Consider the following 111599-nt stretch of genomic DNA (forward strand, 5'->3'; position numbering starts at 1 on the left):
CGCCCGTCATTGGAGCGGGTGATGGGGTTGTCCGCCTCGAGCGGGACAACCAGTTCCCGCTCCACCGTGCCGATGGTGTAGCGCCAGAGCCCTGTGGCCGACGCCATCAAGAGCGTGTCGCGGTCCACCCAGCCTGCGGCAGAGACAAATTCGTCGAACTGCCAGCCGCCACCCGAATTGTCCGGCCCCTTGGCAAAAAGGCGCATTCCCAGAATATCAAACCAGAACAGTTGCTTGCGCAGGGGGTGCCACAGTGGTCCCTCGCCCAGGGCGCACAGCACATCGCTATAGACCTCCATCAGGCGGCTGCGTCGTATGCGGCCACCATCTCGGCAGCGCGGGCAGCCACCACGTCCACGGACAGGCCGGGTTTATAGAGCGCCGAGCCAATGCCGAAGCCGGTGATCCCTGCGCCCAGCCAATCCGCAAAATCCGCAGCCCCCACACCGCCCACGGCATAAGTTTTGGTGCCCTTGGGCAGCACAGCGCCGATGGCCTTGAGCCCTGATATCCCCAGATGCGAGGCCGGAAACAGCTTGAGCCCGTCGGCACCGGCGTACAGGGCGGCAAAGCATTCGGTCGGGGTCATCACGCCGGGATAGCTGAGCATCCCGGCCTGTTTCGTTGCAACGATCACGGCGGCGTTGGCGTCGGGTGACACGACCATATGCGCGCCCATCTGATGCAGCCGTTCGACGTCGCGCACATCGAGAACGGTGCCCGCCCCGATCATCGCCACGTCGCCGTGGGCATCCAGCATTTTTCCAATACTGTCAAACGGTTCGGGTGAGTTCAGCGGCACTTCGATCCGGGTGATCCCGGCGGCGACCAGCGCGTCGGCCACCGGGACAGCCTCGTCCGGGGTGATGCCGCGCAGGATGGCAATGATCTCTCGGTCGCTCATGCGGCCTCTCCTTGCAATTGCGCGTAAGCCGCGGTGAGACCGGCCAGCGTCATATCCTCGGCATCGGCCATCTGCGTTGGCACGCCTTGTGCGCTCAGCGCTGTGGCATAGGCCGCCGACAATGCCTTGGCCCCGACCAGCGCCACGGCCTGCCCCAGCCAGTAGGGGCGCATCGACGCCAGTTCCGCCCCGATCAGCAGGCCCGACAGGCGGGCGCGGGCCGCATCACCGGGCAGAGCAGTCAGCAACCCTTCGGCCCGAAGCGAAAACAGCGACGCAGCCAGCGTTTCCGGGCGTGACAGCGTCTGGTCGACGCCGGTGGCAAAGGCCTCTGCATCCCACCCCTGCCCCATCGAATGGCGCAGCACGGACTGCTGCGACAACAGCGCGAACATCTCGCCTGTCATGGCGGTGCGAAAGCTCACAATCTCGCCCGCGCTGGTATGCACCCATTTGGTGTGGGTGCCGGGCAGGCAGATGATGCCGTCAAAGCCGGGGTTGCGCGCGATGAAGCCTGCGATCTGGGTTTCCTCGCCGCGCATGACGTCGGCGGGGTTGTCCTGTTTGACACCGGGGAGCACACGCACGTCCAGATCGGTGCCGGGCACGGACACCGCGGTGTGGATCGTGGGTGCGGCGCAGGGCACGGTGGCATAAGGTGCCTCCGCCCAGCCCTGGCGCGAGCCGACCATGCCGCAGGCCAGCACCGGCACGGGCAGCGCGTCACCCACCAGCGCGCGCAGCGCCGGTTCAAAGCCATTGCGGTCCAGCCCGCCCATCCCGTCAGCCGAGCTGCGGCGGTCCAGCACCGTACTGTCGCGTCCCATCAGCCACGCGCGCAGATGCGATGTCCCCCAGTCCACAGCGATCCAGGCCACGTCCCCCATCAGCCCGTCACCACCACGCCGCCGTCAATCACCAGCGCCTGACCCGTCATCATGCGCGAAGTGCCGGACGCCAGAAACAGCGTGGCGCCCACGATATCGCGCGGCTCCAGATGTTCCTTGAGGCACTGGCGCTCCATATGCGCCTCCAGCCCTTCGGGCGTGGCCCACATGTCCAGTTGCTTTTGCGTCAGCACCCAACCGGGTGCCAGCGCGTTGACCCGGATTTTGTCCGGGCCGAACTCGCGCGCGAGGCTGTGGGACATGGCCGTAATCGCCGCATTCGCGGCCGTATAGATCGGATAACCTGCGTTCCCCATCATGTAGCTGACCGAGGAAAAGTTGATGATCGACCCGCCGCCTGCGGCCTGCATTCCCGGGATCACTGCCTGACAGGCAAAGAAATAGGCCTTTTGGTTGATCGCAATCATCCAGTCCCAGAATTCGCTGTCCACATCGAGCGTCGCATGGCGTTTGTCATTGGCTGCATTGTTCACCAGCACGGTCACCGGTCCATGCGCCGCTGCCGCCTGATCGATGCAAGCGCGCAGCCGGTCGGTGTCGGTGACGTCACATTGCATGAACAGGGGACGCGCGCCGTGCTTGGCCTCCATCTCGTCGCAGAATGCGGTCGCATCGGACCGGCCCACGAACGCCACCTTGGCCCCCTGTTCCAAAAACCCTTCGGTCAGCGACGCACCAATGCCGGAGCCGCCCCCGGTGATGAACACCGAAGCACCGGCAAGGTCGTGGAATGTGGCTGTCTCTTTCATCGGTCTTCTTTCGTTTTGGGCTCAGGCGAGGTCGCCTTTGACGACCCACATGCGTTCGGGAAAGCTCCACGGCAGTGTGAGGCCATGATACATCAGATAGGCGCCGCTCACCACGATCGGGCCGGATTTCAGCGGGATATCTCCGCGCGACAAATGGCCCGCATCGGCGCGGTTCACCAGCTCGACCCGGTACTTGGCGTCCGGTGTCAGGCGCGTCAGGCGCAAGGGGCGCGGCGCGATCTGGGCACTGGTCGCCTCCTTGCCCGCAAAGACGACAAATTGCGCGCCGCCCTGTTCGAGGTGCTGTTCGGCGATGACGGATGGATCGGCGCTGTCCAGCCTCAGGATGTCCGCGCCGTGCATCCAGGCGCGGTTGTGTTTCCACCAGCCGGTGACGTCGCTCAGCACCTGCGCCTCGTCTTCGGTCAGCTCGCGTGGGTCCATCTCGAACCCCATATGCCGCTGTGCGGCCACCCATGCCCGAAACCGGATGTCGAGCGTGCGGCCCGAGGTGTGGCAGGTGCGCGGCCCCACATGGGAGCCCGTAACCGCCATCGGCAGAAAGATCGAGGCGTTGTGCTGCATCCGCAGCCGCTCAGTTGCGTCGTTGCTGTCGCTTAGCCAGACCCGCTGGCAGCGTTCCATGATGCCAAAGTCAATGCGCCCGCCCCCGCTTGCGCAGCTTTCAATCTCCACATGCGGAAAACGGGCGCGCAGCCGGTCCAGCAGCGCATAAGAGCCGCGGGTTTGTGCGGCGTCGGGCATGGGCAACACGCGGTTGTGGTCCCACTTGATGTATTCAATGTCGTGACGGCTGAGGATGTCGCTGATCCGTTCAAACAGGAACGACTGCACCGCCGGAAGGGCCATGTTCAGCGCCATCTGCTGACGGCCCATGATCTGATCCTCGCCCCCCAACGCCCAGTCGGGGTGGGCGCGGAAAATGTCGGAGTTTGGGTTGATCATCTCGGGCTCGAACCAGATGCCGAAGGACATGGCTTGGGCCTTCACGTGGTCGATCAGCGGGGTCAGCCCATCGGGATACTTGCGCGGATCGACCTCCCAATCGCTGAGCGCTTGGGTGTCGTCGTCGCGGTTGCCGAACCAGCCATCGTCCAGCACGAACCGTTCGGCCCCGAGGACGGCGGCGCGGGTGGCGATGTCCTTCAACTCATCAAGATTATGGTCGAAATAGACAGCCTCCCAGCAATTGTAGTGCACGGGCCGCGGTGCGTCGGGCCGTGGAAAGGCCACGACGCGGTCGCGCAGATGCCGTTGGAACGCGACGGCGCACCCGTTCAGGCCATCGTCGGAAAAAACCGCATAGAGCTTGCCGGTCGAAAACTTCTTTTGCGCGCTGCTTTCCACCCGCGCGGCATGACCGAACTGGATTTGGCGGCGACCGTCGGGCAGTTCTTCGGCCACCATGCGGTGCCCGCCGGACCAGCCATAGTGGAAGGCATAGGTGTGGCCCGAGGCGTTGGACGCCCCGCGCACCGGCACGACAAGGCCGGGGAAATGTTCGTGCCCCGTCCGGCCTGTGCGGTTCTCGCGGTAGCGGATGCCGGGGGACCACGGCGTGCGGTTCATCTGAAATTCGCCGCACCAACGCCCAGCAAAATCGATCATCTCATCGCTGAGTTGGGGCGCCGGAAACACCGGTGCGCTGAGCCAATGCAGGTGCATGGGCTCTTCGGCCTCCAACTCTGCGCTGGCCTCGATGATGTGCGTTTCCGGATCAAGCGCGAAGCGTGCGCGATAAAGCAGCACGCGGTCCTGATCCACATACGTGAGCACAAGAACGCCGTCGCCCAGATCCGCCTGTTCCAGACAGAACTTGGGCAGGAACGGCGTGCCGTCCCCGTGCCGGATGATCAGGCCGGGTTGTCCGGGAAAGGACCGGGTCGCCTCCGGGCAAATGCTCAACTCTGGATTCGCGTCCAGCATCCCGCCGGTCACGTCCAGCGTGTACGCTTCATAAAGTGTCGTCAGATCTTCTTCATCCGGTAGACGCGGCCCCCAATAGACCACCTCTGCCAACCGGCCCCGCATAGAGCCGAGAACAAGTGTCTGACGCCCGTCATCGAGCCGCCAGCATCGTATCACTTTACGGCCCCCAGTGTGAGCCCCGCGATAAAGTGGCGCTGCATCAGGAAAAAGCAGGCAACAGGCGGGATCGCGGCCAGCAGCGACGCCGCCGACACCAGATGCCAGTTGTTCACAAACTGCCCGTTCAGCGCGCGCACACCCGCCGTAATCGGCTTGGCACTTTCGCCTTGGGTCAACACGTTGGCCCAGAAAAAGTCGTTCCACACAAAGGTAAAGATCAGCACAGCCAACGCCGCAATCGCGGGCCGCACGAGCGGCAGCACCACATACCAGAAGATCTTCCACTCCGCGATGCCCTCGATCCGGGCGGATTCGATCAGGTCAAAGGGCAGTGCCTTGATAAAGTTGCGCATAAACAATGTGCAGAACCCGGTCTGGAAGGCCGCATGGAACAGGAATTGCCCCGCAATCGTGTCATAGAGGCCGGTCTGGACGGACATGTCGCGGACCGGCACCATGAGGATCTGGAACGGGATAAAGTTGCCCGCCACAAACAGGAAAAACAGCGGCAATGCGACCCGGAACTTGTAGATCGCCAGCGCGTAGCCCGCGAGGCAGGCCAGCGCCACCGAGATCATCACCGTGGGCACGGTGATCAGGACGGAGTTCCACATGTACTGCGCCGCAGCCGACTGGGTAAAGACCGCCGTATAGTTCTCGATGATCGCAAATTCTGACGGCCAGCCGAACACGTTGCCCGAGTTGATGTCCTTGGCCGACCGGATCGAGGTCAGCAGGATCGCGAGCAACGGCAGCAGCCACAGGATCAGCGCGACGGGCAAGAAGGCCTGATAGGCCGTCCGTGCGACGGGGCCGGATTTTTCGATGGGTTTCGGAAACATCTCAGCGCCCCCCCTTCTCGTCTTGGTACATGCGCCACAGGAAATAGCTGATGAAAAACAGCATGATGCCGAACAGGACCGTCGCCACGGCAGACCCGTAGCCATAGCGTTCGCCATATTCGGAAATCGCCACCTCGTACATGTAATGCGACAGCACATTGGTGGAGCCGAACGGCCCCCCTTGGGTCATAATCGCGATCATGTCAAAGCTGCGCAAAGCGCCGATGACGGTCACCACCACCGCAATGAAGGTCGCAGGTTTCAGTTGTGGGACAACCACGTACCACAGCATCTTCCAACCCTTGGCCCCGTCAAGGCGCGCCGCCTCAATCTGGTCTGCAGCCACGTTGTTGAGACCGGTGAGGTACAGGATCATGCAATAGGCGATCTGCGGCCAAAGACCCGCGGCGATGATGCCGTAGGTCGCCCACTCAGGGCTCGACAGGATGTCGGGCGCGGGGCGTGAACAATTGAAGGTCACGTTGCCAAGGATATTGGTCGTCTCTTCGCAAAACAGCGCCTTCCACACTGTGCCCACCACCCCGAAATCCGGGTTGTAGAACCAGCCAAAGATCAGGCCAACAACAACCTGCGAGATGACAAAGGGGAAGAAGAACATAGACTTGTAGAACCGCATCCCCGTGACCGTCTGGTTCAGGAAAAGTGCGATGAACAGGCCCAGCGGCACGGCCAGCATATAGAGGATCAGCCAAGCAATGTTGTTGCGCAGCGAGGTCCAGAAATTCGGGTCATCCCACAGCTTGGTGTAGTTTTCGAACCCGACCCAGACAGCGGTGGAATTGCCGTCCGCGTCATAAAGGCCGTTCCATTCGTAAAGGCTCAGCCACAGCGATTCAAAGATCGGGATGACCACGTAGATCGCAAAAAAGAACAGCGCGGGGATCAGGAAAATCCATGGCGCAATTGCCAGTTTGTTACGTGCGAACCAGCCCGGATCTGCGTCGGATCGCGCCTCGTGCAGTGTTGCGTCAGCCATTTGGATACGCCTCCTCGCTGGAATCGGTCAGCGCCACGTTGGGCGGTCATAACCTTTTGAAAAAACGCGCAAACGTGCTTGCAAAAGGCAATGGTCGGAAAAGGTGCAGGACGGGCAAGGCTGCCCATCCTGCGTGAGAGGTCTTAGTTGTAGACTTCTTCCTGAACGGTATCGAGGCGCTCAAGAACCGCGTCCATTTTGGACGTGTCCAGCATGAACTCCTGGAACCCTTCCATGCCCGCCTTGGCCATCGCGGCCGGTGCGTCACGGTCATAGAACTGCGCGAGACCGGTGGCCGCGTTCAGCAGGGCAAAGCCTTCTTGGATGAACTTGTCATCCGAGATGTCAGCCTTGGAGTTGATGGGCAGCTGGCCAATGGTCTTGTTCCACTGTGTCTGCACATCAGGGCGCGCAACGAAGGCCAGGAATTTCTTGGCGTCTTCGACGTTCTTGGCGTTTGCCGGGATAAAGAACGCGTCTGCTGGCGCTTCTTCGGCAGGCGGGATCGATGCGTCGATCACGGGGAACGGCATGAAGTCGATCTGGTCTTCGGTGAGACCCGCGTTCTTGTAGCCATCGACCGAGAAGTTGCCCATCACGTACATCGCCGCGTCACCGTTGGCGAAGGGCGCAATGGCGTCCTGCCAAGACATCGAGGCGTGGTTGTCCACAAAACCGCATTCGTTGATCAGCGTTTCCCAGTTCTGGAAGGTCGCCTTGATGCGTGGATCGGTGTACTTGATCTCGCCGGCGGTCAGCGCGTTGTGCACGTCATAGCCGTTGGTGCGCAGGTTGATGTAGTCGAACACACCGGCTGCGGTCCAAAGGAACTTGGTGCCGATGGTGAACGGTGTCACGCCGTTTTCTTTCATCTTGGCGCAACCGGCCAGCATGTCGTCCCACGTGGCGAACTCTTCCAGTTCCAGCAGGTCAAAGATGTCTTTGCGGTAGTAGATACCCCACTGGTAGTAGGAATAGGGCACGCCCCAGATCTTGCCGTCGCGGGACATGGTCGCCTTGATCGCGGCCAGATCTTCGTCGAATCCGTTCGCTTCCCACACATCGTCCACAGGCTGGAACAGGCCCGCATCGACGAAGGGTGCCATGCGGTTGCCGGGGTACCAGCTGGTCACGTCAGGCGCGTCAGCGGTCAAAAAGTTGCGGATCGCGGTCTTGTGCGCTTCGCGGTCGTTGATGTTGACGATCACGTTGATGTCGGGGTTTTCCGACTTGAACAGCTCAACAGCGTCTTCAAAGCCCTTCTTGGGGCCAGGGTTGAGGTCATCGAAGTTGATGACGAGGTCGCGCGCAAATGCCGTTCCGGCGACAGCCGAAAGCGCAATAGCCGCCACAGCGGTTTTAAAGTTCAGGAACATGGTTTCCTCCCGTTGGTTCCTTATGGTTCCGTGGCCGGAGCGTGTCTCATCCCGCCAACCACGAAAAGTCAGATTTCTTTTGACTTCGGTTCCCGCTTTGTGGATGTTCCACATAGTGAAACCGAATTCCAACTATTGGAACTGTAGGGGCCACGCGGGGCCAAGGTCAACAGATTTATCCTTCCTCAGGGAGGTAATCAGACAGACCCCGGAGGGAGGAGAAACGATGAACAGCGCCGCCCCCCGCACCGGCGAGGGAACGATTGGTAAGGCATTGGATGTGCTCGATCTTGTTGCAGGACAAGAGCGCCCGGTACGCTTTTCCGAACTGCTCGCGCTGTCCCCGCATCCCAAGGCAACTTTGTACCGGCTGGTGCAAAACCTCACCCATCTGGGCATGTTGCGCTATGATGTGGACCGGCAAACCTATGCGCCCGGGCTACGCCTTGTGAGCCTTGCCCACGCGGCATGGCGGCAAAGCTCGCTGGCGCCCATCGCCCGGCCCTATATCGATTCGCTCAGCCAGACCGTGGGCGAAACCGTGCATCTGGCGCAGCTTGACGGGGGGCAGGTCCTTTATGTCGACAAGCGCAACGCAACCGAACCGATTGAGATGTTTTCCCAAGCAGGCAAGGTCGGTCCGGGTTATTGCACCGGCGTGGGCAAGGCGATGCTTGCCTATCTGCCGGCCGACACGCTGGACACGGCACTGGCCCAGCAGGCGTGGTTCGCACATACCGCGCACACGCATACGGATGCCGAATCGCTCAAATCCGAATTGGCCGAAATCCGCGCCGAAGGTGTGGCGTTCGACCGCGAAGAACATGAACCGGGCATCATCTGCGTCGCCGCCCCGATCCTGTCGGGCGCAGGACGCGCGATTGGCGCGCTCAGCGTCACAACATCCATTTCGCGCAAGTCGCTGGACGATTTGTCTGCCCTTGCGCCGCACCTGAAATCCACGGCGCAGGACATCGCCGCGGCCGCTGCCAACTGGCAGTTCCCAAGCCAATAGCATGAGGGGGAGACACCATGACCGGCGTGACACTCAACAAGGCGATCAAGCGCTACGGCGCGACCCAGGTCATCCACGGCGTCGACCTGACCATCGAAGATGGCGAGTTCTGCGTGTTTGTCGGCCCGTCGGGCTGTGGCAAGTCCACGCTCTTGCGGATGATCGCCGGGCTGGAGGAAACGTCCGACGGTCAGATCCATATCGGCGCGCGTGACGTGACCCACATGGACCCGGCGGCGCGCGGCGTGGCGATGGTGTTCCAGACCTACGCGCTTTATCCGCATATGACGGTCGAGGAGAACATGGGCTTTGGCCTCAAGATGAACGGCGTCGACAAGGCCGAGATCAAGCGTAAGGTCGACGGTGCCTCCAAAATCCTCAAGCTCGACGACTATCTGTCGCGCAAACCTGCGGCCCTGTCGGGCGGTCAGCGCCAGCGCGTGGCCATTGGTCGGTCCATTGTACGCGGGCCAGAGGTGTTCCTGTTTGACGAGCCGTTGTCGAACCTCGATGCCGAATTGCGCGTGGACATGCGGGTCGAGATTGCCCGCCTGCACAAAGAACTTGGGACCACGATGATCTACGTGACCCATGATCAGGTCGAGGCGATGACGCTGGCCGACAAGATCGTCGTGCTGCGCGCTGGCTATATTGAGCAGGTCGGAAGCCCTATGGACCTCTACAAAGACCCCGACAACAAGTTCGTCGCCGGGTTCATCGGCTCTCCCGCCATGAACTTCTTGCGCGGCGTGGCAGAGGCAGGTGGCGTAAAGGTGCCCGCGCTTGCGGACCGGGTCATTCCAACAACCGTCGCTTTGCCCGAACCGGGCAGCGACGTCACCGTCGGCATCCGCCCGCAGGACATGGACCTGACCGCCGAACCATCCGCGCTAAGCCTCGACATCCGCGAACGGTTGGGCGGCGTCGCATACGACTACCTCACCGCCCCCACGGGCGAACGGCTGATCGTAGAGACCAAGGGCGATCTGGCGATGGAAGAAGGCACCGAAGTCACCGTGTCCTTTGATGAAACGCGCGCGATGTTCTTTGACGCAGAAAGCGAAGCACGCCTGCGCTGATCCCGCGAGCCAACCGCAACATCGAAAAACCGCGCCCCTGTGGCGCGGTTTTTTCTGGCCTGTGGATCGGGAGACTGGACGATTGGGGATGAAAGCCACGCAGGTGGATAAAAATCAAAAAATCTTCGATACTGTGGGATCTTTTAGCCAAGAAGGTTGTAAAATTATAATGTGTCGCAAACATAGAATATTCGTTGATAATAATTATCCACAACAGCGACACCCAAATGTGGATGAATCAGGCAATTTTCCACTGCGTTCTACGGGTCTCTCGTATCGCTGAGCCAGAAAACTGCCGATCGTGGCACACAAACGCGTTCTCAGCGTCGTGCCTCAGCCTTACACCGTAAGCCCTTCATAAAACGTTAGGATTTCCCCTGTCCGCGCAGGTATTCCATAATCGCCGGGCGCACGTTCATGTCGCCGCGATGCCGTGCATCCGTGATCACCTTGCGCACATCGTCGAGGTTTGACCGCCTGAGCAGCGATTTCACCGGCCCGATGGACGCCGGTCGCATCGAAAGATTGCGCAACCCAATGGCGGCAAAACACAGCGCTTCGACCGGGCGGCCTGCATCCTCACCACAGAAGCTCAATGGCGTACCTGAGACTTCGCACCGCTCGACGATCCGTTCGATAAAACTCAGGAACGACACGTTCAGAGTGTCGTAGCGCCGCCGCACCCGCTCATTCTCGCGGTCTGCGGCAAAGAAAAACTGTTTCAGGTCATTGCCCCCAATGGACAGAAACCCGACCTCTTCAAAGAATTTGTGGGGCGCAAAGGCGAGGCTGGGCGTTTCCAGCATCGCGCCGACCTCAATGCTTTCGGGCAGGACGTGGCCCAGCTTGCGCTCGCGGTCCATTGCCTTGTCGATCTCGGCCCGCGCGCGGGTGTATTCCTCGTATTGCGCTACAAAGGGGAACATCACGGTGAGCGGGCGCCCATTCGCCGCGCGGATCAGCGCCTGCAACTGCATCCGCATCACGCCCGGTTTGTCGAGACCAACGCGGATCGCGCGCCACCCCAGCGCCGGGTTCGGCTCGTCATTGGGTTTCATGTAGGGCAGCACCTTGTCCGACCCGATGTCGAGCGTGCGAAATACGACCTTTTTGCCGCCCGCTGCATCCAGCACACGGGAATAAAGCGCGCTCAACTCTGACCGCCGGGGCATCTGGTTGCGCACCAAAAACTGCAATTCCGTCCGAAACAGGCCCACGCCTTCGGCACCGGAGCCGTCCAGCGACGGCAAATCTGCCATCAGACCAGCGTTCATGTGCAATTTGATCAAACTGCCGCATAACGTTTCGGCCGGCTTGTCCCGGATCGACGCATAGCGCTCTGCGGCGGCGGCCTGCATCGCCATCTTGTCGCGGAATGCCGTGACAACAGTGTCGTCCGGGCGCAGGTGTACAATGCCCTGTTCCCCGTCGACCAATACGTGATCACCGTTCAGCGCCTCCAGCGTGGCGCGCTCTGTGTGCACGATCAGCGGAATGGCCAGTGCACGCGCCACGATTGCCGCATGACTGCCCACAGACCCAGCTTCGAGGATAATCCCCTTGAGACCGCGCCCATAGTCGAGCAACTCCGCCGGCCCGATGTTCCGGGCCACCAAAATGGGATCGGGCGGCAGTTCGGCCCCGGTGTCACTGCCCTGCCCGGTCAGGATGCGCAGCAATCGGTTGGACAGATCGTCCAGATCGCTCAGTCGTTCGCGCAGGTAGCTGTCGGTTGCCTGCCCGATCCGTGTGCGGGCCAGCGATTGTTCTTTTTCCACAGCGGCTTCGGCGCTCAGCCCGCGACTGATGTCCTCTTCCATCCGCCGCATCCAGCCCTTGGAATTGGCAAACATCCGGTACGCCTCGAGCACCTGAAGCTGTTCTTTGTCCGCCGCAAGGCTGAGCATCTTGTCGACGCCCACGCGCAGTTCCTCGACGCCTTCCTTCAACCGCTCCAACTCGCGATGCGGGTCGTCGGCGATGGGGTTGGTGACCACGACGCGCGGTTCGTGCAGCCATATATGGCCTTCGGCCACGCCTTCCTGCGCGACCGTCCCGCGCAGCATCGCGGGCTGGCTGTGGCGCGCGCCCATGGCAGCCCCTTCGCCCACAAAAGCGCCCAGTTCCGTCATTTCAGCCAGAACCATCGCCACAACTTCAAGCGCATAGACTTCGTCAGCGGAAAACTCGCGCGCCTGTTTGGATTGGACCACAAGCACGCCCATGCTTTCGCCCAGTCGCTGGATCGGGACGCCAAGAAAGCTGGAAAACACCTCTTCGCCGGTTTCGGGCATAAACCGGAACCCGCGTGCATTGGGCGCATCCGCCGTGTTCACGACCTGCCGCCGCCGCGCCACGCGGCCCACCAGCCCCTCACCCAAACGCATCCGCGTCTGGTGCACCGCGTCGGGGTTCAGCCCTTCGGTCGCACACAGTTCCAGCGTTTCTTCGTCCCGGAAAAGGTAGATCGAACAAACCTCGGACCCGATGCTGTCGGCGATCAGATGCGTGATCTTGTCCAGACGCGCTTGGCCCGGGTCATCCCCGGCCATCGTATCCCGCAAGCGCCCCAAGAGCTTGCGGCTTTCGGTCTCCACGCTTTCTGCCATGGCAAATCCGTCCTTCGCGCGCCGCTGTCGTCTGCTTAGACCACAGCGCGCACGGATTTTGAACGCCGATTTTTCGCAACCGGCGGTTAAGTTACAGTCGGTTGAACGGCAGGCGCTCAACGTCCATGGTCAGCACGTGGAATTTGAGGCCGGTTTTGGCCAGAACTGGCAGATCAATCACTTCGGTCGGCCTATTCTCGCCCATATCTGGGAACAGCCGCCAAAGTTCGCGACCCAAATTTGTGCCATGACAGCCCAGCGGATCAACCACCCTGCTTCAAACGCGATGCTGGGCGTCAACATCTCTGTTGCATAGTGTGTTTGACGGCGGTTGCTTCAAGGATTTCCTGAAATGATCAGGGACGCCCGAGTATGTCCCAATCAGGCACGGTGACCTTGGCCAAGTTGGGCGCGTCTTCCAGAAACATCGCATATTGCGCCGACCGCTTGGCCCAACGTCTCCTCGACACCTTTGCTTTGCCTGCGTTGTGTGTGGCACTGGAAGGGTTGCCAAGGATTCGCCTCAGCGTGGCACAAGGAAACCGACACGCTCACCGGATAACTGGCACAATACAACACCACCTGCCGCCGCGCTCGCAATGCACTTGCGCGGACCGCCGCAGCTTACCTTTTCAGGATGGCAGGGTTTGTATGCGCGAAAGAACCGCTGTTGGCCGCCCGTTCCCTTGCCGATGCTCTTCCCTGCCGCGCTCGCAACCGCCAAAGCCATGTCGAACTGCCACAGCAAAGCGACACATCCATGGCCCAGACAGGTTCAACCACTCGGGTATAGCGTTTTTCAGCTACCTCTCAGGCCGCTTTGTCGAGCTCAAACGCATCATGCAACGCCTGTACGGCAAGCTCCATGTATTTGCGGTCAATCAGCACGCTGATCTTGATCTCAGAGGTCGTGATCACCTTGATGTTGATGCCCTCATTGCTCAGACATTGGAACATCTTGGCCGCGACGCCAGTGTGGCTGCGCATCCCGATGCCCACGACGCTGACCTTGGCCACGTCGGTGTCGGCGATCAATTCGGCAAAATTGATGATGTTGCCATTGGCCTCCGCCATCGCTGCCTCGGCCCGCGCCACCTGATCGGTCGGGCACGAGAAGGTCATATCCGTTCGCCCCTCTTCCGAGATATTCTGCACGATCATGTCGACATTCACACCCGCATCGCTGAGCGCGCTAAAGATTGTGGCCGCGATCCCGGGACGGTCGGCCACACTGACAAGCGTCATCTTCGCCTCATCCCGACTATAGGCGACACCGGCAACCACATTGCTTTCCACGATATCCTCCTCGGCGCACACCAGCGTGCCCGCATCATCCGATTGTTCCTCAAAACTCGACAGCACCCGCAGGCGCACCGAATAGCGCATGGCCAATTCGACCGAGCGCGTCTGCAACACCTTGGCACCCAGCGACGCCAGTTCCAGCATCTCTTCAAAGGCGATCCGGTCCAGCTTGCGCGCCTTGGGGCTGACCCGCGGATCAGTGGTATAGACCCCGTCCACATCCGTGTAGATGTCGCACCGTTCCGCCTCAAAGGCCGCGGCAAAGGCTACAGCCGTTGTGTCGCTGCCCCCACGCCCAAGCGTGGTGATCCGTCCTTCCGCGCTCACCCCCTGAAAGCCTGCGACCACTGCAACCTTCATGCCTTCGGCAAACTTGGCACTGATATTGTCGGTCGGGATTTCTTCGATCCGCGCTGCCGAATGGGCCGAGGTCGTCCTGAGCGGCACCTGCCAGCCTTGCCAACTGCGCGCAGGCACGTCCATTTCCTGCAAAGTCAGCGCCATCAGGCCAGCGGTCACGTTCTCGCCCGACGACACAACAGCATCATATTCCCGCGCATCGTACAGGGGCGATGTCTCACCAACCCAACCGACCAGTTCATTCGTCTTGCCCGACATGGCCGACACGATGACAATCACATCATGTCCCTTGGCCACTTCGACACCCACGCGCTTGGCGGCGCGGCGGATGCGGTCGAGTGTGGCAACGGACGTGCCGCCGAATTTCATGACAAGAACAGGCATGGATCAAAGCCCCGAAACATCTTTCCGCCCGCCTCTACCGCCACGCCTGCATGAACGCAAGACAACCAAAGTCCGCCCCGTCTCTGTCCCCGAAAAATCCCCGCCGGAGGCATAGCGGTCAGGGGCGTCTGAAAAGACGCCTCTGACATAGAATCGTGTCGCGCTTCAGCGCGTCAATTCGACAAACGCCACGCGACAAAGAGGCCTAAAGCGGGTGCGCGCACCCGTCCCATGTCTCAAAACATCCCGTACTGTCCGGGCCGAGGGCGGCAAACCGCTCCACCAGCCCCGTCACCGCCTGATCCACGGAAATATCGGCTTCGGCCCCGCCCATATCCGTCCGCACCCAACCGGGATGATAAACGCCCACCGCGATGCCCTCTGGCCGCAAGGCGCTGGCCAGATTGAGGCCAAGGTTCAGCGCCGCTGCCTTTGATACGCGGTAGATCAGCGATGTGCCGCTGGCCCGTGTGCTCGACCCCATCTGGGACGAGATGATGGCCACTTTGGGCGCGGCGCTCAGCGCCAGATTGGGCAACAGACTTTGCACTGTCAAAAACACGCCTGTGACGTTGGCGGCAAAGGTCTGGGACCACAAATCGGGCGCATAGCCTGTGTCCAATGCCTCGCCCTTGTCCAGATAAACGCCTGCATTGCACACCAGCAAATCCACCGCGCGTCCTTCCAACGCCTTGGCCATGGCGGTGTGATCAGCGGGCTGCGTGACATCCAGCGTCATTTGCGCCCCTGCTGACCGGCCAGTGCCGGTCACAACATGGCCCGCGTTGCGATAATAGTCGGCAAGGCCCGCGCCAATGCCGCGGGTCGCGCCCGTGATAACGATGTGCATGACGTCAGTTCGCTTTCCGTGTGGGAATGAATGGCAGCGGCGCCACAGGCACCCCGTCTTCGATCAAGGATTTCGCCTCTTCGGGTTTGGCCTCGCCAAAAATGGGGCGATCGGGCACGTCACCCAAATGCTGGGCCCGCGCTTCTTTGGCAAAGTCGCCGCCCACGTAGGTTGCATTGGCTTCGATATTCGCGCGCAGCTTGGCCAGCGCCGCGGATGTATCCTCGGCGGGCGGTTCCGCCGGTGCGTCGGCGTCCCGCACGGTCTTTACCCGCGGTGCCATCAACGCTTTGGCAATGCGGGGCGATCCGCACACCGCGCAGGTCACGTGTCCCGCACCATGCAAGCTGTCATAGGCTTGGGCGCTGGCAAACCAGCTCTCGAACCCATGGCCGTCATCACATTTCAACGCATATTTGATCATCGTGTGCCGAAGATAGGCAGAGACACGCAAATGGCAATCCGACACATCGTCCCGGATCAACGCCAGTGGCGCGGGTCAAAGTCGCGCAGGATACGCGCCAGTTCCGGCTCACCCACCATGGCCGCCGCCTTTTTGCGGCTGACCCATTTGCGCTTGCGCTGCCCGGCTTCGGGAAAATCCGCCTCTAGCGAAATCACGCGCACGGCATAAACCATTGCCACACAGGGCAAATCCGTATCGTCATCTGTGATCTTGGTGTAGGAGAACAGCCCCAATGGCCTCGGATCGGGGCGTCCGACCACGCCCGCTTCTTCCCACGCTTCCTGTGCTGCACTCTCGTAAGGGGTCATGTTGTTGATCGGCCACCCTTTGGGCACGATCCAGCGGCCTGTCCCGCGAGACGTCACCAAAAGCACCTGCACTTTGTCATTTTTGACGCGGTAGCACAGCGCCGCAAACTGGGTGCGGACGTCGCTTTTGTGTCCCTTGCCAAACGACAATGGCAACTGCTTGATCATCGGGGCCGTCAATTTCAAATCCTGCTTTTATCCACAACATAGGCGATTTTGCCCGCAATATCCAGAATCCTTGTGTTATTAATGTTCTAGCTCCACAAGATGATGCGTTTGTGACAGGCTAGCGCAAGCGCGTTACCACGATGTTGCTTGAGACTGCGCGCGCAATGACCATAAGTTTGGCCCATGAAAACTGCCCGCTGGATCAAAGGCTTGACGATGGCCGTATCGCTGCTGCTCGGCCCGCTTCAGGCCACGGCGGACCCGATCACCATTTTTGCCGCCGCCAGCCTTCAGGGTCCTTTGGATGAGGTCGCGGCGGCATGGCCCGGCGCGGCCACCCTCAGCTATGCCGGATCAGGCACCATCGCCCGCCAGATCAGTCTTGGCGCTCCGGCAGATGTGGTGATGCTGGCCAGTCCCGAATGGATGGAGTGGCTGGCGGATCGCGGTCATCTCGTTGGCGCGCCGGTCAATGTCACCTCCAACCAGCTTGTTCTGATCGGGCCGCCCGGGGCGACACAGTTTCCCTCTGTCGACATGGAAAATCTACGCGCGCGGCTGGGCGACGGCAGATTGGCCATGGGGCATCATCAGGCGGTGCCTGCTGGAGTATACGGTGCCGCATGGCTGCGCAGCATCAGCGCATGGGAAGATTTGCGCCCCCGTTTGGCGGAAACCGAGAATGTGCGCGCCGCCCTCGCGCTGGTGTCACGGGGCGAAGCCCCGCTGGGTCTGGTCTATGCCAGTGATGCGCAGGCCGACGGGACCGTTGAAGTGCTGTATTCCGTGCCCCCCGACATGCATCCGCCGATCCTGTATCCGGCAGCCGCCGTCACGTCCCAAGGGGCGGCCTTCATTGATCACCTCATGGCGCAGCGCGACAGATTTGCCACCGCCGGGTTCAAGAGCCTGCCATGATGATGGACGCCGCAGGGTGGGACGCGCTGCGCTTGTCGCTACTGGTGGGTGTCACCGCGACGTTGCTGGGGGTGCCGCTGGCCACGTGGATTGCGTGGCTGCTGGCCCGTGGTCAGTTCCGGGGCAAGGGGCTGCTGAATGCGCTTGTCCACCTCCCCCTCGTGTTACCGCCCGTCGTGACCGGCTATCTCCTGTTGCTCACCTTTGGGCGCACCGGTCCCGTGGGCCAGTTCCTTGAAAATACATTTGGCCTAGTGCTGGCCTTTCGCTGGACGGGGGCCGCGTTGGCCGCCCTTGTCATGGCCTTTCCCCTTATGGTGCGTGCCATCCGCCTCGCCATTGAGGCGGTCGATCCCAAACTCGAAGCCGCTGCGCGCACCCTTGGCGCGCCAAGCTGGGCCGTGTTTCGCACTGTCACCTTGCCCCTGATCCTGCCCGGTATCCTTGCGGGGGCCGTCATGGGATTTGCCAAGGCCATTGGCGAATTTGGCGCAACCATCACCTTTGTGGCAAATATTCCCGGCCAGACCCAAACCCTGCCCTCTGCCATCTACGCGCTGCTGCAAGTGCCCGGTGGCGAAGGCGCTGCGGCGACACTTGTTCTGTGGGCCTGCGTGCTGGCGCTGGGGGCTGTGGCGCTGTCGGAATGGTTGGCGCGGCGGGTTGCGGCGCGGATTGCGGGCCAGCCGTGAGCTTGCGCGTCGCTCTCCGCCACGCCTTTGATGGCTTTGGCCTCGACGTCGCATTTACGGCGGGACCGGGCGTTACCGCCCTTTTTGGTCGTTCCGGTGCGGGCAAGACAACGGTCGTCAACGCTGTTGCGGGCCTGTTGCGGCCCGATCATGCCGACATCGCACTGGGCCAGACACTCTTTGACAGCGGCACAACCCACCTGCCCCCAAACAAGCGACGCATTGGCTATGTGTTTCAGGACGCGCGGCTTTTTCCGCATCTGAGTGTCGCGGAGAATCTCGACTATGCGGCGCGCTTTGGCGCGCGGGCAAAGAACCGCGACCAGATCGTGGCGCTGCTGGGACTGGGCGACCTGCTGGGCCGCCGCCCCGCCACCTTGTCAGGCGGTCAGAAACAGCGGGTCGCTCTGGGCCGGGCCCTGCTCAGCGCGCCGCAGCTTTTGCTCATGGACGAACCGCTGGCGGCGCTCGACGCCCCGCGCAAGGCAGAAATCCTGCCGTATCTCGAACGGCTCAAAGCCGAAAGCGCGGTGCCCATCCTGTATGTCAGCCACGCACTTGACGAGGTGGCGCGCCTCGCTGACCGGATTGTGGTGCTGGACGGCGGGCGCATCCGTGCGGATGGCCCGGTTTTTGACGTGCTGGCCGATCCTGAACTTGTCCCGCTGTTCGGCGTGCGCGAGGCGGGCGCGATTCTGCCCGCCACAGTGACCGAGCGGGCGGCGGACGGGCTTACCCGTCTGACGACCTCTGCCGGGGATGTTCACCTGATGGGCGTTCATGCGGCACAGGGCGACACGATCCGCCTGCGCGTTCTGGCGCAGGACGTCATGCTGTCACGCACCCGCCCCGACGGGCTGAGCGCGTTGAACATCTTGCCCGTACGCATCTCGCATATCTACAAGGGCGATGGACCCGGTGTGGCCCTGCGGCTGATGGCAGGTGACGACCCACTGCTGGCACGCATCACCGCGCGGGCGCTGGCGTATCTGGATCTCAGCGAAGGGGACGAGTGCTTTGCCATACTCAAGGCGTCTTCGGTGGCGCCTACGGCGATTTCCGGGGCACAGACAGCGCCAGTTTAAGCCGTGCGACCGCCACGTCATGCGGAATGTCCGCCTCTACCGCGAGACGGCGCAAGCCGAAATGCACATGCGCGATGTCGGTGTAGTAATTCACATACGCATAGTTCGTGGCCGCACCCGCGGCGGCTCCCAGAACTGGCACGGTCTGTGCCGCCAGCTTCTGTCCCATCGCGGCGGCCAGTCGTGGCGCAACTCGGGTCACGAGGGCCTGCATCGCCGCACCAGACAGCGCCATGCGCGCCCCCATAAATCCAAGGTCGGCCCCATCGTCATGCGCCAGTGGTCCCGCGGCGGAAAACACCTGCACACAGTCGAACCTGACGGAATCGGCAGCCGGGTCAAACCCATGCTGCACCGCCACGCCTTCGATCACGCGCAACAGCATCGCCGTCGTCAGAGGCAATTCCGCCAGCGCCGTCGGCAGACCGCCAAATCCGCCCGCAGCCCCCATGGCCGACGTGACGGCCCGGTTCATCCACGGCGACTGGTCCGGCACAACGCGCCGTGACTGGCTGGCGACGGCCAACGCCTGCACCAATGCTGCATGGGTCGCCTGACCCAATTGGTCCCGCACTTCGCGCGGCAACCTGTCGATCAGGCCATCCATTTGACCGCCGATGATGTTCAAAAGCTGTATGCCAAACCCGCCTGCCGCCTCATGGCGCTGCGCGAGACGTGCGATCTCGGCCTCGGGATCAACGGGCGGCGGTGCGGATATGATCTCGTTCATGATGTTAAGGTGGGCAACATTGCCTCGGGTTTCAATCGTGCCGGGTGACTTTTCCGCAAACGCCGTCCCATGCGCCGGGGATCACCTCATGCCCCAGCACCCGATCCGGGTTGGTCGGTGGCGGCATTTCGACCCCACCCAACCGCGCAAAACCAAAGCGGGAATAATATGGTGCGTCCCCCACCAGCATCACCCGCGCCCAGTCCAGCCCTTCGGCCACGCCAAGCGTCTCGCGGATCAGTGCACCGCCCAAGCCTTCGCCCTGACGCGTCGGGTGGACGGCGATCGGCCCCAGCAACAGCGCGTCCTTCGCACCGACGCGCACAGGCCAGTAGCGAATGGCGCCCGCCAAAATCCCGCCCGCGTCACGGGCCACATAGCTCAGTTCCGGCACCGGGGGCACATCATCCCGCAGCCGGTAAGACGACAGCGCCTCCCGGCCCGGCGCAAAACACAAATCATAGAGGGCCTCGACCTCCCACCAGTCCTCCGGCGTCTCGGGCGTGAGGGTATACATGGCGTGCGCGTCGTCTCGGATGGTCTGGGCTGGAAACCGCCCTACCATGCAGGTAAGCCATGCGCAAACGCGCTCATGGAGACTGACATGTTCTATCGTCCCGCAGATGGCCACGGCCTGCCCCATAATCCGTTCAACGCCATCGTGACACCGCGGCCCATCGGCTGGATTTCGACCCGAGACACCGCCGGTCACGACAATCTCGCGCCCTACTCGTTCTTTAATGGGGTGGCGTACGTGCCGCCACAGGTCATGTTCGCCTCCACCGGAGCCAAGGACGACCGCGACGGCACCAAGGACAGCGTGGCCAACCTGCGCGAAACGGGCGTGTTTTGCGTGAACGTCGTCGAAGAGGCCGCCAAGGACGTTATGAACGAAACGTCCGGCCCATGGGACGCCAGCACCGACGAATTTGCGTTGGCCCAGATCGAAAAGGCCGAATGTGCCGAGATCAACTGCGCCCGCGTGGCCAGCGCGCCTGCGTCCATGGAATGCCGTGTGACGCAGATCGTGCAGATCGAAGGGGCCGCAAACTATGTCGTCTTTGGCGAGGTGGTCGGCATTCACCTGCGGGATGACTGTATCGTCGATGGCATCTTTGACGTGCTGCAATACCGGCCACTGACACGGCTGGGGTATCGTGACTATTCGGTGGTCCGGGACAAATTCAGTCTTAAACGACCGGGCGAATGACATTTCCAGACGCCACCCGCGCCTATCCTGTCACATTGCCGGACGGTTCATCCCATGCAGGCACGGTGTTTCTGTCCCAAGTGATCGACCATCCGGGCTGGGAGGTGGGTGATTACACCTACGCCTCGGACTTTGCACCGCCCGAGGATTGGGCCAGCCGCCTTGCCCCGTATCTATTTGGCGGGCCTGAGCGGTTGCGGATCGGTCGGTACGGCCAGATCGCGCACGGCGTGCGTTTTATCACCTCGGGGGCAGACCACGCGACCGACGGGCTGACCACATTCCCCTTTCCCATCTTCGACCCCGCGCGGATCGGCAGCTACCAGCCGGACACCCGCGACACAGTGATCGGCCACGATGTCTGGCTTGGCCATGGTGCGATGGTGTGCCCCGGAACGCACATCGGGCACGGCGTCATAGTGGGCGCAGGCGCTGTGGTGCGGGGCACGGTCCCGGACTACGCGATCGTTATGGGAAATCCGGCGCAGGTGGTGCGGATGCGGTTCAACCCGGACACGGTCGCCCGACTGCTTGCCCTTTGTTGGTGGGATTGGCCGCCGGAACGCGTGGCAGCGGCAGTGCCTGCGTTGCTTTCAGGGGACATCGACGGCCTGTAGCCGTCTGCGCCCCACCAGATGATTAGAGAACCGGAGGTTCCCCGCCCTCAGTGCCCGCCAAGGATACCCGTCCGCACGCCATAGTTTACCGCCACGCCGTAATCCGGGTCATCGTCACTGTCGACGATCAGGTGCCCCGCACGTGTCAGCAGCTTGTGGCAATCCCGCGTCAGGTGCCGCAGTTGCACCCGCTTGCCTTCATCCGCGTATTTCAGCGCCACAGCTTCGACCGCCTGCAGGGCGGACTGGTCCACCAAGCGGCTGTCAGCAAAGTCGATGATGACTTCTTTGGGGTCCGTTTCCACTTGGAACAACTCAACAAAGCCGGACGCCGAACCAAAGAACAGCGGCCCTTGCACCTGATACACCCGCGCGCCTTCCGGCGTCTCATAGGTCTTGGCGTGAATACGGCGGGCATTGTTCCACGCATAGGCCAGCGCTGACACAATCACGCCAACCACAACTGCGACGGCAAGGTCTTCGAGCACCGTCACCACCGTCACCAACACGATCACAAACGCATCTGTCAGCGGCACTTTGCGCATGATCTTGAGGCTGTTCCACGCAAACGTCCCGATCACCACCATGAACATCACACCCACCAGGGCAGCCAGCGGAATAAGCTCGATAATGGACGATCCGACAAGGATAAAGGCCAGCAGGAACAGTGCCGCTGCGACACCAGCAATCCGGGTCCGCCCGCCTGATTTTACGTTGATCATCGACTGACCGATCATCGCGCAACCGCCCATGCCGCCAAAGAAACCCGTCGCCGTATTGGCCACACCTTGGGCGATACATTCTTGGCTGGCACCCCCGCGCTGTCCGGTCAGATCACCGACGAGGTTAAGTGTCAAAAGGCTTTCGATCAGCCCGATCGCCGCGAGGATGACCGCATATGGCAGGATAATCTCGAACGTTTCCCATGTCAGCGGCACCATCGGGATATGGAAGGCAGGCAACCCCCCCTCGATGCTGGCCAGATCACCAACACGCGGCACCTCAAGGCCAAAGCCAATGACGATTGCCGCGACAATGCCGATGCCCGCCAGCGGTGCCGGGATCGCCTTGGTCACACGTGGCACGAGCCAGATGATCAGCATCGTCAACCCCACAAGTGCCAGCATCAGGTACAGCGGCAGGCCCGACAACCATTCGCCACCGCCCATGCCGTGCCCGTCACTGACCACTGTGCCCGGCACCTTGAATTGGGTCATCTGCGCTAGGAAAATCACGATGGCCAGCCCGTTCACAAAGCCCAGCATGACCGGATGCGGCACCAACCGGATGAACTTGCCCCACTGCATGACGCCCGCAAAAATCTGCAACAGCCCCATGAGAACGACGGTGGCAAAGAGGTATTCAACCCCATGCTGCGCCACCAAGGCCACCATCACCACAGCCAACGCGCCCGTTGCACCTGAAATCATCCCCGGCCGTCCGCCAAAGATGGCCGTAATCAGCCCAACCATAAACGCCGCATAAAGCCCAACCAGCGGATGCACCCCAGCGACAAAGGCAAAGGCAACCGCCTCGGGTACCAGCGCCAACGCCACCGTCAGCCCCGACAACAATTCGGTCTTGATCTGGCCCGGCGTCAACTTCACCTCGCCCGGCGCGATGGAGAAATCTCCGAACCGGGTGTGCTTGTTACGATTGGCGATGTTGGCAAAATCAAAAAGGGCCATCACTTGTTCCGTCTGCATTTCCGCTTGTCACACGCATGGCAGTCTGCCGGGCTCGTACCGAAAAAGACTCACCGCGCGATGCTGCACGCACATATCAGCCACACCGCGGAATGCACGGTATTTATGGGTATACGCCCAAATGACTGGCCTGCGCATTGGCCACCGAATGGTTTTTGCGGAACGTGGAGGTGATTGTGGTGCCGTTCTGCACAGGTCTGCGCGGCTCAAATCACCGCGTTTTGGGTCAATGAACGCCAAACCGATCCTGATCACGGCACCCGAAAAAGGATGCTGCATCGCCGCGGTCGACAAATCGCCAAGCGGCAACCCAATGATCTGCGCGGACACCCCGTCTCGATCATGGCGGAGATTGCAAATGGCGCCGGCTCGACGTCCACATCGGGGTGTGTCGTTCAGTGACGCGCTGCGTCTTGGTCTGGAGAAAACGCGCGACACTGCGAACCGGGCAGCGTGTGCAATAAGGCTCTGTGCCTCTGGTTGTACCGCACATGGCTGATGTCGTCGTTTGGGGACAGGCCCGCCGCGCCGTGGAATACTACCACGGACCGCTTCTGGAATTCTTTCTTCACTCAGAGCCTGATCGGCCGGTGGGCACGGTATCAAAACACGTTCCTGAAGCATCACTCCCGGGAATATCCGCCATGAATGGCGGCAGCCCGGTGCACCAGCGCTGTGCACACCCGGTGTCCGCCTTGTGTATGCCGATTTTGCCTGCTTTAGTTGTCACAACGAACTCCGCGAGGCCCCCATGACTCTGACCAAAATTGCCGTGATTGGCGGCTCTGGCATTTACGATATTGACGGGCTGGAGGGGGCGGAATGGGTGTCTGTCGACACACCTTGGGGCACGCCGTCCGACGCGGTCCTGTCGGGCACTCTGGGTGGAGTTGCCATGCTGTTTCTGCCCCGTCACGGGCGGGGCCACGTGCATTCCCCCACCACTGTGCCATACCGCGCCAATATCGACGCGCTCAAACGGCTGGGGGCCACGGACATCATTTCCGTTTCGGCCTGCGGCTCGTTTCGCGAAGAAATGGCACCCGGCGATTTTGTCGTTGTAGATCAGTTTATTGACCGGACCTTTGCGCGGGAAAAGTCGTTCTTTGGCACTGGCTGCGTTGCGCATGTCAGTGTAGCGCATCCGACATGCCCGCGGCTTGGCGACGCGTGTGAAACCGCCGCGCGAGATGCCGGGATCACAGTGCACAAGGGCGGCACCTATCTGGCCATGGAAGGTCCGCAATTCTCGACTCTGGCAGAGTCAAAAATGTACCGCGACAGCTGGGGCGCGGATGTGATCGGTATGACCAACATGCCCGAAGCCAAACTCGCCCGCGAGGCCGAGCTGTGTTATGCGTCTGTCGCCATGATCACCGATTACGACAGCTGGCATCCCGACCACGGTGAAGTCGACGTAACCCAAATCATTCAGACACTTATGGGAAATGCGGACAAGGCGCGCGCCCTTGTGACGCGCTTGCCTGCCTTGCTGGGGGACAGTCGTGCGCCCTGCCCGCACGGCTGCGACCGCGCGCTGGAATACGCCATCCTCACCGCGCCTGAGGCGCGCGACCCCGACGTTGTCGCGCGGCTTGATGCCGTTGCAGGCCGCATCCTTTGACCATCGGAGATTTCCATGCCCTTTGACCTCTGGCTGGCCTTTGCCAGCGCCTCTGTCCTGCTCTTGGTGATCCCCGGCCCGACCCTCATGCTGGTGCTCAGCTATGCAATGACCCAAGGTCGGCGGGTGGCCGTTGCCTCTGCGTTGGGCGTCGCAACCGGTGATCTGATCGCGATGACCCTGTCTGTTATTGGCCTTGGTGCGCTGTTGCTGACATCCGCGCTGGCCTTCACCGTGCTCAAATGGATCGGCGCGATTTACCTTGTTTATCTGGGTCTTCGCATGTTGCGCAGTGCTGCGCGGCCGACCCAGACCACGGCACTAACCGACCGACCGGCGGGGCAAAGCGCGGGCAAGGTGTTCCGCGATCTGGCCACTGTCACGGCGTTGAATCCCAAATCCAATACCTTCTTCGTGGCCTTTGTGCCCCAGTTCATCCAACCCGACGCAGCCTTTGCGCCGCAGGCCGCAATTCTCATCGCAACCTTCGTTGCGATTGCCGCACTTAACGCCCTGATCTTTGCCCTGTGTGCACATGCGATGCGCAGCCGCATCACCCGGCCCGTGGTGCAGATGTGGCTGACCCGCTGCGGCGGCGCTGTACTTGTGGCCATGGGCGTCATGACTGCCACCCTCCGGAGAGCCACATGAAAACCGTTCAGGACTATATCCGCACAATCGTCGATTTTCCCCACGAAGGGATCATGTTCCGCGATGTGACCACGCTTTTCGCCGATCCGCGCGGGTTCCGCATGGCCATCGACCAGATGCTGCACCCGTATGCTGGAATGCAGATCGACAAGGTTGTGGGGCTGGAAGCGCGCGGCTTTATCCTCGGCGGCGCCATCGCGCACCAATTATCAGTGGGGTTCGTTCCGATCCGGAAAAAGGGCAAACTGCCGGGCGCCACGATCAGCCAAGCCTACACGCTCGAATACGGCGAGGCGGTTGTCGAAGTCCATGATGATGCCATCTCGGCTGGCGAAAAGATCCTGTTGGTCGACGATCTGCTTGCCACGGGCGGCACGGCAGAGGCGGGTATCAAGTTGGTCGAACGGCTGGGGGGCGAGATCATCTCCTGTTCTTTCGTAATCGACCTGCCAGAGCTTGGCGGTCGAAAGAAGCTAGAAGCGCTTGGCATGGACGTGCACGCCCTTTGCGCTTTCGACGGGCTGTAGGTGTAGGGGGCCGGTCAGCGAAATGGCCCGTCACCGACACGTGTCTTTGGGTCTGCAAAACGGCCAACGGCTTTAGCGCCCGGTCCGCAGGATGGTGCCCGGGTTCATGATCCCATGTGGATCAAGGGCCGACTTGATCGCGCGCATCGCTGCCAGTTTCGTCGGATCGCCATAGCGTTCAAGGTCATCGACCTTGAGCCGCCCGACCCCGTGCTCTGCGCTCACCGATCCGCCGAGTTCGTGTACGAGATCGTGCACCAACCGTTTGATCTGGTCCCGTTCCGCCTCATGATCCGAACGCGACTTTCCGGGCACCGGGAACACATTGTAATGCAGGTTCCCGTCGCCCACATGGCCAAAGCAATTGATCCGGAACGCGCCCAACGAGGCAATCTGCGCGTTGGCCTGCTGGATAAATGTCGCAATTGCCCCCAAGGGCACTGAGATATCGTGCGAGCTGACCGACCCGATGCGCCGATTGGCCTCGGGGATGGTTTCGCGGACGGTCCAGAATGCCTGAGCCTGCCGCGCGTTCTGCGCGATAAGCCCGTCGTGCGACAGCCCTTGTTCCGACGCGGCAAGATACAATTGCGCCAGCGCGTCCTGTGGTGCGATGCCATGCGGCAAGCCAACCTCGATCAGGACGGACCAATCGGGTGTCTCGGTCCATGGGTTTTCGACGTCCGGCATGGTCTCTGCCAGAAAATCAAAGCCCTGACGGTGGATCAATTCAAATGCGGTGACCCCGTCACCGATCTGGTTGCGGGCCAGCGACAGAAGCGTCAGCGCCGCCTCCGGCGAGGCAACGTGGAACAACGCTGTGCCCGTCTGCGCCGGGCGGGGAAACAGTTTGAGCGCGGCCGCCGTGATGATGCCCAACGTGCCTTCGGCCCCGATCAGAAGGTGGCGCAGGTCGTAGCCGGTGTTGTCCTTGCGCAGGCGACTCAACCCTTTGAGGATCGACCCATCCGGCATCACCGCCTCAAGTCCAAGGCACAGATCGCGCGCATTGCCATAGCGCAAAACGCCTGTACCGCCCGCGTTTGTGCTGAGGTTGCCGCCGATCCGTGCCGACCCTTCGGCGGCCAGTGACAACGGGAAAAGCCTGTTTTCCACAGCCGCCGCGGCCTGCACATCCGCAAGGATCGCACCGGCGTCCGCAATCAGCACGTTCTCTTGCGGGTAGACCGCGCGGATGGCCGTCATCCGCTCCAGCGATAGGATCAACGGGCGTGGCCCGTCCGGGGCCACCTGCCCGCCCACCAGCCCGGTGCCGCCGCCATAGGGAATTACGGGGATCCTCAGTGCTGCTGCGGCTTGCACAAGCACCGCGACCTCTTGGGTTGCGCGCGGCAAGGCCAGCAATCCGGCCTGCCCGGCATAGCGCCCGCGCGGCTCTTCGAGATAGGCGGCATCCGCCACCGCGAAGCGGTCTTCGGGCAGCAGATCGCGCAAGGTGGCTTCGCGGTCAGGGGTAACGGGGTTCAACATATGGCTTGGCTTGCTTTGCTTTGCGTCATGACCCCTGTCGCACAGTGCGCGGACAGGGACAATCGCGCCTCTAGTCTTCGGACACGCGCAGCCATTGGGGCCGCAGCACCATGATCGTCGGCGTGCTGGGCAACCGGTCAAGCGACACTTCGAGCGTCGGCCCGCCAACCTCGACCACCTGAAACGCATCGCGCATCCCGGTCAGGAACTGGTCCAGCGTGAAATCCCCGAACCAGTGCATCGGAATGACAATCGAAGACCGCAACCGCCGGATGATGCGCATCATCGTGGGCAGATCCACCGTCATGCCCCCGTCCACGGCCGCCATGACGACATCCAGCCGCCCAATTGCCGCGTATTGTTCATCCGTTGGTTCGTGGTGCAGGTGTCCAAGATGGCCGATACAGAGCCCCGCCAGTTCGAAGACAAAGACTGAATTTCCATTTGTCTCCACACCCGACCATTGTGAACGGATGTCGGTGGACACGTTGCGCACCAGCACCTCACCCAGATCGACGCGGTGGTCGATCCCCAACCCGAATTCGCCCCAGCCGGGCAGTACATGCGGGATCGCAGGGTCCGGAAAGGCGGTCCAATGCGTTTCATGCGCGTGATTCATTGTCACCACATCCGGGATCATCGGCACGTTGCCGACAAAGCCCGTGAAATCCGTCACCATGTTCAACCCAGCAGCCGACCGGATCAGGAACGACGCGTGCGCGATGTAATGGATCAGCACGGTCTCCTCCGCCACTTGGGCATCGTAACTTGCACGGTGCAGGTAGGACGCACCCGGAATGGCCTCGGCCAGCGCTATGCAGTGGCTGGGTGTGCGGGTCTGGGCAAGCGCAGGGAGCGCAGTGAGCAGGGCAAGACAAATCAGGATCAGGCGCATGACCAAAGGATAGCGCGCAAGTGCGCATTTCCAAAAGGCTTCACTCGGGAATTCAGCCTGCGTCAGTCTTGCCGCGACGATCCATGCGCAAAGCTGCATAAAGAACATGCGTTCGCCAGCGCCCATCGATCTGAAGGTAGCTTTGGGCGACGCCCTCGTATTTGAACCCGCAGTTTTCCAAAAGACCACGGGACGCCGCGTTCTCGGGCAGGCACGCCGCCTCGATCCGGCTGAGGTCGAGGCGGGAGAACGTGTAATGGACCAGCGCAAGGATCGCCTCGCGCATGTAGCCTTGCCGCGCGTGGGCTGCCCCGGTCCAATAGCCCAACGTTCCAGCCTGCGCAGGCCCGCGCCGGATATTGTCGAGCGTGATCGCGCCCAGCAAGGCGTCGTCCTTGCGCCGGTACAAGAACAGCGGCACTGCTGTCCCTGACGCAATCGAACGCTGTGCCCAATAGACACGGTTGGTGAACGCCTTGCGGGTCAGGTGATCGGTGGCCCAACTCGGCTCCCACGGGACGAGATGTTCGGCGCTGGCCGCACGCAACGAAGACCACGCTCGAAAATCGGAATGCGTCGGCGGGCGCAACGTCATCCGCTCCGTCTCGATCCGCAATTTCCGTTTGGCAAGCAGCATCAGGCGGCGCGTTGCTCCTGCAGGCGTGCGCGGTCCGGTGCACCGGCCACAGGACCATAAAGTGCCAACGCCATCGGCGCTTGCCCGGCCATATGCTCGGCAAAACTGCGAACGTCCGCAGCGGTCACGGCGTCTATGCGCGCGACCGTCTCTTCGAGCGACGGCACGCGGTCCCAAATCTGGATCAGACGTGCCAGACGTTCAGCCCGGTTCGAGGGGCTTTCAAGCCCCATCAGCAACCCTGCTTTCATCTGCACGCGCGCACGCTCCACTTCGGCGACGGTCATATCTTCGGCGGCGCGCTTCATCTCGTCCACGGTGATATGGGCCAGTTCCGCCACCTGTTCCTGCGACGTGCCTGCATAGATCGTGGTCATGCCTGTGTCTGCGTAGGCCCCGGCTTGGGCAAAGATGGAATAGCACAGGCCACGGTTTTCGCGGATTTCCTGAAACAGTCGGCTCGACATGCCGCCGCCCAAAGCGCTGGCATAGATTTGCGCGGTGTAAATTGCGTCGTCGCGGTAACCCGGGCTTTCAAAGGCCAACGCAAAATGCGCCTGTTCCAGCGTCTTTTCGTGGCGCACTTCACCACCCTGAAAGCGTGCCGTATCGGCGACGGCCATGGGGCGCGGTGTGAGATGCCCAAAGAGCGTTTCGGCCAGTCGCACGATCGCATCGTGATCAATGGCACCCGCAGCCGACAGGATCATCTGCTCTGGCCCGTAATGCTGCGCGGTGAACCGTGCAAGATCATCGCGCTGAAAGGCCGACACACGTTCTGACGGGCCAAGGATTGTCCGCCCAAGCGGCTGTTCGGGATAGGCCTGTTCCTGCAACCAGTCAAAGATCACATCGTCCGGCGTATCGAGTGCCTGCCCGATCTCCTGCAGAATCACGCCTCGCTCGACCTCGATCTCGCTCTGGTCAAAGACGGGGTTCAGCAGGATATCCGACAGCACATCCATGGCCAGCGGCACATCCGCCTCGAGCACGCGGGCGTAATAGGCCGTCACCTCGCGGCTGGTATAAGCGTTGATATAGCCGCCCACATCTTCGATCGCCTCGGCGATCTGTAACGCGGTCCGCCGCTCCGTGCCCTTGAACGCCATATGTTCCAGAAAATGGGCGATGCCGTTCTGTTCCGGCGCTTCGTGGCGCGCGCCTGCGCCGACCCAGATGCCGATAGAGGCCGACGCCAGCCCGGGCATGTGTTCGGTTACGATGCGAAAGCCGTTTGGCAGGCGATGGGTCTTGGTATTCAAATGGGTCTCACTGCGAATAATCAGGTGGCGCGATGTGCGATGATATGGGCCTTGAGTGCCGGAAGATCGTTGGGCACCCGGGTCAGCCGTTCGGGCCTGTCATACAGGTCCGCCATGCGCGATGGAAGGGGGGGGCGAATGCCGGTTGCCGCCTCGACCGCGTCGGGGAATTTCGCCGGGTGCGCGGTGGCAAGCGTCACCATCGGCGTACCCGCCTGACGCTGTTCATCGGCCACATGCACACCCACGGCGGAATGCGGACAAAGCAATTCGGCGCTGGCTATCAGGGTGGTCGAAATCTGGGCAGCGGTTTGGTCTTCGGACACCCGTCCCGAGCTGAAATGCTCTTCCAGCGCCTGCATCGCACCTTGGCTCACCTCGAACCCGCCAGCCTTTAGTTCGTCCATCAACTGGGCAACCGCACCGCCGTCCCGGTCATAGGCATCAAACAAGGCGCGTTCAAAGTTGGAACTGACCTGAATGTCCATGGACGGGCTGATCGACGGAATTGTCTCGCCCTTGTGGTATCCCTGCCCGCTCAGGCAACGGTGCAGGATGTCATTCTGATTGGTCGCCACCACCAGCCGGTCGATAGGCAGGCCCATGCGCTTGGCGATGTAGCCTGCAAAGATGTCGCCGAAATTGCCGGTTGGCACGGTAAAGCTGATCTTGCGCTGTGGTGCTCCGAGCGCCACGGCAGCCGAAAAGTAATACACCACCTGCGCCAGAACCCGCGCCCAATTGATCGAGTTTACGCCGGCAAGGCGGACCCCATCGCGGAACTCGAAATCGTTGAACATGTCTTTGAGTCTCGCCTGACAATCGTCAAAGTCCCCTTCAAGCGCGAGCGCGTGGACGTTGCGTTCAGATGGGGTGGTCATCTGGCGTCGCTGCACCTCGCTGACCCGTCCATGCGGATAGAGAATGAACACGTCTACGTTGTCGAGGCCCCGGAACGCCTCCATCGCCGCGGACCCGGTGTCACCGGACGTGGCCCCCACGATGGTCACCTTGTCCCCGCGACGGGCCAGCGCCGTCTGGAACAGCTGCCCGATCAGCTGCATCGCGAAGTCCTTGAAGGCCAGTGTCGGCCCGTGGAACAGTTCCAGCAGGAAATGCCCCTGATCCAGCTGCACCAATGGCGCGCGGGCGGCGTGCCCAAACCCGGCATAGGCGCGGTCGATGCAGCCGCGAAACTCTGCGTCCGTGAACGTATCCCCGACAAACGGGCGCATGACGGCATAGGCGATGTCCTCGTAACTCTGGCCTTCCATCGCGGCGATGGCGGCGTGATCCAGTTGCGGGATCGTTTCGGGGACATACAGTCCGCCATCACGGGCCAAACCGGTCAGCATCGTGTCTTCGAAGGTCAGCGCGGGGGCGGTGCCCCGGGTCGAGATATACCGCATGTCTCGTCTTTCTCAGGCCGCGCCGCGGCGGGTCCGCAGCAGGAAATATCCAGTCATCGCCGCCCAGATCAGAGCCAGCGAAAACCATGTTATGGCGTATTGCAGGTGATCGTTCGGAATGCCAGCGGTGTCTACGGGCCAAGGCGTCACGCCAAGGTCTGTTTCCGGCGCATCGCGCAGAACCACAAGCACTGGCGCGGTGCCAAGGGTCGCCGCCATGGCGGGCACGTCACGGGCGAACCACAGGTTTGCGTCTAGGTCCGGCGCGGGCGTGAACCCGTCCGCCTCTTGCGGGGCGTCAAGATTGCCGGTCAACGTCATTTTGCTTTGCGGTGGGGGCAGGACCGCAGCCCCGTCGCGCTGCCAGCCGGTGTCGACCAGCACGGGGCCGAACTCATCGGTGTTAAACGGACGTATGATGCGATGCACCGGACCGATGTTTCTGCGCGATGCAAGCATCCGGATGTGCGTATCACCGAACGTGCCAGTGACCGTGACAGGCGCATAGCGTTGAAAATCAGGTTCGACCGCAGCGCGCAAGGGCACTGGGTCCGCATCAATTTGCGCCTCGATCCGCGCCAGCAGGTCTTGTTTCCACGTCAGCCGCTGCACCTGCCAGACGCCGAGGCTGATCAAGATGCCAGTGCCTGCAAGGCCAACAATCAGCAGAAACCACAAACGCATCGCGTTTTCGCCCCCTTCAACGGAAAAAGGCGCGCAGCTTTGCCGCGCGCCTTTGTCATGCTTTCTGCGTCAGATCAGTGCGCGCCGGGCATTTGCGCCACGCCCCAGATGTAGACGGCGAAAAACAGGAACAGCCACACCACGTCGACAAAGTGCCAGTACCAGGCGGCGGCCTCAAAACCGATATGTTTCTCGGCGGAAAAGTGCCCCTTCATCGCGCGCAGCAGACACACGAACAGGAAAATCGTGCCGATGATCACATGTGCGCCGTGAAAGCCGGTGGCCATGAAGAACGTGGAAAAGAACGTGTCGCCGCCAAATTCCCAGCCCTTGTATAGCAGGTAATTGTACTCATAGGCCTGCAGGAAGGTGAACGCGACACCCAGAACCACGGCGATGGCCAGACCATTGATCACGTCCTTGCGCTGGCCGCCATGCACCAGCGCGTGGTGCGCCCATGTCACGGCACAGCCCGACAACAGCAGGATCAGCGTATTGATCAGCGGCAGGTGGAACGCATCCACCTGATAGATTTCCGGACGCACATACTCCGTGCCGAAATATTCGCTCATCGGGTAGATGCCGTCCTTGAAGAACGCCCAGAACCACGCGGCAAAGAACATTACTTCGGACATGATGAACAGGATAAAGCCATAGCGCAGACCGATCCGCACAACCGGCGTGTGATCGCCAATCCGGCTTTCGGCCACCACGTCCGCCCACCAGCCGAACATGACGTAGAGAACGCCAACAAAGCCCATCAAGAACAGCCACGGGCCGCTCAGTTCGATGCTGCGGAACAGGACGGTCATCCCCCCCGACATCCAGGCGACAGCGCCGAACAGCATGACAAAGCCCGCCAGCGCGCCCAGCAGGGGCCAGGTTGATGGCTGCAAGATATGGTAGTCGTGATTTTTTGCGTGGGCCATGGTCCGTCCCTCAGTTCAGGTTGGTGTCGGTCTGTTCGTCGAGGGACGCATAACCCTCAGGCAGATCGATTTGGTAAAACGTATAGCTGAGCGTGATCGTGTGCACGTATTGGCCGTCACGATCGTCAACAATTTCGGGGTCGACGTAGAAGGTCACTGGCATCTGCACCCGCTCACCGGGGGCCAGCACCTGCTCTTCAAAGCAGAAGCAGTCGATCTTGGAGAAAAAGCCGCCTGCCGCATAGGGCGCGACATTGTAGCTGGCCGATCCGGCAACTGGTTTGTCGGTCGGGTTGTAAGCCTCGTAGAAAGCGAGGCCGGTCTCGCCAATCCGCAGCTCCATCTCGCGCACCGTTGGGGTGAACTGCCACGGCATGTTACGTTCGAGCGAGGCATCAAACCGAACCTTGATGGTCTGGTCCAAGATGTCATCGCTCGCCATTTCGCTCACACCCGGCGTGCCACCAAAGCCGGTGACACGGCAGAACCAGTCATAGAATGGGACAGATGCCCACGCCAGACCGCCCATGACCACAACGAGGGTCAGGGTTTGCGCAACGGTTTTTTGCGGACCGTCCAGTCGATCAAACAGCTTGCGTATCATTGCCCCTCCTCGATGCGTGGAAGTTCGAAATCACCGCTTGTGACCTTAGCCACCGTCAGCGCGAGGACCAGCACAACAAACCCGCCCAACAGCAGGCCAACACCCACATTGCGGCCTTTGCGCCGCTTGTGCAGTTCGTGTTCGGTGTGCAGGCTCACGTCCAGATCCCCCACGCGGCGGGTAACACAGCCTCGACCAGAATCGCGCCGAAATGCAGAAACAGGTACAGCAGCGACAGCTTGAAGAACGACTTTTCGACCGCATAGCCGTCGGCCAATGCCGCGTCCTCGTCCCGGCGCCAGATATCATAGGCCCCTTTGAGGAACATGGCATTCAGCACCACTGCCACGACAAGGTAGACAGGCCCACCGATTGCGGTGAACGCCGTGCCAACAGCCAAAGCAACAAGCAAAACGGTATAGGCCAGAATGTGCACGCGGGTCGCGCGCCGCCCGTGCGTCACGGTCAGCATTGGCACGCCCGCGTCGTCGTAATCCGACTTCATGAACAAGGCCAGCGCCCAGAAATGCGGCGGCGTCCACATAAAGATCAGGGCAAACATCAACCACGCCTCGACCGACATGGATCCCGTGGCGATCACCCATCCGATCACGGGCGGGAACGCACCTGCCGCCCCGCCGATCACGATGTTCTGCGGCGTCGAGCGTTTCAGCCACATGGAATAGACCACGGCGTAAAAGAAGATGGTGAAAGCCAGAAGCCCCGCCGCCAGCAGGTTTGCACTGAGCGCCAGCATCATCACGGACAGACCCGACAGGGCAATGCCCAATGCCTTGGCCTCATCCGCCGTGACTTTGCCGCCCGGAATCGGCCGCTTGGCCGTGCGCTTCATCACCGCGTCGATATCCGCGTCCCACCACATATTCAGCGCGCCCGAAGCCCCTGCCCCGATGGCGACAAACAGAATCGATGCAAATGCGATGACCGGATTGACGGATACAGGGGCGGCCAGCAGACCGACCAGCGCCGTGAATACCACCAACGACATCACGCGCGGCTTCATCAGGGCAAAATAATCGCCCAGGCTCGCTTCGGCCTCGTGCGGTTGGTCCTGATAGCTGACGTCTGTCATCTGCGTCCCGATACTGAGTTGCGTGTGCGCAAAGCGGGGCACAGCGCCCCGCCTGTTCGTTTAGTTCGAGGCGACGTTATAGGTCGCGGGTGTGCCGGCGAACTCCGCCTTGGCGCCTGCCAGCCATTCGGCATAGGCCTCTTCGCTGACCACTTTTACGGTGATCGGCATGTAGGCGTGCGCGATGCCGCACAATTCAGAGCACTGACCGAAGTAAATGCCTTCTTTCTCTGCGGCGAACCACAATTCGGCCAGACGTCCCGGCACGGCATCCTGTTTCACGCCGAAGGCGGGGATGGTCCAGGCGTGGATCACGTCCGCGCCGGTCACCTGCATGACGATTGTCTTGCCCACAGGCACAACAACCGCGTTGTCCGTGGCCAAAAGGAAATCTTCACGGCTGTAGCCCGCATCCACAAGCTGCTGCTCGGTTTCGGGGGTCAGGGAGTTGTCGCCGCCGGTCGCGGGTGCGCCAATCATGTAGCTCTCGAACGCGAAACCTTCGTCCACGTATTCGTAACCCCAGAACCACTGGTAGCCGGTTGCCTTAATGGTGATGTCCGCTTCGGGGATTTCCTGCTGCTTGAACAGCACCGGCAACGAAAATGCGCCGATGAACACAAGGATCACAATCGGGATCACCGTCCACGCAATTTCGATCGGAGTGTTGTGGGTAAAGCTGGCCGGTTCCGGGTTCCGCTTGCGGTTAAAGCGGATCACAACCCACGCCATCAGGCCCACCACAAAGAGCGAGATGATGGTGATGATCACCAGCAACAGGCCATCGAGCGCTTGCAGGTCGCGGGCCAATTCGGTTGCAGCCGGCTGAAAGCCGATACCGCCGTCAATCGGACGACCGATCACCTCGAGGTTATCCTGAGCCGTGGCCGGGACTGCGGCAAACATGCCGAGAAGACCCGACATCGAGAAAAGCTTTTTCATCTGGTCGTCCTGATCTTGATGGAGCGCACTGTTGGTCGTCGAGGCCGCTTTGAATACGCCCCGTTGTATTGGGCGCATTTACAATCATATCTTTGGCCCAAGATAAAGACGTCAGGCCCGCGTCAAACGGACGCTTCACCCATCGTCATCACCCTCACGACCATACGGAGATCGCATGAGCGACACGCCATTTGCCCCACTTGACACCGAAATCGACCGCCAAACTGCACTGGCTGTTCTGCGCGACGCGACTGCGGGTGCCGATGATGGTGAGATTTTCTTTGAGCGGCGGCGTTCGGAATCGCTGGTTTTTGACGATGGCCGTTTAAAAACGGCCAGCTATGACGCGGCCCAGGGCTTTGGATTGCGCGCGGTACGGGGCGAGGTCGCGGGCTATGCGCATTCGACCGAGATCACCGAATCCGCGTTGCGCCGCGCGGCAGAGACCGCTCGTCTGGCCGTGGGCGACGGCGGCGGCACGCTGGCGGACGCCCCGCAAGCGACAAATACTGCGCTTTACACAGACCGTGATCCCATCGCTGGCGCCAGTTTTCCGGTCAAGGTCGATACGCTCAAGGACATCGACGCCTTTCTGCGCGATCTTGATTCGCGGGTGGTGCAGGTGTCCGCGTCCGTGGCCGCGTCCTTGCAGGAGATCGAGATTCTGCGCCCCGAAGGTCTATCGGTGCGCGATGCGCGCCCCATGACCCGGCTCAACGTGTCGGTCATCGTTGAACATGCCGGCCGTCGCGAGAGCGGCAGTGCGGGCGGCGGTGGGCGCGTGGGCCTCGATGGGCTGATCGACCGCGCCGATTGGGAGGCCAAGGCGCGCGAGGCGCTGCGCATTGCACTTGTGAACCTCGACGCTGTGCCCGCCCCGGCAGGCGTCATGGATGTGGTCCTTGGCCCCGGCTGGCCGGGCATCCTGCTGCACGAGGCAATTGGTCATGGCCTAGAGGGGGATTTCAACCGCAAGGGCAGCTCGGCTTTTGCAGGGCTGATGGGCCAGCGTATTGCTGCGCCGGGCGTGACCGTGCTGGACGATGGCACGATCCCGGACCGGCGCGGGTCAATCAGCGTCGATGATGAGGGCACAGCTTCGGGCAAGAACACTCTGATCGAGGATGGCATCCTCGTTGGCTACATGCAGGACCGTCAGAACGCGCGGCTGATGGGCTTGAACGCCACGGGCAACGGGCGGCGGCAAAGCTATGCGCACGCGCCGATGCCACGTATGACCAACACGTATATGCTGGGCGGCGACACCGCGCCCGGCGATATTGTGGCCGACCTGAAGGACGGGATTTACGCCGTGGGCTTTGGCGGCGGACAGGTCGATATCACCAATGGCAAATTCGTGTTTTCGTGCACCGAAGCCTACCGGGTCGAAAACGGCGTTGTCGGCGCACCGGTCAAGGGGGCCACGCTGATTGGCGACGGTGCCACCGCGCTCAAGCATATCCGCGGCATCGGAAACGACATGGCACTGGACCCCGGCATGGGCAATTGTGGCAAGGCCGGTCAATGGGTGCCAGTTGGTGTTGGTCAGCCCACCTTGATGATCGGCGGGCTGACTGTCGGGGGCTCTGCCACCTGATTCCCGGCATCCGCCCCATGATCTGGCGCAGGCACCGCGACAGCCTCGCTATTTCTGGGGAGGTGCGCGTGAGGTGCCTGCCGCGGGTCCATGCGGTGGCGTTTAGCGTGGATAAGAATTTCCCTGTTAAATCAACCGTAGGATGCGCTTTGCCAAATTGAATCGCCCGTGTTCACTGGTTGTTAACCTTGCCGAATCTACAACAAGGACAGCAACGGACGGAGCAACGGATGACTGAAAAGGATACCCATCCTTCTTCCACTCACCCCCCACTCCCACCCACCTCGGAAGACGACCAGTTTAACCGTCTCCGTCTGTTGCGCTCACGCCGGGTTGGCATTTCGACGTATCAACGTCTGCTGATTGAACACGGCACCGCGCAAAATGCGCTGGCCGCGCTACCTGAGGTAGCGCGCGCCGCCGGCGTTTCGAAATACGAAATCTGTCCCGAAGGCGTTGTGGTTGCGGAAATGCGCGCGGCGCAACGCGCCGGTGCCACGCTGGTCGCGCAAGGGTCCAAAGCCTATCCCGCAGCGCTTGCAGCACTATCCGACGCGCCCCCCTTTCTCTGGGCACTGGGCGATACCACGTTGCTCAGTCGTCCGGCCATCGCAATGGTTGGCGCACGCAATGCGTCCTCGCTGGGCACCCGCATGGCCCGCGCCCTTGCCCGCGAATTGGGCGAAGCGGGGTACGTTATCACTTCAGGTCTGGCCCGCGGCATTGACGCGGCAGCGCACCTGGCCGCGCTCGACACCGGCACCATTGCGGTGCAGGCGGGTGGCGTCGATGTGATTTACCCGGCGGAAAATACCGGCCTTGCCCACGATATCGCGGCGCAGGGATTGCGGTTGAGCGAGCAGCCTATGGGCCTGCAACCCATGGCGCGGCACTTCCCGGCGCGCAATCGCATCATCTCGGGCCTGTCATACGCCACAGTTGTGGTAGAGGCCGCGGCAAAATCCGGCAGCCTCATCACGGCGCGCGACGCACTCGATATCGGGCGCGATGTTCTGGCGGTGCCGGGGCATCCGATGGATGCACGCGCGTCGGGCTGTAATATGCTGATCCGCGACGGGGCGACGCTGGTGCGCAATGCCGCCGATGTGCTGGAAGCGCTGGCGCCCATTGCCCCACAAACCGAACCGGAATTACCTTTGGAACCCCCAGCCACGCCGCCCAAGGACCGCCGCAGCCTCACAGAAACCGCAGCCCTCCACCAGATGATCCTTGACCGGTTGGGCCCCGCGCCGCTGGCCGAGGACCAGTTGATCCGTGACTTGGGCACTGGTGCCGAAAAAGTCGCGCCCGCATTGCTCGATCTTGAGCTCGAAGGGGTGATCGACCGCGCCCCGGGCGGCCTGCTCAGCCGCGCCAGTTAAGCGCATCAGTCGCAGCTTCGGTTGACAATCCGGACTTGCACCCCACATCTTGCGCCGCCATAGAGCTCACAGATTTTGCCGAGGTGCACCCAATAAATGCCAGTTGTCGTTGTCGAATCCCCAGCCAAAGCAAAGACCATCAACAAGTATCTGGGTGACAACTATACCGTTCTGGCCAGCTACGGGCATGTGCGCGACTTGCCGCCCAAGGACGGATCGGTCGATCCCGACAACGAATTCGACATGTTGTGGGAGGTGGCCAGCGACAGCAAGAAACACGTCAAAGCCATCGCTGACGCACTCAAGGATGACAACGCGCTGATCCTCGCCACGGACCCTGACCGTGAGGGCGAGGCGATCAGTTGGCACCTGCAAGAGGCGCTGACCAAGCGCAAGTCGATCAAGAAAGACACCGACGTCAAGCGCGTCACCTTCAACGCGATCACCAAGGCGGCGGTGACGGAGGCTATGCAGAACGCGCGACAAGTCGACATGCCGCTGGTTGAGGCCTATCTGGCGCGCCGCGCGCTGGACTACCTCGTCGGCTTCAACCTGTCGCCGGTGCTGTGGCGCAAGCTGCCGGGCGCAAAGTCCGCAGGCCGCGTGCAATCGGTCTGCCTGCGCATCCTCACCGAGCGCGAGATGGAAATCGAAGCCTTCCGCGCCCGCGAATACTGGTCGGTCAAGGCCATCCTCGCCTCGCCCCGCGGTCAGGAATACGAAGCACGTCTGACCAATCTGGCGGGCAAGAAGCTCGACAAATATGATCTAGAAAACCAGACACAGGCGGAAATGGCCGTGCAGGCCATCACCAGTCGTGATCTGAAGGTCCAGTCGGTCGAGGCGAAACCCGCCTCGCGCAATCCGTCCGCGCCCTTTATGACCTCGACCCTGCAACAAGAGGCCAGCCGCAAATTCGGCATGGGCGCGCGGCAGTGTATGTCCAGCGCACAGCGTCTCTATGAGGCGGGCTATATTACATATATGCGGACCGATGGCATCGACATGGCACCCGAAGCGGTGACCATGGCGCGCGACGCGATCAAGGATCGGTATGGCGCGGAATACGTCCCCGCACAGCCGCGCATGTACAAGAACAAGGCCAAAAACGCGCAAGAAGCGCACGAATGCATCCGCCCCACGGACATGGCGCGCGACGCAGCCTCCCTCAAGATCACCGATGACGATCAGCGCAAACTATATGACCTAATCTGGAAACGGACGCTGGCCTGCCAGATGGAAGGCGCGCGGCTTGAACGCACCACGGTCGAGATCGGCAGCGATGACGGACAGGTCGGCCTGCGCGCCACCGGTCAGGTCATCTTGTTCGACGGCTTCCTGCGGGTCTACGAAGAGGGTCGCGACGACGAGGTCGTGGATGACGACGACAAGCGCCTGCCGCAACTGAGCGAAGGCGAAAAGGCCGACAAACGCTCGGTCACGCCCGACCAGCATTTCACCCAGCCCCCGCCCCGCTACACCGAGGCCACGCTGGTCAAACGGATGGAAGAACTGGGCATTGGCCGCCCCTCGACCTATGCCAGCATCGTCACGACGATTCAGGATCGTGGCTATGTCCGCAAGGACAAGAACCGGCTGATCCCCGAAGACAAGGGGCGGCTGGTGATCGCGTTCCTTGAAAACTATTTCCGCAAATATGTGGGCTACAACTTTACCGCCAGCCTCGAAGAAGAGTTGGATGACGTCAGCGCGGGAGACCGCAATTACAAGGACGTTTTGGGCCGGTTCTGGGCGGATTTCTCTGCCGCAATCGCGGAAACCTCCGAATTGCGCATCACCGAAGTGCTGGAAAAGATCAACGAGGTGTTGGCACCGCACCTGTTCCCGCCGCTTGAGGATGGGGGCGATCCGCGCCTGTGTCCGAACTGCGGTGCGGGGCGTCTGTCGATGCGCACGGCGCGCTCGGGCGGTGCCTTCATCGGCTGCTCGAACTACCCGGAATGCCGCTACACGCGCCCCTTCGGTCCACCAGATCCCGAGGCCGAGGCCAGTGCCATTCCGCCCGAAGGCAAGTTGCTGGGCGAGGACCACGGCGACGAAATTCGTGTGTTCAAGGGCCGGTTCGGCCCATATGTGCAGCGCGGCGCTGTGACCGAAGACAACAAAAAGCCCCCACGCCAGTCGATCCCCAAGGATTGGGCCCCAGAAGAGCTGGAACTGGACCGTGCCGTGATGCTGCTGTCCCTGCCCCGTGAAATCGGACCCCATCCCGAGGACGGGATCATGGTCTGGGCCAATATCGGGCGCTACGGGCCGTATATCAAACACGCCGAAAGCACGTCTGACCGGGGCGGCACCAACGCCAACCTCGAAGGCATCGACGAGGTGTGGACCGTGGGCATGAACCGCGCCGTACAGCTTTTGGCCGAGAAACTCGCCAGCCGCGGGGGACGCGGGGCGGCGGCCAAACCGCTGCATGAGCTGGGCGAACACCCTGATGAGGGTGGTCCGGTGGCCGTGATGAAGGGCAAATACGGGCCATACGTCAAATGGGGCAAGGTCAATGCCACGATCCCCAAGGGCACCGAGCCCGAGGATGTCACCATGGACATGGCAGTGCAGCTGATTGCGGAAAAGGCACCCAAGAAAAAGGCCACGCGCAAGAAAGCAGCCCCAAAGAAGAAACCGGCGGCCAAGAAAAAGTCAGCCTGACGCGGAGCCTTCCAGCGCTTCGACCTTGGCCACGACCTTGCCCAGCAAGGCCAGCATCTGATCCTGTTCACGCGCGCTGAGCGCCGACAGGAACAGTCCCATATTGCGCAGATCCTGATGAAAGATCGTATCAGCGATCTGCTGACCTTCGTCCGTCAGATACAGTGCATATGCCCGGCGGTCATCTTCGCACTGGCGTCGCTGGATCAGCCCGCGTGACATCAGCCGTGATATGACGCTGCTTGCCGTGGTGGGGGCGATGCCCAGAGATGCCACCACCGTGCCTGCGCGCACACCCGGCGTGTTGCGCACCATGCCGAGGGTGTGGAAATCCAACGGATTGAATTTGATCACGTGCTGATGCTCAGGCGGCGTGCGTTCGCTGATCAGCATCACGCGCATCAGCGTTTTCACTTGGTCCAGCAACTGTTGTTCCTTGGTCATACCAGACATTCGCCCAGCGCACTTGAACGTGCAAGCAGACTTCCTAAATGTACGATAATCGCATCAAATATTGCGAATATCGCATCGAAAGGAGACCGAAATGAAAACTGTCCTGATCACCTCCGCCACCGCCCTCACCATCGCGTTGACCGCGGCTGCGTCCGTGTCTGCGGGCATTCCGAACCCTGCGCCGACTACCATCGACTTCCCGACCGATTTTGACGGCTTCATGGGGGACAAGGCGAAAAAGACCGCCACCAAATCCGTCTTGACCAAATCGGAATAACACCCGTCCGGGGGTGTGCGGGCCGATCCCGCACATCCCACCTCACAGCGCTTTGCACTATATTTCACAGGGATGCGGACAACCGCACAGCGCACCCCGAACAAACGCCATCGCGTTGACTTTACCTCTGTATACAGTCACATACTGGCCCCAAGACACGGCAACCCGCGCCAGCGGGCTTTTTGGGGGTGCGCATGAAAAAAGTATACGGTTCCGCGGCAGAAGCGCTGGATGGATTGCTGTTCGACGGCATGTTCATTGCGGCGGGCGGCTTTGGTCTGTGCGGCATTCCCGAATTGCTGCTGGATGCAATCAAAGATGCCGGCACCAAGGACCTGACCTTTGCGTCGAACAACGCAGGCGTCGATGATTTCGGCATCGGCATCCTGCTTCAGACACGCCAAGTGAAAAAGATGATCTCGTCTTATGTGGGCGAGAACGCGGAATTCATGCGCCAGTATCTTAGCGGTGAGCTTGAACTGGAGTTCAATCCCCAAGGTACGCTGGCCGAACGGATGCGCGCAGGCGGCTGTGGTATCCCCGGCTTTTACACCAAGACCGGCGTTGGCACAGTGATTGCCGAAGGCAAGGACCACCGCGACTTCAACGGCGAGACCTACATCATGGAAGAGGGCCTTTTTGCAGACCTGTCCATCGTCAAGGCGTGGAAGGCCGACGAGACGGGAAATCTGGTCTTTCGCAAGACCGCCCGAAACTTTAACCCGCCTGCCGCGATGTGTGGTAAGGTCTGTGTGGTCGAGGTCGAAGAGATCGTCCCAACGGGTAGCCTTGACCCCGATCTGATCCATCTGCCGGGCATTTATGTCCACCGCCTGATTCAGGGCGAACACGAAAAACGTATCGAACAACGCACCACCCGCGCCGCGTAAGAGGAGCCTGAACGTGCCGGATACAATCGAACAGCTGTTGGAAGACGACAAGTCCTTTGAGGGCTTCAGCCGCGCGCAGATTGCTATGGTGGTGACCAATCCGCATCTCGAAGACAATCCAATTGTCTACGTGAATCAGGCGTTCACGCGCAGCACGGGCTATGCGCGGTCGGCCACGATCGGTCGCAACTGCCGCTTTCTTCAGGGTCCCGATACGAACAAGGCAGACGTGGATCGCCTGCGCGCGGGAATCGAGGCCGAGGAAAGCGCAACGGTCGACATCCTGAACTACCGCGCCAATGGCGAGCCCTTCATGAACCGCCTCATTGTGGCGCCTGTGCACGACAACAAGGGCAACACTCAGTATTTCGTGGGCGTGCAGAAAGAACTGCGCCAGAGCGAGCTGTCTACCAGCGCCGAAGAGATCAACGCCCAACTCATTGAGATTCAGAACCGTGTCGCATCAGACCTGTCGATGATCATCGGCATGATCCGCCAGCAATCCGGCGCGACATCCGTACCCGAAGACTTTGCGGCACTCAGCCGCCGTATCGAAACCATGCAGCTTCTCTATGAAGAGATGAAGCTGAGCGACCGACAATCGAACCGCGACTCGATCCAGATGGGCAGTTACCTGTCGCGTCTGGCCGCCGCCATTGCCCATATCGAGGGGCGTTCGGGTATTCGCCTGTCATTGCAGATCGAACCGCTTGAGGTGCCGATTGAGACGGCGACCCGTGTGGGCCTCGTGATGTCGGAACTGCTGACCAACGCGTTCCAGCACGCCTTTGAACGGATGGACATGGGGCTGGTTGAGGTTCGGATGAGCCAGCTCAGCGCCGGCGGTCTGCGCCTTATCGTGGCGGATGACGGTGTGGGCATCCCGGCCGAAATGGATTGGCCCGATGCCGCCAGCGTGGGCGGACGCATCGTCAATGGCCTGATCGAAGGCCTAGAGGGCACATTGCAGCTGGGCCGCGGCGCCGCGGGCAGCTACATCACAATAGACGTGCCCGCAGGCGCGTCGGTGACAGACGCATAAGGAAAATCAGATGCCTTGGGATCGCAACCAGATGGCTGCGCGCGCCGCGCAGGAGCTTGAAGACGGCTGGTACGTCAATCTTGGGATCGGAATCCCGACATTGGTGTCCAACTATATCCCCGAGGGGGTCGAGGTCACGTTGCAGTCGGAAAACGGTATGTTGGGCATGGGCCCATTCCCGATCGAAGGGACCGAGGATGCCGACCTGATCAACGCGGGCAAGCAGACGATCACTGAACTGCCCCAAACCGCCTACTTTGACAGCGCCACGTCCTTTGGCATGATCCGTGGTGGCAAGATTGCCATGGCGATCCTGGGTGCCATGGAAGTGGCGGAAAATGGCGATCTGGCAAACTGGATGATCCCCGGCAAGCTGGTCAAGGGCATGGGCGGCGCCATGGATCTGGTGGCAGGCGTCGGTCGCGTGGTGGTTGTGATGGACCACACCAACAAGCACGGCGACAGCAAGGTCCTCAAGGCGTGTACCCTACCGCTGACGGGCAAAGGCGTTGTGGACCGCATCATCACGAACCTCGGTGTGCTGGACGTGGTTGATGGCGGGCTGAAGATTGTCGAGACCGCCGATGGCGTGACCGAGGATGAGCTGCGCGCCGCCACCCAAGCCACACTTGTCTGAGTTCGACATCACGCGCGAAGACGGCGAGACCAAGGGCCGCTATGTCTTGCGCAAGGACGGCGTCGAGGCCGAACTGACCTATTCCATTCTGTCTCCGCAGACACGCATCGCCGATCACACAGGCGTTCCGGATGCCCTGCGCGGCACCGGCGCGGGTCAGGCTTTGGTCAAGCGACTGGTCGCGGACGCGCGCGCCGAAGGCTGGAAGATCGTCCCGCTGTGCCCATTTGTGAACGCGCAACGTGCCATGCACCCCGAATGGGCGGACGCGTTCAACGTTTGATCCGGGCATGGCCTGACGCAGCGCAGCGCCCCTGCGCTCAATTCAACGCGGCAAATACACATCCATCACTGGCAAGCTGCGGCGGCGTCACGCACAGGCCACGCGCCACCTGAAACGCGGCGAGCACCTTGGGCACGTAATCCCGCGTCTCAGCATAAGGCGGCACGCCCGCGTGCTTGCGCACGGCCCCCTCGCCCGCATTGTATCCCGCCAGCACGAGGATCGGGTCGCGGTTAAACTCGCCCATCAGCCAGTCGAGATATTTGACACCGCCCACGATATTCTGCGAGGCCGCAAGACTGTCGGTCACACCAAAGCGTGATGCGGTGGCGGGCATAAGCTGCATCAGACCCTGCGCGCCCGCGCTGCTGACCGCATCCGGTTTGCCGGACGATTCCACCATCATCACGGCAAGAACAAGCGCGGGGGACACTTGCGTGCCGATGGTCGCGCGCAGGATGTCCACACCATGCGCCTGCGCCACAGTCTGCATCTGTTGCAGGCGTGGGGCTGCCACGGGCGCTTTGGACCGCGCCAGCGCGCTCAGCGCCGGTGCCAGACGTCCGGCCCCCGCTGCATCAAGGTCTGTTGCCACATCCGACCAGAACCAATCATAGCGAGCCGCATAAGCAGCAGGTGCCTTGTCTTCGGTCGGATCGGTTTGCGGCACTTCGGCTTCGACCTCGGATGGGTCGATCTGCACAGTGATCCGCTTTTGAGTGCCTGCCGAGGGCGGTTTGACCCGCTTGGCGGAGAAATCCTTGAACGCCGGAGGATCCTTGGCCACAGCACTGCCACAGGCCAAACCCACCACAAGTCCTGCGATACACATCAATCTAAACATATAGCCTGCCTGCACGATGCTGCGTGCGGTTCTTTTTGACCGCCGGTTGTTTCCAGTATCGCAAAAAACCGCAATCCCATCCAGCATTGTAAATCTGAAAATCGGCAAGACTGCCATATTTGCCGCCTCGAATCCGGGTGCCGCACAAAAACAGGATTTTTATTCAGTTTTTTATGTTTATGAATCAGCGTCTTAGCCGCGCACGCCCACAATTTCCCTCTACGACGTGAAAAGCCCGCGAAGCCGCCAAAATCGTGCCCCATTCGGACGTCTATATGCAGCCATACCAAGTCGGACAGAGGCCAAAGAGAGAGAGCGGCCTCAACAACGGACGGCAAGGTACTAACGCAAACTTACTGATCCTTTGGAGGGACGTACTATGATCAAATTCATCAAAAACTTCCGTAAAGACGAAGACGGCGCCGTGACAGTTGACTGGGTTGTTCTGACCGCTGCTGTGGTTGGCCTGGCCGTTGCTGCTTACACTTCGATCCAAACCGGTGCCACCGAGCTGACAGCCGACACCGACACATTCCTGCAGGCACAAGACCCCAACTAAGTTGGTCTGACCTGACAGTGTGAAACTGCATGGGGCCGTGACCAAGACCTTGGTCACGGCCCTTTGCATGAAGTTGGCAGTTGGAACCATTCAGTGAGGTTATTGAAATGAAGCATGTCATCACATCATATGCGCGGGACGAATCCGGCGCGGTCACCGTAGACTGGGTCGTGTTGACGGCGGCAATCGTGGCATTGGCCGTGGCGCTTGTGCTCACGCTCACAAACGGTTCTGTCGGCGTCTCCGCTGGCGTCGAAGCGTTCTTGTCCAGCTGGTCCTTCTAAGCTGGCTGAAATCTGAATACCGCGCGCGCCCAACCGGACGCGCGCGCTGTTCTGTTTGGGGCATGGCCGTTTTATTGGGGTCCGCGCCGCTCGCTCTGCCGCAGAGCGACCGCACCTGTTCCCTCAAAATGCCACATTCAGACAATACAAATACTGCAAGAGGCCCCACCTGATTCAATACGGGCCCAAGTTATGAGGTGCTGAGATGCGAATGGTATTCGGACTGGTGTTGGTCGCCGGTGTCGCCCTTGCGGGGGGCGCTGTGTATATGGCCAAAAATTATATTGGTCAGTACCAAACTGCGTTGGCCAAAGAGCGGGCGCAGCGCGAAAAGATCGTACCAACCGTGCCCGTCTTTGTGGCCGAGCGGCAGCTGAAATACGGCGAGGCCCTCACCGCAGAAGATGTCCGCACCGTGGATTGGCCCGAAACGGCCATTCCCGAAGGTGCATTTACCGCCGACAATCCCCTGTTCCCCGAAGGCGTGACAGACCCCCGCGTGGTTCTGCGTGTCATGGAAAAGAACGAAGCCATCCTCGCGGTCAAAGTGACCGAACCGGGTGAAGAGGCGGGCATCACGTCCCGGCTGGAGCGCGGAATGCGCGCCTTTGCCATCAAAGTGGATGTGGCCACCGGTGTATCCGGCTTCTTGCGGCCCGGTGACCGCGTTGACGTCTACTGGACCGGTCGGGTGGATCAAAGCCTGAGCCAAGCGCGTGGAGAGGTGACCAAACTGATCGAGGCGGGCGTCAAACTTATCGCCATTGACCAGAACACCCAAGGCGATCTGGACGGCGCGACGATTGCGCAGACGGTGACCGTTGCCGCGAGCCCCAGCCAAGTCGCCGGTCTGGCACAGGCGCAGTCGACCGGACGTCTGTCGCTGTCGCTTGTTGGCGCTGAGGACGACACAATTGCCGGCGCGATTGAGGTGGACCAGCGTTCGCTGCTTGGCATCACCGAAGAAGCCGAGATCGCAGAGGTCGAAGAAGAGCAGACATGTTCGATCCGCACACGTCGCGGCGCCGAGGTTGTCGAAATCCCGATCCCCTGTACAAACTAAGTCCAAATTCAATGGCTTAACGCGGCGCCCCCTTTGCGGGCGCCGTTTTCGGTTTGTGGCCCTGTTGCCAGTTATCCACATAAAACCCATCGCTGAAGTCATTGATTCTTGCAAAAAAATCCAATTGCGCGCATCTTGCTGAAAACGACGGGCACAAAGACCCGGCATTGAGGCGTGATCAAAAAGGCAGGTCACATGAAAATCGACGGACTATTCAAAGCGGCCCTCACCGGGCTGGTACTGGCTATGGGCCCGATTGCGGCGGACATGGCTTCGGCAGAAACACTGCGGGTCGTGCGCGAGGCGACGTCTCGCACGCTCAACGTCCCCATGAACAGGGCGGTTGTGGTCGAAAGCGATACGGCCTTTGCCGAGTTGAGCATCGCGAACCCCGCGATTGCAGACATCTCATCTCTCAGCGACCGCACGATCTATGTGCTGGGCAAGGCCCCCGGCCTGACCACGCTGACGCTGCTGGACGGCAACGGACGCCTGATCACGAATGTGAATGTGCGTGTCGCCGCAGACATCTCCGAGTTCAAAGAACGGCTGCGGCAGATCCTGCCCGGTGAAAAAATCGAAGTGCGCACTGCCAATGACGGTATCGTTCTGTCTGGTATCGTGTCGTCCACGCAGCGGCTGCAACGCGCGCTGGATCTGGCCGAACGTTACGCCGAGGGGCGCGTGAGCAACCTGATGACCGTGGGTGGCATCCAGCAGGTCATGCTGAAAGTCCGCTTTGCTGAAATGAACCGGTCGGTGTCCAAATCGCTCAGTTCTTCGTTGAGCCTGGGTGGCACGATCTTTTCCGGTGATGTGGGCCTGAGCGGCGGCACAAATACCAACGTAACAGCCGGTGGCGTCGCCAATGGCATCGGCGGCACGCTGCCTGCCACAAACGACAATGCGGGCGCCGTGCTCTTTGGATTCAACGCGGGCAACACCCAAGTGGGTCTGCTGCTCGAAGCGCTTGAAACCAAAGGGGTTGTGCGCACTCTGGCCGAACCGAACCTTGTGGCCCTGTCCGGCCAAGAGGCGAAATTCCTTGCGGGTGGCGAATATCCCGTTCCCGTCAGCCAAGAAGACGGCGTTGTCACCATTGAATTCAAACCCTTTGGCGTTGAGTTGAACTTTATCCCGCGTGTTGTGGGCAAGGACCTCATCAACCTCGAACTCGAAGCAGCCGTGTCGGCCATCGACCCCACCAACGGGATCACGATCGACGCCTTTACCATCGACGCCTTCAGCCGCCGCGAAACATCGTCGACGGTCGAACTGCGCGACGGCGAAAGCTTTGCCATCGCCGGCCTGCTCGAAGACAACTTTGTCGACAGCAACCAGCAACTGCCCTGGCTGGGTGATGTGCCGGTTCTGGGCGCGCTGTTCCGCAGCGCTTCGTATCAGCGCGAACAGACCGAGCTGGTCATTATCATCACCGCGCACCTTGTGACCCCGGTCCAAGGTGATGTTCTTGCCCTGCCCACCGACCGCATCAAACCACCCACCGAACAGGACCTGTTCCTGCACGGTCGCGTGGCCGCGGGCACGCGCACCCCCAAAGCGGGTGCCGCCGGTGAGGTTGCCAAACAGGACTTCAGCGGCTCATATGGCTACGTGTTGGATTAAGGACAGGTCATGAAACCGATCACCACAGCCCTACTGGCAGGCAGCGTCGCACTTTCCGCGTGCGGGCCGTCCAATGATCCGGTCTACACCCAGTTCTACCGTGAGGCTGGCGCCATTTCGGACACCGGCTCCTTTGGCAACGCCACGGCGAACAACACGCTGATCCTGACCGGGGAACGCCAGTACTCCTTTGATCTTGCTCAACGTTTTGCCTCCGAAGTGCTGACAACCGTCAACTTCGCCTTCAATTCGTCGCAACTGGACGCCGGTGCACAGGATGCGCTGCGCCAGCAAGCCACGTGGATCCGCCAATTCCCCGAAGTGCGCTTTCGCGTCTACGGGCATACCGATGCGGTGGGCTCCAGCGGGTATAACAAACGTCTGGGCCTTGCGCGTGCGCGCGCTGTTGTCAGTTTTCTGACGACGCAGGGAATCGACCGCTCGCGGCTCGAAGCGGTGGCGTCCTTTGGCGAGACCCAGCCGCTGATCGTGACCCAAGGGCGCGAACGCCGCAATCGCCGCACCGTGACCGAGGTGACCGGATTCGTCCGCAACCACCCCAATGTGCTCGACGGTCGCTACGCTCAGATCGTGTATCGTGATTATATCCAGTCCGCGCAGGCTCCGACGGCCCTCACGGGCATCGTGGGCGCGGATTTGCGCACCGAACAGTAAGGTTTTTCTAAAATTTGGCCTGACCGAACGGGCGCGGACAATCCTCTGTCCGCGCCCGTTATCGTTGTGAGATACCCAACAATTGGAGTTTTTTGGCCCAAATCTCGCCTGAATTCGCTGCGACAACGCTTGCGAAGGGACACGTGCGACCAATCCGTGCGCGTCTGGGTGGGCAACCGCCGTCACCTTCGGGACAGGTCCCGGATACGACGGCCAAGCCCCTGAATTAAAAGGACGAGATGGCAATGAGCAGCACAATGCCACAACCTGAAACGGCGCCGATCGCCGCCTGCACCATCAGCCGCGATGTGCAGAACTTCGATCTGCTGATCGAGGATATGGAACAGTGCATGGGCGAAAGCTGGGGCGATCTGGGTTTTGCCGAGGCTTTGGCCTACTTTAACCAACCCGATGCCGAAGCGATGGAATTCGTCGCGCTGGCCATCGACGATTCGGATGAGGACAACCTGGTTCTGCTGGGCGAGATTATCTCGCAGGCCAAGGCGCGTGGCATCAAGGTCATTCTAATTGCCGAGGACGTGACGCCCGCCGCGCTGCACCAGTTGTTGCGCCAAGGCGCGGACGAATTTGTCCCCTACCCGCTGCCCGAAGGTGAGTTGCAGCAAGCCATTGAGCGTATCCGCGCCGCGCATCAGCCGCAGCGCGTCGAGGAAGAGCGGACCGCGCAACTGAAATCCGGCACCAACAAACAGGGCGCCGTCTTTGTCACACACGGCATCGCGGGCGGCACCGGATCGACCACACTGGCCGTTAACCTTGCGTGGGAACTGGCAGAGCTGTGCGGCGGCGAGACACCGAACGTGTGCCTGTTGGACTTTGATTTCCAATTCGGCACCGCCTCCACCTATCTCGACCTTGCCCGCCGCGAGGCCGTATTCGAAATGCTGTCCGATACCGAAAGCATGGACGAAGAAACGTTCGGCCAGTCGCTCTTGACCTATGGGGACAAGTTGCAAGTGCTGACCGCGCCGTCAGATATGATCCCGCTCGACATCGTATCGCCCGAAGATATCAACCGGGTGATCGAAATGGCACGCGCGCATTTCGACTATGTGATCATCGACATGCCTTCGACCCTCGTGCAGTGGACAGAAACCGTGCTCAACGCGGCGCATCTCTATTTCACCACGCTCGAAATCGACATGCGGTCGGCGCAGAACACGCTGCGGTTCAAGCGGGCATTGCAATCCGAAGAACTGCCGGTCGAAAAGCTGCGCTATGTGCTCAACCGTGCGCCCAAATTCACCGATCTGGGCGGCAGGGCGCGGGTCAAGCGTTTGGGCGAAAGCCTCGATATCTCGATCGAAGTGCAACTGCCCGATGGCGGCAAACCGATCACCCAGTCTGCCGATCACGGCGCGCCACTGGCAGAATCCGCGGCCAAGAACCCGCTGCGCCGCGAAATCGCCAAGCTGGCTGCATCCATTCACGAGCTCAACGCTTCCCATTCCGAGGCAGCGTAAAGCGCGGTCATTTGAGGTAGATACATGTTTTCCAAGTACAAAAAAGCCGCTCCAACCCCCGCCCCTGCCCCGGCAGAGAAGGTGACGGAACTGCCCAAAGCAGATTCGCCCGCCAAGGTCGCGCGCAAGGCCAACACCCAAGCGCCCGCTCAGGTCACCCCCATGGACAAAGAGCGCAAGCGCAAGGAGCGGATTGGCGAGATCAAGCTGGAACTGCACCGCGCGCTCTTGGACAACCTCAACCTTGCAGCGCTTGAACATGCGTCTGAACAGGACCTGCGTCAGGAAATCATCGCGATCACCGGCGAGGTGCTGGAAGAAAAAAATATCATCCTCAACCGCGAGGACCGACAGACCCTCAATCAGGAACTGTTCGACGAAGTCACGGGCCTTGGCCCGCTTGAGACGTTGCTCAAGGATGACACGGTCAACGATATTCTGGTGAACGGCCCCAAGCAGATTTTTGTCGAACGGGCCGGTAAACTGCAACTGACCGACATCACCTTCAAAGACGAACGCCACCTGCTGCGCATCATCGACAAGATCGTGAGCGCTGTGGGGCGTCGTGTGGACGAATCCAACCCATATGTGGACGCTCGTTTGCAGGACGGATCACGTTTCAACGCGATGGTGCCCCCGATTGCGGTGGACGGCAGCCTCGTGTCCATCCGGAAATTCAAAAAAGACAAGCTGGGCGTGGACGACCTTGTCCAGTTCGGTGCCTTTACCGAAGAAATGGCCGCCTATTTGCAGGCCGCAGTGGCCACACGCCTGAACATTATCGTTTCGGGCGGTACGGGCTCGGGTAAGACCACAACGCTTAACGCGCTGTCATCGTTCATCGACAACGCCGAGCGCATCCTGACCATCGAAGATACGGCGGAACTGCAACTGCAACAGACACATGTGGGCCGGATGGAAAGCCGTCCACCCAACGTCGAGGGCAAAGGCGAAGTCAGCCCGCGCGATTGTCTTAAAAACGCCCTTCGGATGCGCCCCGACCGGATCATCGTGGGCGAGACCCGCGGCGAAGAAGTCATCGACATGCTTCAGGCCATGAACACCGGCCACGACGGGTCCATGACCACGATCCACGCGAACTCTGCGCGCGACGGTATCAGCCGTCTGGAAAACATGATTGCGATGGCGGGCATTGAAATGCCCATCAAGGCCGTGCGCAGTCAGGTGTCGTCGGCTGTGAACCTAATCGTGCAGGCTTCTCGCCTGCAGGACGGCTCGCGCCGCATGACCTCCATCACCGAGATCACCGGCATGGAAGGCGACGTTATCTCCATGCAGGAAATCTTTCGATATCAGCGGGTTGGCCTGACACCGGACAACAAGATCATCGGTCACTTTACCGCCACGGGCGTGCGTTCGCACTTTGCCGAACGCTTCCGTCTGTGGGGGTATGACCTGCCCGCCTCCATCTACGAACCCGTTGCGGCCGAGTAAGGATTACCCACGTTATGAGCGCAGAACCCATCATCTACGGCCTGATCTTTATCGGCGTGCTGGTCCTTGTCGAGGGCCTGTACCTCGTGAGCTTTGGCAAATCCATCAGCCTCAACAACCGGGTGAACCGGCGTCTTGAGATGCTGAATAAGGCCGGTGGCCGCCGCGAGGAAGTGCTGGAACAGCTCCGCAAGGAGATGCAGCAGCACATGGGCGCCAAATCTATCCCGCTGTATTCAATCCTGTCGGACAAAGCGCAAAAGGCGGCAATCGCCTTTACGCCGCAGCAACTCATCATGGTGATGGGGGGCTTGAGCGTTGTGGCCTTTGTCGGGCTCAGCGTCGGCACCGATACAGATGTGCCGATCCGTGCGCTCCTGTCTATCGTGATCGGGATCGGGGCCGTTTACTTCTGGGTCTCGTCCAAGGCCAACAAACGCATGTCCATGATCGAAGAACAGCTGCCCGACAGCGTGGAACTTATGGTGCGAAGCCTGCGCGTGGGCAACCCGTTCAGTTCGGCCATTCAGATCGTCGCCAAAGAAGCAAGCGACCCCATCGCATCGGAATTCGGCGTGATCGCAGACGAAAGCGCGTTTGGCCGCGACACTGGTGAGGCGCTCAAAGCCATGGCCGAACGTCTCGACATGCAGGATTTGCGCTTTCTTGCGGTCGCCGTGACCATCCAGCAGCAATCAGGCGGTAACCTTGCCGAGATCCTTGCCGGTCTGGCCAAGGTGATCCGCGCCCGCTTTCGCCTGTTCCGCCGGGTCAAAGCGATCACCGCCGAGGCCAAGTGGTCGGGCAAGTTCCTGTCCGCCTTCCCCATCGTGGCGCTGGTCGTCATCAACGTGTCCGACCCGAACTACTACGACGATGTGCGTGACCACGCTTACTTTATCCCCGCCTGTTTCGTCGTGGGCATCATGCTTGCCATCAACCTCTACGTGATGCGCGTGCTCACCAACATCAAAGTCTGAGGACAAGACCATGGACGCACTGCTCGCCCCCATTACCGCCGCCCTCGGACCGCTTGGGCCCATCGTCATCGCCGGCGTGATTGGCGTCATGATGATCGCCGTCGTGGCCATCATGATGTTCAACCAGCCCGAAGACCCGCTGGCAAAACTCAAGAAGGACCAAAAACGCACCGCCGGAGGCGGTCCCGGCAAGGAACGTCTGCGCCAAGGTGCGCGCAACGAACAGCTGGAGCGTTTTGCGAACTTCCTCGAACCGCAGGACGTGGCCGAACTGTCCAAGCGCCAGTTGATGCTGCGCCAGGCCGGCTATCAATCCCAGGACGCCGTACGCGCCTTTCATGCCGCGCAGTTCATTCTGGGCGTGTTGGGTCTGGCACTTGGCGTGGTCTATGTGAACTTTATCGTCGGCACCGACGGGATGGATACGCAAAAGATCATTATGTACACCGTTGGTCCCGGTGGCGTTGGCTATTACCTGCCGCAATACTGGATCACGAAGCGCGTGGAAAAGCGCAAGGACGAGATCACATCCGGTTTCCCGGACGCGCTCGACATGCTGCTGGTCTGTGTTGAGGCGGGCCAGTCGCTTGATCAGGCAATCACACGCGTGGCGTCTGAACTGCGCGCCTCCTACCCCGCTCTGGCTGATGAATTCATGGTTGTGAGCCTTGAGATGAAAGCCGGTAAGGACAAGGTCACCGTGCTCAATGACATGGGCGAACGTTGTGGCGTGCAGGATGTTCAGAGCTTTGTGACGGTTCTTGTACAATCGGCCAGTTTCGGTACGTCAATCGCCGAGGCGCTCCGCGTCTACGCCGGTGAGATGCGCGACAAGCGCGTGATGCGCGCAGAAGAGGCCGCAAACAAGCTGCCGACCAAAATGACGCTGGCCACGATGATGCTGACGGTGCCGCCGCTTCTCATCATCCTTGTGGGTCCGTCCGTGCACGGCATCACCCAGTTGGGCAACATGGGTGGTCCCGGTCAGTAAGATCAGCACCTAGGCCGACCCATCTTTTCGTGATACGACAACTGCACCGCGCCCTGTAAAGGGTGCGGTGCAGTCACGTCCCAGAGTCGAAAAGACCGATGTTCGCAGGCCCAATCCGCGCTTTATTGCTGGTCACAGCCCTGTCCGCTTGTTCCACAGGTGGTATCGACGCGTCCCAGACGGGCCCGTTTGCCCCCGGCATCGATCCGCGCGCCGAAGCCGTCAGCGGAGTCGAAGTTGGCCACCGGCTGATTTCTGCGGGGGAATACGAGCTTGCCATTCGTGCCTTCAACCGTGCGGCTCTGAACACCGGGCTTGATGCGGAAATCCTGTCGGGGTTGGGCACCGCCAACCTTGGCCTTGGCCGACTGAACCAAGCCGAACAGATCCTGCGCCGGGCTATAACCGAATTTGATCCTTACCCCGAAACGCTCAACAATCTGGGTGTTGTGCTGATGGAACGCGGCGAAACCGCCGAAGCGGTGCAGATTTTCCGACGCGCCTTTGCCCTGGATGACGGAGAAAGCACACTCATCCGCGATAATTTACGCAAAGCTATCGCAAAATCCGAGGATTCTGTTATTTTGCAACCCAATGAAGACGACAACCAGTTCAAACTGGTGCGCCGAGGCAGCAGCGATTTTCTGATCCGGACTGCTTTGTGATATGAGGCCATGCCCAACCGTGGGTGTGAAATGACAGGTGACCGTGCGCAAATGCACGGCCAGAGCAGGCAAAGGACGCAAAAATGCGCCACCCCGTGATTTTGGCTGTCTCGCTGGCAGGGCTGATGGCCGTGTCCGCATGTGACGAACAAAAGGCCGCAGACGAAACCGTCGAACGCGCCTTCAAAGACGTGAACGCCGTCGATGAAAGCAATCTGAGCGACGTGATGCTGACCGTGGCTGACCCGAACGAGGCGGTCGCATATTTCTCGCGCACAGCCAAGGAAAACCCGGACCGGATCGACCTGCAACGCGGTCTTGCCGTCAGCTATGTGCGCGCAAAACGCTACACCGAAGCCGCAGGCGCCTATGCCAAGGTGATCAAGATGGACGGCGTGAGCAATGATGACCGCGTGGACTATGCCGACGCGCTTTTGCGCTCGGGCGACTGGGCCCGCGCCGAAGAAGAGCTGGACCGCGTTCCGCCCACTTTCGAGACGTTCAAACGCTACCGATTGGAGGCGCTGATTGCCGACAGCAATCAGGAATGGGACAAGTCCGACAGCTTTTACCAGACGGCAGTGGGCCTCACGACCCGGCCCGCTGGTGTGCTCAACAATTGGGGCTATTCCAAGCTGACCCGCGGCGATTTCAAAGAGGCTGAACGCCTCTTTGGTGAGGCGATCCGTCAGGATACGACGCTGTTTACCGCCAAGAACAACCTGATCCTCGCGCGTGGTGCGCAGCGCAACTACCAGTTGCCCGTCATCCCGATGGACCAGACCGAGCGGGCGCAACTTTTACACACGTTGGGACTTGCGGCAGTCAAACAGGGCGACGTCAACACCGGCAAGGGTCTGTTGCGCGACGCGATCGAGACGCACCCACAGCATTTCGAGGCTGCCGTGCGGTCGCTCAACGCGCTTGAAAACAACGTAACGAACGGCTGATCCATGCAGCAATCGGCCTTTGCCGCGGCGTGGCTTTTGCCCTTTGCCGCGCCGATCTGCCTCTATGTGGCGTTCACGGACCTCCGTGAGATGCGCATTACCAATCAGGCTGTTGTGGCACTTGCCCTCGTCTTTGCGGTCTTGGGTGTCTTCGTGTTTCCGTTTCAGACCTATCTTTGGGCGCTGGCGCATCTGGGCATCATGCTGGTTCTGGGCATTGTTCTGAACGCCGGTGGCGTGATGGGCGCTGGCGATGCCAAATTCCTCGCCGCTGCGGCGCCCTACATCGCGATAGGCGATCTGAACCTGACCCTGCCGCTTTTCGCGGCTGTGCTTCTGGCGGCTTACGGGGCGCACCGCGTGGCCAAGTTTACGCCGCTGCGCCGCCTCGCACCCGATTGGGACAGTTGGGAACAAGGGCGCAAGTTTCCCATGGGCTTTGCGCTTGGTCCGACACTGGCGCTCTATCTCGGGCTGGCGGCGGTCTACGGCGCATAGAACTGCACCATAGGGGTCATAATTTGGCCTGATTGCCACGGTACTGCTGCCGAAAATAAAGCAGTTCCGAGGCACCCCGCTATGAATATGCACACCGCAGACGTGATCGCCCCGCCCGCGCCCAAGCGGCTCGAAGATATGCGCGTGCCGGTCGTGATGATGCGGGACATCCTGCTGAAAACCATGTTCCGCAAATCGCTTGAAATGGTGTCTGACCTGAGCGACGCCATGTGCATTCCGGGCATCATCGTTCAGGAACTGATCGACATGTGTCGCGACCAGCGGCTGATGGAGGCAACCGGCACGCTCAATGCCAACAACGGCAACGAAATGGGCTACCAGTTGACCGACGCAGGCAAGGCGCGTGCATTGGATGCGCTGGCGCAGTCAGAATATTTTGGTGCAATGCCGATCCCGCTGGAGGTTTATCGCCAGCAGGTCAAACGCCAATCCATCCGCAACATCATGGTCACGCGGGCGCAGCTGACCGGGGCAATGGGACATCTCGTTCTGCCCGAAGACCTTTTGGACCAGCTTGGCCCCGCCGTCAGCGCAGGCCGCTCGATCCTGATGTACGGCCCGCCCGGCAACGGTAAATCCTCGATCTCCAACGGTATCCGCGACGCCATCGGCGATCAGGTCTTTGTGCCACGCGCCATCGAATATGGCGGGCAGGTCATCACTGTTTATGATCCCATCGTGCATGTTCTGGCCGCAGAGCCCGAACAAGACGTCACATCCCTGCGCCGCCGCACCCCCTATGACCAGCGTTATGTGCGCTGCGAACGGCCCACCGTGATCACGGGCGGTGAACTGACGCTGGACATGCTGGACCTGAAATACAATTCCACCGCGCGCACCTATCAGGCGTCGCTGCAACTGAAATCGACCGGCGGTATCTTTATCGTGGACGACCTTGGCCGCCAGTCCGAACCGCCGCAAAGCCTCGTGAACCGTTGGATCGTGCCGCTTGAGGAAAACAAGGATATCCTTGCACTTCAATCCGGTGAAAAGTTCGAAGTGCCCTTCGACACGTTGGTGATCTTCTCCACCAACTTCCACCCCAACGAGATCTTTGACCAAGCCGCGCTGCGGCGGATCTTCTTCAAGATCAAGGTCGAGGGGCCAAGCCAAGCGAACTTTCTGAAAATCTTTGCGATGGTGGCCAAGAAAAAAGGGATGCCGCTGGACGAAGAGGCGCTGATCTATCTGCTCAAGGTCAAATACCCGACCATCGACAGCATCTATGCCAACTACCAGCCCAACTTCCTCATCGACCAGATGGTGTCGATCTGCAACTTCGAAGGCATTCCGCTGCAAATGCGCCCTGACCTGATCGACCGCGCGTGGGCCAACATGTTCGTCAAGGACGAACATATCGTCAAATGATCGGCGTCGCGGGCTGTGGCCGCATGGGCGGCCCAATGCTGGACGCGTTGCGCGACGGCGGCACGGACGCCGCAGGCTTTGACATTGTGGACAAAGGCACGCCGCACATCACCACCAATGTCATGGCCTTTGCCCCGCGCCTTGATACAGTGTTTTCGGTTGTGCGGGATGCAGACCAAACCGACGCTTTGCTGTTTGGTCAACAGAACCTTGTCACATGCGCCCCGCACCTGACGCGCATCTTTCTCTGCTCCACCCTGTCGCCCCGCTATGTCGCGTCGCTGCGCGACCGCGTCCCCGACCACATCACCCTGATCGACGCGCCCATGTCCGGTGCGCAAATTGCAGCAGAAACCCGGCAACTGAGCTTTATGCTTGGCGGCAGTGACACCGATATCGCCGACGCCATCCCGCTGCTCGCGCTTATGGGCCAGCACTTCCACCACATGGGCGGCTATGGCGCGGGGATGCAGGCCAAGGTGCTCAACAACCTGCTTGCCGCCTCGCACACCGCCATGACCCGGCTTGTGCTGGATTGGGCCGATACCAACGGGCTGAACGAGGACAAACTGCTCAACCTCATCCGAACGTCCTCTGGCCAGAACTGGCTTGCCTCCGGCTTTGACACCATCGAATTTGCCCGTGACGGCTATGCAGACGACAACTCCATCGGCATTTTGGTCAAGGACGTCGCCGCCGCGCTCGATGCGGCCCCGCACGGGACCGACACTGCCCTGCCGCAAGCTATACAAGCGCACATCCGCGCGCTGAAACCGCACCAATAACCCCATGCGCTCAGCGCGCCATCGCGGTCTGCAAAATCTTGGTCACTTCGTCTTTCCACTTGGACCATTTCGCATAATAAACCGGCTGCCGCGGTTCATATTCCGCATCGAACGCATCCGGGCGCGCACTACAGTCCAACAGATGTTGCACCACGGCAGGCGAGGCAATCATCGCCGCCCGGTGCAATGGCGTTTGATCCAGCGTGTGACAGAAATTCACGTCCGCCCCGGCACGGATCAGCCGGTCGATCCACGCGATCACCTCTTAGGTGCTCAGGCTGTGCCACATCTCCCGCTCCATCTCCAAAAGCGTCGTCAACGGACCGTAGCCTTTGTCATCGTTGACGTTCACAGGAACACCCCGCGCCAACACACAGTCGAACACCGCATAGTCGTGTGCGTGAATGGCGTGGGTGATCCAATGCCGGTTCAATGCGGCGTCCCGACCCTGGGGGAACGGGGGATACACATCGGCAACGATCTCCGGCATCGCAAAGTCCCCGGCGCACATCGCATCAAAAACCTCGTCAAGCGGGGCCGTGGTGCAATCAGGGTTCGCGTCGTTCATGGAAACATCTCTGCCATGACAAAGCAACTGCGCCAAGATCAGGTGTGCCGTCTTGACCGTATCGGACCGTGTCCTGTGTCTCGTGGGCGAAACGCCGTCAGTTTAGGGACTGGCCTGCAATGCCTCACCGCCTATGTTGCGCCACATGGCTCCTCTTCCCATCCTGTTCCACAACTGGTTCGCAGCGCGCGGCTGGTCCATCCACCCGCACCAGCAGGACATGCTGGACCGCGCGGATGACCCCGCCACGCTGCTCATCGCACCCACCGGTGGCGGCAAAACCATGGCCGGTTTCCTGCCCAGCCTTGTCGATCTCGCCAAGGGGCAACATGACGGCATCCACACCCTCTATATCTCACCGCTCAAGGCGCTGGCGGCGGACATCAAGCGCAATTTGCGCACACCAGTGGAGGAGATGGGCCTGCCCATCCGCATTGAGGACCGGACCGGCGACACCAGCGCCACGCAGAAAAAACGCCAGCGCGCCGACCCGCCTCATATCCTGCTCACCACACCCGAAAGCCTCGCCCTGCTGACCAGCTACGAGGACGCGCCGCGTATGTTCACAGGCCTCAAACGCGTGGTGGTTGACGAAATCCATGCGCTTGCGGACTCCAAACGCGGTGACCAGATGTTTCTGGCCCTCTCGCGCTTGCACGCCATGTGTCCCGGCCTGCGTCGCGTCGGCCTGTCGGCCACAGTCGAGGATCCGCAAGCCATCGCCCACCTGCTCGCCCGGCACACCGATCCTTGCGCAATTCTACAAGCAGACCCCGGCCCGCCCCCCGACATCCAGATGCTCATCACAGATGAGCCGCCTCCATGGTCCGGCGCTGGCGGCAAATACGCGATCCCGGCGGTGCTGGAGCAGGTCAAAAAGCACAAGACAACGCTCATCTTCCACAACACCCGCGCGCAGGCCGAGCTCTACTTTCACAACATCTGGCTCGCGAACGAAGACGGTTTGCCAATTGGCATCCACCACGGCTCCCTCGACCGCCAGCAACGCGAAAAAGTCGAAGCCGCGATGATCGCAGGTGACCTCAAGGCCATTGTCTGTACCGGCACGCTGGATCTGGGGATCGACTGGGGCGATGTGGACCTGATCATTCAGGTTGGCGCGCCGAAAAACGTCAAACGCCTTGTCCAGCGCATAGGTCGCGCCAATCACCGCTACAATGCTCCCTCCAAAGCCTTGCTTGTCCCCGCCAACCGCTTCGAAGTTGTGGAATGCGTTGCCGCCCTCGAAGCGGTGCAGGCAGGCCAACTTGACGGCGACCCCCGTGGATCGGGCCCCCGCGACGTATTGTGCCAACACATCCTGATCGCTGCCGCCGCAGGCCCCTTCGACGCCGATGCGCTTTATGCCGAAGTCATTACCACCGGCGCCTACACTGCCCTGACGCGCCCCGAATTCGATGCCTGCCTCGATTTCTGCGCCACAGGCGGCTACGCGTTGCGTGCCTACGACCAGTGGAAACGCCTCAAACAGCGCGACGATGGCCTGTGGCAATTGCGCGACCCCCGTGCGGCGCAACGCATCCGCATGAATATTGGCACGATTCAGGACACCGACACGCTCAAGGTCCGCTACAAAGGGCGGGGCGGCAAACCCTTGGGCGAGATCGAAGAAGGCTTTGCCGCCACCCTCACCCCCGGCGATACGTTCCTGATTGGCGGCCAGATCGTCCGGTACGATTCTTTGCGCGAAATGACCGTGCAGGTGACGCGCGATGCCGCCAAGAAACCGAAAATCGCAACGTTTCTTGGCACCAAATTCGCCACATCCACCCAACTCTCCCACCGCATCATCGAAATGTTCCAACAAGGGACATGGCCTGAATTGCCCGACCACACCGCCCAGTGGCTCACACTTCAACGCAACGTCAGCCGCCTGCCCGAACCGGGCCGCCTCCTGATCGAAAGCTTCCCGCATGATGGCCGCGTCCACACGGCAGTGTATGGCTTTGCAGGCCGCAATGCGATGCAGACCCTCGGGCTCCTGCTGACCAAACGGATGGAAGAAACCGGCCTCAACCCGCTGGGCTTTCTCGCGACAGACTATGCCACCCTCATCTGGGGTCTCGATCCCATCACCGATCCCAAACCACTTTTTGAGATCGAAGCGCTGCGCGATGGCCTTGACCGCTGGCTCGCGGGCAACGCTGTAATGAAACGCACCTTCCGCGCCTCCGCCACAATCGCGGGCCTCATCGAACGGAACCTGCCGTCGAACCGCAAAACCGGCAGGCAAGCCACCTTCTCCTCTGACATCCTCTATGACACGCTCGCCAAATACGACCCCGACCACCTGATGCTGCACATCACGCGCGAAGAGGCGATGCGGGGCCTCGTCGACTTTGGCCGGATCGAAGAAATGTGCGCCCGCATCGGCGACCGCATCGACCTGATCGAGCTGTCCCGCGTCACCCCGCTCGCCGCCCCCCTGATGCTCGAGGTGGGTCGTGTCCCGATCAAAGGTCTTGCCGAAGAAAAACTGCTCGCCGAAGAAGCAGCGCGGGTCATGTCGCTGGCAGGCGTGGATGAACCGGAACCCAGACGCCGTGAATGGCGCGTCCCGTGGTAGCCCCCTTCTTCTGACCAGAAATACCATCGGGGGAGCACGAGGGGGCAGACAGCCCCCTCGTCAAAATATAAATCGCGTCGCGCGTCAGCGCGTCAATTGGGTCACGCCACCCGGATCTAGATCGTCAAAACCAACGGACAGTGGTCCGACACTTCCGGATCGGTCACCACGTCAAATCCTGCCACGGCGGCAGCATCACTGATCAGCATGTAATCCGCAAACTGTCCCGCCTTGGCGTAATGGGATGTCCGCGTGCTGGCAAAGCCGCGCGACGTGACCAAATCGGTCAATCCCATCTGGCCCAGAAACCGCAACGTCTCGCTGCCCGGCTCCACGTTGAAATCGCCGCAAACCACGCGCAGATCGGCAGGCTCCGACACGGCGTCGGATATGGCCCAGAGCCGTTGCGCCTGCGCCGCCCGCGCGGGCGTGTCCATCTTGCCCGCAAGGTCGCGCAACCCGTGCAAATGTGTCACACTCACCGCCCGCTGCGCCGCGTGGTCGTAAATCCGCACCCCATGCGCGCTGCGAGAGCGCGGGTGGTCCCCATACCCATCTGCGGCATAGCCCTTGTGAACGAAGCCCTGCACCTGCCCCACCACGGGTAGGGCGCGATGTACAAAGGTCGCCAATCCCCATTGCGACGGCACAGCCCTGTCCCCATCCCACAGCACACCCTGCGCCGCCGGACAAAACGTCGCCACGTGGTCCGGTAAGGCCGCGCAGACATCGCGAAAGAAATTTGCGCGCTGCGGCAGAACATGATCCCCATCGCGGTAAGTCAGCCAATCCTGATCCGATGCCGGACTGTGCACCACTTCCTGCAAGCACAGGACGTCCGGTGCCGTTTGCGCGAGGTAAGGCAACAGCGCGTCATGCAGCGTGCCACCCCATCCGTTCAAACACATGATGTGCATGTCTCGCCCCACAACTGTGTCAGTCGTCCGCTGCATACACGCGATGCACGGACGCCGCACATGCCTGGCACAAGGTGTGGCCCGGCTCCAGCGCCGTCAACCACCGAGACAACGTGATTTGATCAGCAAGCGCTGTCGGATTTCCACTAGCCACGCCGCAGAGCAAATCGTATGAACAAATCATGAACTCATGCGACCTTACATTGGCTGGCGCAACGCTTCGCGCCATGGGCTCTGGCGCTCTTTTCTGGCCCGAGCAATCGCTGCTCTGTGTTTCCGACCTGCATCTGGGCAAGGCCGAGCGCATTGCGCGGCGTGGCGGTGCCCAACTGCCACCTTACGAGACGCGCGACACCCTCACCCGGCTCGCCTCTGACCTCGATGCAACAGGTGCTGCCCATGTGATCTGCCTTGGCGACAGTTTCGACGACCGCGCGGCAGCCGAAGCGCTGCGTGCGGATGAACGGCTCTGGATCACCCGCCTGCAAGCCGGACGAAAATGGATCTGGATCGAAGGCAATCACGATCCCGGCCCGCTCGAATTCGGCGGCAGCCACATGGCCGAAGTCACCATCGGCCCCCTTACCTTTCGCCATATCGCGCAAGCTGCTGCCAAGGGCGAAGTCTCCGGTCACTACCACCCCAAAGCCACGCTACACACCCGCGGGCGTGCTGTCACACGGGCCGCATTCCTCGTGGATCATCAACGGCTTATTATGCCGGCCTTTGGCACTTACACAGGCGGCTTGCGCAGCCACAATCCGGCGCTGGCCCGCCTGATGGCACCGGATGCCCACGCCATTTTGACCGGCAGGATGCCCGTCACCATCCCCCTCGCACGGGCAAGCTGATGGATTTGCGCCCCCGCATCCAAACCAGCTTTGACCGTCAGTCGATGATGCAGACCTTTGGCGCGCAGTTGGACGCGGTGGCACCGGGGCAGGTGACCCTGTCAGCGCCCATCCTGCCCGGCAGTCTTCAGCAGCAGGGTTTTGCCCATGCGGCACTGACCTTTGGCCTTGGCGACAGTGCAGCGGGTTATGCTGCCCTGACCACGATCCCCGAGGATCAGGAAGTCGTGACGGCAGAAATCAAGATCAACCTGACCGCGCCCGCAACAGGCGACCGCCTCGTGGCGCGGGGCCGCGTGGTCAAGCCCGGCCGCCGCCTGATTGTCGTGACGTCCGAGGTTGTATGTGTCGCGAACGGCGACGAGACTCTCGTCGCGATCCTGCAAGGCACAATGGTCCCGGTGCCTGCCTAGGCGGTCAGCCCCTGCGGCTCTGCGAGCCCATGCGCGCGGCAACATGCAGTCAGGGTGTTGGCCAGCAAACAGGCAATGGTCATTGGCCCCACCCCGCCCGGCACGGGCGTGATCGCCTTGGCCACCGTCGCGGCATCGGCGAAATCTACGTCGCCCAACAGCTTGGTTTTTCCGGGTTTTTCGGGGTGATCAATACGCGTGATGCCCACGTCGATCACGGTCGCACCGGGCTTGACCCAATCTGCTTTGACCATCTCGGCCCGCCCGACAGCGGCAACGAGGATGTCGGCCCGCCGGCAGACTTCGGCGAGGTCCTTGGTGCGCGAATGCGCAATCGTCACAGTGCAGTTCTCGCGCAGCAGCAGCTGTCCCATCGGCTTGCCAAACAGGTTCGAGCGGCCAATGACCACCGCTTCCATCCCTGACATGTTGCCCAACTGATCGCGCAGCAGCATCAGGCAGCCCAGCGGCGTGCAAGAGACCAGACCCGTCTCTCCACTGGCCAGTAACCCGGCGTTTACGACGCTCAGCCCGTCCACATCCTTGGCCGGATCAATGCGCGCCACCACGGCCCGTTCATCCAGATGATCAGGCACCGGGAATTGGCACAGGATGCCATGCACAGACGCATCCGCGTTCAGCGCATCAATCAGCGCAAAGAGCTCAGCTTCCGGCACATCCGCAGGCAGACGATGTTCAAACGAGGCCATGCCGACCTCGACCGTCTGCTTGTGCTTGGCGGCGACATAGACCTCGCTTGCCGGGTCTTCGCCCACCAGAATAACGGCGAGGCCGGGTGTGATCCCCTGCTCTTCCTTGAGCCGGGCCACGTGTTCGGAAATCTGGCCCCGAACCGTTCCTGCAAAGGCCTTGCCGTCGATGATCGCTGCGCTCATGGGATTTAAGTCCTTTTATTCACGAAAGAAATTGACCTGATGCGCCCATGATTCACCGTCGCTGATCACCAGCGTGTCGAATTCCATGATTTGCAGCAGGTCGTAGAAGGTGGCGACATATTCCAGACCCTGCGCCCGGAAAAAGTCGTTGTTGCGCATGTTAGATGTCATTTGCGCCATCACCGCTCGGGCGCGGAAAATGGTCGAAAACACGTCATCATCCAGCGCGATGATGTTGAGGTGCTTGGCGTCCGCGCCCTTGGCAAAGAAGACAAAGCGCGGGCTTTCGGCGGCGGCCAGTTGGGCGGCGGTGAGGTTTGTCACAAACTCCACCCGCACGCCCTTGTTCGATGTGGGTCCTTGCCGGATCACGCGGGAAAACTGCTCTTGCGAGGTGACGGGCGGGTAGTAATAGCCTTCGTACCGCTCTTGTGCGTGGGCGGTCAGGGCAGTCATGCACAGGGCGGCAATCAGGGCGAGCAGTCTGGTCATCGAATTGGTCCTTTCAGGCGTGATACGGCCACGCTGGACGCGCGGGGGGGCCGGGGTCAATTCCATTTCACCCCGCGCGCCCAAACGTGAGAGCCGTGTCATCCCGTCAGAACAAGCCTTCGATCTGGCCATCGACATTCAGCATGATGTTTTCCGCCGAAGGCACCCGGGGCAGTCCGGGCATGGTCATGATCTCGCCGCAGACCGCAACGATAAAGCCTGCGCCTGCCGACAACCGTACTTCGCGCACCGGGACCGAATGGCCTGTGGGCGCACCGCGCAGGTTGGGATCGGTGGAGAAGCTGTACTGCGTTTTCGCCATACACACCGGAAGGTGGCCATAGCCCTGTTCCTCCCAGAGTTTCAGCTGGTCGCGGATCTTCTGATCCATCAGCGCTTCATCCGCCCGGTAGATACGCTTGCAGATGGTCTGGATCTTTTCGGAAAGGGCCATGTCATCGGGATAAATCGGTGCAAAATTCGCGGTGTCCGCATCGGCCAGTTCCGCAACCTTTGTGGCGAGATCGGCGGACCCTTCTGAGCCAAGTTCCCAATGCCGCGACAGGATCGCCTCGGCGCCCTGCTCGGCCACGAAATCCTTGACCGCCTGCACTTCGGCGTCGGTGTCCGTGACAAAGTGGTTGATCGCCACGACCACCGGCACGCCGAACGATTTCAGGTTTTCGATATGACGGCCAAGGTTCGGGCAACCCGCTTTGACCGCGTCGACGTTTTCGGCGCCAAGGTCCGCTTTGGCCACGCCGCCGTTCATCTTCATCGCGCGCACGGTGGCAACGCAGACCACCACGGACGGGGACAGGCCCGCCTTGCGGCACTTGATGTTCATGAACTTCTCGGCGCCCAGATCAGCACCAAAGCCCGCTTCGGTCACCACGTAGTCGGCCAGTTTCAGCGCCGTGGTGGTCGCGATCACCGAGTTACAGCCGTGTGCGATATTGGCAAAAGGACCGCCATGCACAAAGGCGGGGTTGTTTTCCAGCGTCTGCACGAGGTTCGGCTGCATCGCATCCTTGAGCAAAACTGTCATGGCACCGTCCGCCTTGATGTCACGGCAGAACACGGGGCTGCGGTCACGGCGGTAAGCCACAATCATGTCGCCCAGACGTTTTTGCAGATCTTGCAGGTCCTTGGCCAGACACAGGATCGCCATAACTTCGGACGCCACAGTGATGTCAAAACCCGCCTCACGCGGAAAGCCATTGGCGACACCGCCCAAGCTGGCGGTGATCTGGCGCAGGGCACGGTCGTTCATGTCCACCACACGCCGCCACACAACGCGACGGGTGTCGATCTCCAACTCATTGCCCCAATAAATGTGGTTGTCGATCATCGCACTGAGCAGCGAATGCGCGGACGTGATCGCGTGGAAATCCCCGGTGAAATGCAGGTTCATCTCTTCCATCGGCACGATCTGGGCATAGCCGCCACCCGCGGCCCCGCCCTTCATGCCAAAGTTCGGACCCAGCGATGCTTCGCGGATACAGACGCAGGCGTTCTTGCCGATGCGGTTCAGACCGTCACCCAGACCCACGGTTGTCGTGGTCTTGCCCTCGCCCGCAGGCGTGGGGTTGATCGCCGTCACGAGGATCAGCTTGCCATCGGTGCGGTCCTGCACCGAGTTGATGAAGCTTTGCGACACCTTGGCCTTGTCGTGGCCATAAGGCAGCAGGTCATCGCTGGAAATACCCAGCTTGGCCCCAATCTCCTGGATCGGTTTCTTGTCCGCTTCGCGTGCGATTTCGATGTCAGTCTTGTAGCCCATGATGCTCCCCGCAGGTCTTAGGTCCAGCTATGCTGTCTTGGCCTGCATACAGGTGCATGCACAGAGGCCATGCGCGCGTTTCCGACATTTTGGATGGATGTTGCGGCCCGGAACGCGGCACCGGTTTCATTTCGGAAACGGGTCAGGCCGTTTCGGAAACCGATTGGCGGGCGCTCAGCGATTGCTGCAACAGTGCATTCGTGGCCATCAGCTTGGCCCGTGTGTTGCCAGAAAACGCAAATTCCAGATGCGGGCTTAGATCCGGATTGCGTTTGACCAGTCGGCGCAGGGCAACGGATGACAGGACAAAGATACGGGTAGGTGCGTTGACCCGCACCGTGGCACTGGCGGGCGCGCTGGTCATACAGCCCATCTCACCAATGAACCCACCTGCCCCGACCTGCGCAATGACCTGACCGCCGATCTCGATGTCAGCGCCGCCGCGGTGGATATAGCACAGCTGCATCACCGGCACGCCCTGCTCCGTCAGCGTGTCGCCCGGCGCACGATTGGTCCAGGTGCCGGCGCCCAGCACCTTGCGCGCATCATACCGCCGGAGCGTTGGAAAATGCGCATCCAGCAGCGTCTGTTCCTCGCCGCTGAAGCGCAGACCGCGGGTCATCAGCCAGACGCGTCCCATACCCAACACGGACAAGGTGATCCAACTGATCTGGATAATCGCGGAAAAGAGGTTCCAACTGGTCAGCAGCGACACCAGCACCAGAGACGCCGCCGCAAGGTTCATCAGGGCGTACGGGTAATCATTGCCCCGAATAACGCCCAGTTGCAGCAACCCATAGGCACCCAAATAAAACGCAACGCCGACAAAACCCGCCAGCTGATACAGGTCGATCACAGTTTGCCCCCCCAGGCCCCTGCGCATCAACCTGCCCGAAGCAGGTGCGTCAAATCAAGGGTGCAGAACCCGCGTGCGCGTCGCCTCTGCGTCGTTCAACCCTTGCGCGCAGTTTCCCAATGCGCCCAGACCGGTTGGTCGGGCACGTGCAGCACCAATGTGTCGCCCAACGCCAATTGGCCACCATGTTCCACCCACGCCGTCGCGCCGCGACGCCCCTTGGCCTTGGGTTTGTAGAGCTTGCCGAACCCTTCCGCCTCCTTTTCGATCTCCTTGGCGGGGTAGATGCAGGGGCGGTTTTCCATGTCGATGGTGAGGCCGACACCGCTTTCCGACATCAGGCGCGACGAGGGTGGCACATGCGTGAAATCAGGTATCCCCTCGATGATCATCGACGCGCCAACCCATGCAGGATCGATCGCATCCAACCCCATATCCGCAGCCGTGGCGGCCAGTTCTTCGGCGCTCAGGATACTGAGCTGGCGCACGTTCCGGATTTCCGTGCCTTCGGGATATTGCGTTTTCACACGGACACACGATGGACGTGTCGGGCCGCCGTGGTCCTCATGGGCAAAGCCGTCCAGCGTGACATCCACAGCAGGCACCGGGACCGCGCGCAGGCTGGCACTGCGGTCAGGGACATGGCCCAGCCACGTGATCGTGGCGGTGAACTGGGTCGGGATCAGGGCGGGCATGTGGTGGCTCCATTCTGGCTTGGGTCGCTGACATAAAAAGGCCTCGCACGGGGCGAGGCCAATTCTTTCTTGTGATGCGGGATGCAACAGGCGGAATGGATCAGCCTGCGGGCTCCGGCTCCATGCCGCCATCGCCTTCGGGGCCCGGTTTTTTCTTGGCCTTGGGGATCGCTGTCAGGCTTGGTTTCTTGTCCTCGACCGCAGCACCACCGTCGTCATCGTCGGGGCTGTGGGGCGGATCGCCTCGCATAACACGCTCTATCTCTTCGCCGGTGAGGGTTTCGTACTCCAGCAGCCCTTGCGCCAGCCGCTCAAACTCTTGGTCGTTTTCGGCGATGATTTTGGACGCCAGTTCATAGCCGTCCTGAATAAAGCGCTGAACTTCCTGTTCCACCAACTCCTTGGTGTTGGCTGAGACGGAGAAGCCTGCGGTGTTGCCCTGATAGCCTTGGGCCGCTTCCGAATAGTCGATGTTGCCGACCTTGTCCGACATGCCCCATTGCAGGACCATCGCGCGTGCCAGAGCCGAGGCTTGCTGAATGTCGCCAGCCGGGCCATTGGACACCGAGTCTTCGCCGTATTTGTAAATCTCAGCCGCCTTGCCCGCCATGGTCATAGCCAGACGCTGGTGGCATTCGTCCTTGAACATGTTGAGCCGGTCCATCTCGGGCAGGCTCATCACCATACCCAGCGCACCGCCACGCGGGATGATCGTCGCTTTGTAGACCGGATCACATTTCGGCAGCAGGTGTCCGACAAGGGCGTGACCGGCCTCGTGATAGGCGGTCATTTCCTTTTGTTCCTGCGTCATGACCATGGAGCGACGTTCAGGGCCCATCATGACCTTGTCCTTGGCGCTCTCGAAATCGATCATCGTCACAAACCGACGCCCAACACGTGCGGCCATCAGGGCTGCCTCGTTCACGAGGTTGGCAAGGTCCGCACCCGAAAAGCCGGGCGTGCCGCGCGCGATGATGCGCAAATCAACGTCGGGACCCAGCGGGGTTTTGCGCGCATGGACGCCCAGAATTTTCTCGCGGCCCTTGATGTCCGGGTTGCCCACGGTCACCTGACGGTCGAACCGGCCCGGACGCAGCAGGGCGGGGTCCAGCACGTCCTTGCGGTTGGTGGCGGCGATGATGATCACACCTTCGTTCGCCTCGAACCCGTCCATTTCGACCAGCAACTGGTTGAGCGTTTGTTCACGCTCGTCATTGCCGCCGCCATAACCGGCACCCCGGTGGCGACCCACGGCGTCGATCTCGTCGATAAAGACGATACAGGGCGCGTTTTTCTTGGCTTGCTCGAACATATCACGGACACGCGACGCGCCCACACCCACGAACATTTCGACAAAGTCAGAACCCGAGATGGTGAAGAAGGGCACACCCGCCTCGCCCGCAATCGCGCGCGCAAGCAGCGTTTTACCCGTGCCCGGAGGGCCAACCAGCAGAGCACCTTTGGGGATCTTGCCGCCAAGGCGCGAGAATTTCTGCGGATTGCGCAGGAATTCCACGATCTCTTCCAGTTCTTCCTTGGCCTCGTCGATGCCTGCGACATCGTCAAAGGTCACGCGGCCATGCTTTTCGGTCAGCATCTTGGCCTTGGATTTGCCAAAGCCCATGGCGCCACCTTTGCCGCCGCCTTGCATCCGATTCATAAAATAGACCCAAACGCCGATCAGCAGCAGGAAGGGCAAGAGCGAGATGATAAACGTCTGAAACCCAGATTGTTGTTGCGGTTCGACTTCGACGGGTACGTCGTTGGCGATCAGCAGTTCGGTGATTTCCGCGTCTTCGGGCTTGATCGTGACGAAATCTTCGGTCCCGCTGCGATAGCGCACCTGCTCGCCATCCAGCGTCACATTGGTGACCGAACCGTCCTCGACGGCGGCCACGAATTCCGAATAGCTCATTTCACGGCTTTGAAGCGTGTTGCCAGAACCGCTGAACAGGTTGAACAGGGCCAGGATCAACAGAAACAGGACGACCCAGAAGGCGATATTGCGTGCGTTACCCAAGAGTTTTCTCCAGATGCAGGCGGTCAGACACGCGGCGCGCGCGCTGTCTGCCACAAGATAGACATGCAGGCGTTATGTTCAATGCGATAAAAGTGCGGCGAAAAAGCCATCCGCCCCACCTTCCAACTCTGCGGTCCAATCGCCGTCGGACGCTACGACAGGTGCACAAATCAGGGTGCCATCATACCACGCCGCAGGTGTGACCGCCAATGCGGCCCGTGGAACGCCCAGATCTCGCCAGTCCTCGAAGGTCGACAGCGCATCGAACCCCAGCGCCCGAACAACAATGTCCGGGTCATCTTCGGGGCCATCAATGGTCCATCGGTCGTCCCAAGCGTCGCCCACTTCGGCCTCGATCTCGGACACGGCGTTTAGTTCACGGAAAATCCAGACGCGCCCGCCTTCCTGCGATATCTGGCAGCCTTCGAGGGTGATTGTCCGCCCTTCTCCGATCGCGTCGAGGACCCGCGCGATACCGTCCCGGCGCGCCGGGTAGTAATGACCCGACAGCCACTTGAGGCTGTGGATCAACAGGCGGCGCTTGATCTCTACGGGTTGCGCGCGGAACAGGTTCAGCTGCATGGACACGGCGCCCGCTTCGATCTGGATCAGGTCGCGGGCCACGAGGAACGCCTGCCAATCCAGCGCCTCGCGGGCTTGTTTCATATGCGCGGTGACGTCCACCAGCGCCTCGATCCCGATGCCGAGCGTTTCCAGCACAGTCATGGCGTCACGCACCCGAATGCGTTCGAAATCACGGTTGCGGTTGCTGGGATCGTCCACCCACGTCAGACCCGCCGCTTGCAGGTACAGGCGCAGCGCATCGCGCCTTGTGTTCAGAAACGGGCGCAGCCATGTGATGCCATGCCGCACTGATCGTGGGGACATGGCGCTGAGCCCATCCACACCGGCAGAGCGCGCCAGCCGCATCAAAAACGTTTCGGCCTGATCGTCGGCGGTGTGCGCCAGTGCGATGTAATCGATCTGTTGCGCATACGCCCAGTCGGCCAAAAGCTCATACCGGCCATCGCGCGCCTCGGCCTGCATGTTGCCAGCCCCATCCCAGCCCGACCAGAATTCCAGATGATGCTGCAAGCCGAGTTTTTGGCAGAGGCTCGTGACCACTGCCACTTCGTGTTTGAATTCCGGGCGCAATCCGTGGTCGATGGTGATGACGTGCAGCTCAATCTGGCGGTCAATCGCATAGCGCGCCATCGCCGACAAAAGAGCAATGGAATCCCCGCCCCCCGAGACCGCGACCGCCATCTTGTCCGGTGGGCGATTGCCCACCACGTCCTCAATCGCTGTTAGCAAAGGGGTGATGAGCACTCACGAACACCCGAAATTCTGCATGGCCGATTGTGCGTCAGTGACTGACGCAGCAGCGGGAAAACGCACGCCGACCTCGGCCAGCGTCACACATGCCTCTTGGGTTTGACCGAGACGGCCCAGAGCCGCGCCCAGACGATATAGAGCCTCCGGCGCGTGCTGGCCCTGCTGGTCGAGGCTGAAGGCCGACAGATAGGCCCGCGCGCCTTGCCGCACGTCCCCCAGCCCTTCGAGCGCCTCGCCTTTGCGCAACTCCGCCTCTACTGAGAGGGGGCTGCCCGGGTAGGTCGCATTAAAGGTCTCAAACTGGTCTGCGGCGGCGCGAAAGTCACCGGATGCGAGCGCCTCCTGCGCCCGCTCGAAATCCGCCCGTTCCTGTTCGGCCAACTGTGTTTCAGGCTGCGGGGCCGGAGCAATGGCTGGGGGTGTGGGGGCGTCGCCGCCGCCAAGGCTGGGCGTGTCGCCCAACGCGCCGATGTCGCATCCGGTCTCAAGCTCGCACAGTCGGAATTCAAGATCACCGATCCTGTTGGTGCCGTCCGTGACCACGCGGTTGATGCGAAACTCAAGCTCTTCTGTCTTGGACGTAAGGCGCTGCAACTCCGCTTCGATAGCGTTCAGACGATCCAGAGCGCCCGCACCGGCAAGGTTGCTGCTGGCCCCGCCAGTTGTCGACAGTTCGCGGCGCAAACGCTGCACTTCGACAAACAGGACCGTCATCTCCTGCCGGATATCGGCAAGCGTTTCGGCGTCCTGCGCCAGCACGCCAGTGCCGGGCAGTGCCAGCGCCGCGGCAATCACCAGAGGGGCAAACCAACGCGACATCAGGATCAGCCTGTCAGGCCGCCTGCCAGCACGGTCACCGCGCGGCGGTTCTTGGCATAGCAGGCCTCGTTGCTGCAAACCTCAATTGGGCGTTCTTTGCCATAGCTGACCACTTGCAAGCGACCCGCCTGAACGCCTTGGCTGACCAGATAGGCCCGGGCGGCATCAGCGCGTCGTGCCCCAAGGGCAAGGTTATATTCGCGGGTGCCCTGTTCGTCGGCATGGCCTTCGATCACGGCGGTGAAATCCGCGTTCTGCAACAACCAGACGGCTTGCCCGTCAAGCGTGGCGCGCCCTTCGGGCGTCAGGGTCGACTGGTCCACGGCAAACAGCACGCGGTCGCCCACGGCCTGCTGGAAATAGGCGACTGAGGTTGGATCGGATGCGCTGCCCGGGACAACGCCGCCGCCACCCAGACCCGCATTGCTGGTGACATCGTCGCCGCCAAAGCGGCCCGGATCGGTACAGGCTGCCACGCTGAGCACGGCGCAGATCATCAATATGGATTTCAGTGTCATGGGGCTCGGCCTCTCTTGCACGTGTGTTTTTGTCTACGTGGGTCTTACTGCTGTTGGGACGGTATCACGATTGTACGTCCATGAAAATGCACCCTCAGATCAACGCTGGAGCGGCCCCCAAGACGGGTCGGACCCGCCTTCGGGGGTGCGCACGGGGCGCAGGTTCCGGCCCGTGATGTCCACGGAATAAAGGGTCGAACGGCCTGCCGCGCCTTGGGTCTCGCGGGCGAACATGATGACACGACCATTTGGTGACCATGTGGGTCCTTCATCAAGGAAAGATGCGGTCAGCAAGCGTTCTTCGGACCCGTCGATCCGCATCACACCGATATGGAACCGCCCCTTGGACTGCTTGGTGAAGGCGATCAGGTCGCCACGCGGGCTCCAGACCGGCGTGCCGTAGCGGCCTTCGCCAAAGGAAATGCGCCGCGCCTCGCCCCCGCCTGCGGGCATGATATACAACTGCTGACTGCCTGACCGGTCGCTTTCAAAAACGATCTGACTGCCATCGGGGCTAAAGCTGGGTGCGGTTTCGATGGACGGCGCGCTGGTCAGCCGCTGCGACTGGCCGGAATTGATGTCCATCGCCCAGATATCCGTGTTCGCGCCTTGGCTCAGCGAATAGACCACCGTCTGCCCGTTGGGGGCAAAGCGCGGTGCAAAGCTCATCGTGCCTTGCTGGCTTTCCAGCACGCGTTGCTGCACCGACCCGACGTCAAGCACGTAGATGCGCGGAAACCCGGTCTCGTAACTGGTGTAAAGTACGCGGTTGCCATCCGCAGAGAACCGCGGCGCCAGCACAATTGCTTCGGAACCGGTGAGGTACTGCACATTGGCACCGTCGTAATCCATGATCGCCAGTCGCTTGCGGCGTTCGTTCTTGGGGCCGGTTTCCGACACGTAGACAACCCGGCTGTCAAAATAGCCCGTCTCGCCGGTGATGCGGGAATAGACCACGTCTGCCACCTTGTGCGCGATGCGCCGCCAGCCATCCGTGGTGCCGGCAAATTGCAGGCCCTCACCCAGCTCAGTGTCCGAAAACACATCGTGCAGGCGGAATTTCACTGTAACCTGATCGCCAATCACCGTCACGGCCCCGGTCACCAGCGCCTGTGCGTTGATCGCCTTCCAGTCGGCATATTGGACCGGGGCGATAAAGCTGGTGATCTGGCTAATATAAGCGTCTGCCGGGATTTCGCGGAACAGGCCCGTGCCCGCAAGATCGGCAGCGATCACGCGGCTCAGTTGCTGGCCCATCGCGGCGGCCTCGGCGTTTTCCGGCACGAGGTTCGGAATTGCGACCGGAAGGGGTTCGATCACCCCTTCGGTGATCTCGATCCGCAGGGGGCCGTTTTGTGCGGCGACGGACGTGACCCCAAAGGCCACCATAACGATCAGAAGCAAACGGAACATCATTTGATACGCATCCTTTCGGGATTGAACGTCATCTCGATTTCTTTCCACTGGCCATATTTCTCGGCCGGAAGGGAATAGCCATCGCGGGTACAGCGGATAATTGCGCGGCGCGCCGCCTCAAAGGCTTGGTTTGCCGCTGACTGGCTGCCGCCCGAGCTGGACAGCAAGCGGATCGAGGCGACAACCGGCTTGCCGCTCTGTTCCATATCGACACCAACCACAACCGTGGTCCCAAGCGCTTCGGTCGACAATGACCCCACGTTCCAGCAAGACGACACCGCCACGCGCAGCGCTTCTTTCTCGCCATTGGACAGCGGCGGACCTTGCGGCACGGTTTCATCCTCACCACCACCTAAGATCCCGGCCAGCGCATCCTCAACCGCATCGGACGTGTCTTCGGGTTGTGCGGCGGGTTGCGGATCGGACGTTGTATCCGGCGTTGTTTGGGTTGTGCGTGTTGGCGCGCTGGGGCGACGGCTGGGCGGGCGCAGGGAGGACTGTGGGGCACCTGACGGCTCTTCGGCTTCGGTCACGATCTGGTCGCTGGCCTCTTCGGGCGCGGTTGCCTCTTGTTCTTCGGCCTGCGTTTCGCCGCCGTCATCGTTTGTCACGGCCTCTTGCTCGACCACGTCCGGAGTTGCGTCCGGATCGGGCGCTTCGACCACGTCCGGCGCAACACGGTCCGAGGCTTCGGGTACTGGTGTGTCGGCCACTTCGGGCGCGTCGATCTGTGGTGTCTCGGGCGTCGGCAGGCTGGGCGCTTCGTCTACCACCTCCGGCTCCGGTTCCGGCGCGGGCGGCTCCGGCAGGGTTTCTGGTTCCGGCTCGGGCGTGGGCTGAGGCTGTTCTGATGTGACCTCGGTATCGGGGGTTGGCGTCTCGATTGGGTCGGGTAAAACTTGGGGCTCTTGGGGCAGCGCCACCTCTGTCGGTGCGGCAGGCTCGGGGCCTGCGCTTAACAGAGCCTCAAACGCATCGGTGGAAATCACCGACACCTCCGTCACCTCAAAGGGCAATGGTTCGGACTGGAACGACCCGCCAAGGATCAGCCAGCCGATCAGCCCCACATGGGCCGCGCCCGATATGACCTGCCCCACATGCACGCGTCACTGCCCCTCACCGTCAAGGGTCGGACCGCCGATATCCGTCACAAGGCCGATATTCGAAAAACCGCCCGCATTGAGCGCACCCATGACTTCCATGACTTGCGCATAGGCCACGGCACCGTCGGCACGCAGGAACACACGGTCACTGTCACGTTCGGCTGCAATCCCGCGCAAACGTACGACAAGCTCCTCCCGCGGCACAGATGTTGTCTGAATCTGAACGTCCCCATCGCCAGTGATGGTGACGGTCAGCGGCTCTTCCTGATCGGTGGGCAGGGCACTTGCCGCCGTGCGCGGCAATTCTACCGGCACGCCCACGGTCAACAGGGGTGCCGCCACCATAAAGATAATGAGCAGCACCATCATCACATCCACAAACGGCGTCACGTTGATCTCAGCCATCGGCTGGGACCGTCTGCGCCTGCGGCGGCGGCCACCGCCTCCGGCACCCGCGTCCTTTTGCATCACGCCTGCGCCCATGGCCTAACCGTCCAACTGGCGGCTGAGGATGGTGGCGAATTCATCGGCAAAGGCCTCATAGCCCGCCACGATGCGGTCACTGTCGGCACTGAGCTTGTTGTAGAAGATCACCGCCGGGATCGCCGCCAGCAGGCCAAGGCCCGTGGCCAAAAGCGCCTCGGCAATGCCGGGGGCCACGACGGCAAGGTTGGTGTTCTGCTGTTCGGCAATTTCGATAAAGGCGTTCATGATGCCCACCACGGTGCCAAAAAGGCCAATGAACGGCGCCGAAGACCCGATGGTGGCCAGCACCGTCAGCCCGTTTTGCAACCGCTCGCCCTCCTTGGCGATGGCCACATCCATGCTGCGGTCGATCCGCGAGGTGGCATTGGCAATCAGCCCACCATCCTCCTTGTGCGAGCGCTGCCACTCGACCATGCCAGCGGCAAACACTTTTTCCGATGCGCCGCTGGGTTCCGGTCCGATCTGCTCGAACAGCCCGTCCAGCGGCTCACCCGACCAGAACGCCCGGTCAAACCGGTCCGCTTCGGACCGCGCCGCCCGGTACAGCAGCCATTTCTGAATGATAACCGCCCAAGCCCAGAACGATGCAATGATCAGCATGATCATTACCAGCTTCACCGTCAGGGTCGCGCGCAAGAACAGCCCCCACATCGAGAAATCAACCTCGTGCGCGAGCGCAAGTGTCTCTGCTTCCATACTGCCTGCTCTTTGTTATGGGCGTGTTTATGGGTGCCCTTGTTGCGCGGGAATATACGTCAGGCGAAAGGGGAAAGCTATCACTTCGGCGTCAGACCGCCCTTAATTCGCGCCCATTGCGCGGATTTCTGCGGGCAAACGCACCGGCTTGCCCGCTGTGGTCATGGTGACGGCAATGACATGCGCACGAAAGAGCGGCGTGTCGCCGCGCCGGACCTCCTGATCGAACGTCCAGCGCACCGGGCTGGCGGCCTGATGTGTGGTGACCACAATCAGCCGGTCGCCCATCCGTGCAGGCGATAGGTAATCTGCCTCAACCCGCGTAACGACAAACACAAGCCCCTGCGCCTTCATCGCATTCTGGTCCAGACCGCACGCTTCGACGATCTCCGACCGCGCCCGCTCGATGTAGCGCAGGTAGTTGGCATAGTAGACAACGCCGGCCATGTCGGTGTCTTCGTAATAGACGGTCAGGGGAAAATGATGCGGGGTCATGGGCGCAACTCTGTCACCGCAGCCCCCACAGGACAACCGCGATCAGCACAACCACCAGCGCAGCGCCCGCGACATGAGAACGCCGGTCGGCACGCTGCAAGTCGTCCTGCATTTCGCTCAACAGATTGCGAAAGACATAAAGTGAGGACCAGCCGATCAGCATCGCAAAGGCCAGCACCACAATAACCAAAGCGCTCGGGTCCGCCCGGTAAAAGTAAAAGGCAACCGGCAACAGAAAGGGCGCGAGCAAAAGCCACATGCGCGTGTCGACCACCCACTGCCACGACGGCGCTGCTGCGGACAGAGCGATGAGATAGGCCAGCCCTCGGCCCAAAAGGTAGACCGCAATGGCCAGCCACAGCGCCAGCACCACAGCGGTCACTGCAGCACCCCCAAACGGGCCGCCAGACGCAGTGCATGGGATGGATCTGCAGCGGCAACCGGCATGACCGGATCGTAGGCCGCCCGGACCAGCGCAGCAATCTCGGGCCGCAAAACGGTTGTCTGCCCGGCAACCGCCAGCGGGGAACGATCCCGGAATGCCATGTCGGACCACAGAAGAACGGATTGCACCACTTGGCTCAATGCAAGCGTCTCGGCGGGCACATTGCGCAGATGCACATCCATGCGAAGAAAGACAAAACAGGCCTGAACAGCGCCTGCATCATCAAAGCGAAAAATCCGGTATTGGTTGGCATCCGCGGTCTGCAACCGCTCCACCAAAGGCACAAGATCGGGCACCAACCGGTCCAGCCCCGGCACCTCCGGCAACTCGGCCCAGTCCTCGAAAAAGAACCACATGAAATTTGCGCCCAGTTCCGGGTCCGTCTCCGCCATGTCCAGTGCGGCAAGCTGGCAGACTGCCTCAATTGCACCTCTCACCGTGCCCAGCGTCGTATCCTCAACACCAAACACAACTGGCGCCAATGGCCGCCCCCACCGGGCAAAGGCATAATCGCCGCTCTCACGGGTAAACAGCGCTTTGATCTCATCCGTCGTCAACATAGCGCGGGACCTAGCGCGGCTCGCCCCAAAGGGAAAGCCTCGAGCGTTGCGCGCCAAAGGGATGGTGGGTGGGGTGTCGTTCGTCAGAACGCACGTCACCCATCATCATTCGAACAAATCACCCGCCCGTCGCGGCGCATCCAATCCCAGATGCCGCCACGCGCCCGCTGCCAACAATCGCCCGCGCGGGGTCCGCTGTATCAACCCTTGTTGCAATAAATACGGCTCGATCACTTCCTCCAGCGCATCGCGGCTCTCGCTCAGAGCCGCACTCAAGGTCTCGACACCGACCGGCCCGCCGCCATAATGCTCTGCCATCAGCCGCAAATATCGCCGGTCGGCCCCATCAAGGCCCAGATGATCCACACCCAACCGGGTCAGCGCCGCGTCCGCCAACTCCTGCGTCACCCGTCCATCCCCCTCGACCACTGCAAAATCGACGACCCGACGCAACAGACGCCCCGCAATCCGCGGGGTGCCCCGCGCCCGGCGTGCGATCTCGCGCGCGGCTCCCTCATCCGCAGGCGCGCCCAGCTTGGTTGCATTGCGGTCCACGATCACGAACAACTCGTCCTCGGTGTAAAACTGCAACCGCGTCGGTATCCCGAAACGGTCGCGCAAGGGCGTGGTCAACAGGCCCATCCGTGTGGTTGCCCCCACCAGCGTAAAGGGTTGCAATTCAATGCGCACGGTTCGCGCCGCAGGCCCCTCGCCAATGACGAGGTCCAGCTCAAAATCCTCCAGCGCGGGGTATAGCACCTCTTCGACGGCCGGGTTCAGCCGGTGTATCTCGTCGATGAACAGCACATCGCGCGCCTCAAGATTGGTGAGGATGGCGGCCAGATCGCCCGCTTTGGCCAGCACCGGACCGGATGTCATTCGAAACCCCACACCCAACTCCCGCGCCATAATTTGCGCCAGCGTCGTCTTGCCCAGACCGGGGGGGCCGTGAAACAGCGTATGGTCCATTGCTTCGCCGCGCTGACGCGCCGACTGAATGAACACGCGCAGGTTCGCCCGCGCCTCTGCCTGCCCGACGAACTCGTCCAGCATTTGCGGGCGCAATGCCCGGTCGACATCCTCTGGCAAGGGCGCAGGCCGCAGCGTCGGGTCAGAGCTGTCGGTCATTGCGCCCTACCCCTTTGGTGCCAGCAATTTGAGGGCGGCGCGGATCAGCGTCGCCTCATCCGCGTCCGGCGCATCGCCTGCCGCTTGCGCCACCGCTGCGGCGGCTTCGGACGGCCCGTAACCCAGATTGCCCAAGGCCGACAACGCATCCGCCTGCGCCGATGATGCCGGCGCAGCCATCACGACCGGCTCGATCACCGCATCCGCGTCTGCCGCGGTCTCGCCCAAGGCCGCGGCCACACTGCCGCTCATCGCCATGACTGCCGGAGCCTTGTCCTTGAGGTCCAGCACGATCCGCTGCGCGATCTTCGGGCCGATGCCCTTCGCGGCCTTCACGGCGTTCCAATCCCCCAATGCAATCGCACGGCTGACTCCATCCGGCCCAAGCGTGCCCAGTATTGCCAAAGACGCCTTGGCCCCGACCCCCTGCACCGACATCAAAAGCCGGTGCCATTCCTTTTCCACCAATGTGGGAAAGCCAAAAAGCTGCATCAGGTCTTCGCGCACAACCAAATCGGTAAAAAGCGCAATCGCCTCACCCGTGCCGGGCAGCCCGGCCATGGTCCGGTCCGAACAAAACACCAGATAACCCACGCCGCGCACATCGAGCAGAATGTGATCCGTGGCCTTGTAATCGATGCGCCCCGACAGCTTGCCAATCATGCCTGCGCCCGCGCCAAAGCGGCCACCAGACCAGAACCCCCCCCGTGATGCGCATGGCAGATGGCAATGGCCAGCGCATCGGCTGCATCCGGTCCGGCCAGATCAACTCCGGGCAGTTGCACGCGCACCATATGCGCCACTTGCCGTTTGTCTGCATGGCCCACACCCACAACGGTCTTTTTGACCGCGTTGGGCGCATATTCCCCGATCAGAAGCCCGGCCTGCGCCAGCGCCAGCATCGCCACTCCGCGCGCCTGCCCCAGCTTGAGCGTGCCCGCCCCGTCCTTGTTCACGAAAGTCTGTTCGATGGCCGCACCCTCGGGCACATACGTACCCAAAACAGTCTCCAACTGCCGAAAGAGAGACAGCAGCCGCGCCGCCAGATCGTCGCCCTCGGAATGACACACGCCATTGGCCACATGCCGCAGGCGCGAGCCCTCGGCCGCGATCACGCCCCAGCCCATGTGCCGCAAGCCCGGATCAATTCCCAAAATGCGCATGTTGCTGCCCTCACCTGCCGACTTTCCGGCATTTTGCCTTGCCTAGCACGAAACGCGAACATCCGAAAAGCCCTAACAATTTGAACAACCCAACGGGCCGACCCACACCAGCTTGTCCCCCAACGCCACAAAAGGTGTCCAAAAAACGACGCGCCCTAGCTGAACGCGACATATATCGGTGCAGATTTTGCAAATCTTTGCAGTGGGTTAACCACAGTATTGACCCATGCAAAAATATCATGGCGGGCATGATCTTTTTGATCTTGCGAGGTGCATTCACCCCGCCTACATGCCCCTCATCTGGTTGAGACACTCAACCGCAAACACTAGACAAAGGATTGCTGCAATGGCTGCTTTTGACACCACCCGCCCCGCTTATGGCGCTGCTCCCGTTGCAGGCCAGATCAAAGGCTTCTTCTCGGCCCTGATCGCGAAATACGTCGCATGGAACGATGCACGTGTGACCCGCAATGCCCTGCACGGCCTGACCGACCGCGAACTCGAAGATATCGGTCTGACCCGCGGCGACATCGACGTTGTTGCCACCAAATAAATTCGGGCACCTGCCCGACACGACAAAAGCCGCGTGCGCATTGGCGTCACGCGGCTTTTTTGTGGCCTGTTCGATCTGAGGGCCTGGCCAGCCTGTGCAGGCTCAGGTCAAGGGTTCGATAAAACCTGCGAGGAATGTCGTAAGTGGTTCGGTTTGCATGACCCAAGCACCGGCCTGCTCCACCATTGTGCCATTGCCCAACTTGGCGACACGTTCGTTGTAGGTCACCTCGCCCAGGGAGGCGAGCATGAAGCCCTTGAAGGCAAAAAAACCAAGAACCAGAACCAGCAGACCACGCAGCGGAAAACCACGGCGCATTGCGCGCTTGGGTTTGACCACAATGAGGCCGTCGCCGCGCATCTCGGTGGTGTATCCGTGTGACATTGCCTTGTGCTGGCGCTGAACCGTGCCCACACGTGTCTGAAAATCGACCTGAGTCATCTTGGCAGCCCTAAAACCCTTACAACAGGCCCCCACCTGATACCCGACTAAGATCACCCTGAATTGTGGCGAAATCTGGGCAAATGCCTAAAACTGAGCTAAAATCAGTGTAAAATCAGGCAAGTTTAAGAAGGGTCAGGGTCGACCAGTCACCAATACGGTCATGGTGCACCAGACTGTTTCCGTGTTGTTGATAATCCTCGATCACCGCCTCGGCCTGGTCGTTCAGAATACCGGACAAAATGGCGTGGCCACCGGGGGTGAGTCGCGCGGTGAGGTCTGCGGCCAGCGCAATCAGCGGCCCTTTTAGGATGTTGGCAAAGATCAAATCGAACGGCCCTGCCAACGCCGCGTGGTCAAAACCTGCCGCCTCGACCACCTGAACGCGCGATTGCATGTCATTGGCCCGCAGATTGGCCTCTGCCACTTCGACCGCTTGTGCGTCGATATCGCTTGCAAGCACCGGATGTGGCCAGATGGCAGCCGCGGCCATGGCCAGCACGGCTGTGCCACATCCGATGTCGACAACCTGCCGCGCCTCGCCCCCGTCAGTGACCAGCCGGTCGAGCGCGTTGAGGCATCCAAGCGTCGTGCCATGATGCCCGGTGCCAAAGGCCATTGCCGCTTCGATCAGCAGAGGATGCTTGCCAGCGGGGATCTTGTCCGCATCGTGACTGCCGTAGACAAAGAAGCGGCCCGCCTCCACCGGGGCCAGTTCCCGCCGGACATGCGCCACCCAATCGGTTTCAGGCAGTTCGGACACCGTAAACGGTTTGGCGTTCAGCGCCGTGGTCAGCAACAGCAGCGCGGTCTGGTCCGGGCTTTCGGTAAAGTATCCGCCGACCTCCCACAGGCCCGAGCCGTCTTCGACCTCGAACACGCCGACGCCGGTGGGCTCGGGTGTCAACGCTTCCATAGCGTCGCCCAATTGTTCGGCCTGTGCCTTGCCGTGCACGGTGGTAAGGGCGGTCCAGGTGGGCATCAGCGTCTCCGGTATCTGTCGGTGTTGGGCCATGGGCGGGGTGGCGCAGGTGTGACCTGTACGTCAGGCCCCAGACGCGCCACATAACGCCAGCCCCAAAGCGCTGCAAGCCCGCCCACAAGTGCCCCGGCAAGGGCCTGACCGTAGATGACGCCTGCCGCCCCGAACCCGGTGGCCAGCCACGCGGCCGCTGGCCAGCTGAGCAGACCGTCCTTGACCCAGCCCACCAGAGTCGAGCGCAATGGCTGGCCAAGGTTATTGAACGCAGCGTTCGCCACAAAGAGCGCGCCGACAAATACAAACCCGCCGACGCCAACACGTGTAAAGCCGCGCAGCACATCCTCGCCCTGTCCGCTCAGTCCGAAGGCGTCGATGATCAGCGGCGTGGCGGCCAACAACACCGCCCACATCACCACCGTGTAGATCAAGCAAAAGATCAGTGCATCGCGATAGGTGCTACGCAAGCGCGGATAAAGGCCTGCACCATAGTTTTGGCCAAAGATACCACCAATCGCGCCCGACAGCGCAAAGATGCCACCAAAGGCCAGGACGGTCAGGCGGCTGACCACGGCCCACGCGGCAACAGCGTCGTCTCCGAACGGGGCCATGACGATGGTGAGCAGATAGTTGCCTGCGGGCGTCGCCATCTGTGTGGCAATGGCCGGGGCCGCAACGGCAACATAAAGCGGAAGTGTGGACCGGACGCCGGCCCAGTCGGGTCGCGCAATCAGGTCAAGTTGCACAACAGCAAAGAACAGCCCCAACCCCATGAGCGCAAAGCGAAACAGCACAAGGCCAAGCGCAGCACCATCCAGTCCCATCCCCCACCAGATGATAAAGATCGGGTCGAGAACCATCAGCACCATGCCGGATGTCAGCGTGACGTACATCGCCTTGGCGCCATAGCCTTCGGCGCGGAGTGTGCCCGACGCGACAAGAGCGACCGCCATCGGCATCAGCGACCAGACCGTCAGGCCCAGATAGCGCGCCGCAAGGCGGGCCGTTTCCCCATCGGCCCCGGCAAAGCTCACCAGATCATGTCGAAACGCAAAGATCAGCGCCGCCACGCCCCCTTGGACTGCCGTGGCTATGGCCATCGCGGCCCCCGCCTGCGTGCGAGCGACCGTCCTGTCCCCTTCGCCAATGCGGCGCGACACAAGGGCCGTGGCTGCGATCATCAACCCCACGCCAATGGAGACGGAGAAGAACTGGATTGCATAAGCAAAGCCTATGGCCGCGACCAGTTGTGGCTGACCCAATTGCGACAGCCAAAACAGGTTTGCCGCATCCACAAGAAAGACAAAGGTAATGCCAAAGGCCCCAGTCGCGGTCATGCGCACCACGTGCCCCATTGTTGATCCGGTCAGAAAGCGGCCTTGGCTCATTCGGCGGGGGTCGGACGCGGACCGGGCAGGCGCGTTTCATGCCCCGGTTCGGGGTGGCGCGGGATCAACATGGCCAGTGCCAACGACGTCGCCGCCATGCCAGCAGCAAGAAAAAACACAGCCGCGGGCGAGAACAACCACAGCAGCCCCAGCGGAACGGGCAGACCGACCGCCGCGATGTGATTGATAGTGAATGCAACGGCTGCGGTCGGGGCGATATCCTGCGGATCGGCGATTTTCTGGAAATACGTCTTCAGCGCCAGTGCCAGCCCGAAAAAGATATGGTCCAGCACATAAAGCACCGCAGCAACGATCAGGCCCCAGCCAAAGTAGTACACCCCGCCATATGACAGGAAGACGATGACGAGGCCCACATATTCGAACGCAAGCGCCCGTTGCTCGCCATAACGCGCCACGATCCGGCCCAGCAACGGTGCCACGATAATGTTCACCACGAGGTTGATGAGGTAGAGCGCGGTCAACTCATGCACCTCGAACCCAAACTTTTCGACCATCATGAACCCTGCAAATACCATGAAGATCTGCCGACGCGCGCCCGACATGAATTGCAGCGCATAATAAAGCCAGTAGCGGCGGCGCAGCACAAATGTCTTGAGTTGAGGTGTGGGCGCTTCGAATTGCGGATAGGCCAACATGGCAAATAGCGCGATGGCCACCGTGATCCCGCCGCCCACCATATAGACGATGTTGTAGGTCAGCCCCAGCGGCTCCCACAGGATCATGATGACAAAATAGACAAGGAAGGTCGCAACCGACCCTGCCGCCAGCAACCAGCCCAGCATCTGCGGGGCACGCTCCTTGGACAGCCATTGCAACTGCAGCGATTGGTTGACCGTCTCGTAATAGTGAAAGCCCACTGAGCTGATGAAGGTCAGCACAAGGATGCCGGTCATCTGCGGGAATTGTGCGGTCAGCGCGGTGGCCGCCCCCAGCATGATGAGCGACAGCAGCCCCAGCACCTGCTCGCGCATGAACATGATCACAACGATCACCCCAACGGCGAGAAAGCCGGGGATCTCACGGATGGCGTGCAGCAGGCCAATGTCCGCGCCATCGAAATTCGCGGCCTCCACCACAAAGTTGTTCAGCAGTGCCAGCCACACGGAAAAGCCGATGGGCATGGCAAAGGCCATGAGGAACAAAAGCGTCACGGGACGGCGCCAGAATGGCAACGTCTGGGCCTGATCCAGTGGGACGTAGCGCGGCATGTGGTTCGCTTACGCCTTTTGCCAAAGGTTGGCGAGGCGACATTTGCGCAAGGCAGTCTGCGCCAAAGCACAAAGGCGCAGCATCCGGATTGCCGATCCGGCGAATTCGGGCAAGATGTCGTGCATGAAACACTGCGATATCACCACCCAATTCGGCGCACTGACGTTGACCGAGGACGACGGCGCGCTGGTCCGGCTCAGCTGGGGCACATCCGGGCAGCGCGATGCGTCACCGGTTCTCGACGCGGCGGCAGAACAGCTGGCGGCCTACGATGCTGACAGCGCCGCGTTGTTCGACCTGCCCCTCCGGATCAGCGGCGGCGATCTGCAACAGGCGGTGTGCAACGCAATGCAGAACATCCCGCTGGGCGAGACCATGACCTATGGCGACATTGCGCAGGCGTTGAACGTCTCGGCGCAGGCGGTCGGACAAGCCTGCGGGCGCAACCCGATCCCGATCATCATCCCCTGCCACCGTGTGATGGGAGCCAAGGGTCTGACCGGGTTTTCCGGCGCAGGCGGGGTCGAGACAAAGCTGGCACTGCTCAAACACGAGGGCGCGGGCGGCTTCCTGATCTGACATGTCGCGGGTCGCATCGGTGCGGCAGCGCAGCGGTAGCCTGCCGTTATCCGCGTTGCGGCAATAGCTGCTGTGCGATGCCCGCCAGAACGAGATAGATCGACGTGACGATCAAGCCCCAATGCGCCCAGCTTTCAGGGTGGAAGTCCACCCATGCCGCCCACGCGGCAAAGCCCGTCCATGCCAGCGCCATCGGCAAGGTCAAGGGCCGCCAGCGCGCCGTGCGCACCGGATGCACAAACTTGAGCGGCACGAACATCGCCACTGCCAGCACCGTCACAAGCGTCAGACTGACCCAAAAGTTCGGCTCAAGCGCAAAGATCACCAACACCACCATATTCCAGCAGCCCGGAAACCCGGAAAAGGAATTGTCCTTTGTTTTCATCCGCGTGTCGGCAAAATACATGGCCGACGCAAAGGTGATGACGATGATCGCGACCCACCCCGTCCAGCCATCCATCAGCCCGGACGAAAACAGCGCAAAGGCCGGAATGAATACGTAAGTCAGATAGTCGATGATCAGGTCGAGCAATACGCCATCGAACTCGGGCGCGTTTGTCTTTACGTCATATTTGCGTGCCAGCGGGCCGTCGACTCCGTCCACCGCAAACGCCACGACAAGCCACATGAACATGATGTCCCACTGGGCGTTCACAGCCGCCAACATGGCCAACATGGCAAACACCGCACCCGTGGCGGTCAGCAAATGAACGCACAGCGCGTACAATCGGTTCGTCATCATCACTGCGTCATGGTGCATCATGGCCCGGGATGCAAATGCAAATCCGCGCCCCCGTGGGAACGCGAATGGACCTGTGACATAACGGTGATCAGTTGGTGGAAGCGCCCAAGCGGACCTCTTCGAGCGGGTAGCCCAAATAGTCCTGCGCCTCCCAGCCTGCGTGGCAATCGTGGCAGAAGGATTGCTTGACCTTCATCACCTTGCCGTTGGGTTGCAGACCCGCATATAGCCATCCGGCTGTGTCCGGTGCGTCATCCGTGCCGACCTTTGTCATAATGAAGAGCGGGCCGGGGCGCGCGGCCTTTTTCTTGATCGAGACGGTGATGGATTCTTTGGCGAGGATCGAGCCGACAGGCATTTCGACCCCCTCGTCGGCGAATTTCAGGTATTGGTCTGCCGCGATGTCATTCGCAAAGGTGTTCAGCAGGCGGTTGCCGTGGGGACCTGCGACGCCCGGACGTGTCGCCGTCGGAGCCCAGCTGCGGTAGGTGCTGCCGATCTCATCGCCCTCTTTGGCGTAACCCGTCGCCATCTTGTCCTTGAGGCAATCGTACAAGACGTTGATGGCCGCCTCATCAAGGTCAAAGGCGTCTTCGACGGTCACGGCGTTGCAATCGGCTGCGCTGGCGGTGCCTGCGGCGGTGCATAGCACGGCTGCAATGGCGAGCTTGCGGATCATGTTGGGGTCCCCTTTAGGCTTTTGCTTGGTATGCGGCGGTATGCCGTGGCGCAGTGTGCCATATGTGCGCGCGCATCCCTGATCACCTTTGCCGCACGTTTGCGTGATGTTGCGGCGGGATCAGGCCTTGGGGTGGGCGCGTTTATAAACGTCCATCAGGCGCACGGTATCGACGGCCGTATAGGCTTGCGTGGTGGACAGTGACGCATGGCCCAGCAGTTCTTGTATCGCGCGCAGATCGCCGCCCGCATTCAGCAGGTGGGTGGCAAAGCTGTGGCGCATTGCGTGCGGCGTGGCCGAGGCGGGCAGGCCCAGTTGCATCCGCGCTGATGCCATCACCTTTTGAATGGCCCTTGGGCTTAGCGGGCCGCCCCGGACGCCACGAAACAGTGGCGTGTCGGGGTGCAGCATATGCGGGCACACAGCGATGTAGTCATCAACCGCGGAGCGTGCGGCGTCGATCACTGGCACAATCCGCTCCTTGCCGCCCTTGCCGACAATCCGCATCACCTGTGGCAACGGTGCGTCCCCCGCTTGCAGGCTCAGCGCTTCGGAAATCCGCAGACCACACCCCCACAGCAGCGTCAGCACAGCTACGTCACGCACACCGACCCATGGCTTGTCCGTTTGCAGCGGTACAAGGTCGATCATGTCGCGCGCGGCATCTTCGGCCAGCGGGCGCGGCAGTTTCTTGGTGAATTTGGGCGCGCGGGTGCTGAGCACGGCGGTCGGCTCGAACCCCTCGCGCGCGGCGAGCCATTTGTAGAAACTTTTGACCGCCGACAATTTGCGCGCCAGCGACCGCGGCCCCACGCCACCCGACCGCGTTTGCGCCATCCACGCCCGCATGTCCTGCGTGCTGATCCGCGCCAGCGCACCCAGCCCCTGACTTTGCCCGGAATGCACTGTCATGAATGACAGAAACTCGGTCACGTCGCGGCCATAGGCAAGAACGGTGTTCTCGGCAGCCCCCTTGAGGCTGCGCTGATGGGACAAAAACGCCTCGAGCGCATCGCGCGCGGCAGGCGAGATCAGGCTCATCCCAACCAGCGGCGCATGGCCCGCTCGAACACACCGCCAAAAAAGGCAAGCAGGTCCGTGCCCTGCTGCGGGCCGAACATGTGCGGGTCTTCGGCGCCCATGACCAAAAGGCCGGGCAAACGCCCCTCACCGAAATCAAGTTTCAGGCACGCCTCGGACCGGACCCAATGGCCGTCCTCGCCGTATATTTCAGGCGCGGGGTCTTGCACTTGGCGCAGGGTTACCTGCCGCACCGTGCCGCCGCGACCAAGTGTCAGATAGGTGTCGATAAAGCCCGGTTCAGCCACATTGAGCACATCGCCCAGACGTTTGACGGCTGGGTCATTGTCGTTCTGTACGGACTCGAGCACCAGCTTGACCGCGTCCACGCGCAGAATTTCAGCCACTTCGCCACCCAGATCCCGCAAGAAAGGTTCGAAATCGGCCGGATCCAGCATACGCAGGATCGCCCGATGTATCTGATTGGTGCCAGCGAGGTTTTCATAGGCCGCCGCAATGACGGACCGGTGAGTGTCCTCAAGCCGATCCAAACGCGCCTCGAGCCGTTCCATGGCGAGGCCGCGCAAATCCACGATATTGCCACCCATCGCGCGCTCGTTCGCGGCGATCAAAGCGTGCATCAAATCCTTGTCGTCCAAAATGACGTCAGGTCGCGAAATAATCGCCTCGCGCAGGGCGTCATCGATTTTGGGCTGACTGCTCATTGCCATACTCTTTATCGTTTCGGGGTCTATAACATGCAGGCGCAGCGGAATCTGCCCCGAAGTTCCATAAAATTGCCGGGCCGAATGCATCTGTTGCCATTCCGCGTCAGCGCAAAGACGGGGAAGGCGCAAAGACTTCTCCCCGTGATTGAAAAATCGCGATGTTCCATATGCCGCTCATGACAGGAACACCCAACGCATCCGCTCACGGAACGGGACCGACGCATTTTCCGCTCGGGCCTGACGCGCTGCGGGTGCTCCTGCGGCGGGCCGGAACGTCTTGATCCCCAATGGGACGGACCGGCCCGTATCTATCTCAGACGATCTTGATGTCGGCCTTCGCAGCGTCCTTCAGAAACTGCTCCAGCCCTTTGTCGGTCAACGGGTGGCCTGCGAGTTTCTTGATCACATCAGGCGGCGCGGTCATCACGTCGGCACCGATTTTGGCGCAGTCCTGAACATGGTTTACCGACCGGATTGACGCCGCAAGAATCTGCGTCTCGAACCCGTAATTGTCGTAGATGGTGCGGATATCCTCGATCAGGTCCAGACCGTCGATGGACATGTCGTCCAAGCGTCCGATGAAGGGTGAGATGAATGTGGCCCCGGCCTTGGCGGCCAGGAGTGCCTGATTGCCCGAGAAACACAGCGTTACGTTGACCATGTTGCCCTCCCCCGAAAGCACCTTGCACGCTTTGAGCCCGTCCCAGGTGAGCGGCAATTTCACGGCGATATTGTCGGCGATTGTCGCCAGCTTGCGGCCCTCTGCGATCATGTCATCTGCATCTGTCGCGACGACTTCGGCGCTGACCGGACCGTCGACCAGATCACAGATTTCCTTGGTCACTTCGAGGATGTCGCGCCCGGACTTCAGGATCAGTGACGGGTTGGTGGTGACCCCATCCACCATACCAGTGTCGTTCAACTCGGCGATGGCGTCGATCTCGGCAGTGTCGACAAAGAATTTCATGTTTGCCCCCTCTTGATGGCTTGGCGTACGGTTGTGATGGCTTTACCTCATGGCGGGTGAAGTCGGAACCCCTCATATGTTGGCGCTAACATGACGCCGTCCTTTTATGATGAAGGTGCGCTGGTCGCGGTGCTGACCACGCAACCGCTGGACCGGGCGCTGGACTACAAAGCGCCCGAAGGCGGGTGCCATCTGGGGGCCTTTGTCGAAGTGCCGCTGGGTCCGCGCAAGGTGATCGGTGTGGTCTGGGGTCCGGGCAAGGGTGACTATGACTATGCCAAAATCCGTTCGGTCATTCGCGTGCTGGACGCGGCACCCATGCGTGACGAAATGCGCGCGTTTCTGGAAAAGGCAGCCGCCTACACGCTGACGCCAATGCCTGCGATGTTGCGGCTGGCCACACGCGCGCCGGGTTTGGGCGATCCGCCATCCATGCGCAAAGTGTACCGGCGCGGTCCGTCAGAGCCGGACCGGGTGACGGACGCACGCAAACGCGTGCTAGAATTTCTCAGCGAATACGGTGATTTATCGTTCACTCTGAAAGAGCTGGCTGAACTGTCTGGCGTGACATCCTCGGTCATTAAGGGGCTGGTTAAACAAGGTGCTGTCGCCGAAGAGGACAGCCCCCGCGATTTGCCGTTTCCACCGCTGGACCCGGAACGTCCGGGCAAAGCGCTGACCGATGATCAGGCGCTGGCCGCTGGCCAGATTGCAAATGCTGTTGCCTCAAACACTTATGGCACGACCTTGCTGCGCGGTGTGACGGGATCAGGCAAAACGGAAGTCTACCTTGAAGCAGTGGCTGCCTGTTTGCGGTCGGGGCGGCAGGCACTGGTGCTCTTGCCGGAAATCGCGCTGACGGCGGAGTTTCTGACACGGGTCGAAGCGCGGTTCGGCGCGCGCCCCGCCGAATGGCACTCGGGCGCGACCATGACCGAACGGCGGCGCATCTGGCGGATGGTAGGAATGGGACAGGCGCAGTTGGTGATCGGCGCACGTTCAGCGCTGTTCCTGCCCTACCAGAACCTCGGCCTGATCGTCGTAGATGAAGAACATGACACCTCCTACAAGCAAGAGGATGGTGTCCTCTATAATGCGCGGGACATGGCCGTGCTGCGTGCGTCACTGCTGGGGGCGCAGGTGGTGCTGGCCTCTGCCACACCATCATTGGAAAGCTGGGCCAACGCAGAAAGCGGCAAATATGCCCGCGTCGATCTGGAGGCGCGGTTTGGGCCCGCCGTGATGCCACAGATGCGCACCATCGACATGCGGACCGAGGCGCTGCCATCGGGACGGTGGGTGTCCGACACCCTCAAACGCGCGGTAGAGGCGCGGCTGGAGGCGGGCGAACAGGCCATGCTGTTTCTCAACCGCCGGGGCTATGCGCCGATCACATTGTGCCGGGCCTGCGGGCATCAGGTGGGCTGTGATCAATGTGACGCGCGCATGGTCGAGCATCGATTCCTCAAGCGGTTGATGTGCCATCAATGTGGCGAGACAAAACCGCTGCCAACCATATGTCCGTCCTGCGAGGCAGAGGACCGTATGGCGCCGGTCGGCCCCGGCGTCGAGCGATTGGGCGAAGAGGCGGTGGAACTGTTCCCGGATGCGCGTGTGGCGGTGCTCAGTTCCGACATGTATGGCTCGGCCCGTGCGTTGAAGGCCGAGATCGAGAGCATCGCGGAGGGTGCCGCGGATGTCATCATCGGCACGCAATTGGTGGCAAAGGGTCACAACTTTCCGTCGCTGACACTGGTTGGTGTGATCGATGCGGACCTCGGCTTGCAGGGGTCCGATCTGCGTGCCGCCGAGCGGACCTTTCAACTTATGCGGCAGGTGGCGGGCCGCGCAGGCCGGGCGGAAAAGCCGGGCACAGCCCTTTTGCAGACATACCAGCCAGAACATCCTGTCATCCGTGCCATCCTTGCGGGGGACGAGGAGGGGTTCTGGCGCGCAGAAGCTGCCGAACGCGAGGCGGCAGGTGTGCCGCCCTACGGCCGCATGGCAGGCATCATCCTGAGCGGGCCGGACGTGGCGCAAGTGTTTGACGCGGCAAACGCGCTGGCGCGAAACACTGCACCGCTACAACGTGTCGGCGCGCAGGTCTTCGGCCCTGCACCAGCCCCCATCGCCCGCATTCGTGGACGCCACCGCGTGCGGTTGCTGGTCAAGGCAGGCAAGGGTGTCGCTTTGCAAGGGGCAATTTCGCGATGGGTCGGGCAGCTGCGCCTGAAAGGCGATTTGCGGCTTGCGGTCGATATCGACCCACAGAGTTTCTACTGATCCAAAGGACCGCTGCGCGGATGCCATTATTAGGGGGCGCGCCCCCGTCGCTGCCGCGACTCCCCCGGGATTTTTTTGGGGACAGAGACAAGGCACACTTGGTTTTGGGATGGGCCGTCTGTGCAGCCCATCCCACAGGGCACAGCAAAGCGCGCGCCTAGCTGAGCGCCGCTTCGCAGCGACCGCAGACGCCATCGTGGCTGTGCGTACCCACATCAGGAAGCACTTTCCAGCAGCGTGCGCACTTGGCACCTTCGGCCCGTTCGAACACTACGCCAACGCCCGGAACTTCTGGCAGGCGAAACGCTTCGTCAGGAGACGGGTCTGTTGTGACACTGATCTGCGAGGTGATGCAGATGTCGGCAAAGGGGAGCGCCCGCAGGTTTGCCGCGAGATCTGCGTCTTCGACATGCACCACCGGTGCCGCCTCAAGCGATGCGCCGATCACCTTATCGGTGCGCTGAATTTCCAGCGCCGCGGTGACCGCTCTGCGCGCGCTGCGGATCGCGTTCCACTTATGTGCAAGCGCGTCGTCGCGCCATGTCGCAGGCGTGTCCGGCATATCGACGAGGTGGACCGATGCGTCTTCGCCCGGATGCCGCTCCAGCCACACCTCTTCCATGGTGAAGACGAGGATCGGTGCCAGCCACGTGGTCAGGCGATGGTAAAGCAGATCCAGAACCGTGCGGGCCGCACGCCGTTCAGACGTGTCACCGTCGCAATAGAGCGCATCCTTGCGGATGTCGAAATAGAAGGCCGACAGGTCGACAGTCGCAAAGGTGAACACAGCCGAGAACACGCGTTGGAAGTCGAACGCGCCGTACCCGTCGCGCACTGTCTGGTCCAATTCGGCCAACCGGTGCAGCACCCAGCATTCCAATTCCGGCATTTCGGTCGGGTCGACGCGATCCGCGTCGGTAAAATCGGCCAGAGAGCCCAACATGAATCGCATGGTGTTGCGCAGACGGCGATAACTGTCGGCCACACCTTTTAGGATTTCCGGCCCGATCCGCTGATCTGCAGTATAGTCCGTTTGCGCCACCCAGAGCCGCAGGATGTCGGCCCCGTATTGTTTGATCACCTCGTCCGGCACGATAGTGTTGCCGATGGATTTGGACATCTTGAAGCCCTTTTCATCAAGCGTCATCCCGTGTGTGACCACATTGCGGTAAGGTGCGCGGCCCGTTGTACCCACGGATTGCAGAAGCGACGAATGGAACCAACCGCGGTGCTGGTCAGTGCCTTCCATGTAGACGTCGGCCACGCCATCCTCGGACCCGTCTGCGCGGTCGCGCAGGACAAAGGCGTGCGTGGAACCGGAATCGAACCAGACATCGAGGATATCGGTCACCTGCTCGTAGTCGTCGGGGTTCACGATCCCTTCGAGGAAGCGCTGCTTGGCCCCTTCGTCATACCACGCGTCGGCGCCTTCCGCCTCAAAGGCGCTGGTGATGCGCCGGTTGACCTGAGGATTGCGTAGCAGGAAATCGTCATCCGTGGGCAGTGCGCCCTTTTTCGTAAAGCATGTGAGCGGCACGCCCCACGCCCGTTGCCGCGACAACACCCAGTCCGGTCGCGATTCCATCATCGAATACAGACGGTTGCGCCCCGATCTGGGCGTCCAGTTCACATTGTCGATCTCGGTCAGGGCACGTTCACGGATCGTGGCGCCATAGGTGTCCTGCCCGTCGCCGACGGGCTTGTCGATGGCGGCAAACCACTGTGGCGTGTTGCGGTAGATCACCGGAGCTTTGGAGCGCCAGGAATGCGGATAGGAGTGCTTGATCTTGCCACGGGCCAAGAGCCCGCCGACCTCTGCCAGCTTTTCGATGACCGCGGCGTTGGCGTTACCTTCCTTGCCGTTGGGTTTCAGGATCGCCTTGCCGCCAAAGAACGGCAGGTCGTCGCGAAACCGCCCGTCGGGGTTCACGTTGTAGGTGATCACCTGTTCCAGCATCCCCAACTCACGGTAAAGTTCGTATTCCTCCATCCCGTGGGAGGGCGCGCAATGGACAAAGCCGGTGCCTTCGGTGTCGGTGACAAAATCGGCGGCGCGAAAGTCGCGGATGTCGTCCCATTCACCGCCTGCACCCTCGGCCCCTTTCAGGGGGTGGCTCAGCGTGATGTTTCCGAGTTCGGTAGCAGAAACGTCCCGCAAGCGACGATACATAGTGTTGTCCAGCCGCGAACGTTGCATAACATCGGCAGCGAGGTTGTCGGCAAGGATGTAACGATCACCGATGCGCGCCCAGCAGTCCTCGGGCCGACCAGTGATTTCGTAGAGGCCGTATGAGATGCCGTCGCCGAACACCACTGCCTTGTTCGAGGGCATGGTCCAAGGCGTGGTGGTCCAGATCACCACATATGCGCCAACAAGGTTCTCGCCAGCGACGACGCCATCGCTCTGGGTTGGGTCAACCGGGTCGACACCAGTAATGTCTTTGTTCTTCGTATCTGAAACCCTGAACTTCACCCAGATCGTGAAGCTGTCCTTGTCGTGGTACTCAACCTCGGCCTCGGCCAGCGCGGTCTGTTCCACCGGCGACCACATCACGGGCTTCGACCCCTGATAGAGCGTGCCGTTCATCAGGAATGTCATGAATTCTTCGGCAATCACCCGCTCGGCATGGAAATCCATCGTCAAGTAGGGTTCATCCCAGTTACCGGTGATGCCCAGCCGCTTGAATTCCTCGCGCTGTACATCCACCCAGCCAACGGCGAAGTCGCGGCATTCGGCGCGGAATTCGTTGATCGGCACCTGATCCTTGTCGCGCCCCTTTTTGCGGTACGCTTCCTCGATCTTCCACTCGATGGGCAGGCCGTGGCAGTCCCAGCCGGGGATGTATCGGGCATCGCGGCCCATCATCTGGTGCGATCGGACGATCATGTCCTTGATCGTCTTGTTCAGCGCGTGCCCGATATGCAGGTGCCCATTGGCGTAAGGCGGCCCGTCATGCAGGGTAAAAGGCGCCCTGCCCTCCTTCTCCCGCAGCCGGTCATAGACGCCAATCCGTGCCCACCGCTCCAGCCAGCCGGGCTCGCGCTTGGGCAGGCCTGCGCGCATGGGGAAATCGGTCTTGGGCAGGTTCAACGTATCTTTGTAGTCGGGTGTGTCGGCGCACATGGGTGGCGTCCTTTGTCGGTAGTCTGTCAGTAAAACGGTGCGGTGCGGTGCGAGCAGGCTCAAGCACCTTTGCCCGGCGGCTCGATGGTCTGTCAGAGCGCCGGGGATATAATTCGCAGAATGATGATCACATGCATCATGCGCGGCGTTATAGGCACGCAGGATTTGCGCGGCAAGGCCCCCGTCTCTGTTCCTGAAAAATCCCGGAGCGCGAGGCAGAGCCTCGCTTCAACGCGGCTGCCGGAGGCAGACGCAAAACATCGTCCGCGCGCAAGCGCTCAATCAGGTGACGTCCGCGTTTGCGCCCAACGGTTGAGCCATGCAAGCCCCGCCAAGGACAGGCCCAGAACCACAAGGCTCAGCACCCGCGTTAACCCTTCGAGGCCGGAGATATCGATCAGGAACACCTTTGCCACCGCAGCGCCGATCACCACCAGACCGGCACGCCGCAGCAGGGCTGAATTGCGCGCAAGAGACTGATAAAAGATCAACGCCCCTGCAATCAGAAGTGCCAGCGTATAGCTCCACAATTCCGGCTGCAGAAATCCGTGGCGCAGTTCCATCGTCTCGGCCCCCTGCCAGACATGTCGCAGTGCCGTAAAGGCCCAGAACACCGCAAGCGCACCGCCGACAACAGCCAGCGTTGCCCGCAGGACAAAACGCTGCAGCGTCCACGCGCCAAGCAGCAGAACAAGCCCCGGCAGCAGATAGGCCACGATCAGCGTGTTGATCAGTGGCGGCCCCGCGACCTCCTCCCCCCAAGCGTCCAGAAGCGGGTTGAACAGAGTCAGAGCAAGTGCCAAAGCGCCAAAGCCGACCAGCCCGAACAATCCGGCAAGGGCCGCCCGCACAATGGCCAGCCGCCCGCCCAATCGATCAAGCCGCACAAGCTGCGTGAGCGCCAGCACCAACCAGATCACCGCATAAAGGCCCATGGCCCAATGCGTATCGCTGCCAGAGCCGTCCAGCATAGCGTCGAGCGCACGCAACAGCAGCAACGACACCAGCACACCGCCCGCAGACCATGCTGCCGTATCCAGCATCACCTGCGCCGTGACCCGCGGCAGGCCGCGCAACAGAACCAGCGATGTGACAAAGGCGGCAAGCGCACCACCGTACGCCAACAGCATTTCCCAAATTGCGGCGTCCTCCACGGCCCAGACAAGGCCCGGATTGACGATCAAGCGCGCGCCCACGGCAACCACACCGACCGATATGAACACCTGCATCAGTGGCAGGCCAAACCGCCGGTCCAGCGCCGCCGCAGCGACAACCGTTGCGGCCAGCGCCACGGTCAGCGCGGCTGACGACAGAATCAGCACGAGCGCGAACGTGATCGAGGCCAGCGCGGACAATACAAACACAGACACGCGCACCCGGTCCTCGCCGTCAACACGGGCAAATCGCGCGGCAAATCCCACCATGACCCCCGCCATGACAATCGCGTGCAGCGCCCACGCATACGCGCCAATGGTGTCCGCCGGTTGCCATGTGACCTCAAGCACGATGGCCATGGCAGGCGCCACAAGGGCCGCAGCAATGGCCCACGCCACGCCAAAACCGGGGCGCAGGGCGCGGCCAGCCGCCAGCGCGCTGAACCCAAGCCCAAGCCCCCACAACACCGTCACGGTCAGCGGGAATTCAGCCTCGGTTGTCTCTGCATAGGCGTCGGCAAAGGCGCGCCACACCGCGCCGCGGTCAAGCCCTTCATTGGCCACAAGGGCCAGCACCACCGCAACCGGCGCAATCGCCAAATCCTGCAGCGCCGGGCCACGCACCGACCAAACTGTCAGCGCCGCCGCAAGCAGCGCCAGTCCCGCCCATGCAGGCCAAAGCGCGCCCGCGACTTCCAGCGCCACAAACCCGGTGATCAGGCTGGATACCAGCACGGATCCCGCCGCCAGCCATGTGGGAAACACCGGCATCTTCTGGCCCTGTGACAGGGCCGATTGCACTGCGGTTGGTTCCGGATGATCCGGCCAGATGCTGCGCGCGGGGATCAAAGTGGCCAGCACGGCAATGCCAAGCGCAAACAATTGGAAGGCAAAGCCCAAAACCGCCTCAGACCCACCGAGATAGGTCAACATCCCCATGCCATAGGCCAAAACCACGCTCAGCACGGACACCCACGCCCACCGCCGCACCGTGTCGATCCCAAGACCGACCGCCGTTACAATCGCAAAATACAGATAGAGCCACGGCGTCGCGGGCACATCGCTGCCCACAAACAACGGTGCCCCAAACGCGCCGATCACACCAACCGCCGCCAGTAGCGGCCCGTTGAACCATCCCAGTACAACACCCAAGAGCCCAACCGCGGCAAGCCCGGCAAATGCCGCCTCAACGCCAATCAACCCGTACAGCAGCCGTGCCGCCGTCACCCCGCCAAAGAGCGACACGAGCCCCGCACCCGAAAAGACCGAAGGCAAATACGCAGTGGTCGCATCCGTTGCATCGCCAAATCGCCTACGGATTACCTCGCCCGCGCCGATCAGGGCTGCACCAAAGGCGAGGGCCGCCAGCACCCGCGCAGTTGGCGGCAGGTAACCGTTTTCGACGCCGTACTGGACCAGGAACAACCCGGCGAGCGCCAGTGACAGTGCCGAAACGGCATAGAACCAGTTCACGGCCAGCCACTGGAACAGGCGCGTCGCAAAGGTTGGGCCAACCGGCTCGGGTGGCGTCTTTTGCGTGGCGGTCCTGTCGGCTTGCCTCCGCGCGGCGATGACCTTGGCTGCGGCAGGTTCTGTGTCCTGCGGCTTTGCGGCGGGGGGGACGACCTCGGCCTTTGGTCGCACTGCGTCTAGGTCTGTGCGGTTCCGCGCGGGGGCGCGTTCAGTGGGCGTCTTTCGCGCATCCGCCATGAGACCGGCCATCTCACGCTCCAGCCGGGCCACACGCCCCTTGAGGCTGCTGTGGCTGATGAGCAGATAGATGACGGCAACGGGGATCGCGAGCACGGCGAGCCCCAACAACACCAACAGCCCTTCCATCGACCACCTCACATGTTCTGGTACTGCGCGAACCTAAGCCAATGCGGGCGGCGCGAAAAGCATGGTTTTCCAGACTGTTGTGCGCCAAAGCCCACCCGCAAGGCGGATTTCCGCACAGCATCCACCGCAAGTTCGGCACGCCAGAGCCTTTGGGCCCACTCCCAGCGCCCCAGTCCTGTCCGTGGTCAACACCACAGCGCTAGTCGTTGATGTGGCTCCAGACGGCGGACATCACCACAGACCCTTCGCCAACCGCACTGGCCACGCGCTTGACCGACCCCGCGCGCACGTCCCCCACGGCAAAAATGCCGTGGCGCGATGTCTCGTATGCGGTGCGCCCACCGGCGTCGCGCCCCGTGGGCACGAACCCCTTGTCATCCAGCGTCACAAGGCCCGACAACCATCCTGTGTTGGGCGCAGCACCGACCATGACAAACAGGGCGCGCGCAGGCAGATGCCAATCTTGACCCGACGCTTTGTCGCGGATCGTCACCCCGGTCAGGCGGTCGTCGCCCTGCAATTCGGTGGCTTCGGTGCTGGTGTGGATCGTGATGCGCGGATGGCTCTTTAACCGTTGCAACAGATAGTCGGACATGGAGCTTGCCAGCGACCCGCTGCGCACCAGCACGTGCACGTGCCGGGCCGTGCGCGCAAGGAACATCGCCGCTTGTCCGGCTGAATTGCCGCCCCCGATAATGGCCACTTCGGTATCCTTGCAGTAGCGCGCCTCGACATCCGTCGCAGCGTAGTACACGCCCGCCCCTTCGAACTCGCTGAGCCGGTCCAGCGGCATCTGCCGATACTGCACGCCGGTTGCGACGATCAAAGCCTTGGCCGAGACCCAATCATCTGTATCAAGCCGGATGTGGAACAGGTGCTTTTCACATTGCATCAGTTCCTGCGCGCGCACTGGTACCGCAAAGCGGGTGCCGAATTTCATTGCCTGTACTTCACCACGTCCCACCAGATCACCGCCGGAGATACCCGTGGGAAACCCCATATAGTTCTCGATCCGGCTGGACGTGCCTGCCTGACCGCCCACGGCCAGATCCTCAAGGACCACCCCACAAAGCCCTTCGGCGCCGGCATAGACACCCGCCGCCACGCCCGCAGGACCACCACCCACGATGGCCACGTCGAACACGTCCTCCTTGCGCAGCGCCATGTCGAGGCCAAGCGCGCGGGCCACGCCGCGCGGCGTGGGCGGGTGGATCACCTGATGTTTGGCAAAGATCACTGCCGGGCGCGCCCGGTCGATGCTGCACTGTTTGGCCAGCGCGTCGCCCTCATCGCTCTCGATTTCGATCTCGGCAAAGGGAATGCGGTTGCGCGCGGCGAAACTGGCAATGCGGCGCACGTCCCGGTCCACTTCACCGCCGATAAGCGTCAAACTGGCCTCGTCCACCTCGACCATGCGGCGTCTGCGGGCGGCGAAGACGCTGATGATGATATCGGACATTTCGGGAATGTCGGACATCAGTTGCAGCATGGCGTCGCGTTTGACGCATAGCAGTTCGGTGTCCTGCACCGCACGCCCCGTCATGAACGCGTGGCCGCCGGTGAGAAAGGCCAACTCCCCAAAAAACTGGCCCGGCCCCAACGTCGCATTGCCATAGCGTTGCCCGGTGCCACTGCTCACCGCCTCTGTCTCTCCCGACAGGAGATAATGGAATTCGGAAATGGGAGCGCCGGCTTTTTGGAACACCTCGCCTGCCTTGAGTGGCACCACGTGACCCACGCGGCGCATGGCCGCCACATGTTCAGAGGCGAGCGGGGTGCGCACCATCGTTTGCAGGTCAGCGGCAAAGGTTTCCATGGTTGATTATCCTGACATGTCGCGGGTTTGTGTTTGAAATAGACCACCAAGCGCCTGTTTCACCAGCGTGCGCGCCTTGGGCCGTTTTCCGTCGGCAAAAGCCAGCGGGCGGCACACTTCGATTGCGGCGACACCGACGCGCGCAGTGAGCGCCCCGTTCACGAGCCCCTCGCCGAAGCGGCGCGACAGCTTGCCGAGGATAGAACCACCAAGGATCGGCTCCAGCATATCATCGCCCACAGCAACGGCACCGGTGGCCACCAGATGGGTCATCACCGCGCGGGTCAGCCGCCAGCTGCCCAATGTGCCGCCACGCCCGCCATAGACCTCTGCGATCCGGCGGATCATGCGCAGATTGGCGGTGAGCGCTGCGACGACATCCGCCAGTGCCAATGGCACCAACGCTGTCACGGTGGCAACCTGCCGCGCCGCCGCCTCGACCTCGCGTTCGGCAGCGGCATCCAGCGGTCCCAGCATTTCGGTATCCGCAAGGGCCAACAGGCCGTTTGCATCCAACTGGTCGCCGCGCAACTCTGCCACGCGGTCACGGCCCCACTGCGTCTCGGGCCGATCGTGGTAGAGCGCGTCGAGGCGGTCCACAACGCGGCGCGCGCCGTGCAGGTCTTGTGCCGCAACCGCTTCGGCTGCGGCACGGCGCAAACCGTCGATCCGGGTGAGCCGCCTGAGCGCGGCAAGCTCGCGCAGAGCAATGATAAGCAGCACCGCAATCAGCAGACCAAAGAGCCCGGCAAAGGCCCAACCCAGAACAGGTTGCCGTGCGATCCACGCCGTCACAAAATCCCAAGCGGCGGTGCTGAGCACCGCAACCAGCAAGGCCGCCACGACACCCCAAAGCCATCGCGCCAGCCGCGAGGGCCGCCTGCTGGCGACCTGAGCCGCAGCCTGCATCGCAGCCCCGCGCGGAGCGACAGGATCAGGCACCGGTGGCGCATCTGCAACCGACGGTGTGTGTGTGTCATCCAGTTCAATCAGTACCGGGCCCTTGGCCATCACGTGCCCTCCTTTGTCCAGAGCATCCGCATGTCGGGCAGCTTTTCGTCATTTCGGGCCCCATCGGTACGCGCGACCTCTTTGAACCCGTGGCGCTTGTAGAACTGTTGTGCGCGCGTATTGGCCTGAAAGGTCCAGAGGCTGAGGCGGGTCGCTTGCGATTGCACCTGTTGCAACAGCGCGGATCCGATGCCCCGTCCGCACATGTTCGACGCCACATAGAGCGCTTGAATTTCCGCGTCGGCACAGGCGATGAAACCGGTGACGTCACCGTCCGTTTCCGCCACATGGACCCAGCCCCGTTCGATCATCATTCCCGCAAATCCAATATCTTCGGCGGCCGTGTGAATGCGGGGCATCCAGTCGGTTCCGATGGCAAAGGCCGACAGGATCGCACCTGTGGCCCCGGCATCCGTAGGCTGGGCCGGGCGTAAGACGATCCCGGTCACAACCTGTCTCCGATCAGGAACTGCGCCGCTTGGTCGAGCCGGATATGCGGTGGCCCGTCACCGGGTTTGAGCGTCATGTCCCCCGGCGCAAAGCGCATCACCTCGTAATCCGCACCGAGCCAGTCGCGCGCGCCGGATTGGCCCGGTGTCAGGATGTCGGCGGGGTCTTCGGGCAGGGTTCCGGGATAGAACGCCGCCTGTTTGCCTGTCTCCAACAGCGTGCCGCGCACCACGTCCAGCTGTGCGCCGTCATGGGTGATCGTGTCTTCGGTCGTGGCACGCAGGGCGGCGATGGCCATGGCCGCCGTATCCGCGCCAGCAAAACGCGCGCGATCACGGGCGTCACGGGTCAGCGCCTCCATGATGGCGGTGAGGCGCGCGTGTTGGGTGTGGTGGATGTGATCGGCCTTAGTTGCCGCAAAAAGGATCTTTTCTACCCGGCGACCACGAAAAAGCTGGGTCAGGAACGCATTGCGCCCCGGTCTGAAGGCACCAAGGATGTCGGCCATACCTTGCCGCATATCCTCGACAGCGGCAGGACCGGAATGGATTGCGCCCAGCGCATCGACCAGAACCACCTGACGGTCGATGCGGGCAAAGTGATCGCGAAAGAACGGGCGCACGACTTGTGCCTTGTACGCCTCGAACCGGCGGGCCATTTCCCGGCGCAACGACCGGCGCGGAGCCTCACCCGGCGGCAGCGGGGCAAAGGTCAGCACCGGTGATCCGGCCAGATCCCCCGGCAGCAGAAAACGCCCGGGCGTGCAATCGTAGAACCCGGCGGCGCGGGCGGCGGTCAGGTAGGCGGTGAAACTGGCCGCCAACCCCTTGGCCACAACCTCGTCCAGACGCGCGGCACCGTCAGCGCTGGACGCGACAGCGGCGTAATCCGCCCCTTCGGCGCGCGCCGCAACACGGGCCAGCGCGATCTTTGACCAGTCCTCGTAACTCTGATCCAGCAGGCCCAGATCGAGCAGCCATTCGCCGGGATAGTCGATGATATCCAGATGCAGCGTGCGCGGCCCCTGCAACCCGGCCAATAGGCCCGCCGGTTGCACCTTAAGCGACAGGCGCAATTCGCTCACCGACCGAGTGCTGTCAGGCCACTGAGTTGGGGTGCCCAGCAGGCTGGCCTTGTGCGCTTCGTAATCGAAGCGCGGGATGGTGTCGTTGGGTTGGGGTTGCAGGAACGCCGCGTGAACGCGGCCTTCTGCGGCGGCCAGCAGGTGTGGCATCCGGCCCCTGTCCAGCAGGTTGGCCACCAGCGATGTGATGAACACCGTTTTGCCCGACCGGGCCAGACCGGTCACGCCCAGCCGGATGGTGGGCGTGCCCAGCATATCCGCTCCGGTGTCGTATATGCCCTGCGCCGTGTTCAGCAGCCCATCGGCAAGTGTCGTGAGAACCACCGCGCAATCTTCCTTTTGTCTTCCCGCGCAACATAAGGGCGGCGGGCCTGCCTCGCCAGTGCCATTGCAGCGCGCAACGACGCGCGCTAGGGACGCGGCCATGCCACGTTACGCGCTCAAGGTCGAATATCACGGCGCACCCTTTGCCGGGTGGCAGCGTCAGGCTGACCAGCCGTCCGTACAGGGTGCCATTGAGACGGCCCTGTCCCGGCTGGAGCCGCGTGACCACACCATCGCCGCTGCCGGCCGCACGGATGCCGGTGTGCATGGGCTGGGTCAGGTGGCGCATTGCGACATGGACAAGGACTGGGATCCGTTTCGCCTGTCAGAGGCGCTGAACCATCATCTAAAGCCTGATCCGGTTGCCATCGTGGCCTGTGCCCATGTGCCCGAAGACTGGCACGCCCGGTTTTCCGCGATCGAACGGCGCTATGTGTTTCGTCTGCTCATGCGGCGCGCGCCAGCAACCCACCTCAAGGGGCTGGTGTGGCGCGTCAACCAACCGCTGGACATCGCCGCCATGGACGAGGCCGCGCAACGACTGGTGGGACGACATGACTTTACCACCTTCCGGTCATCAATCTGTCAGGCCGACAGCCCGCTCAAGACGTTGGACCATTTGCGCGTAACCCGCGTGGATGGACCGCACGGGCCCGAGGCGCGGTTCGACGTGCGCGCGCGGTCGTTTCTGCACAATCAGGTGCGCAGCTTTGTCGGCACGTTGGAGCGCGTGGGGGCAGCGGCATGGACAGCGCACGACGTCGCGGACGCGCTTGCGGCGTGTGACCGCGCGCGGTGCGGCCCGGTGTGCCCGCCGGACGGTCTCTACCTTGCCGGGGTGGGCTATCCGGACGATCCGTTTGCCTAGTCAGTGTCCATGAGGTTCGCGCCCGCACCCATGGTGCGCGACGCCTCGCTGTCGGCCACGTAGGTGCGCGCGGCCAGCGCGCCTAGATCGGCATCCAGATCCGCACTGACCAACAGCCGTTCCGTGCGTGCGCGCGTGCTCGGCGCACTGAGATCGAGCGCCGCCAGCACCGTCTCTCCGCTTACATCCACAGCGGTGCGGCACGGTAGCCCCACCAACCAGCTGACCAGCAGCGCGCGTTGCGCCGCGTCCGGTTCGACGGTCTTGATCGGGCGGGGCGAGACCGAGGCCGCTTCGATCACCTCTTCCACCCGTTGGGCCAGTGCCACGATCCGCTCGGGCGCATCCAGCGCTGATTGCAGCGGCGCCTCGGCCCCGCCATCGGCCAAATGCCTTGCCAGCATAGCGCCAAAGGCCAGCGATTGTGCCGATGGCACGCCAGCGCCTGCCGCCGCCCGTGTGGCCAGCGCCTGCACTTCGGTCCAGGATCGGCTCATGCGCTCATCACCGGCAACCACCAATCATCCCTCTCTTCGTTCAATTCATCACCAAGGGGCGCACCCTGCGCGAGGGTAATGCGCGTCCACAGATCTGATTTAGGGTCGAATTTGGTTGCGCCAAAGAAGCTGAGCTTGCATCGCAGCATATCTATGGGGCGGCACGTCGTCGCAATCAGATTGTCGCGGATTTCGGAATACGGGTGGTGCGCGCATATCGCGACCCGGTCCACCGCGTGTTTATGGTCCGGAAACTCGCGCAGGAACGCGCTGACCGGTTGGTCGATTTTAGGCAGGTCGCCAAACAAGTTTTTGACCCTGCGGGCGATATCAAGCGGGGTTTCCAATTCTGCACCCTCTTCGGCAAAACGGTCGCCCAGACGTGGTTCCAGCTTGTCCGCACTCACATACCAGAAACGGCGACAGGCCTCTGAATCGTCAAAGTCAATCTCAAGCGCCCAAGCCCAATCCTGTATGACCGCAGCGCGCAAGGCCTCGGTTCCGGAAAATGGGCGGGGCGGGTGGCCAAACGGGTCGATCATGCAATCAGCCAGGCCATCTACGATGTCACCGTTCAATTCCAGCAACAGCGCCAGAACCAGCTCTTGCAAAGCGACACTGCCTGCCTGCGCCAGTGCCCAGACCTCCGCATAAGGGTCACGCGCGGACAGATCGGCAAAGTGCAGCCGAAAGCCCCCCCACTCGGCCTCCAGCGCGCGCAGCGCCGCTTCGTCGGGCGTTGATGGAACGTGCCAGTCCGACAGGTGTCCCGCCACACGATCGCCAAGCCGCGCGGCGCGTTTTCGGGTTTCGGGAAAGATATTCGCCACCGCCAACACCCGCGCCAGTGCAGTTTCGCGCGCCACCATCCAGTTGTTCAGCAAAACAGGGTGCGTCACAAGGAATGGCGCCATGCCGAGTCCAGTGGCGTTGCCCACCCCGATATGCCGGGCGAGGCCGCGATCCAGCGTCCCCTGCCCCACATGCTGGACCAGATCGATGCTGAATTGCCGGATCAGGTAGACTGCCAGCATTTCGGCGGCAAAAGCCCCAGACAATTCGGGCCGGTCCTCGATCAAGTGGCGGTCTGCGATGCCGAACTTGCCATTCCCGTAGACGGCTGTGGTCCGCATGACATAACCAATCTCGCCGATACGGCTGGCCGAGGGTTGTCCGCCTGCGCGCAGCGCCGTGACGATCTCGGACCACAGGCGCATCGATTTGTTGGCGCGGCTCAACACGAGGTCGCGCGGTTCAAAACGGCCCGCCTCTTGGCGCGGAGCCTGTGCCGCCACGCGGGCGATATCGGCGTCGGTGGGCACACCGTCAAATAGCACGAAAGCCGCGTCCCATGCCGTTGCGATGACCCGGTCGCTGCGTGACGCATCATCCAGCGGTTTCGACACGGAGATCAGCGCATAGTCTCTGCCGCCCAAAACCACCCGATGAACCGAAGTGCCGAACCCGTCGGCGCACATATCCCAGTGCGTCCGTCGAACCACAGCCCGTTCAGCGCACAGCCTGCGGGTCAGCACGCGCAAAAAGCTCAGGCGCGTGGGCATCATCGCACCCATCCGCGCAAGCCGCATCACCTCATGCGGCGGGCGCAGCGGTGGCATTGGGTTTGTGGTGTCTTTCATGCCGCAAGTAGGCCGCAGGATGCGGGCCGTGCGCAAGCGTTTTCCGGGACGGAAAACAGCCGAAAAACGACGTGGCTTGCGCGGTTTTTCAGGTTGGGCGTTGGGTGTACTTCTTCAACTCCGCCCGCGCGACCTGTCGGCGATGCACCGCATCCGGGCCGTCGGCCAGACGCAAGGTCCGCTGATGCGTCCACGCATTGGCCAGCGGCGTGTCCTGACTGATCCCCTGCCCGCCATGCATCTGCACCGCCTCGTCGATAACCTTGAGCGACACACGCGGGGCAATCACCTTGATCTGGCTGATCCACGGGGCTGCGGCGCGGGCATCCCCCTGATCCATCATCCATGCCGCCTTGAGGCACAGCAAGCGCGCCATCTCGATCTCCATCCGGCATTCAGCGATGATGTCGTAATTTGCGCCCAGTTGCGCCAGTGGTTTGCCAAAGGCCTCCTTGGCCAGTGACCGGCGGCACATCAGTTCAAGCGCCGCTTCGGCCTGCCCAATGGCCCGCATACAGTGGTGGATGCGCCCCGGCCCAAGGCGGCCTTGCGCGATCTCGAAGCCGCGCCCCTCACCCAGCAGCAAGTTTGCGGCTGGCACCCGCACGTCCTTGAATCGGATATGCATATGACCGTGAGGCGCGTCGTCATGGCCGTAGACGAGCATCGGGCGCAGCACGTCGATGCCTTCGGTGCCTGCGGGCACGACGATCATGGAATGGCGCTGGTGTTTCGGCGCGTCAGCGCCGCCCGTGCGCACCATGACGATATACACCTTGCAGCGCGGATCACCTGCACCCGAGGCCCAGTATTTTTCGCCATTGAGCACATAGTCATCGCCATCCCGCACACAGGACATAGCGATGTTGGTGGCGTCCGACGACGCCACATCCGGTTCCGTCATCAGATAGGCAGAGCGGATTTCCCCTTCGAGCAGGCGCGACAGCCACTCATCCTTCATCGCTTGCGTGCCGTAGCGTTCGAACACCTCCATGTTGCCGGTGTCCGGGGCGGAGCAATTGAACACTTCGGCCCCAAGCGGCGTCTTGCCCATCTCTTCGGCAAAATGGGCGTATTCGACCGTACTGAGCCCGAACCCCTTGTCACTGTCTGTCAGCCAGAAATTCCACAGACCTGCGGCCTTGGCCTTGGCCTTGAGCCCTTCGAGGATTTCGGACTGCCTGTCGGTATAGGTCCACCGGTCGCCCTTGGCGATTTCGGCGGCGTATTCTTCTTCCAGCGGCATGACCTCGTCGCGGATCATTGCGGCCACGCGGTCCAGCAGGTCGCGCGTTTCCGGGCGCAAGCCAAAGGTCATGTCCATATGCAGTCCTCCCTAGGTGATCGGCACCGTGCCGCGAAATCCCGGCAGTGTCCACCGACGCCTGCGGATGCCGCAAATGCGTGTCAAAACCGGTCGCTACGCTGCCCGCAAACCGAGGATGGCGCGCACCTGTGACGGCGTGGCGACGGGCCGGTCGTGGCGCGCGCATATGTCCGCCAAGCGCGCAACCAGCGCCGCGTTCGATGGGGCCAGCGTGTCCTTGTCGAGCCTCACATTGTCTTCGAGGCCTGTGCGCGCGTGCCCGCCTGCTGCTACCGCCCATTCGTTCAGCACGATCTGGTTGCGCCCGATCCCGGCGGCACACCACGGCGCGTCAGGAAACAGGCGTTCGACCGTTTTTACATAGAAATCAAAGACGTGACGGTCGGCAGGCATTGCGTTTTTCACACCCATCACAAACTGCACATAAGGCGTGTCAATGATTTCGCCCGCCATGTGCATTTCGGCGGCGCGCAGGATGTGGCTGAGGTCAAAGGCCTCGATTTCGGGTTTGACGTCATATGTCCGCATCTCGGAGGCCAGCCACGACACGAGGTCTGGTGGGTTTTCGTAGACACGCGTGGGAAAATTGTTCGAGCCCACCGCCAAGGACGCCATGTCGGGCCGCAAGGGCAGCATACCGCCACGCTCCTGCCCCGCGCCTGAGCGTCCGCCGGTCGACAGTTGGATGACCATTCCGGGGCAATGTTTCTCGACCCCTTCCATCAGGGCTGCAAACTTGTCCGGGTCCGAACTGGGGCTTTCGTCGTTGTTGCGCACATGCGCGTGGCAGATGCTGGCCCCTGCTTCAAAGGCCGCATGGGTGCTTTCCACCTGCTCTGACACAGTGATCGGCACCGCTGGATTGTCAGCCTTGCGCGGAACCGACCCGGTGATGGCGACGCAGATGATGCAAGGCTTGGTCATAGGGGTATCCGTATTCTGATTGCGCGCATCGTTTCGCAAAGCGCGGGCGGCGTCCAGCCCGGTGCGAGCTATCTACCGGGATAAAGCCGCGCGCGCCGTTATTGGGACGAGAAAAAGCGTGACTGCGGGCAATGCAACCATGGTTTATGCCGGTGCCGGAAATGACTCTGGCTTGCGGATTGTAACGTGGGCAAGGATCTCGGCTTTGTTGGGATGCGGCGCGAGATGACGGCGGTCCACAGATTGGACCTTGTGCAGATGATAGTGCGCCCGACCAGTGAGGTGGAAGTCGCCGCGATCAAGAAACGCACCCCTGTACCGTGACCAAACCTCAACTGCTGTTCTCATACGGTGCCGGTCAAGACCTGTCCCGTTGCCGACACCCATTTTCGCCTGCACTTGGGAGGGATGTTTCATCCGGCTGCGCGCCACAGTGTCGCCCATGATCCGCGACAGGAACGACAACAAGACGTCAGTGCATGTCCGTCGGCAGAAAGCGGCGGATGGAACTGGACTTGCGACTGGTCTCAGTCGCCGCTTCGCGCAACTCAAATGATAGTAGGAACGGTGCCACCGCCATGTGTTCGGCGGTAAAGCGCTGTGCTGCGTCGAAAATCTCGTCTGCCGCGCGGGATTGCGTGGCGCCATCCCGGCCTGCACCGATCCGCACAGCGATGTCGATGAACCCGTGACGCGGGTCACCATCAGCGATCACCACATGCGTCGCGGCAAAGGCGCGGACGCGGATGCCCGCGGGCGGAAAAATGCCTGTGGCCACCGCCGAATCCCGCAGCACACCGCAGAGTGCCGCGATATCAATGTGTTCTTCAAGATTAGCGGAGTATTCAAGCGTGATATGAGGCATGGTGCCACCGTCGCGCGCAGCCCTAGCGCGCGCAAGCCAAAAGCGCATCTACATCCAGATGCGCCTCAAGGTGGTCGGCCAGCGCGTCCAACGTGCTCTCGACGTCGGCGGCATAATGCGTTGCACCCGCAACGTCGAACCGCGCCAGCCACGCGTGGCGAAAGGCGTCATCGCGGAACATGCCATGCAGGTAACTGGCCTCAATCCGACCATCGGCGCTGACCGCACCCTCGTCCGCGCCCGCCACGCGGGCAAAGGGGCGCGCGCGGTCCGGTCCCGTTGTGACCCCCTTGTGCATTTCGTAGCCGCGCATCCGCGCGCCGGTTGCCACGTGCACGGCCTCCGTTTCGGTCAGGCGTTTGTCGCCCGTCATGACGGTCGAGAGGTCGAGCAGCCCCAGCCCGGCCTCAGTGCCGGGGACGCCTTCGATGCCTTCTGGGTCTTCTACCACATGCCCCAGCATCTGGTACCCGCCGCAAATACCCAGCACATGCCCACCCCGCCGCAGATGCGCGCGCAGATCGACGTCCCATCCCTGAGCCTTGAGAAAGGCCAGATCGCCGCGCGTGGATTTACTGCCAGGAAGCACAACGACATCCGCATCGCCGGGGATCGCCCGCCCGGCCTCCAGCATGGTCACACGCACGCCCGGTTCCTGCGCCAGAGGGTCCATGTCGTCAAAATTGGATATTCGCGACAGTTTTAGGCATACAATATGCAGCCCTGTCGCACGTCCGGGTGTGCGGATGTCCAGCGCATCTTCGGCGGGCAGTTTCCACGCGTCGGCAAACCACGGCACCACGCCAAAGCCGCGCCAGTCGGTGTGATCGGTGATCAGGTCATAGCCGTCATCAAACAACCGCGGGTCGCCGCGAAATCGGTTGATGATGAAACCGCAGACAAGTGCGGCATCCTTTGGATCAATCACCTCTTGCGTGCCGACGATCTGGGCGATCACCCCGCCCCGGTCGATATCCCCCACCAGTGCAACAGGGGTGTTCGACGCCCGTGCAAAGCCCATATTGGCAATGTCACCCGCGCGCAGATTGACCTCCGCAGGGCTGCCCGCGCCTTCGACAATCACCAGATCGTACTGCGATTTCAATCGATTAAAGCTGCGCAGTACCGGTTCCATCAGCGATAGCTTGAGCGCTGCATAATCACGCGCCTTTACGGTTGCCACGCGTTTGCCTTGCACGACCACCTGACTGCCCACTTCGGTTTCAGGCTT

Annotated in this window: 112 protein-coding genes (2 of these 112 running past the window's edge); 40 read left to right on the forward strand and 72 right to left on the reverse strand. The window is 61.6% G+C overall.

What is annotated here, in order from left to right:
• From Q1A85_RS10270 to Q1A85_RS10305, 8 genes are all read right to left on the reverse strand, one after another.
• Nucleotides 1-299, reverse strand: the 5' portion of a protein-coding gene (locus Q1A85_RS10270) for an SMP-30/gluconolactonase/LRE family protein (RefSeq protein WP_299688115.1). The gene continues 532 nt to the left of window position 1, outside the view; the window shows 299 of its 831 coding nt (coding positions 1-299); its start codon is at nt 297-299; its stop codon lies beyond the left edge, outside the window.
• On the reverse strand, nt 299-904 hold the full coding sequence (locus Q1A85_RS10275) for a 2-dehydro-3-deoxy-6-phosphogalactonate aldolase (RefSeq protein ID WP_299688118.1): 606 nt from the start codon (nt 902-904) through the stop codon (nt 299-301). The genes Q1A85_RS10270 and Q1A85_RS10275 overlap by 1 nt, the downstream gene beginning before the upstream one ends.
• Nucleotides 901-1791 (reverse strand): 2-dehydro-3-deoxygalactonokinase, encoded by an 891-nt coding sequence (locus tag Q1A85_RS10280; protein ID WP_299688121.1) that lies wholly within the window; start codon nt 1789-1791, stop codon nt 901-903. Before Q1A85_RS10280 ends, Q1A85_RS10275 begins: the two co-directional genes overlap by 4 nt.
• Nucleotides 1791-2561: an SDR family oxidoreductase gene (locus tag Q1A85_RS10285; protein ID WP_299688124.1), complete on the reverse strand. Its 771-nt coding sequence runs from the start codon at nt 2559-2561 to the stop codon at nt 1791-1793. Before Q1A85_RS10285 ends, Q1A85_RS10280 begins: the two co-directional genes overlap by 1 nt.
• Before the next feature lie 21 nt (nt 2562-2582).
• Entirely contained in the window at nt 2583-4667 is a 2085-nt protein-coding gene (locus tag Q1A85_RS10290) for an alpha-galactosidase (protein WP_299688127.1), read from the reverse strand.
• Nucleotides 4664-5512 carry a carbohydrate ABC transporter permease gene (locus tag Q1A85_RS10295; protein ID WP_299688130.1) on the reverse strand — a complete coding sequence of 283 codons (849 nt, stop codon included), beginning with the start codon at nt 5510-5512 and terminating at the stop codon, nt 4664-4666. Before Q1A85_RS10295 ends, Q1A85_RS10290 begins: the two co-directional genes overlap by 4 nt.
• A 1-nt stretch (nt 5513) precedes the next feature.
• A complete protein-coding gene (locus Q1A85_RS10300; RefSeq protein ID WP_299688133.1) occupies nt 5514-6509 on the reverse strand; it encodes a sugar ABC transporter permease in 996 nt (331 codons plus the stop codon).
• Nucleotides 6510-6652: 143 nt separating this feature from the next.
• A complete protein-coding gene (locus Q1A85_RS10305) occupies nt 6653-7885 on the reverse strand; it encodes an extracellular solute-binding protein (protein WP_299688136.1) in 1233 nt (410 codons plus the stop codon).
• A gap of 226 nt (nt 7886-8111) precedes the next feature.
• Here Q1A85_RS10305 and Q1A85_RS10310 point away from each other — a divergent pair, with 226 nt between their 5' ends.
• Both Q1A85_RS10310 and ugpC read left to right on the forward strand, forming a co-directional pair.
• Nucleotides 8112-8900 carry an IclR family transcriptional regulator gene (locus tag Q1A85_RS10310; RefSeq protein ID WP_299688139.1) on the forward strand — a complete coding sequence of 263 codons (789 nt, stop codon included), beginning with the start codon at nt 8112-8114 and terminating at the stop codon, nt 8898-8900.
• Between the two features lie 17 nt (nt 8901-8917).
• Nucleotides 8918-9979, forward strand: coding sequence for a sn-glycerol-3-phosphate ABC transporter ATP-binding protein UgpC (ugpC, locus tag Q1A85_RS10315; protein ID WP_299688142.1), 1062 nt, complete (start codon nt 8918-8920; stop codon nt 9977-9979).
• A 365-nt stretch (nt 9980-10344) separates the two neighbouring features.
• On the opposite strand, the gene ptsP is transcribed toward ugpC, so the two are convergent.
• A complete protein-coding gene (gene ptsP, locus Q1A85_RS10320; protein ID WP_299688144.1) occupies nt 10345-12588 on the reverse strand; it encodes a phosphoenolpyruvate--protein phosphotransferase in 2244 nt (747 codons plus the stop codon).
• Between the two features lie 58 nt (nt 12589-12646).
• Here ptsP and Q1A85_RS10325 point away from each other — a divergent pair, with 58 nt between their 5' ends.
• Nucleotides 12647-12904: a hypothetical protein gene (locus tag Q1A85_RS10325; RefSeq protein ID WP_299688148.1), complete on the forward strand. Its 258-nt coding sequence runs from the start codon at nt 12647-12649 to the stop codon at nt 12902-12904.
• 494 nt (nt 12905-13398) lie between these two features.
• On the opposite strand, the gene Q1A85_RS10330 is transcribed toward Q1A85_RS10325, so the two are convergent.
• The 4 genes from Q1A85_RS10330 to Q1A85_RS10345 form a co-directional block, all read right to left on the reverse strand.
• The gene (locus tag Q1A85_RS10330) at nt 13399-14634 is read right to left on the reverse strand and encodes an aspartate kinase (protein WP_299688151.1); all 1236 of its coding nucleotides are present in this window, start codon (nt 14632-14634) and stop codon (nt 13399-13401) included.
• A gap of 205 nt (nt 14635-14839) precedes the next feature.
• Nucleotides 14840-15484 carry an SDR family NAD(P)-dependent oxidoreductase gene (locus tag Q1A85_RS10335; protein WP_299688154.1) on the reverse strand — a complete coding sequence of 215 codons (645 nt, stop codon included), beginning with the start codon at nt 15482-15484 and terminating at the stop codon, nt 14840-14842.
• A gap of 4 nt (nt 15485-15488) precedes the next feature.
• Nucleotides 15489-15908 (reverse strand): DUF1178 family protein, encoded by a 420-nt coding sequence (locus tag Q1A85_RS10340; RefSeq protein WP_299688157.1) that lies wholly within the window; start codon nt 15906-15908, stop codon nt 15489-15491.
• Nucleotides 15909-15964: 56 nt separating this feature from the next.
• Complete coding sequence (locus tag Q1A85_RS10345; RefSeq protein WP_299688160.1) at nt 15965-16426, reverse strand: NUDIX hydrolase; 462 nt, start codon at nt 16424-16426, stop codon at nt 15965-15967.
• Nucleotides 16427-16609: 183 nt separating this feature from the next.
• Between Q1A85_RS10345 and modA the strand changes: the two genes are divergently transcribed.
• The 3 genes from modA to modC are packed head-to-tail and all read left to right on the forward strand — an operon-like array spanning nt 16610 to nt 19121.
• Nucleotides 16610-17344, forward strand: coding sequence for a molybdate ABC transporter substrate-binding protein (gene modA / locus Q1A85_RS10350; protein WP_299688163.1), 735 nt, complete (start codon nt 16610-16612; stop codon nt 17342-17344).
• On the forward strand, nt 17341-18036 hold the full coding sequence (gene modB, locus Q1A85_RS10355) for a molybdate ABC transporter permease subunit (RefSeq protein ID WP_299688166.1): 696 nt from the start codon (nt 17341-17343) through the stop codon (nt 18034-18036). The genes modA and modB overlap by 4 nt, the downstream gene beginning before the upstream one ends.
• Complete coding sequence (modC, locus tag Q1A85_RS10360; RefSeq protein ID WP_299688169.1) at nt 18033-19121, forward strand: molybdenum ABC transporter ATP-binding protein; 1089 nt, start codon at nt 18033-18035, stop codon at nt 19119-19121. The genes modB and modC overlap by 4 nt, the downstream gene beginning before the upstream one ends.
• On the opposite strand, the gene Q1A85_RS10365 is transcribed toward modC, so the two are convergent.
• On the reverse strand, nt 19084-19851 hold the full coding sequence (locus tag Q1A85_RS10365; protein ID WP_299688172.1) for an EcsC family protein: 768 nt from the start codon (nt 19849-19851) through the stop codon (nt 19084-19086). The genes modC and Q1A85_RS10365 overlap by 38 nt on opposite strands.
• A 31-nt stretch (nt 19852-19882) precedes the next feature.
• Nucleotides 19883-20368 (reverse strand): N-acetyltransferase, encoded by a 486-nt coding sequence (locus tag Q1A85_RS10370; protein ID WP_299688175.1) that lies wholly within the window; start codon nt 20366-20368, stop codon nt 19883-19885.
• A gap of 87 nt (nt 20369-20455) precedes the next feature.
• Here Q1A85_RS10370 and Q1A85_RS10375 point away from each other — a divergent pair, with 87 nt between their 5' ends.
• Nucleotides 20456-21061: a flavin reductase family protein gene (locus Q1A85_RS10375; protein WP_299688178.1), complete on the forward strand. Its 606-nt coding sequence runs from the start codon at nt 20456-20458 to the stop codon at nt 21059-21061.
• Nucleotides 21058-21678 (forward strand): CatB-related O-acetyltransferase, encoded by a 621-nt coding sequence (locus Q1A85_RS10380; protein WP_299688181.1) that lies wholly within the window; start codon nt 21058-21060, stop codon nt 21676-21678. The genes Q1A85_RS10375 and Q1A85_RS10380 overlap by 4 nt, the downstream gene beginning before the upstream one ends.
• Before the next feature lie 47 nt (nt 21679-21725).
• Here Q1A85_RS10380 and Q1A85_RS10385 read toward each other — a convergent pair whose 3' ends face one another.
• Nucleotides 21726-23366: a SulP family inorganic anion transporter gene (locus Q1A85_RS10385; RefSeq protein ID WP_299688184.1), complete on the reverse strand. Its 1641-nt coding sequence runs from the start codon at nt 23364-23366 to the stop codon at nt 21726-21728.
• Nucleotides 23367-24135: 769 nt separating this feature from the next.
• Between Q1A85_RS10385 and Q1A85_RS10390 the strand changes: the two genes are divergently transcribed.
• From Q1A85_RS10390 to Q1A85_RS10400, 3 genes are read left to right on the forward strand one after another with little or no spacing between them, the layout of a single operon-like run.
• Nucleotides 24136-25008 (forward strand): S-methyl-5'-thioadenosine phosphorylase, encoded by an 873-nt coding sequence (locus tag Q1A85_RS10390; protein WP_299688187.1) that lies wholly within the window; start codon nt 24136-24138, stop codon nt 25006-25008.
• A 15-nt stretch (nt 25009-25023) separates the two neighbouring features.
• Nucleotides 25024-25659, forward strand: a complete 636-nt coding sequence (locus Q1A85_RS10395) for a LysE family translocator (RefSeq protein ID WP_299688190.1) — start codon at nt 25024-25026, stop codon at nt 25657-25659.
• Complete coding sequence (locus Q1A85_RS10400; RefSeq protein WP_299688193.1) at nt 25656-26186, forward strand: adenine phosphoribosyltransferase; 531 nt, start codon at nt 25656-25658, stop codon at nt 26184-26186. The genes Q1A85_RS10395 and Q1A85_RS10400 overlap by 4 nt, the downstream gene beginning before the upstream one ends.
• Nucleotides 26187-26258: 72 nt before the next feature.
• Here the strand turns inward: Q1A85_RS10400 and Q1A85_RS10405 are convergent, their stop codons facing one another.
• From Q1A85_RS10405 to coxB, 11 genes are all read right to left on the reverse strand, one after another.
• A complete protein-coding gene (locus Q1A85_RS10405) occupies nt 26259-27677 on the reverse strand; it encodes an FAD-binding oxidoreductase (protein ID WP_299688196.1) in 1419 nt (472 codons plus the stop codon).
• Between the two features lie 70 nt (nt 27678-27747).
• Nucleotides 27748-28572 (reverse strand): MBL fold metallo-hydrolase, encoded by an 825-nt coding sequence (locus Q1A85_RS10410; RefSeq protein WP_299688199.1) that lies wholly within the window; start codon nt 28570-28572, stop codon nt 27748-27750.
• A gap of 52 nt (nt 28573-28624) precedes the next feature.
• Entirely contained in the window at nt 28625-29209 is a 585-nt protein-coding gene (locus tag Q1A85_RS10415; RefSeq protein WP_299688202.1) for a GNAT family protein, read from the reverse strand.
• Nucleotides 29209-30471 carry a pitrilysin family protein gene (locus tag Q1A85_RS10420; protein WP_299688205.1) on the reverse strand — a complete coding sequence of 421 codons (1263 nt, stop codon included), beginning with the start codon at nt 30469-30471 and terminating at the stop codon, nt 29209-29211. The genes Q1A85_RS10415 and Q1A85_RS10420 overlap by 1 nt, the downstream gene beginning before the upstream one ends.
• Nucleotides 30472-30491: 20 nt before the next feature.
• Nucleotides 30492-31880: a threonine synthase gene (thrC, locus tag Q1A85_RS10425; protein WP_299688208.1), complete on the reverse strand. Its 1389-nt coding sequence runs from the start codon at nt 31878-31880 to the stop codon at nt 30492-30494.
• A 12-nt stretch (nt 31881-31892) separates the two neighbouring features.
• On the reverse strand, nt 31893-32564 hold the full coding sequence (locus Q1A85_RS10430; protein ID WP_299688211.1) for an SURF1 family protein: 672 nt from the start codon (nt 32562-32564) through the stop codon (nt 31893-31895).
• Nucleotides 32565-32638: 74 nt separating this feature from the next.
• Nucleotides 32639-33493 (reverse strand): cytochrome c oxidase subunit 3, encoded by an 855-nt coding sequence (locus Q1A85_RS10435; RefSeq protein WP_299688215.1) that lies wholly within the window; start codon nt 33491-33493, stop codon nt 32639-32641.
• Between the two features lie 10 nt (nt 33494-33503).
• Entirely contained in the window at nt 33504-34097 is a 594-nt protein-coding gene (locus Q1A85_RS10440) for a cytochrome c oxidase assembly protein (protein ID WP_299688218.1), read from the reverse strand.
• The gene (locus Q1A85_RS10445) at nt 34094-34255 is read right to left on the reverse strand and encodes a cytochrome C oxidase assembly protein (protein ID WP_299688221.1); all 162 of its coding nucleotides are present in this window, start codon (nt 34253-34255) and stop codon (nt 34094-34096) included. The genes Q1A85_RS10440 and Q1A85_RS10445 overlap by 4 nt, the downstream gene beginning before the upstream one ends.
• Nucleotides 34252-35190, reverse strand: coding sequence for a heme o synthase (gene cyoE / locus Q1A85_RS10450; protein ID WP_299688224.1), 939 nt, complete (start codon nt 35188-35190; stop codon nt 34252-34254). Before cyoE ends, Q1A85_RS10445 begins: the two co-directional genes overlap by 4 nt.
• Nucleotides 35191-35250: 60 nt before the next feature.
• Nucleotides 35251-36132, reverse strand: a complete 882-nt coding sequence (gene coxB / locus Q1A85_RS10455) for a cytochrome c oxidase subunit II (protein ID WP_299688227.1) — start codon at nt 36130-36132, stop codon at nt 35251-35253.
• 175 nt (nt 36133-36307) lie between these two features.
• Between coxB and tldD the strand changes: the two genes are divergently transcribed.
• The 3 genes from tldD to topA all read left to right on the forward strand — a co-directional run bounded on the left by tldD (nt 36308) and on the right by topA (nt 41784).
• A complete protein-coding gene (gene tldD / locus Q1A85_RS10460) occupies nt 36308-37729 on the forward strand; it encodes a metalloprotease TldD (RefSeq protein ID WP_299688230.1) in 1422 nt (473 codons plus the stop codon).
• Nucleotides 37730-37959: 230 nt separating this feature from the next.
• Nucleotides 37960-39111, forward strand: coding sequence for a DNA-processing protein DprA (gene dprA / locus Q1A85_RS10465; protein ID WP_299688233.1), 1152 nt, complete (start codon nt 37960-37962; stop codon nt 39109-39111).
• Between the two features lie 96 nt (nt 39112-39207).
• Complete coding sequence (gene topA, locus Q1A85_RS10470) at nt 39208-41784, forward strand: type I DNA topoisomerase (RefSeq protein ID WP_299688236.1); 2577 nt, start codon at nt 39208-39210, stop codon at nt 41782-41784.
• Here the strand turns inward: topA and Q1A85_RS10475 are convergent.
• Nucleotides 41776-42237 carry a MarR family transcriptional regulator gene (locus Q1A85_RS10475; protein ID WP_299688238.1) on the reverse strand — a complete coding sequence of 154 codons (462 nt, stop codon included), beginning with the start codon at nt 42235-42237 and terminating at the stop codon, nt 41776-41778. The two genes, topA and Q1A85_RS10475, sit on opposite strands and share 9 nt — an antisense overlap.
• 91 nt (nt 42238-42328) lie before the next feature.
• Between Q1A85_RS10475 and Q1A85_RS10480 the strand changes: the two genes are divergently transcribed.
• From Q1A85_RS10480 to Q1A85_RS10500, 5 genes are all read left to right on the forward strand, one after another.
• Nucleotides 42329-42514, forward strand: coding sequence for a hypothetical protein (locus Q1A85_RS10480; RefSeq protein ID WP_299688241.1), 186 nt, complete (start codon nt 42329-42331; stop codon nt 42512-42514).
• A 194-nt stretch (nt 42515-42708) separates the two neighbouring features.
• A complete protein-coding gene (locus tag Q1A85_RS10485) occupies nt 42709-43404 on the forward strand; it encodes a CoA transferase subunit A (RefSeq protein WP_299688244.1) in 696 nt (231 codons plus the stop codon).
• Nucleotides 43405-43417: 13 nt separating this feature from the next.
• Nucleotides 43418-44446 carry a PAS domain-containing protein gene (locus Q1A85_RS10490; protein WP_299688247.1) on the forward strand — a complete coding sequence of 343 codons (1029 nt, stop codon included), beginning with the start codon at nt 43418-43420 and terminating at the stop codon, nt 44444-44446.
• Nucleotides 44447-44456: 10 nt separating this feature from the next.
• Nucleotides 44457-45083: a 3-oxoacid CoA-transferase subunit B gene (locus tag Q1A85_RS10495; RefSeq protein WP_299688250.1), complete on the forward strand. Its 627-nt coding sequence runs from the start codon at nt 44457-44459 to the stop codon at nt 45081-45083.
• Nucleotides 45076-45366, forward strand: a complete 291-nt coding sequence (locus Q1A85_RS10500; protein ID WP_299688253.1) for a GNAT family N-acetyltransferase — start codon at nt 45076-45078, stop codon at nt 45364-45366. The genes Q1A85_RS10495 and Q1A85_RS10500 overlap by 8 nt, the downstream gene beginning before the upstream one ends.
• 37 nt (nt 45367-45403) lie before the next feature.
• On the opposite strand, the gene Q1A85_RS10505 is transcribed toward Q1A85_RS10500, so the two are convergent.
• On the reverse strand, nt 45404-46198 hold the full coding sequence (locus Q1A85_RS10505; RefSeq protein ID WP_299688256.1) for a lytic transglycosylase domain-containing protein: 795 nt from the start codon (nt 46196-46198) through the stop codon (nt 45404-45406).
• A gap of 391 nt (nt 46199-46589) precedes the next feature.
• Between Q1A85_RS10505 and Q1A85_RS10510 the strand changes: the two genes are divergently transcribed.
• From Q1A85_RS10510 to Q1A85_RS10575, 14 genes are all read left to right on the forward strand, one after another.
• Nucleotides 46590-46769, forward strand: coding sequence for a hypothetical protein (locus Q1A85_RS10510; protein ID WP_299688258.1), 180 nt, complete (start codon nt 46590-46592; stop codon nt 46767-46769).
• 107 nt (nt 46770-46876) lie between these two features.
• Nucleotides 46877-47053, forward strand: a complete 177-nt coding sequence (locus Q1A85_RS10515; RefSeq protein WP_299688260.1) for a hypothetical protein — start codon at nt 46877-46879, stop codon at nt 47051-47053.
• 205 nt (nt 47054-47258) lie between these two features.
• On the forward strand, nt 47259-48116 hold the full coding sequence (cpaB, locus tag Q1A85_RS10520) for a Flp pilus assembly protein CpaB (RefSeq protein WP_299688263.1): 858 nt from the start codon (nt 47259-47261) through the stop codon (nt 48114-48116).
• 195 nt (nt 48117-48311) lie between these two features.
• A complete protein-coding gene (locus tag Q1A85_RS10525; RefSeq protein ID WP_299688266.1) occupies nt 48312-49742 on the forward strand; it encodes a type II and III secretion system protein family protein in 1431 nt (476 codons plus the stop codon).
• 9 nt (nt 49743-49751) lie between these two features.
• Nucleotides 49752-50417 carry an OmpA family protein gene (locus Q1A85_RS10530; RefSeq protein WP_299688269.1) on the forward strand — a complete coding sequence of 222 codons (666 nt, stop codon included), beginning with the start codon at nt 49752-49754 and terminating at the stop codon, nt 50415-50417.
• Between the two features lie 245 nt (nt 50418-50662).
• Nucleotides 50663-51901 (forward strand): AAA family ATPase, encoded by a 1239-nt coding sequence (locus Q1A85_RS10535; RefSeq protein WP_299688272.1) that lies wholly within the window; start codon nt 50663-50665, stop codon nt 51899-51901.
• A 24-nt stretch (nt 51902-51925) separates the two neighbouring features.
• Nucleotides 51926-53356 carry a CpaF family protein gene (locus Q1A85_RS10540; RefSeq protein WP_299688275.1) on the forward strand — a complete coding sequence of 477 codons (1431 nt, stop codon included), beginning with the start codon at nt 51926-51928 and terminating at the stop codon, nt 53354-53356.
• 14 nt (nt 53357-53370) lie between these two features.
• Nucleotides 53371-54336 carry a type II secretion system F family protein gene (locus tag Q1A85_RS10545; RefSeq protein WP_299688279.1) on the forward strand — a complete coding sequence of 322 codons (966 nt, stop codon included), beginning with the start codon at nt 53371-53373 and terminating at the stop codon, nt 54334-54336.
• 10 nt (nt 54337-54346) lie between these two features.
• Nucleotides 54347-55327 carry a type II secretion system F family protein gene (locus Q1A85_RS10550; protein ID WP_299688282.1) on the forward strand — a complete coding sequence of 327 codons (981 nt, stop codon included), beginning with the start codon at nt 54347-54349 and terminating at the stop codon, nt 55325-55327.
• Nucleotides 55328-55425: 98 nt separating this feature from the next.
• The gene (locus tag Q1A85_RS10555; RefSeq protein WP_299688285.1) at nt 55426-55992 is read left to right on the forward strand and encodes a tetratricopeptide repeat protein; all 567 of its coding nucleotides are present in this window, start codon (nt 55426-55428) and stop codon (nt 55990-55992) included.
• Between the two features lie 83 nt (nt 55993-56075).
• Entirely contained in the window at nt 56076-56942 is an 867-nt protein-coding gene (locus Q1A85_RS10560) for a tetratricopeptide repeat protein (RefSeq protein ID WP_299688288.1), read from the forward strand.
• Nucleotides 56943-56945: 3 nt separating this feature from the next.
• Nucleotides 56946-57440, forward strand: coding sequence for a prepilin peptidase (locus Q1A85_RS10565; RefSeq protein WP_299688291.1), 495 nt, complete (start codon nt 56946-56948; stop codon nt 57438-57440).
• Nucleotides 57441-57521: 81 nt separating this feature from the next.
• Complete coding sequence (locus Q1A85_RS10570; RefSeq protein ID WP_299688292.1) at nt 57522-58829, forward strand: ATPase; 1308 nt, start codon at nt 57522-57524, stop codon at nt 58827-58829.
• Nucleotides 58826-59614: an NAD(P)-binding domain-containing protein gene (locus Q1A85_RS10575; RefSeq protein WP_299688295.1), complete on the forward strand. Its 789-nt coding sequence runs from the start codon at nt 58826-58828 to the stop codon at nt 59612-59614. The genes Q1A85_RS10570 and Q1A85_RS10575 overlap by 4 nt, the downstream gene beginning before the upstream one ends.
• 10 nt (nt 59615-59624) lie before the next feature.
• On the opposite strand, the gene Q1A85_RS10580 is transcribed toward Q1A85_RS10575, so the two are convergent.
• Both Q1A85_RS10580 and Q1A85_RS10585 read right to left on the reverse strand, forming a co-directional pair.
• A complete protein-coding gene (locus Q1A85_RS10580; protein WP_299688298.1) occupies nt 59625-59876 on the reverse strand; it encodes a hypothetical protein in 252 nt (83 codons plus the stop codon).
• A gap of 3 nt (nt 59877-59879) precedes the next feature.
• The gene (locus Q1A85_RS10585) at nt 59880-60182 is read right to left on the reverse strand and encodes a hypothetical protein (RefSeq protein ID WP_299688301.1); all 303 of its coding nucleotides are present in this window, start codon (nt 60180-60182) and stop codon (nt 59880-59882) included.
• 145 nt (nt 60183-60327) lie between these two features.
• On the opposite strand from Q1A85_RS10585, the gene Q1A85_RS10590 reads away from it, so the two are divergent.
• The gene (locus Q1A85_RS10590; RefSeq protein WP_299688304.1) at nt 60328-62769 is read left to right on the forward strand and encodes a ligase-associated DNA damage response DEXH box helicase; all 2442 of its coding nucleotides are present in this window, start codon (nt 60328-60330) and stop codon (nt 62767-62769) included.
• A 116-nt stretch (nt 62770-62885) separates the two neighbouring features.
• On the opposite strand, the gene Q1A85_RS10595 is transcribed toward Q1A85_RS10590, so the two are convergent.
• Nucleotides 62886-63722 (reverse strand): endonuclease/exonuclease/phosphatase family protein, encoded by an 837-nt coding sequence (locus Q1A85_RS10595; RefSeq protein ID WP_299688306.1) that lies wholly within the window; start codon nt 63720-63722, stop codon nt 62886-62888.
• Between the two features lie 146 nt (nt 63723-63868).
• On the opposite strand from Q1A85_RS10595, the gene pdeM reads away from it, so the two are divergent.
• Both pdeM and Q1A85_RS10605 read left to right on the forward strand, forming a co-directional pair.
• Nucleotides 63869-64537, forward strand: coding sequence for a ligase-associated DNA damage response endonuclease PdeM (pdeM, locus tag Q1A85_RS10600; RefSeq protein WP_299688309.1), 669 nt, complete (start codon nt 63869-63871; stop codon nt 64535-64537).
• Entirely contained in the window at nt 64537-64950 is a 414-nt protein-coding gene (locus Q1A85_RS10605) for a PaaI family thioesterase (protein WP_299688312.1), read from the forward strand. The genes pdeM and Q1A85_RS10605 overlap by 1 nt, the downstream gene beginning before the upstream one ends.
• Here Q1A85_RS10605 and folD read toward each other — a convergent pair.
• The 19 genes from folD to ruvC all read right to left on the reverse strand — a co-directional run bounded on the left by folD (nt 64947) and on the right by ruvC (nt 81856).
• Nucleotides 64947-65846 carry a bifunctional methylenetetrahydrofolate dehydrogenase/methenyltetrahydrofolate cyclohydrolase FolD gene (gene folD, locus Q1A85_RS10610; protein ID WP_299688315.1) on the reverse strand — a complete coding sequence of 300 codons (900 nt, stop codon included), beginning with the start codon at nt 65844-65846 and terminating at the stop codon, nt 64947-64949. The two genes, Q1A85_RS10605 and folD, sit on opposite strands and share 4 nt — an antisense overlap.
• A gap of 15 nt (nt 65847-65861) precedes the next feature.
• Nucleotides 65862-66338 (reverse strand): hypothetical protein, encoded by a 477-nt coding sequence (locus tag Q1A85_RS10615; RefSeq protein ID WP_299688317.1) that lies wholly within the window; start codon nt 66336-66338, stop codon nt 65862-65864.
• A 106-nt stretch (nt 66339-66444) separates the two neighbouring features.
• Nucleotides 66445-68121 carry a formate--tetrahydrofolate ligase gene (locus Q1A85_RS10620; RefSeq protein ID WP_299688320.1) on the reverse strand — a complete coding sequence of 559 codons (1677 nt, stop codon included), beginning with the start codon at nt 68119-68121 and terminating at the stop codon, nt 66445-66447.
• Nucleotides 68122-68263: 142 nt separating this feature from the next.
• Complete coding sequence (locus tag Q1A85_RS10625) at nt 68264-68977, reverse strand: cyclic nucleotide-binding domain-containing protein (RefSeq protein ID WP_299688323.1); 714 nt, start codon at nt 68975-68977, stop codon at nt 68264-68266.
• Between the two features lie 95 nt (nt 68978-69072).
• Complete coding sequence (locus Q1A85_RS10630) at nt 69073-69672, reverse strand: sulfurase (RefSeq protein WP_299688325.1); 600 nt, start codon at nt 69670-69672, stop codon at nt 69073-69075.
• Between the two features lie 100 nt (nt 69673-69772).
• On the reverse strand, nt 69773-71692 hold the full coding sequence (gene ftsH / locus Q1A85_RS10635) for an ATP-dependent zinc metalloprotease FtsH (protein ID WP_299688327.1): 1920 nt from the start codon (nt 71690-71692) through the stop codon (nt 69773-69775).
• A 78-nt stretch (nt 71693-71770) separates the two neighbouring features.
• A complete protein-coding gene (tilS, locus tag Q1A85_RS10640) occupies nt 71771-73021 on the reverse strand; it encodes a tRNA lysidine(34) synthetase TilS (RefSeq protein ID WP_299688330.1) in 1251 nt (416 codons plus the stop codon).
• Nucleotides 73022-73846, reverse strand: coding sequence for a tol-pal system protein YbgF (ybgF, locus tag Q1A85_RS10645; protein ID WP_299688333.1), 825 nt, complete (start codon nt 73844-73846; stop codon nt 73022-73024).
• A 5-nt stretch (nt 73847-73851) separates the two neighbouring features.
• Nucleotides 73852-74364: a peptidoglycan-associated lipoprotein Pal gene (pal, locus tag Q1A85_RS10650; protein WP_299688336.1), complete on the reverse strand. Its 513-nt coding sequence runs from the start codon at nt 74362-74364 to the stop codon at nt 73852-73854.
• Between the two features lie 99 nt (nt 74365-74463).
• Nucleotides 74464-75780 carry a Tol-Pal system beta propeller repeat protein TolB gene (tolB, locus tag Q1A85_RS10655; protein ID WP_299688339.1) on the reverse strand — a complete coding sequence of 439 codons (1317 nt, stop codon included), beginning with the start codon at nt 75778-75780 and terminating at the stop codon, nt 74464-74466.
• Nucleotides 75777-76877, reverse strand: coding sequence for an energy transducer TonB (locus Q1A85_RS10660; RefSeq protein ID WP_366140577.1), 1101 nt, complete (start codon nt 76875-76877; stop codon nt 75777-75779). The genes tolB and Q1A85_RS10660 overlap by 4 nt, the downstream gene beginning before the upstream one ends.
• A 9-nt stretch (nt 76878-76886) precedes the next feature.
• Entirely contained in the window at nt 76887-77366 is a 480-nt protein-coding gene (tolR, locus tag Q1A85_RS10665) for a protein TolR (RefSeq protein WP_299688345.1), read from the reverse strand.
• A gap of 3 nt (nt 77367-77369) precedes the next feature.
• Nucleotides 77370-78065 (reverse strand): protein TolQ, encoded by a 696-nt coding sequence (tolQ, locus tag Q1A85_RS10670; RefSeq protein WP_299688349.1) that lies wholly within the window; start codon nt 78063-78065, stop codon nt 77370-77372.
• Nucleotides 78066-78167: 102 nt separating this feature from the next.
• Complete coding sequence (locus Q1A85_RS10675; protein WP_299688352.1) at nt 78168-78560, reverse strand: YbgC/FadM family acyl-CoA thioesterase; 393 nt, start codon at nt 78558-78560, stop codon at nt 78168-78170.
• A 13-nt stretch (nt 78561-78573) separates the two neighbouring features.
• Entirely contained in the window at nt 78574-78942 is a 369-nt protein-coding gene (locus tag Q1A85_RS10680) for a hypothetical protein (RefSeq protein ID WP_299688355.1), read from the reverse strand.
• Nucleotides 78939-79565, reverse strand: coding sequence for a hypothetical protein (locus Q1A85_RS10685; RefSeq protein ID WP_299688358.1), 627 nt, complete (start codon nt 79563-79565; stop codon nt 78939-78941). The genes Q1A85_RS10680 and Q1A85_RS10685 overlap by 4 nt, the downstream gene beginning before the upstream one ends.
• A 105-nt stretch (nt 79566-79670) precedes the next feature.
• Entirely contained in the window at nt 79671-80693 is a 1023-nt protein-coding gene (gene ruvB, locus Q1A85_RS10690; RefSeq protein WP_299688361.1) for a Holliday junction branch migration DNA helicase RuvB, read from the reverse strand.
• A 6-nt stretch (nt 80694-80699) separates the two neighbouring features.
• On the reverse strand, nt 80700-81356 hold the full coding sequence (gene ruvA, locus Q1A85_RS10695) for a Holliday junction branch migration protein RuvA (protein WP_299688364.1): 657 nt from the start codon (nt 81354-81356) through the stop codon (nt 80700-80702).
• The gene (gene ruvC, locus Q1A85_RS10700) at nt 81353-81856 is read right to left on the reverse strand and encodes a crossover junction endodeoxyribonuclease RuvC (RefSeq protein WP_299688367.1); all 504 of its coding nucleotides are present in this window, start codon (nt 81854-81856) and stop codon (nt 81353-81355) included. The genes ruvA and ruvC overlap by 4 nt, the downstream gene beginning before the upstream one ends.
• A 346-nt stretch (nt 81857-82202) precedes the next feature.
• On the opposite strand from ruvC, the gene Q1A85_RS10705 reads away from it, so the two are divergent.
• Complete coding sequence (locus Q1A85_RS10705; RefSeq protein ID WP_299688370.1) at nt 82203-82409, forward strand: DUF1127 domain-containing protein; 207 nt, start codon at nt 82203-82205, stop codon at nt 82407-82409.
• A gap of 102 nt (nt 82410-82511) precedes the next feature.
• Here Q1A85_RS10705 and Q1A85_RS10710 read toward each other — a convergent pair whose 3' ends face one another.
• The 4 genes from Q1A85_RS10710 to Q1A85_RS10725 form a co-directional block, all read right to left on the reverse strand.
• Entirely contained in the window at nt 82512-82850 is a 339-nt protein-coding gene (locus tag Q1A85_RS10710) for a hypothetical protein (RefSeq protein ID WP_299688373.1), read from the reverse strand.
• A gap of 115 nt (nt 82851-82965) precedes the next feature.
• On the reverse strand, nt 82966-83832 hold the full coding sequence (locus Q1A85_RS10715; RefSeq protein ID WP_299688376.1) for a 50S ribosomal protein L11 methyltransferase: 867 nt from the start codon (nt 83830-83832) through the stop codon (nt 82966-82968).
• On the reverse strand, nt 83832-85217 hold the full coding sequence (locus Q1A85_RS10720; RefSeq protein ID WP_299688379.1) for an MATE family efflux transporter: 1386 nt from the start codon (nt 85215-85217) through the stop codon (nt 83832-83834). The genes Q1A85_RS10715 and Q1A85_RS10720 overlap by 1 nt, the downstream gene beginning before the upstream one ends.
• Entirely contained in the window at nt 85214-86446 is a 1233-nt protein-coding gene (locus Q1A85_RS10725; RefSeq protein ID WP_299688383.1) for an MFS transporter, read from the reverse strand. Before Q1A85_RS10725 ends, Q1A85_RS10720 begins: the two co-directional genes overlap by 4 nt.
• A gap of 124 nt (nt 86447-86570) precedes the next feature.
• On the opposite strand from Q1A85_RS10725, the gene Q1A85_RS10730 reads away from it, so the two are divergent.
• Nucleotides 86571-87026: a methylated-DNA--[protein]-cysteine S-methyltransferase gene (locus Q1A85_RS10730; protein WP_299688386.1), complete on the forward strand. Its 456-nt coding sequence runs from the start codon at nt 86571-86573 to the stop codon at nt 87024-87026.
• Between the two features lie 46 nt (nt 87027-87072).
• Here Q1A85_RS10730 and Q1A85_RS10735 read toward each other — a convergent pair whose 3' ends face one another.
• From Q1A85_RS10735 to fsa, 5 genes are all read right to left on the reverse strand, one after another.
• Complete coding sequence (locus Q1A85_RS10735; protein ID WP_299688389.1) at nt 87073-87765, reverse strand: CDP-alcohol phosphatidyltransferase family protein; 693 nt, start codon at nt 87763-87765, stop codon at nt 87073-87075.
• Nucleotides 87766-87856: 91 nt separating this feature from the next.
• Nucleotides 87857-88447, reverse strand: a complete 591-nt coding sequence (locus Q1A85_RS10740) for a cytochrome P460 family protein (protein ID WP_299688392.1) — start codon at nt 88445-88447, stop codon at nt 87857-87859.
• A 120-nt stretch (nt 88448-88567) separates the two neighbouring features.
• Complete coding sequence (locus Q1A85_RS10745) at nt 88568-89488, reverse strand: tyrosine recombinase XerC (RefSeq protein ID WP_299688395.1); 921 nt, start codon at nt 89486-89488, stop codon at nt 88568-88570.
• Nucleotides 89485-90192, reverse strand: coding sequence for a DUF484 family protein (locus Q1A85_RS10750; protein ID WP_299688398.1), 708 nt, complete (start codon nt 90190-90192; stop codon nt 89485-89487). Before Q1A85_RS10750 ends, Q1A85_RS10745 begins: the two co-directional genes overlap by 4 nt.
• Before the next feature lie 316 nt (nt 90193-90508).
• Nucleotides 90509-91162 carry a fructose-6-phosphate aldolase gene (fsa, locus tag Q1A85_RS10755; protein ID WP_299688401.1) on the reverse strand — a complete coding sequence of 218 codons (654 nt, stop codon included), beginning with the start codon at nt 91160-91162 and terminating at the stop codon, nt 90509-90511.
• 90 nt (nt 91163-91252) lie between these two features.
• Here fsa and Q1A85_RS10760 point away from each other — a divergent pair, with 90 nt between their 5' ends.
• The gene (locus Q1A85_RS10760; protein ID WP_299688404.1) at nt 91253-93445 is read left to right on the forward strand and encodes a primosomal protein N'; all 2193 of its coding nucleotides are present in this window, start codon (nt 91253-91255) and stop codon (nt 93443-93445) included.
• A gap of 157 nt (nt 93446-93602) precedes the next feature.
• Here Q1A85_RS10760 and ileS read toward each other — a convergent pair whose 3' ends face one another.
• The 6 genes from ileS to Q1A85_RS10790 form a co-directional block, all read right to left on the reverse strand.
• Nucleotides 93603-96569, reverse strand: coding sequence for an isoleucine--tRNA ligase (gene ileS / locus Q1A85_RS10765; RefSeq protein WP_299688407.1), 2967 nt, complete (start codon nt 96567-96569; stop codon nt 93603-93605).
• A gap of 278 nt (nt 96570-96847) precedes the next feature.
• A complete protein-coding gene (locus tag Q1A85_RS10770) occupies nt 96848-99562 on the reverse strand; it encodes a DUF2339 domain-containing protein (RefSeq protein ID WP_299688410.1) in 2715 nt (904 codons plus the stop codon).
• 199 nt (nt 99563-99761) lie between these two features.
• On the reverse strand, nt 99762-101378 hold the full coding sequence (locus tag Q1A85_RS10775; protein ID WP_299688413.1) for an FAD-dependent oxidoreductase: 1617 nt from the start codon (nt 101376-101378) through the stop codon (nt 99762-99764).
• Nucleotides 101379-101384: 6 nt separating this feature from the next.
• Complete coding sequence (locus tag Q1A85_RS10780) at nt 101385-102389, reverse strand: TIGR01620 family protein (RefSeq protein ID WP_299688416.1); 1005 nt, start codon at nt 102387-102389, stop codon at nt 101385-101387.
• Nucleotides 102389-102838, reverse strand: a complete 450-nt coding sequence (locus Q1A85_RS10785; RefSeq protein ID WP_299688419.1) for a GNAT family N-acetyltransferase — start codon at nt 102836-102838, stop codon at nt 102389-102391. The genes Q1A85_RS10780 and Q1A85_RS10785 overlap by 1 nt, the downstream gene beginning before the upstream one ends.
• Nucleotides 102835-104247 (reverse strand): YcjX family protein, encoded by a 1413-nt coding sequence (locus Q1A85_RS10790; RefSeq protein WP_299688422.1) that lies wholly within the window; start codon nt 104245-104247, stop codon nt 102835-102837. Before Q1A85_RS10790 ends, Q1A85_RS10785 begins: the two co-directional genes overlap by 4 nt.
• 100 nt (nt 104248-104347) lie before the next feature.
• Here Q1A85_RS10790 and truA point away from each other — a divergent pair, with 100 nt between their 5' ends.
• Nucleotides 104348-105115, forward strand: a complete 768-nt coding sequence (gene truA / locus Q1A85_RS10795; protein WP_299688424.1) for a tRNA pseudouridine(38-40) synthase TruA — start codon at nt 104348-104350, stop codon at nt 105113-105115.
• On the opposite strand, the gene Q1A85_RS10800 is transcribed toward truA, so the two are convergent.
• The 6 genes from Q1A85_RS10800 to Q1A85_RS10825 form a co-directional block, all read right to left on the reverse strand.
• Nucleotides 105112-105612 (reverse strand): hypothetical protein, encoded by a 501-nt coding sequence (locus tag Q1A85_RS10800; RefSeq protein ID WP_299688427.1) that lies wholly within the window; start codon nt 105610-105612, stop codon nt 105112-105114. The genes truA and Q1A85_RS10800 overlap by 4 nt on opposite strands.
• A complete protein-coding gene (locus Q1A85_RS10805; protein WP_299688431.1) occupies nt 105609-107252 on the reverse strand; it encodes a hypothetical protein in 1644 nt (547 codons plus the stop codon). Before Q1A85_RS10805 ends, Q1A85_RS10800 begins: the two co-directional genes overlap by 4 nt.
• A gap of 88 nt (nt 107253-107340) precedes the next feature.
• Complete coding sequence (locus tag Q1A85_RS10810; RefSeq protein WP_299688434.1) at nt 107341-108576, reverse strand: acyl-CoA dehydrogenase family protein; 1236 nt, start codon at nt 108574-108576, stop codon at nt 107341-107343.
• Between the two features lie 96 nt (nt 108577-108672).
• Nucleotides 108673-109503, reverse strand: a complete 831-nt coding sequence (locus tag Q1A85_RS10815) for a 3-keto-5-aminohexanoate cleavage protein (protein WP_299688435.1) — start codon at nt 109501-109503, stop codon at nt 108673-108675.
• Between the two features lie 472 nt (nt 109504-109975).
• Nucleotides 109976-110368 (reverse strand): 5-carboxymethyl-2-hydroxymuconate isomerase, encoded by a 393-nt coding sequence (locus Q1A85_RS10820; RefSeq protein WP_299688438.1) that lies wholly within the window; start codon nt 110366-110368, stop codon nt 109976-109978.
• A gap of 22 nt (nt 110369-110390) precedes the next feature.
• On the reverse strand, nt 110391-111599 hold the 3' portion of the coding sequence (locus Q1A85_RS10825; protein WP_299688441.1) for a cobyric acid synthase. It continues 237 nt past the right edge of the window; only the last 1209 of its 1446 coding nucleotides appear in the window; its start codon lies off the right edge, out of view — the gene reads right to left on this strand; its stop codon occupies nt 110391-110393.

This window comes from uncultured Tateyamaria sp., from assembly GCF_947503385.1.
Classification (GTDB): Bacteria; Pseudomonadota; Alphaproteobacteria; order Rhodobacterales; family Rhodobacteraceae; genus Tateyamaria.

What these genes read in the sequence shown, in the direction of transcription:
- Q1A85_RS10275 (WP_299688118.1), bottom strand. Translation starts at nt 904, where the DNA reads ATGAGCGACCGAGAGATCATTGCCATCCTGCGCGGCATCACCCCGGAC.
- Q1A85_RS10280 (WP_299688121.1), bottom strand. Translation starts at nt 1,791, where the DNA reads ATGGGGGACGTGGCCTGGATCGCTGTGGACTGGGGGACATCGCATCTG.
- Q1A85_RS10285 (WP_299688124.1), bottom strand. Translation starts at nt 2,561, where the DNA reads ATGAAAGAGACAGCCACATTCCACGACCTTGCCGGTGCTTCGGTGTTC.
- Q1A85_RS10295 (WP_299688130.1), bottom strand. Translation starts at nt 5,512, where the DNA reads ATGTTTCCGAAACCCATCGAAAAATCCGGCCCCGTCGCACGGACGGCC.
- Q1A85_RS10300 (WP_299688133.1), bottom strand. Translation starts at nt 6,509, where the DNA reads ATGGCTGACGCAACACTGCACGAGGCGCGATCCGACGCAGATCCGGGC.
- Q1A85_RS10305 (WP_299688136.1), bottom strand. Translation starts at nt 7,885, where the DNA reads ATGTTCCTGAACTTTAAAACCGCTGTGGCGGCTATTGCGCTTTCGGCT.
- Q1A85_RS10310 (WP_299688139.1), top strand. Translation starts at nt 8,112, where the DNA reads ATGAACAGCGCCGCCCCCCGCACCGGCGAGGGAACGATTGGTAAGGCA.
- ugpC (WP_299688142.1), top strand. Translation starts at nt 8,918, where the DNA reads ATGACCGGCGTGACACTCAACAAGGCGATCAAGCGCTACGGCGCGACC.
- ptsP (WP_299688144.1), bottom strand. Translation starts at nt 12,588, where the DNA reads ATGGCAGAAAGCGTGGAGACCGAAAGCCGCAAGCTCTTGGGGCGCTTG.
- Q1A85_RS10330 (WP_299688151.1), bottom strand. Translation starts at nt 14,634, where the DNA reads ATGCCTGTTCTTGTCATGAAATTCGGCGGCACGTCCGTTGCCACACTC.
- Q1A85_RS10335 (WP_299688154.1), bottom strand. Translation starts at nt 15,484, where the DNA reads ATGCACATCGTTATCACGGGCGCGACCCGCGGCATTGGCGCGGGCCTT.
- Q1A85_RS10340 (WP_299688157.1), bottom strand. Translation starts at nt 15,908, where the DNA reads ATGATCAAATATGCGTTGAAATGTGATGACGGCCATGGGTTCGAGAGC.
- Q1A85_RS10345 (WP_299688160.1), bottom strand. Translation starts at nt 16,426, where the DNA reads ATGATCAAGCAGTTGCCATTGTCGTTTGGCAAGGGACACAAAAGCGAC.
- modA (WP_299688163.1), top strand. Translation starts at nt 16,610, where the DNA reads ATGAAAACTGCCCGCTGGATCAAAGGCTTGACGATGGCCGTATCGCTG.
- modB (WP_299688166.1), top strand. Translation starts at nt 17,341, where the DNA reads ATGATGATGGACGCCGCAGGGTGGGACGCGCTGCGCTTGTCGCTACTG.
- Q1A85_RS10365 (WP_299688172.1), bottom strand. Translation starts at nt 19,851, where the DNA reads ATGAACGAGATCATATCCGCACCGCCGCCCGTTGATCCCGAGGCCGAG.
- Q1A85_RS10370 (WP_299688175.1), bottom strand. Translation starts at nt 20,368, where the DNA reads ATGTATACCCTCACGCCCGAGACGCCGGAGGACTGGTGGGAGGTCGAG.
- Q1A85_RS10375 (WP_299688178.1), top strand. Translation starts at nt 20,456, where the DNA reads ATGTTCTATCGTCCCGCAGATGGCCACGGCCTGCCCCATAATCCGTTC.
- Q1A85_RS10380 (WP_299688181.1), top strand. Translation starts at nt 21,058, where the DNA reads ATGACATTTCCAGACGCCACCCGCGCCTATCCTGTCACATTGCCGGAC.
- Q1A85_RS10385 (WP_299688184.1), bottom strand. Translation starts at nt 23,366, where the DNA reads ATGGCCCTTTTTGATTTTGCCAACATCGCCAATCGTAACAAGCACACC.
- Q1A85_RS10390 (WP_299688187.1), top strand. Translation starts at nt 24,136, where the DNA reads ATGACTCTGACCAAAATTGCCGTGATTGGCGGCTCTGGCATTTACGAT.
- Q1A85_RS10395 (WP_299688190.1), top strand. Translation starts at nt 25,024, where the DNA reads ATGCCCTTTGACCTCTGGCTGGCCTTTGCCAGCGCCTCTGTCCTGCTC.
- Q1A85_RS10400 (WP_299688193.1), top strand. Translation starts at nt 25,656, where the DNA reads ATGAAAACCGTTCAGGACTATATCCGCACAATCGTCGATTTTCCCCAC.
- Q1A85_RS10405 (WP_299688196.1), bottom strand. Translation starts at nt 27,677, where the DNA reads ATGTTGAACCCCGTTACCCCTGACCGCGAAGCCACCTTGCGCGATCTG.
- Q1A85_RS10410 (WP_299688199.1), bottom strand. Translation starts at nt 28,572, where the DNA reads ATGCGCCTGATCCTGATTTGTCTTGCCCTGCTCACTGCGCTCCCTGCG.
- Q1A85_RS10415 (WP_299688202.1), bottom strand. Translation starts at nt 29,209, where the DNA reads ATGCTGCTTGCCAAACGGAAATTGCGGATCGAGACGGAGCGGATGACG.
- thrC (WP_299688208.1), bottom strand. Translation starts at nt 31,880, where the DNA reads ATGCGGTATATCTCGACCCGGGGCACCGCCCCCGCGCTGACCTTCGAA.
- Q1A85_RS10430 (WP_299688211.1), bottom strand. Translation starts at nt 32,564, where the DNA reads ATGCGTTTGTGGTTTCTGCTGATTGTTGGCCTTGCAGGCACTGGCATC.
- Q1A85_RS10435 (WP_299688215.1), bottom strand. Translation starts at nt 33,493, where the DNA reads ATGGCCCACGCAAAAAATCACGACTACCATATCTTGCAGCCATCAACC.
- Q1A85_RS10440 (WP_299688218.1), bottom strand. Translation starts at nt 34,097, where the DNA reads ATGATACGCAAGCTGTTTGATCGACTGGACGGTCCGCAAAAAACCGTT.
- cyoE (WP_299688224.1), bottom strand. Translation starts at nt 35,190, where the DNA reads ATGACAGACGTCAGCTATCAGGACCAACCGCACGAGGCCGAAGCGAGC.
- coxB (WP_299688227.1), bottom strand. Translation starts at nt 36,132, where the DNA reads ATGAAAAAGCTTTTCTCGATGTCGGGTCTTCTCGGCATGTTTGCCGCA.
- tldD (WP_299688230.1), top strand. Translation starts at nt 36,308, where the DNA reads ATGAGCGACACGCCATTTGCCCCACTTGACACCGAAATCGACCGCCAA.
- dprA (WP_299688233.1), top strand. Translation starts at nt 37,960, where the DNA reads ATGACTGAAAAGGATACCCATCCTTCTTCCACTCACCCCCCACTCCCA.
- topA (WP_299688236.1), top strand. Translation starts at nt 39,208, where the DNA reads ATGCCAGTTGTCGTTGTCGAATCCCCAGCCAAAGCAAAGACCATCAAC.
- Q1A85_RS10475 (WP_299688238.1), bottom strand. Translation starts at nt 42,237, where the DNA reads ATGTCTGGTATGACCAAGGAACAACAGTTGCTGGACCAAGTGAAAACG.
- Q1A85_RS10480 (WP_299688241.1), top strand. Translation starts at nt 42,329, where the DNA reads ATGAAAACTGTCCTGATCACCTCCGCCACCGCCCTCACCATCGCGTTG.
- Q1A85_RS10485 (WP_299688244.1), top strand. Translation starts at nt 42,709, where the DNA reads ATGAAAAAAGTATACGGTTCCGCGGCAGAAGCGCTGGATGGATTGCTG.
- Q1A85_RS10495 (WP_299688250.1), top strand. Translation starts at nt 44,457, where the DNA reads ATGCCTTGGGATCGCAACCAGATGGCTGCGCGCGCCGCGCAGGAGCTT.
- Q1A85_RS10505 (WP_299688256.1), bottom strand. Translation starts at nt 46,198, where the DNA reads ATGTGTATCGCAGGACTTGTGGTGGGTTTGGCCTGTGGCAGTGCTGTG.
- Q1A85_RS10510 (WP_299688258.1), top strand. Translation starts at nt 46,590, where the DNA reads ATGATCAAATTCATCAAAAACTTCCGTAAAGACGAAGACGGCGCCGTG.
- Q1A85_RS10515 (WP_299688260.1), top strand. Translation starts at nt 46,877, where the DNA reads ATGAAGCATGTCATCACATCATATGCGCGGGACGAATCCGGCGCGGTC.
- cpaB (WP_299688263.1), top strand. Translation starts at nt 47,259, where the DNA reads ATGCGAATGGTATTCGGACTGGTGTTGGTCGCCGGTGTCGCCCTTGCG.
- Q1A85_RS10525 (WP_299688266.1), top strand. Translation starts at nt 48,312, where the DNA reads ATGAAAATCGACGGACTATTCAAAGCGGCCCTCACCGGGCTGGTACTG.
- Q1A85_RS10530 (WP_299688269.1), top strand. Translation starts at nt 49,752, where the DNA reads ATGAAACCGATCACCACAGCCCTACTGGCAGGCAGCGTCGCACTTTCC.
- Q1A85_RS10535 (WP_299688272.1), top strand. Translation starts at nt 50,663, where the DNA reads ATGAGCAGCACAATGCCACAACCTGAAACGGCGCCGATCGCCGCCTGC.
- Q1A85_RS10540 (WP_299688275.1), top strand. Translation starts at nt 51,926, where the DNA reads ATGTTTTCCAAGTACAAAAAAGCCGCTCCAACCCCCGCCCCTGCCCCG.
- Q1A85_RS10545 (WP_299688279.1), top strand. Translation starts at nt 53,371, where the DNA reads ATGAGCGCAGAACCCATCATCTACGGCCTGATCTTTATCGGCGTGCTG.
- Q1A85_RS10550 (WP_299688282.1), top strand. Translation starts at nt 54,347, where the DNA reads ATGGACGCACTGCTCGCCCCCATTACCGCCGCCCTCGGACCGCTTGGG.
- Q1A85_RS10555 (WP_299688285.1), top strand. Translation starts at nt 55,426, where the DNA reads ATGTTCGCAGGCCCAATCCGCGCTTTATTGCTGGTCACAGCCCTGTCC.
- Q1A85_RS10560 (WP_299688288.1), top strand. Translation starts at nt 56,076, where the DNA reads ATGCGCCACCCCGTGATTTTGGCTGTCTCGCTGGCAGGGCTGATGGCC.
- Q1A85_RS10565 (WP_299688291.1), top strand. Translation starts at nt 56,946, where the DNA reads ATGCAGCAATCGGCCTTTGCCGCGGCGTGGCTTTTGCCCTTTGCCGCG.
- Q1A85_RS10570 (WP_299688292.1), top strand. Translation starts at nt 57,522, where the DNA reads ATGAATATGCACACCGCAGACGTGATCGCCCCGCCCGCGCCCAAGCGG.
- Q1A85_RS10575 (WP_299688295.1), top strand. Translation starts at nt 58,826, where the DNA reads ATGATCGGCGTCGCGGGCTGTGGCCGCATGGGCGGCCCAATGCTGGAC.
- Q1A85_RS10585 (WP_299688301.1), bottom strand. Translation starts at nt 60,182, where the DNA reads ATGAACGACGCGAACCCTGATTGCACCACGGCCCCGCTTGACGAGGTT.
- Q1A85_RS10590 (WP_299688304.1), top strand. Translation starts at nt 60,328, where the DNA reads ATGGCTCCTCTTCCCATCCTGTTCCACAACTGGTTCGCAGCGCGCGGC.
- Q1A85_RS10595 (WP_299688306.1), bottom strand. Translation starts at nt 63,722, where the DNA reads ATGCAGCGGACGACTGACACAGTTGTGGGGCGAGACATGCACATCATG.
- pdeM (WP_299688309.1), top strand. Translation starts at nt 63,869, where the DNA reads ATGAACTCATGCGACCTTACATTGGCTGGCGCAACGCTTCGCGCCATG.
- Q1A85_RS10605 (WP_299688312.1), top strand. Translation starts at nt 64,537, where the DNA reads ATGGATTTGCGCCCCCGCATCCAAACCAGCTTTGACCGTCAGTCGATG.
- folD (WP_299688315.1), bottom strand. Translation starts at nt 65,846, where the DNA reads ATGAGCGCAGCGATCATCGACGGCAAGGCCTTTGCAGGAACGGTTCGG.
- Q1A85_RS10615 (WP_299688317.1), bottom strand. Translation starts at nt 66,338, where the DNA reads ATGACCAGACTGCTCGCCCTGATTGCCGCCCTGTGCATGACTGCCCTG.
- Q1A85_RS10620 (WP_299688320.1), bottom strand. Translation starts at nt 68,121, where the DNA reads ATGGGCTACAAGACTGACATCGAAATCGCACGCGAAGCGGACAAGAAA.
- Q1A85_RS10630 (WP_299688325.1), bottom strand. Translation starts at nt 69,672, where the DNA reads ATGCCCGCCCTGATCCCGACCCAGTTCACCGCCACGATCACGTGGCTG.
- ybgF (WP_299688333.1), bottom strand. Translation starts at nt 73,846, where the DNA reads ATGTCGCGTTGGTTTGCCCCTCTGGTGATTGCCGCGGCGCTGGCACTG.
- pal (WP_299688336.1), bottom strand. Translation starts at nt 74,364, where the DNA reads ATGACACTGAAATCCATATTGATGATCTGCGCCGTGCTCAGCGTGGCA.
- tolB (WP_299688339.1), bottom strand. Translation starts at nt 75,780, where the DNA reads ATGATGTTCCGTTTGCTTCTGATCGTTATGGTGGCCTTTGGGGTCACG.
- tolR (WP_299688345.1), bottom strand. Translation starts at nt 77,366, where the DNA reads ATGGGCGCAGGCGTGATGCAAAAGGACGCGGGTGCCGGAGGCGGTGGC.
- tolQ (WP_299688349.1), bottom strand. Translation starts at nt 78,065, where the DNA reads ATGGAAGCAGAGACACTTGCGCTCGCGCACGAGGTTGATTTCTCGATG.
- Q1A85_RS10675 (WP_299688352.1), bottom strand. Translation starts at nt 78,560, where the DNA reads ATGACCCCGCATCATTTTCCCCTGACCGTCTATTACGAAGACACCGAC.
- Q1A85_RS10685 (WP_299688358.1), bottom strand. Translation starts at nt 79,565, where the DNA reads ATGTTGACGACGGATGAGATCAAAGCGCTGTTTACCCGTGAGAGCGGC.
- ruvB (WP_299688361.1), bottom strand. Translation starts at nt 80,693, where the DNA reads ATGACCGACAGCTCTGACCCGACGCTGCGGCCTGCGCCCTTGCCAGAG.
- ruvA (WP_299688364.1), bottom strand. Translation starts at nt 81,356, where the DNA reads ATGATTGGCAAGCTGTCGGGGCGCATCGATTACAAGGCCACGGATCAC.
- ruvC (WP_299688367.1), bottom strand. Translation starts at nt 81,856, where the DNA reads ATGCGCATTTTGGGAATTGATCCGGGCTTGCGGCACATGGGCTGGGGC.
- Q1A85_RS10705 (WP_299688370.1), top strand. Translation starts at nt 82,203, where the DNA reads ATGGCTGCTTTTGACACCACCCGCCCCGCTTATGGCGCTGCTCCCGTT.
- Q1A85_RS10710 (WP_299688373.1), bottom strand. Translation starts at nt 82,850, where the DNA reads ATGACTCAGGTCGATTTTCAGACACGTGTGGGCACGGTTCAGCGCCAG.
- Q1A85_RS10715 (WP_299688376.1), bottom strand. Translation starts at nt 83,832, where the DNA reads ATGCCCACCTGGACCGCCCTTACCACCGTGCACGGCAAGGCACAGGCC.
- Q1A85_RS10720 (WP_299688379.1), bottom strand. Translation starts at nt 85,217, where the DNA reads ATGAGCCAAGGCCGCTTTCTGACCGGATCAACAATGGGGCACGTGGTG.
- Q1A85_RS10725 (WP_299688383.1), bottom strand. Translation starts at nt 86,446, where the DNA reads ATGCCGCGCTACGTCCCACTGGATCAGGCCCAGACGTTGCCATTCTGG.
- Q1A85_RS10730 (WP_299688386.1), top strand. Translation starts at nt 86,571, where the DNA reads ATGAAACACTGCGATATCACCACCCAATTCGGCGCACTGACGTTGACC.
- Q1A85_RS10735 (WP_299688389.1), bottom strand. Translation starts at nt 87,765, where the DNA reads ATGACGAACCGATTGTACGCGCTGTGCGTTCATTTGCTGACCGCCACG.
- Q1A85_RS10740 (WP_299688392.1), bottom strand. Translation starts at nt 88,447, where the DNA reads ATGATCCGCAAGCTCGCCATTGCAGCCGTGCTATGCACCGCCGCAGGC.
- Q1A85_RS10745 (WP_299688395.1), bottom strand. Translation starts at nt 89,488, where the DNA reads ATGAGCCTGATCTCGCCTGCCGCGCGCGATGCGCTCGAGGCGTTTTTG.
- Q1A85_RS10750 (WP_299688398.1), bottom strand. Translation starts at nt 90,192, where the DNA reads ATGAGCAGTCAGCCCAAAATCGATGACGCCCTGCGCGAGGCGATTATT.
- fsa (WP_299688401.1), bottom strand. Translation starts at nt 91,162, where the DNA reads ATGAAATTCTTTGTCGACACTGCCGAGATCGACGCCATCGCCGAGTTG.
- Q1A85_RS10760 (WP_299688404.1), top strand. Translation starts at nt 91,253, where the DNA reads ATGACGCCGTCCTTTTATGATGAAGGTGCGCTGGTCGCGGTGCTGACC.
- ileS (WP_299688407.1), bottom strand. Translation starts at nt 96,569, where the DNA reads ATGTGCGCCGACACACCCGACTACAAAGATACGTTGAACCTGCCCAAG.
- Q1A85_RS10770 (WP_299688410.1), bottom strand. Translation starts at nt 99,562, where the DNA reads ATGGAAGGGCTGTTGGTGTTGTTGGGGCTCGCCGTGCTCGCGATCCCC.
- Q1A85_RS10775 (WP_299688413.1), bottom strand. Translation starts at nt 101,378, where the DNA reads ATGGAAACCTTTGCCGCTGACCTGCAAACGATGGTGCGCACCCCGCTC.
- Q1A85_RS10780 (WP_299688416.1), bottom strand. Translation starts at nt 102,389, where the DNA reads ATGGCCAAGGGCCCGGTACTGATTGAACTGGATGACACACACACACCG.
- truA (WP_299688424.1), top strand. Translation starts at nt 104,348, where the DNA reads ATGCCACGTTACGCGCTCAAGGTCGAATATCACGGCGCACCCTTTGCC.
- Q1A85_RS10800 (WP_299688427.1), bottom strand. Translation starts at nt 105,612, where the DNA reads ATGAGCCGATCCTGGACCGAAGTGCAGGCGCTGGCCACACGGGCGGCG.
- Q1A85_RS10805 (WP_299688431.1), bottom strand. Translation starts at nt 107,252, where the DNA reads ATGAAAGACACCACAAACCCAATGCCACCGCTGCGCCCGCCGCATGAG.
- Q1A85_RS10810 (WP_299688434.1), bottom strand. Translation starts at nt 108,576, where the DNA reads ATGGACATGACCTTTGGCTTGCGCCCGGAAACGCGCGACCTGCTGGAC.
- Q1A85_RS10815 (WP_299688435.1), bottom strand. Translation starts at nt 109,503, where the DNA reads ATGACCAAGCCTTGCATCATCTGCGTCGCCATCACCGGGTCGGTTCCG.
- Q1A85_RS10820 (WP_299688438.1), bottom strand. Translation starts at nt 110,368, where the DNA reads ATGCCTCATATCACGCTTGAATACTCCGCTAATCTTGAAGAACACATT.